General features: G+C 58.6%; 114 protein-coding genes (2 of these 114 cut by a window edge). 70 read left to right on the top strand and 44 right to left on the bottom strand.

Going from position 1 to position 110,818, the window contains the following annotated elements; genetic code table 11:
* A protein-coding gene (gene ftsZ / locus B6S08_RS13000) for a cell division protein FtsZ (protein ID WP_094201234.1) crosses the window boundary here: on the bottom strand, positions 1-552 show its 5' portion. Its footprint begins 531 nt before the window's first position; 552 of the gene's 1,083 nt are visible here — the first part of the coding sequence; the start codon lies at positions 550-552; its stop codon lies off the left edge, out of view.
* A gap of 64 nt (positions 553-616) precedes the next feature.
* Complete coding sequence (locus B6S08_RS12995) at positions 617-1,579, bottom strand: helix-turn-helix transcriptional regulator (RefSeq protein WP_094201233.1); 963 nt, start codon at positions 1,577-1,579, stop codon at positions 617-619.
* A gap of 200 nt (positions 1,580-1,779) precedes the next feature.
* Here B6S08_RS12995 and B6S08_RS12990 point away from each other — a divergent pair, with 200 nt between their 5' ends.
* Positions 1,780-3,330 (top strand): M14 family zinc carboxypeptidase, encoded by a 1,551-nt coding sequence (locus B6S08_RS12990; protein ID WP_245849863.1) that lies wholly within the window; start codon positions 1,780-1,782, stop codon positions 3,328-3,330.
* A 22-nt stretch (positions 3,331-3,352) separates the two neighbouring features.
* Here B6S08_RS12990 and B6S08_RS12985 read toward each other — a convergent pair whose 3' ends face one another.
* Entirely contained in the window at positions 3,353-3,742 is a 390-nt protein-coding gene (locus B6S08_RS12985; protein ID WP_094201231.1) for a SirB2 family protein, read from the bottom strand.
* A gap of 142 nt (positions 3,743-3,884) precedes the next feature.
* Here B6S08_RS12985 and B6S08_RS12980 point away from each other — a divergent pair, with 142 nt between their 5' ends.
* Positions 3,885-4,316, top strand: coding sequence for a DUF411 domain-containing protein (locus B6S08_RS12980; RefSeq protein ID WP_370462286.1), 432 nt, complete (start codon positions 3,885-3,887; stop codon positions 4,314-4,316).
* Here the strand turns inward: B6S08_RS12980 and B6S08_RS12975 are convergent.
* Entirely contained in the window at positions 4,297-4,653 is a 357-nt protein-coding gene (locus B6S08_RS12975) for a DUF2500 domain-containing protein (protein WP_094201230.1), read from the bottom strand. The genes B6S08_RS12980 and B6S08_RS12975 overlap by 20 nt on opposite strands.
* Before the next feature lie 68 nt (positions 4,654-4,721).
* Between B6S08_RS12975 and B6S08_RS12970 the strand changes: the two genes are divergently transcribed.
* The 4 genes from B6S08_RS12970 to B6S08_RS12955 all read left to right on the top strand — a co-directional run bounded on the left by B6S08_RS12970 (position 4,722) and on the right by B6S08_RS12955 (position 9,342).
* Positions 4,722-6,509 (top strand): intermembrane phospholipid transport protein YdbH family protein, encoded by a 1,788-nt coding sequence (locus tag B6S08_RS12970; protein WP_245849862.1) that lies wholly within the window; start codon positions 4,722-4,724, stop codon positions 6,507-6,509.
* Positions 6,506-6,688: a YnbE family lipoprotein gene (locus B6S08_RS12965; protein ID WP_094201229.1), complete on the top strand. Its 183-nt coding sequence runs from the start codon at positions 6,506-6,508 to the stop codon at positions 6,686-6,688. The genes B6S08_RS12970 and B6S08_RS12965 overlap by 4 nt, the downstream gene beginning before the upstream one ends.
* 10 nt (positions 6,689-6,698) lie before the next feature.
* Positions 6,699-7,013 (top strand): YdbL family probable chaperone protein, encoded by a 315-nt coding sequence (locus tag B6S08_RS12960; RefSeq protein ID WP_240919616.1) that lies wholly within the window; start codon positions 6,699-6,701, stop codon positions 7,011-7,013.
* Positions 7,014-7,188: 175 nt separating this feature from the next.
* The gene (locus B6S08_RS12955) at positions 7,189-9,342 is read left to right on the top strand and encodes a S9 family peptidase (protein WP_245849861.1); all 2,154 of its coding nucleotides are present in this window, start codon (positions 7,189-7,191) and stop codon (positions 9,340-9,342) included.
* Positions 9,343-9,827: 485 nt separating this feature from the next.
* On the opposite strand, the gene B6S08_RS12950 is transcribed toward B6S08_RS12955, so the two are convergent.
* Complete coding sequence (locus B6S08_RS12950; protein WP_094201227.1) at positions 9,828-11,174, bottom strand: sodium-dependent transporter; 1,347 nt, start codon at positions 11,172-11,174, stop codon at positions 9,828-9,830.
* Between the two features lie 307 nt (positions 11,175-11,481).
* On the opposite strand from B6S08_RS12950, the gene fabR reads away from it, so the two are divergent.
* Both fabR and B6S08_RS12940 read left to right on the top strand, forming a co-directional pair.
* Positions 11,482-12,093 carry an HTH-type transcriptional repressor FabR gene (fabR, locus tag B6S08_RS12945; RefSeq protein ID WP_094201226.1) on the top strand — a complete coding sequence of 204 codons (612 nt, stop codon included), beginning with the start codon at positions 11,482-11,484 and terminating at the stop codon, positions 12,091-12,093.
* A 23-nt stretch (positions 12,094-12,116) separates the two neighbouring features.
* A complete protein-coding gene (locus B6S08_RS12940) occupies positions 12,117-12,494 on the top strand; it encodes a YijD family membrane protein (protein ID WP_094201225.1) in 378 nt (125 codons plus the stop codon).
* A 48-nt stretch (positions 12,495-12,542) separates the two neighbouring features.
* Here the strand turns inward: B6S08_RS12940 and B6S08_RS12935 are convergent, their stop codons facing one another.
* Positions 12,543-13,400, bottom strand: coding sequence for a sulfurtransferase (locus B6S08_RS12935; protein ID WP_094201224.1), 858 nt, complete (start codon positions 13,398-13,400; stop codon positions 12,543-12,545).
* A 585-nt stretch (positions 13,401-13,985) separates the two neighbouring features.
* Here B6S08_RS12935 and B6S08_RS12930 point away from each other — a divergent pair.
* Positions 13,986-14,306: a putative signal transducing protein gene (locus B6S08_RS12930; protein WP_094201223.1), complete on the top strand. Its 321-nt coding sequence runs from the start codon at positions 13,986-13,988 to the stop codon at positions 14,304-14,306.
* Between the two features lies 1 nt (position 14,307).
* On the opposite strand, the gene B6S08_RS12925 is transcribed toward B6S08_RS12930, so the two are convergent.
* Positions 14,308-14,592 carry a DUF1145 domain-containing protein gene (locus B6S08_RS12925; protein WP_094201222.1) on the bottom strand — a complete coding sequence of 95 codons (285 nt, stop codon included), beginning with the start codon at positions 14,590-14,592 and terminating at the stop codon, positions 14,308-14,310.
* Complete coding sequence (gene rsmD, locus B6S08_RS12920) at positions 14,592-15,188, bottom strand: 16S rRNA (guanine(966)-N(2))-methyltransferase RsmD (protein ID WP_094201221.1); 597 nt, start codon at positions 15,186-15,188, stop codon at positions 14,592-14,594. The genes B6S08_RS12925 and rsmD overlap by 1 nt, the downstream gene beginning before the upstream one ends.
* A 133-nt stretch (positions 15,189-15,321) precedes the next feature.
* Here rsmD and ftsY point away from each other — a divergent pair, with 133 nt between their 5' ends.
* The 6 genes from ftsY (at position 15,322) to glpX (ending at position 21,544) form a co-directional block, all read left to right on the top strand.
* A complete protein-coding gene (ftsY, locus tag B6S08_RS12915; protein ID WP_094201220.1) occupies positions 15,322-17,109 on the top strand; it encodes a signal recognition particle-docking protein FtsY in 1,788 nt (595 codons plus the stop codon).
* Positions 17,110-17,772, top strand: coding sequence for a cell division ATP-binding protein FtsE (gene ftsE / locus B6S08_RS12910; RefSeq protein ID WP_094201219.1), 663 nt, complete (start codon positions 17,110-17,112; stop codon positions 17,770-17,772). It abuts the gene before it with no gap.
* Entirely contained in the window at positions 17,769-18,719 is a 951-nt protein-coding gene (gene ftsX, locus B6S08_RS12905; protein ID WP_094201218.1) for a permease-like cell division protein FtsX, read from the top strand. Before ftsE ends, ftsX begins: the two co-directional genes overlap by 4 nt.
* 176 nt (positions 18,720-18,895) lie before the next feature.
* On the top strand, positions 18,896-19,753 hold the full coding sequence (rpoH, locus tag B6S08_RS12900) for an RNA polymerase sigma factor RpoH (protein WP_094201217.1): 858 nt from the start codon (positions 18,896-18,898) through the stop codon (positions 19,751-19,753).
* A gap of 105 nt (positions 19,754-19,858) precedes the next feature.
* The gene (gene can / locus B6S08_RS12895) at positions 19,859-20,515 is read left to right on the top strand and encodes a carbonate dehydratase (protein WP_094201216.1); all 657 of its coding nucleotides are present in this window, start codon (positions 19,859-19,861) and stop codon (positions 20,513-20,515) included.
* Positions 20,516-20,536: 21 nt separating this feature from the next.
* Positions 20,537-21,544 (top strand): class II fructose-bisphosphatase, encoded by a 1,008-nt coding sequence (glpX, locus tag B6S08_RS12890; RefSeq protein WP_094201215.1) that lies wholly within the window; start codon positions 20,537-20,539, stop codon positions 21,542-21,544.
* Positions 21,545-21,594: 50 nt separating this feature from the next.
* Here glpX and B6S08_RS12885 read toward each other — a convergent pair whose 3' ends face one another.
* From B6S08_RS12885 to B6S08_RS12870, 4 genes are all read right to left on the bottom strand, one after another.
* Positions 21,595-22,998, bottom strand: coding sequence for an FAD-dependent oxidoreductase (locus B6S08_RS12885; RefSeq protein WP_094201214.1), 1,404 nt, complete (start codon positions 22,996-22,998; stop codon positions 21,595-21,597).
* Positions 22,998-24,674: a putative 2-aminoethylphosphonate ABC transporter permease subunit gene (locus tag B6S08_RS12880; RefSeq protein ID WP_094201213.1), complete on the bottom strand. Its 1,677-nt coding sequence runs from the start codon at positions 24,672-24,674 to the stop codon at positions 22,998-23,000. Before B6S08_RS12880 ends, B6S08_RS12885 begins: the two co-directional genes overlap by 1 nt.
* Positions 24,671-25,726, bottom strand: a complete 1,056-nt coding sequence (locus B6S08_RS12875; protein WP_094201212.1) for a putative 2-aminoethylphosphonate ABC transporter ATP-binding protein — start codon at positions 25,724-25,726, stop codon at positions 24,671-24,673. Before B6S08_RS12875 ends, B6S08_RS12880 begins: the two co-directional genes overlap by 4 nt.
* A gap of 96 nt (positions 25,727-25,822) precedes the next feature.
* Positions 25,823-26,524 (bottom strand): UTRA domain-containing protein, encoded by a 702-nt coding sequence (locus B6S08_RS12870; RefSeq protein WP_094201211.1) that lies wholly within the window; start codon positions 26,522-26,524, stop codon positions 25,823-25,825.
* A 216-nt stretch (positions 26,525-26,740) separates the two neighbouring features.
* Between B6S08_RS12870 and phnW the strand changes: the two genes are divergently transcribed.
* From phnW to B6S08_RS12845, 5 genes are all read left to right on the top strand, one after another.
* The gene (gene phnW, locus B6S08_RS12865; protein ID WP_094201210.1) at positions 26,741-27,835 is read left to right on the top strand and encodes a 2-aminoethylphosphonate--pyruvate transaminase; all 1,095 of its coding nucleotides are present in this window, start codon (positions 26,741-26,743) and stop codon (positions 27,833-27,835) included.
* A 15-nt stretch (positions 27,836-27,850) separates the two neighbouring features.
* A complete protein-coding gene (gene phnX / locus B6S08_RS12860) occupies positions 27,851-28,681 on the top strand; it encodes a phosphonoacetaldehyde hydrolase (protein ID WP_094201209.1) in 831 nt (276 codons plus the stop codon).
* Positions 28,681-29,577 (top strand): EamA family transporter, encoded by an 897-nt coding sequence (locus tag B6S08_RS12855; protein ID WP_094201208.1) that lies wholly within the window; start codon positions 28,681-28,683, stop codon positions 29,575-29,577. Before phnX ends, B6S08_RS12855 begins: the two co-directional genes overlap by 1 nt.
* 177 nt (positions 29,578-29,754) lie before the next feature.
* Positions 29,755-30,765, top strand: coding sequence for a putative 2-aminoethylphosphonate ABC transporter substrate-binding protein (locus B6S08_RS12850; RefSeq protein ID WP_094201207.1), 1,011 nt, complete (start codon positions 29,755-29,757; stop codon positions 30,763-30,765).
* A gap of 70 nt (positions 30,766-30,835) precedes the next feature.
* Complete coding sequence (locus tag B6S08_RS12845; RefSeq protein ID WP_094201206.1) at positions 30,836-32,182, top strand: DASH family cryptochrome; 1,347 nt, start codon at positions 30,836-30,838, stop codon at positions 32,180-32,182.
* A 262-nt stretch (positions 32,183-32,444) separates the two neighbouring features.
* Here the strand turns inward: B6S08_RS12845 and B6S08_RS12840 are convergent, their stop codons facing one another.
* Positions 32,445-33,827 (bottom strand): class II fumarate hydratase, encoded by a 1,383-nt coding sequence (locus B6S08_RS12840; RefSeq protein WP_094201205.1) that lies wholly within the window; start codon positions 33,825-33,827, stop codon positions 32,445-32,447.
* Between the two features lie 34 nt (positions 33,828-33,861).
* Positions 33,862-34,233 (bottom strand): acetyl-CoA sensor PanZ family protein, encoded by a 372-nt coding sequence (locus B6S08_RS12835; protein WP_094201204.1) that lies wholly within the window; start codon positions 34,231-34,233, stop codon positions 33,862-33,864.
* 107 nt (positions 34,234-34,340) lie between these two features.
* On the opposite strand from B6S08_RS12835, the gene B6S08_RS12830 reads away from it, so the two are divergent.
* The 6 genes from B6S08_RS12830 to B6S08_RS12810 all read left to right on the top strand — a co-directional run bounded on the left by B6S08_RS12830 (position 34,341) and on the right by B6S08_RS12810 (position 40,795).
* Positions 34,341-34,913 (top strand): gamma-glutamylcyclotransferase, encoded by a 573-nt coding sequence (locus B6S08_RS12830; RefSeq protein WP_094201203.1) that lies wholly within the window; start codon positions 34,341-34,343, stop codon positions 34,911-34,913.
* An 89-nt stretch (positions 34,914-35,002) separates the two neighbouring features.
* A complete protein-coding gene (locus tag B6S08_RS12825; protein WP_094201202.1) occupies positions 35,003-36,223 on the top strand; it encodes a tyrosine-type recombinase/integrase in 1,221 nt (406 codons plus the stop codon).
* Positions 36,220-37,953, top strand: coding sequence for a hypothetical protein (locus B6S08_RS18300; protein ID WP_141202203.1), 1,734 nt, complete (start codon positions 36,220-36,222; stop codon positions 37,951-37,953). Before B6S08_RS12825 ends, B6S08_RS18300 begins: the two co-directional genes overlap by 4 nt.
* Positions 37,937-40,063 carry a hypothetical protein gene (locus B6S08_RS12820; RefSeq protein ID WP_141202202.1) on the top strand — a complete coding sequence of 709 codons (2,127 nt, stop codon included), beginning with the start codon at positions 37,937-37,939 and terminating at the stop codon, positions 40,061-40,063. Before B6S08_RS18300 ends, B6S08_RS12820 begins: the two co-directional genes overlap by 17 nt.
* Complete coding sequence (locus B6S08_RS12815) at positions 40,060-40,479, top strand: hypothetical protein (protein ID WP_094201200.1); 420 nt, start codon at positions 40,060-40,062, stop codon at positions 40,477-40,479. Before B6S08_RS12820 ends, B6S08_RS12815 begins: the two co-directional genes overlap by 4 nt.
* 58 nt (positions 40,480-40,537) lie before the next feature.
* Positions 40,538-40,795, top strand: coding sequence for a YkgJ family cysteine cluster protein (locus B6S08_RS12810; protein ID WP_245849865.1), 258 nt, complete (start codon positions 40,538-40,540; stop codon positions 40,793-40,795).
* Between the two features lie 12 nt (positions 40,796-40,807).
* Here B6S08_RS12810 and B6S08_RS18295 read toward each other — a convergent pair whose 3' ends face one another.
* On the bottom strand, positions 40,808-41,344 hold the full coding sequence (locus B6S08_RS18295) for a hypothetical protein (RefSeq protein WP_141202201.1): 537 nt from the start codon (positions 41,342-41,344) through the stop codon (positions 40,808-40,810).
* Positions 41,345-41,484: 140 nt separating this feature from the next.
* Between B6S08_RS18295 and B6S08_RS12805 the strand changes: the two genes are divergently transcribed.
* From B6S08_RS12805 to B6S08_RS12785, 9 genes are all read left to right on the top strand, one after another.
* The gene (locus B6S08_RS12805; RefSeq protein ID WP_094201302.1) at positions 41,485-41,691 is read left to right on the top strand and encodes a helix-turn-helix domain-containing protein; all 207 of its coding nucleotides are present in this window, start codon (positions 41,485-41,487) and stop codon (positions 41,689-41,691) included.
* A 529-nt stretch (positions 41,692-42,220) separates the two neighbouring features.
* Positions 42,221-42,997: a hypothetical protein gene (locus tag B6S08_RS18290; protein WP_141202200.1), complete on the top strand. Its 777-nt coding sequence runs from the start codon at positions 42,221-42,223 to the stop codon at positions 42,995-42,997.
* Between the two features lie 194 nt (positions 42,998-43,191).
* Positions 43,192-43,668, top strand: coding sequence for a hypothetical protein (locus B6S08_RS18285; protein WP_141202199.1), 477 nt, complete (start codon positions 43,192-43,194; stop codon positions 43,666-43,668).
* Between the two features lie 155 nt (positions 43,669-43,823).
* A complete protein-coding gene (locus B6S08_RS18280) occupies positions 43,824-44,201 on the top strand; it encodes a hypothetical protein (protein ID WP_141202198.1) in 378 nt (125 codons plus the stop codon).
* A 146-nt stretch (positions 44,202-44,347) separates the two neighbouring features.
* The gene (locus tag B6S08_RS18275) at positions 44,348-45,157 is read left to right on the top strand and encodes a DUF3800 domain-containing protein (protein ID WP_141202197.1); all 810 of its coding nucleotides are present in this window, start codon (positions 44,348-44,350) and stop codon (positions 45,155-45,157) included.
* A 125-nt stretch (positions 45,158-45,282) separates the two neighbouring features.
* Positions 45,283-46,425: an HNH endonuclease gene (locus B6S08_RS12795; protein WP_094201198.1), complete on the top strand. Its 1,143-nt coding sequence runs from the start codon at positions 45,283-45,285 to the stop codon at positions 46,423-46,425.
* Positions 46,426-46,509: 84 nt separating this feature from the next.
* A complete protein-coding gene (locus B6S08_RS18270; protein ID WP_141202196.1) occupies positions 46,510-47,028 on the top strand; it encodes a hypothetical protein in 519 nt (172 codons plus the stop codon).
* Between the two features lie 75 nt (positions 47,029-47,103).
* Positions 47,104-47,583 (top strand): hypothetical protein, encoded by a 480-nt coding sequence (locus B6S08_RS12790; RefSeq protein WP_141202195.1) that lies wholly within the window; start codon positions 47,104-47,106, stop codon positions 47,581-47,583.
* An 884-nt stretch (positions 47,584-48,467) separates the two neighbouring features.
* Complete coding sequence (locus B6S08_RS12785; protein WP_094201196.1) at positions 48,468-48,716, top strand: hypothetical protein; 249 nt, start codon at positions 48,468-48,470, stop codon at positions 48,714-48,716.
* A gap of 2 nt (positions 48,717-48,718) precedes the next feature.
* Here B6S08_RS12785 and envC read toward each other — a convergent pair whose 3' ends face one another.
* Entirely contained in the window at positions 48,719-49,936 is a 1,218-nt protein-coding gene (gene envC / locus B6S08_RS12780) for a murein hydrolase activator EnvC (RefSeq protein ID WP_094201195.1), read from the bottom strand.
* A gap of 10 nt (positions 49,937-49,946) precedes the next feature.
* Positions 49,947-51,479 carry a 2,3-bisphosphoglycerate-independent phosphoglycerate mutase gene (gene gpmM / locus B6S08_RS12775; RefSeq protein ID WP_094201194.1) on the bottom strand — a complete coding sequence of 511 codons (1,533 nt, stop codon included), beginning with the start codon at positions 51,477-51,479 and terminating at the stop codon, positions 49,947-49,949.
* A 217-nt stretch (positions 51,480-51,696) separates the two neighbouring features.
* Here gpmM and B6S08_RS12770 point away from each other — a divergent pair, with 217 nt between their 5' ends.
* Genes B6S08_RS12770 through gpsA form a run of 3 tightly spaced genes read left to right on the top strand, consistent with a single transcriptional unit; the run spans position 51,697 to position 53,648 of the window.
* On the top strand, positions 51,697-52,125 hold the full coding sequence (locus tag B6S08_RS12770; RefSeq protein WP_094201193.1) for a rhodanese-like domain-containing protein: 429 nt from the start codon (positions 51,697-51,699) through the stop codon (positions 52,123-52,125).
* Between the two features lie 33 nt (positions 52,126-52,158).
* Positions 52,159-52,644 (top strand): protein-export chaperone SecB, encoded by a 486-nt coding sequence (gene secB, locus B6S08_RS12765; RefSeq protein ID WP_094201192.1) that lies wholly within the window; start codon positions 52,159-52,161, stop codon positions 52,642-52,644.
* Positions 52,644-53,648: an NAD(P)H-dependent glycerol-3-phosphate dehydrogenase gene (gene gpsA, locus B6S08_RS12760; RefSeq protein WP_094201191.1), complete on the top strand. Its 1,005-nt coding sequence runs from the start codon at positions 52,644-52,646 to the stop codon at positions 53,646-53,648. The genes secB and gpsA overlap by 1 nt, the downstream gene beginning before the upstream one ends.
* An 84-nt stretch (positions 53,649-53,732) precedes the next feature.
* Here the strand turns inward: gpsA and nfuA are convergent, their stop codons facing one another.
* A complete protein-coding gene (gene nfuA, locus B6S08_RS12755) occupies positions 53,733-54,311 on the bottom strand; it encodes a Fe-S biogenesis protein NfuA (RefSeq protein WP_094201190.1) in 579 nt (192 codons plus the stop codon).
* Positions 54,312-54,382: 71 nt separating this feature from the next.
* Positions 54,383-55,078, bottom strand: coding sequence for a ComF family protein (locus B6S08_RS12750; RefSeq protein WP_094201189.1), 696 nt, complete (start codon positions 55,076-55,078; stop codon positions 54,383-54,385).
* Between the two features lie 27 nt (positions 55,079-55,105).
* On the opposite strand from B6S08_RS12750, the gene bioH reads away from it, so the two are divergent.
* The 9 genes from bioH to B6S08_RS12705 all read left to right on the top strand — a co-directional run bounded on the left by bioH (position 55,106) and on the right by B6S08_RS12705 (position 63,602).
* Entirely contained in the window at positions 55,106-55,876 is a 771-nt protein-coding gene (gene bioH / locus B6S08_RS12745) for a pimeloyl-ACP methyl ester esterase BioH (RefSeq protein WP_094201188.1), read from the top strand.
* 61 nt (positions 55,877-55,937) lie between these two features.
* Complete coding sequence (locus B6S08_RS12740) at positions 55,938-56,258, top strand: hypothetical protein (protein WP_094201187.1); 321 nt, start codon at positions 55,938-55,940, stop codon at positions 56,256-56,258.
* Between the two features lie 18 nt (positions 56,259-56,276).
* Positions 56,277-56,987 (top strand): ferredoxin--NADP reductase, encoded by a 711-nt coding sequence (locus B6S08_RS12735; RefSeq protein ID WP_094201186.1) that lies wholly within the window; start codon positions 56,277-56,279, stop codon positions 56,985-56,987.
* An 86-nt stretch (positions 56,988-57,073) separates the two neighbouring features.
* Entirely contained in the window at positions 57,074-57,790 is a 717-nt protein-coding gene (locus tag B6S08_RS12730; RefSeq protein ID WP_094201185.1) for a YebC/PmpR family DNA-binding transcriptional regulator, read from the top strand.
* Positions 57,791-58,145: 355 nt separating this feature from the next.
* A complete protein-coding gene (locus B6S08_RS12725) occupies positions 58,146-58,880 on the top strand; it encodes an aspartate/glutamate racemase family protein (protein ID WP_094201184.1) in 735 nt (244 codons plus the stop codon).
* Between the two features lie 87 nt (positions 58,881-58,967).
* Positions 58,968-60,356: an NCS1 family transporter gene (locus B6S08_RS12720; protein WP_094201183.1), complete on the top strand. Its 1,389-nt coding sequence runs from the start codon at positions 58,968-58,970 to the stop codon at positions 60,354-60,356.
* Between the two features lie 69 nt (positions 60,357-60,425).
* A complete protein-coding gene (locus B6S08_RS12715; protein WP_240919618.1) occupies positions 60,426-61,232 on the top strand; it encodes an aspartate/glutamate racemase family protein in 807 nt (268 codons plus the stop codon).
* Between the two features lie 109 nt (positions 61,233-61,341).
* Positions 61,342-62,775 (top strand): NCS1 family nucleobase:cation symporter-1, encoded by a 1,434-nt coding sequence (locus B6S08_RS12710; protein WP_094201182.1) that lies wholly within the window; start codon positions 61,342-61,344, stop codon positions 62,773-62,775.
* 128 nt (positions 62,776-62,903) lie between these two features.
* Positions 62,904-63,602, top strand: coding sequence for a GntR family transcriptional regulator (locus B6S08_RS12705; RefSeq protein WP_094201181.1), 699 nt, complete (start codon positions 62,904-62,906; stop codon positions 63,600-63,602).
* Positions 63,603-63,621: 19 nt separating this feature from the next.
* Here the strand turns inward: B6S08_RS12705 and B6S08_RS12700 are convergent, their stop codons facing one another.
* Positions 63,622-64,491: a LysR substrate-binding domain-containing protein gene (locus B6S08_RS12700; RefSeq protein WP_094201180.1), complete on the bottom strand. Its 870-nt coding sequence runs from the start codon at positions 64,489-64,491 to the stop codon at positions 63,622-63,624.
* Between the two features lie 170 nt (positions 64,492-64,661).
* Between B6S08_RS12700 and B6S08_RS12695 the strand changes: the two genes are divergently transcribed.
* From B6S08_RS12695 to cyoE, 9 genes are all read left to right on the top strand, one after another.
* Positions 64,662-65,513: a bifunctional allantoicase/(S)-ureidoglycine aminohydrolase gene (locus tag B6S08_RS12695; protein ID WP_094201179.1), complete on the top strand. Its 852-nt coding sequence runs from the start codon at positions 64,662-64,664 to the stop codon at positions 65,511-65,513.
* A 106-nt stretch (positions 65,514-65,619) separates the two neighbouring features.
* Positions 65,620-66,549, top strand: a complete 930-nt coding sequence (locus tag B6S08_RS12690; protein ID WP_094201300.1) for a LysR family transcriptional regulator — start codon at positions 65,620-65,622, stop codon at positions 66,547-66,549.
* A 101-nt stretch (positions 66,550-66,650) separates the two neighbouring features.
* A complete protein-coding gene (locus B6S08_RS12685) occupies positions 66,651-67,259 on the top strand; it encodes a LysE family translocator (protein WP_094201178.1) in 609 nt (202 codons plus the stop codon).
* Between the two features lie 136 nt (positions 67,260-67,395).
* The gene (locus tag B6S08_RS12680; protein WP_240919625.1) at positions 67,396-67,800 is read left to right on the top strand and encodes a hypothetical protein; all 405 of its coding nucleotides are present in this window, start codon (positions 67,396-67,398) and stop codon (positions 67,798-67,800) included.
* A 171-nt stretch (positions 67,801-67,971) separates the two neighbouring features.
* Positions 67,972-68,880, top strand: a complete 909-nt coding sequence (cyoA, locus tag B6S08_RS12675; protein ID WP_094201177.1) for a ubiquinol oxidase subunit II — start codon at positions 67,972-67,974, stop codon at positions 68,878-68,880.
* Position 68,881: 1 nt separating this feature from the next.
* The gene (gene cyoB, locus B6S08_RS12670; RefSeq protein ID WP_094201176.1) at positions 68,882-70,864 is read left to right on the top strand and encodes a cytochrome o ubiquinol oxidase subunit I; all 1,983 of its coding nucleotides are present in this window, start codon (positions 68,882-68,884) and stop codon (positions 70,862-70,864) included.
* The gene (gene cyoC, locus B6S08_RS12665) at positions 70,864-71,484 is read left to right on the top strand and encodes a cytochrome o ubiquinol oxidase subunit III (RefSeq protein WP_094201175.1); all 621 of its coding nucleotides are present in this window, start codon (positions 70,864-70,866) and stop codon (positions 71,482-71,484) included. Before cyoB ends, cyoC begins: the two co-directional genes overlap by 1 nt.
* Positions 71,481-71,801, top strand: coding sequence for a cytochrome o ubiquinol oxidase subunit IV (cyoD, locus tag B6S08_RS12660; protein WP_094201174.1), 321 nt, complete (start codon positions 71,481-71,483; stop codon positions 71,799-71,801). Before cyoC ends, cyoD begins: the two co-directional genes overlap by 4 nt.
* 94 nt (positions 71,802-71,895) lie before the next feature.
* Complete coding sequence (cyoE, locus tag B6S08_RS12655; RefSeq protein ID WP_094201173.1) at positions 71,896-72,783, top strand: heme o synthase; 888 nt, start codon at positions 71,896-71,898, stop codon at positions 72,781-72,783.
* A gap of 98 nt (positions 72,784-72,881) precedes the next feature.
* Here cyoE and B6S08_RS12650 read toward each other — a convergent pair whose 3' ends face one another.
* Complete coding sequence (locus B6S08_RS12650) at positions 72,882-73,256, bottom strand: VOC family protein (RefSeq protein ID WP_094201172.1); 375 nt, start codon at positions 73,254-73,256, stop codon at positions 72,882-72,884.
* Positions 73,257-73,353: 97 nt separating this feature from the next.
* On the opposite strand from B6S08_RS12650, the gene B6S08_RS12645 reads away from it, so the two are divergent.
* From B6S08_RS12645 to B6S08_RS12635, 3 genes are all read left to right on the top strand, one after another.
* The gene (locus B6S08_RS12645; RefSeq protein ID WP_094201171.1) at positions 73,354-74,088 is read left to right on the top strand and encodes an endonuclease/exonuclease/phosphatase family protein; all 735 of its coding nucleotides are present in this window, start codon (positions 73,354-73,356) and stop codon (positions 74,086-74,088) included.
* 405 nt (positions 74,089-74,493) lie between these two features.
* Positions 74,494-74,790: a hypothetical protein gene (locus B6S08_RS12640; protein WP_094201170.1), complete on the top strand. Its 297-nt coding sequence runs from the start codon at positions 74,494-74,496 to the stop codon at positions 74,788-74,790.
* Between the two features lie 80 nt (positions 74,791-74,870).
* The gene (locus tag B6S08_RS12635) at positions 74,871-75,851 is read left to right on the top strand and encodes a porin (protein WP_342744147.1); all 981 of its coding nucleotides are present in this window, start codon (positions 74,871-74,873) and stop codon (positions 75,849-75,851) included.
* A gap of 125 nt (positions 75,852-75,976) precedes the next feature.
* Here B6S08_RS12635 and B6S08_RS12630 read toward each other — a convergent pair whose 3' ends face one another.
* The 13 genes from B6S08_RS12630 to greB all read right to left on the bottom strand — a co-directional run bounded on the left by B6S08_RS12630 (position 75,977) and on the right by greB (position 88,683).
* The gene (locus B6S08_RS12630; RefSeq protein WP_094201168.1) at positions 75,977-77,143 is read right to left on the bottom strand and encodes a glutathionylspermidine synthase family protein; all 1,167 of its coding nucleotides are present in this window, start codon (positions 77,141-77,143) and stop codon (positions 75,977-75,979) included.
* On the bottom strand, positions 77,143-77,760 hold the full coding sequence (locus B6S08_RS12625; RefSeq protein ID WP_094201167.1) for a DUF1190 domain-containing protein: 618 nt from the start codon (positions 77,758-77,760) through the stop codon (positions 77,143-77,145). Before B6S08_RS12625 ends, B6S08_RS12630 begins: the two co-directional genes overlap by 1 nt.
* A gap of 9 nt (positions 77,761-77,769) precedes the next feature.
* Positions 77,770-78,186: a DUF350 domain-containing protein gene (locus B6S08_RS12620; protein ID WP_094201166.1), complete on the bottom strand. Its 417-nt coding sequence runs from the start codon at positions 78,184-78,186 to the stop codon at positions 77,770-77,772.
* A gap of 161 nt (positions 78,187-78,347) precedes the next feature.
* Positions 78,348-78,989 (bottom strand): YjfK family protein, encoded by a 642-nt coding sequence (locus B6S08_RS12615; RefSeq protein WP_094201165.1) that lies wholly within the window; start codon positions 78,987-78,989, stop codon positions 78,348-78,350.
* A 75-nt stretch (positions 78,990-79,064) separates the two neighbouring features.
* Positions 79,065-79,751: a PspA/IM30 family protein gene (locus B6S08_RS12610; RefSeq protein ID WP_094201164.1), complete on the bottom strand. Its 687-nt coding sequence runs from the start codon at positions 79,749-79,751 to the stop codon at positions 79,065-79,067.
* Entirely contained in the window at positions 79,748-80,149 is a 402-nt protein-coding gene (locus tag B6S08_RS12605) for a DUF2170 family protein (protein WP_094201163.1), read from the bottom strand. Before B6S08_RS12605 ends, B6S08_RS12610 begins: the two co-directional genes overlap by 4 nt.
* A gap of 179 nt (positions 80,150-80,328) precedes the next feature.
* Positions 80,329-81,891 (bottom strand): BCCT family transporter, encoded by a 1,563-nt coding sequence (locus B6S08_RS12600; protein WP_094201162.1) that lies wholly within the window; start codon positions 81,889-81,891, stop codon positions 80,329-80,331.
* Between the two features lie 182 nt (positions 81,892-82,073).
* A complete protein-coding gene (locus tag B6S08_RS12595; RefSeq protein ID WP_094201161.1) occupies positions 82,074-82,493 on the bottom strand; it encodes a GNAT family N-acetyltransferase in 420 nt (139 codons plus the stop codon).
* A 95-nt stretch (positions 82,494-82,588) separates the two neighbouring features.
* The gene (locus B6S08_RS12590) at positions 82,589-83,302 is read right to left on the bottom strand and encodes a pseudouridine synthase (RefSeq protein ID WP_245849859.1); all 714 of its coding nucleotides are present in this window, start codon (positions 83,300-83,302) and stop codon (positions 82,589-82,591) included.
* A gap of 29 nt (positions 83,303-83,331) precedes the next feature.
* Positions 83,332-84,402, bottom strand: coding sequence for an ADP-ribosylglycohydrolase family protein (locus B6S08_RS12585; protein ID WP_094201160.1), 1,071 nt, complete (start codon positions 84,400-84,402; stop codon positions 83,332-83,334).
* Between the two features lie 113 nt (positions 84,403-84,515).
* Complete coding sequence (locus tag B6S08_RS12580; protein WP_094201159.1) at positions 84,516-85,754, bottom strand: MFS transporter; 1,239 nt, start codon at positions 85,752-85,754, stop codon at positions 84,516-84,518.
* 118 nt (positions 85,755-85,872) lie between these two features.
* Positions 85,873-88,197, bottom strand: a complete 2,325-nt coding sequence (locus tag B6S08_RS12575) for a Tex family protein (protein ID WP_094201158.1) — start codon at positions 88,195-88,197, stop codon at positions 85,873-85,875.
* A gap of 3 nt (positions 88,198-88,200) precedes the next feature.
* Entirely contained in the window at positions 88,201-88,683 is a 483-nt protein-coding gene (greB, locus tag B6S08_RS12570; RefSeq protein ID WP_094201157.1) for a transcription elongation factor GreB, read from the bottom strand.
* Between the two features lie 124 nt (positions 88,684-88,807).
* Here greB and B6S08_RS12565 point away from each other — a divergent pair, with 124 nt between their 5' ends.
* A complete protein-coding gene (locus tag B6S08_RS12565; protein ID WP_094201156.1) occupies positions 88,808-88,987 on the top strand; it encodes a hypothetical protein in 180 nt (59 codons plus the stop codon).
* A 36-nt stretch (positions 88,988-89,023) separates the two neighbouring features.
* Here the strand turns inward: B6S08_RS12565 and zigA are convergent, their stop codons facing one another.
* Positions 89,024-90,223: a zinc metallochaperone GTPase ZigA gene (gene zigA / locus B6S08_RS12560; RefSeq protein ID WP_094201155.1), complete on the bottom strand. Its 1,200-nt coding sequence runs from the start codon at positions 90,221-90,223 to the stop codon at positions 89,024-89,026.
* A gap of 98 nt (positions 90,224-90,321) precedes the next feature.
* Between zigA and B6S08_RS12555 the strand changes: the two genes are divergently transcribed.
* Positions 90,322-90,948 carry a DUF1826 domain-containing protein gene (locus tag B6S08_RS12555; RefSeq protein ID WP_094201154.1) on the top strand — a complete coding sequence of 209 codons (627 nt, stop codon included), beginning with the start codon at positions 90,322-90,324 and terminating at the stop codon, positions 90,946-90,948.
* Positions 90,949-91,048: 100 nt separating this feature from the next.
* Here B6S08_RS12555 and B6S08_RS12550 read toward each other — a convergent pair whose 3' ends face one another.
* The gene (locus tag B6S08_RS12550; protein ID WP_094201153.1) at positions 91,049-91,405 is read right to left on the bottom strand and encodes a hypothetical protein; all 357 of its coding nucleotides are present in this window, start codon (positions 91,403-91,405) and stop codon (positions 91,049-91,051) included.
* A 361-nt stretch (positions 91,406-91,766) separates the two neighbouring features.
* On the opposite strand from B6S08_RS12550, the gene B6S08_RS12545 reads away from it, so the two are divergent.
* Positions 91,767-92,564, top strand: coding sequence for a hypothetical protein (locus B6S08_RS12545; RefSeq protein WP_094201152.1), 798 nt, complete (start codon positions 91,767-91,769; stop codon positions 92,562-92,564).
* Positions 92,565-92,568: 4 nt separating this feature from the next.
* Here the strand turns inward: B6S08_RS12545 and B6S08_RS12540 are convergent, their stop codons facing one another.
* The 4 genes from B6S08_RS12540 to fdhD form a co-directional block, all read right to left on the bottom strand.
* Positions 92,569-92,814 carry a Rho-binding antiterminator gene (locus tag B6S08_RS12540; RefSeq protein WP_094201151.1) on the bottom strand — a complete coding sequence of 82 codons (246 nt, stop codon included), beginning with the start codon at positions 92,812-92,814 and terminating at the stop codon, positions 92,569-92,571.
* 27 nt (positions 92,815-92,841) lie between these two features.
* Complete coding sequence (locus tag B6S08_RS12535; protein WP_206063539.1) at positions 92,842-93,318, bottom strand: Lrp/AsnC family transcriptional regulator; 477 nt, start codon at positions 93,316-93,318, stop codon at positions 92,842-92,844.
* 311 nt (positions 93,319-93,629) lie between these two features.
* The gene (locus tag B6S08_RS12530) at positions 93,630-95,921 is read right to left on the bottom strand and encodes an FdhF/YdeP family oxidoreductase (RefSeq protein WP_094201149.1); all 2,292 of its coding nucleotides are present in this window, start codon (positions 95,919-95,921) and stop codon (positions 93,630-93,632) included.
* Entirely contained in the window at positions 95,918-96,709 is a 792-nt protein-coding gene (fdhD, locus tag B6S08_RS12525; RefSeq protein WP_094201148.1) for a formate dehydrogenase accessory sulfurtransferase FdhD, read from the bottom strand. The genes B6S08_RS12530 and fdhD overlap by 4 nt, the downstream gene beginning before the upstream one ends.
* Positions 96,710-96,850: 141 nt before the next feature.
* Here fdhD and B6S08_RS12520 point away from each other — a divergent pair, with 141 nt between their 5' ends.
* Both B6S08_RS12520 and B6S08_RS12515 read left to right on the top strand, forming a co-directional pair.
* Positions 96,851-97,738 carry a LysR family transcriptional regulator gene (locus tag B6S08_RS12520; RefSeq protein ID WP_094201147.1) on the top strand — a complete coding sequence of 296 codons (888 nt, stop codon included), beginning with the start codon at positions 96,851-96,853 and terminating at the stop codon, positions 97,736-97,738.
* 205 nt (positions 97,739-97,943) lie between these two features.
* Positions 97,944-100,385 carry a putative bifunctional diguanylate cyclase/phosphodiesterase gene (locus tag B6S08_RS12515; RefSeq protein ID WP_245849864.1) on the top strand — a complete coding sequence of 814 codons (2,442 nt, stop codon included), beginning with the start codon at positions 97,944-97,946 and terminating at the stop codon, positions 100,383-100,385.
* A 56-nt stretch (positions 100,386-100,441) separates the two neighbouring features.
* Here B6S08_RS12515 and pckA read toward each other — a convergent pair whose 3' ends face one another.
* The 3 genes from pckA to hslR form a co-directional block, all read right to left on the bottom strand.
* The gene (gene pckA, locus B6S08_RS12510; protein ID WP_094201145.1) at positions 100,442-102,055 is read right to left on the bottom strand and encodes a phosphoenolpyruvate carboxykinase (ATP); all 1,614 of its coding nucleotides are present in this window, start codon (positions 102,053-102,055) and stop codon (positions 100,442-100,444) included.
* Between the two features lie 298 nt (positions 102,056-102,353).
* The gene (gene hslO, locus B6S08_RS12505; protein ID WP_094201144.1) at positions 102,354-103,214 is read right to left on the bottom strand and encodes an Hsp33 family molecular chaperone HslO; all 861 of its coding nucleotides are present in this window, start codon (positions 103,212-103,214) and stop codon (positions 102,354-102,356) included.
* An 18-nt stretch (positions 103,215-103,232) separates the two neighbouring features.
* Complete coding sequence (gene hslR / locus B6S08_RS12500; protein WP_094201143.1) at positions 103,233-103,625, bottom strand: ribosome-associated heat shock protein Hsp15; 393 nt, start codon at positions 103,623-103,625, stop codon at positions 103,233-103,235.
* Positions 103,626-103,784: 159 nt separating this feature from the next.
* Here hslR and nudE point away from each other — a divergent pair, with 159 nt between their 5' ends.
* On the top strand, positions 103,785-104,342 hold the full coding sequence (gene nudE, locus B6S08_RS12495) for an ADP compounds hydrolase NudE (protein ID WP_094201142.1): 558 nt from the start codon (positions 103,785-103,787) through the stop codon (positions 104,340-104,342).
* Positions 104,342-105,160: a 3'(2'),5'-bisphosphate nucleotidase CysQ gene (cysQ, locus tag B6S08_RS12490; protein WP_211284232.1), complete on the top strand. Its 819-nt coding sequence runs from the start codon at positions 104,342-104,344 to the stop codon at positions 105,158-105,160. The genes nudE and cysQ overlap by 1 nt, the downstream gene beginning before the upstream one ends.
* Before the next feature lie 31 nt (positions 105,161-105,191).
* Here the strand turns inward: cysQ and metJ are convergent, their stop codons facing one another.
* Complete coding sequence (gene metJ / locus B6S08_RS12485) at positions 105,192-105,518, bottom strand: met regulon transcriptional regulator MetJ (RefSeq protein WP_094201140.1); 327 nt, start codon at positions 105,516-105,518, stop codon at positions 105,192-105,194.
* Positions 105,519-105,694: 176 nt separating this feature from the next.
* On the opposite strand from metJ, the gene metB reads away from it, so the two are divergent.
* The 4 genes from metB to B6S08_RS12465 form a co-directional block, all read left to right on the top strand.
* The gene (gene metB, locus B6S08_RS12480) at positions 105,695-106,855 is read left to right on the top strand and encodes a cystathionine gamma-synthase (RefSeq protein WP_094201139.1); all 1,161 of its coding nucleotides are present in this window, start codon (positions 105,695-105,697) and stop codon (positions 106,853-106,855) included.
* Positions 106,856-109,288, top strand: a complete 2,433-nt coding sequence (metL, locus tag B6S08_RS12475) for a bifunctional aspartate kinase/homoserine dehydrogenase II (RefSeq protein ID WP_094201138.1) — start codon at positions 106,856-106,858, stop codon at positions 109,286-109,288.
* 206 nt (positions 109,289-109,494) lie between these two features.
* Positions 109,495-110,439 carry a LysR family transcriptional regulator gene (locus tag B6S08_RS12470; RefSeq protein WP_094201137.1) on the top strand — a complete coding sequence of 315 codons (945 nt, stop codon included), beginning with the start codon at positions 109,495-109,497 and terminating at the stop codon, positions 110,437-110,439.
* Positions 110,440-110,579: 140 nt separating this feature from the next.
* On the top strand, positions 110,580-110,818 hold the start of the coding sequence (locus B6S08_RS12465) for an aldehyde dehydrogenase (RefSeq protein ID WP_094201136.1). Its footprint extends 1,246 nt past the window's final position; 239 of the gene's 1,485 nt are visible here — the first part of the coding sequence; it begins with the start codon at positions 110,580-110,582; the stop codon falls past the right edge of the window.

The following is a 110,818-nucleotide window of genomic DNA, read 5'->3' as shown; positions in this document are numbered from 1 at the left end:
GAGCAGCGGAGTGCGTGCGCCCAGCACCTTGAGCAGGTAGTCGTTGGGCAGTACCAGCAGGGCGTCGGTGTGTTCGGCCAGGTTGTCGAGACCCTGTTCGGCCATCAGGGCGCGTTTTTTGCCCTCAAAGCCAAAGGGACGGGTGACGATGGCCACCGTCATGATGTTCATCTCCCGGGCCAGCCGGGCCACCACGGGGGCCGCGCCGGTGCCGGTGCCGCCGCCCATGCCGGCGGTAATAAAGCACAGGTCGGCACCCTGCAGGCGGGCGCGAATGTCGGCCTCGCTCTCTTCGGCGGCACGTCGTCCCACTTCCGCCTCGGCGCCGGCGCCCAGGCCCCGGGTCAGTTCCCGGCCCAGCTGCAGGGTTTCCACCCGGCTTTGCTGCAGGGCCTTGGCGTCGGTGTTCATCGCCATGGTGCTGACATGGGACGGCAGGCTGTGGTCGGCCAGCAGGTTAACGGTGTTGCCACCGCAGCCACCCACACCCACCACGCTGATGCGAATGGTGTCGCAGTCGGGCTCGGCGGGTTCAAAAAGGATCTCGTTCATCCTGTACTCCGTGGAAAAACAAAAGGGCTGAACCAGTCAGCCCTTGCTATCAGTGTGAATACCGTTACTTGGCGGTTTTCAGGGATTCCGGTGCCAGTATCTCTACCTTGCCTGCCATGTCGGTGAGCCAGCGACGAAATTCGGGCGAATCTTTGACGTCGGTTTCCACCATCATGCTTTGCTTGTCGTAACGGGTCAATCGGGGATTGTGGCCCGGAATGGTGTCTTCCAGCAGCGACCGGCCCGGATTGGTAATGCGGCCCACAAAATGAATGGTATCCGCCTCTTCCTGATAGCCTTTTTCACGAATCAGCTTGTGTACGCTGAACTCCCGCGGCTGGGTCACCGGGCGGCTGCTCAGCTCCACGTCCTTGATGTGCTCAAAGGGAATGCCGTAAATCTTGGGATCCATGTCCGACACCGTGCACAGCAGCATGGGGCCATCCTTGCGGGTGACGATGCCGAGCGGGTTGACCTGCTCGTAGCGCAGCCAGACGGTGCGGCCCTTGATCACCCGTTTGATCTCGGCGCCAAACTTGCGGCCCCGCCACAGGGCGTCGCGAATGGTGGTGGCGCGGCGCATTTCCGGGCTGCCCGGGAATGGCTTGGGCAGTTGCACCACGTTTTCCATCCAGCGGCTGGCCAGCTCGCTCTGGCTGTCGTTGATGACCTGGGTGGCCTTGTCGATGATCGGGTTGAGTTCGGTCAACACGCTGGCCGGCAGCAGGTCGGCGGCCTGGTCGTTCCAGGTTTTGAGCGCCATGGCCAGGCCCAGCGGCATAAAGTTGGCGAAGTCGTTCAAACCATTGCGTTCAAAACACCAGCCATGGGGTTTGCTGCGATCATCCGAAGTCAGATCAAACAGGCCCATGCCCGACATTTCTTCCAGATCCCGCTGCACGGTCCGCAGGCTGACCTGAATTCCTTCTTCTTCCAGTTTCTCTTGCAGCTGGCGCGCGGTCAGCTTGTATGGACGATAGGGAACACAGCGCGCCAGGGTCAGTTGTCTCAGCAGTTTCTTACTCATGGTTATGCCCTCTTGCTTGGGATGATTGTATCCTAGGCACAGGGTGTGACAAGTTCTGACGCAACCTTTTCGTGATGGAGTGTCGCCATTTTTCCACACATGGGGTTTTCGGGACTGTTTCTGACGTGATGACGGCCTTGTGGAAACGCTTGGAATGGTTCTATAACTTACTGAAATAACTGAGCCTTTACGGAGTCGTCATGAGGTGTCTGACCGTCCTGATGGCGCTGTGGGCAAGCCTGGTGTGGGGCGTGCCGGTCGCGCCAACCCCCTTTGAAAAAAGCGAATTTATGGTGTTGCCCGACAGTCGCGACATTCGTCAGTACCTTGTGGCGCTGGCCGACGGCCATGAACAGGCTCGACTGGTGCCCCTGGGGGATTCCGCCGGCGGCCGGCCCATTGACGCCCTGCTGGTGTCGTCGTCGCCGGCCTTTTTGCAGGCGCAGCGGCCCGAGCCGGGCAAGGCCACGGTAATGGTGCTGGCGGCCCAGCACGGTAACGAGCCGGCGGGGGCGGAGGCGGTGCAGCAGCTGGCCCGGGAGCTGCTGAGCGGTGAGCACGACGGGCTGCTGGCACGACTGAACCTGGTGCTGGTGGCCATGGCCAACCCGGACGGGCGGGATCTGTCCCGCCGCCACAATGCCAACGATGACAACACCAATATCGATTATGTGGCTCTGGCCGCCGGCGAAACCCGCTTGCTGGTCAATGCCCTGCACCGTTTTGACCCGGATCTGGTTTATGACTCTCATGAGTCCGGCATCTGGAAGCGCCAGCTCACTCGGGAGCAGGGCTGGCTGACCGACGTGGAAACCCAGTTCGAAGTCGGCAACAACCCCAACATCGACGACCCCCTGCGCGACTACACCGAGCACCACTTGCTGCCGGCGCTGATACGGCGGGTGACTCTGGAAGGGCTTGAAGCCGCGCCCTACCGGGGCGAGATCACGCGCCTGGGGCAGGGGGTGGCCCGGGGCGGACTGGGCATTACCAACCTGCGCAATTACGCCGCCCTGCAGGGGCGGGTATCTGTGCTGATCGAAAGCCGGCTGGATCACAAGGCCGGAAGTTATGCCACGCCGCGCAATATTGCCGAGCGGGTGCGCAAGCAGCACCTGGCCCTGCTGACCCTGTTGCGGCTGACCGCCGACGAGGCTTCACGACTGGTGCCCCTGACACGTCGGGCGCGCACCGGCTGGCGCTCGCAGGCCGAGAATGGCCGTACCCTGTGGATGGATATGCGCTTTGAACGCAACCCCGAACAGCCTGAGCTGTGGTTGCCGCTGGTACGGATGACCGACGGCGAGCGCCGTTTTCATGCCTTTATCAATCAAAACCGCATCATGGCCGGCGAGCCGGTGACGCTGCCGCCGGCCTATGCGGTGACCCGGGAGCGGGAGCGCATGGCGCGCTGGCTGCATCATCACCATATTCGTTTCAGCACCCTGAGTGCGCCGCAAGTGGTGCGTGCCGAGCGCCTGCTCATCGAGGCGTTGCTGCCCCCCATCGAACGCCGAACCGGTGTGCGTGAAAAGTGGCGGGTACAGGTGGCTTCTCAAGCCGGATCGGTGAGGCTGGGGCCGGGGGATTTGCTGGTGCCCATGGATCAGCCCCTGGCGCCGCTGGCGGCGCTGATGCTGGATCCGCGCTCCGTCAACGCCCTGTATCAGGAAGCGGGCTGGAGCTGGCTGGCGCCGGGCGACTTTCCGGTGTTTCCGGTATGGCCCACGGCGCCCGACGTTAGAAAATAAGGATAACGTCGGGCGCGGGGTATTACAGTGCCAGCCAGGACAGGGGTGACTTACTCACGGCGACGCCGTAGATATAGGCAAAGATGGCGATGGAAGCCAGCGCCGCCGCCAGCCGTTGCTGCCGGGTCTTGCCGCGTTTAATGGCGATGGTGCCGACCACAATATACAGCACCAGGCCCACCACCTTGGCGGTCAGCCAGGGGCTGTTGCCAAAGGGCGCCTGATTGATCTGCACCGCCAGCCAGATGCCGCACAGCAGCAGCAGGGTGTCGACGATATGGGGCAGAATCTTCAGCAGCTTGTTGCTGACCCGAGCCGGGGACGGCACGGCCAGCCAGGCCCGCAGCATAAACAGCACAATGCTGATAAGGGCGAACATCATGTGCGCGTGCTTGACGGCAAGATAGGACATGGTGACTCCAGAGTTATGTTGTTATCAGGGCGGCTAGCATAACCGTTTGGCGCCGGCCTGAATACCAAGGGCCGGGACGCTGCCGGCGTGATTTGGTAGTCTGGAGTGATTGCACAATATGGTTGCGCGACCAGGAGAAATCATGATGAAAAACAGCCTGCTGAGTCTGACCCTGCTGCTGGCCACCCCGGTCATGGCAGTTACCGGCCCGGTGACCGTGTACAAGTCGCCCACCTGCGGTTGCTGCGAAGGCTGGGTGGAGCACATGCGCGAGGCCGGCTTTGAGGTCAACAGCATTGACACCGAGCACATGGGAGCCGTCAAGGTGCGGGCCGGGGTCAAACAGGAACTGGCTTCCTGCCATACCGCCCATGTGGGTGGCTATGTCATCGAGGGCCATGTGCCGGCGGCGGATGTGAAACGGCTGCTGCAACAACGCCCCGAGGTGCATGGCCTGACCATTCCCGGCATGCCCCAGAGTGCGCCGGGCATGGACATTCCCGGCTCCCCCTACGAGGTGCTGAGCATTGACCGTCAGGGCGAGACCGCGGTATTCAGTCGTTATCCAGGATAACGTCGTCCGGCTCAAAGGCGATAAAGCGCCGGCCCTGGATCACCAGGGTACCGGTGCTGTCGGGCTCAAGCCGCTCATAGAGGTGCTCGCTAACCTGAAACTCCCGCTCCCGGCCGCCACTCTGGGGTCGAAAACTGACATAGTAATTCACCCGGGGCGGCGGCATCTCGGTGTTTTCCTGGCGGGTGCGGCCCATGAATTCCCGCATCTGTTTGCCGGTGATCACTACCTTGAGGCTGTGTTGAGGCTGAATATGGTCGTAGAAACGCCGGTACAGCTGCCGGCCAATCACCACGAAGGCGATGATGATAATGGCCCAGAGCACAAAGGTGTCCATGATGGCTTCCTCCCTGTCACTGGCTTCAGCTTAAAACCTGTGCCAAGCGGCGCAAGTGGATTTTTGCCATGAGGGGCATTGTTTGCGGCTTGATGGCCGCCCTGTTGCTCTGGCCGGTGTCGGGGGGCGCGCAGGTGCTGCCGTCCTGGCTGGAGCTGAGTGCCCGCCTGGAGCGTGCTCATGTGCCCGCCTGTCCGCGGGAGCGGGCCCAGGGCTTTGAACTGCACTGGCGCGACGGCGGCATTTCCGGCCGGCTGGCGCGGCTCAGTCTGGATCTCACCTGTTCCCGCAGTGGTAATCAGGGCACGGAAGGGGAGCGGGATGCCCTGTCGTTGCTGCTGACCCTGCCGCCGGTCGATTTTGCCATTGAACGTCTGGTGCTGTACCTGCCTCAGGGCGAGCTGACCGGGCCAGCCCGGTTGCGCCGCGATGAGGCCGGCATGCACATTGACTGGCAGACCGGCGGCGGTGAGCTGACCCTGTTGCTGACGCCCCGGGATGGCGGCTGGCGCTGGCGGGGCACCCTGCCGGGTTCGCTGCTGTTGCCGGCCCTGACCGGGCTGGTGGCCATGGAAGGCGAGTGGAAGCCCGGGCAGGACCTGCAACTGAACGCGAGCACGGCGCTGCCGGCGCCGTTCGCGGGCCAACTGCGACTGCGGGGGCGGCTGGCGCAGGGTGAGCAGGGCTGGTACTGGCAGCCCGCTTCCCGCCTGAGCCTGTCGAAGCTGTCCTGGCCTCAAGGGCGGCTGCGCGACCTGAGCCTGCGTCCGACTCGGGCCCTTCCCCTGACTGGCGTTGGCCACTGGACCCTGAGCTGGCGAGACGGCCGTTGGCAGCAGCAAGGCCTTCCCGGTGGCCGGCTGGAGCTGAGCCTGACCGATCATCAACAAGGTGAGCTGACCTTGCGGCTGAACCCGCAAGTGAAAGTAAGCGGTTACTGGCGGCGTCAGGGCGGCCTGGCCCTGCAGTTGCCCGAACAGTCACTGCCGCTGGCGGCGGTGACCGGCTGGCTGCAGGGCTGGCTGAACCTGCCGGTGGCCACAGTCAGCGGCGGTGAACTGACGTTGTCGGGCCGGGCCGGCAACCTGCTGGATGCCACTCGGCCGGTGACCCTGGATCTGGCCCTGAGTGACGGTGATCTGGGGCTGGGCGAGGTGCGGGCGCAGGGCGTGACCGGACAACTGGGTCTGGGGTGGCGGCGCCAGGGGTTGGTGTTGAGTCCGGGCAGTGGCCTGACCATCGGTGAGCTCAACACCGGGGTGCCGGTCACGAATATTCACGCCGCCCTGGACTGGCGCAACAATGCGTTCTGGCTGGCGGGACTCACCGGGCGTGTATTGGACGGGCGGCTGGCGTTGTCTCCGATGAAACTGGGAGCACACTCCCGGGGTGAGCTGCATTTGCAGGACATCTCCCTGGCGCAGTTGCTGAGCCTGGCGGCGTTGCCGGGACTGACCGGCGACGGCGACCTGCATGGCCGGCTGCCCTTTGTGTTTGACGGCCGTTTCAGCGTGGAGAATGGCCGGTTGTGGGGCGATGACGGCTGGGTGTCCTACCAGGCCGCCGACACCCTGCTTGGTGCCGCCGAGGACAACCTGTCCCTCGCCCTGACCCTGGGTATGCTAAAGGATTTGCGTTACCACCGGCTGGAGGCCGAACTGGCCATGACCCCGAAGGGGGATGCGGTTATCGTGAGCCGGTTGCGGGGCCAGGCGCCGGTGGGCGAGCGCCTGCACCCGGTCAACTTCAATTACCGGCACGAGGAAAACCTGTTACAGTTGCTGACGAGCCTGCGTTTTGCCGAGCAACTGAGCGAGCGGCTGCCGGCCGGGCTGCAAGGGGGAAGCAACGAATGAGAGTAGCAATCCTGGTGTTCTGGAGCCTGTGGCTGGCGGCCTGCACTCCCAGGGTGGAGGTCGTGGTACCCGACAAGCCGATCACGGTAAACCTGAACGTCAAGGTGGATCACGAGATTCGCGTGCGGGTGGACCGGGAGCTGGAAAAACTGTTTGAGCAAGAGCAGGAGCTGTTCTGAGGAGGTTGATATGCGATGGTTGGCTATGATTTTGGCGGCAACCCTGAGCCTGTCGGCCTGGGCGCTGGATCTGCAGCAGGCCAAACGGCAGGGACTTATCGGTGAACAACTCAACGGCCTGGTGGGCGTGGTGCAGGGCGGCGGCCAGGTTAACGCCGTTGCCAGCGACATTAACCGCAAGCGGCTGGAAAGCTACCGGGACATCGCCCGCAAGACCGGCACCAGCCTGGCGGTGGTGCAGGCCCGCGCCGGCCAGCTCAATATTGAGCGTACCCCCAGCGGCCAGTATGTGCAGCTGGCCGATGGTCGCTGGCAACGTAAGTGATCACTTCCCCTGAAAAAGCCGCATAACGCGGCTTCATTTGAATTTCCTTTCCGTTTTATTTGGCATTTTTCACCGGTTTTTCTGGCTGGCGGCGTATTCTGTAGATATGATTTGGTCGTTTTTTGTGCGGACCGAAAAGGAGTGACGTGTGCGTAATAGGGTAAGGCTTTGCCTGATGTTAGCATGGGTGGCGTGTGCCAAACCCTATGCCAAAGGAACCGACGTGGAAGTGAAACCGCCAGTCGCCAAAAAAATTCCCCACCTGCTCAGCAACCACGACGACGTGCGCGTGGACAACTATCACTGGATGCGCGACGACGAGCGTGATGATCCCGAAGTGATTGCCTATCTGGAGCAGGAAAATCAGTACAGTGAGCAAGTGCTCACGCCGCTGGATGAGCTGCAGGAAAAACTGTTTCAGGAAATGGTGGCGCGTATTCGCCAGGACGACAACAGCGTGCCTTACCTGAAGCAGGGCTGGTGGTACCGCACCCGTTATCAGCAAGGCCAGGAGTACGGCATTGCCGAGCGTTACCCCGAGAGCAACCCGGAGCGAGTGGAAGTGTTGCTCGACGGCAACCAGCGGGCCGAAGGCCAGGCCTATTACGGCCAGGGCCAGATGGCGGTCAGCCCGGATCAGCAAACCCTGGCGTTTTCGGAAGACTTTTTGTCCCGGCGCCAGTATCAGATCCGCTTCAAGTCGCTGGAAACCGGTGAACTTTACCCCGAAGTGCTGGAAAACACCTCCGGCAACCTGGTGTGGGCCAAAGACGGCAAAACCCTGTTTTACGTGAAACAGGACGACAGTACCCTGTTGCCGTTTCAGGTGTACCGCCACCGGCTTGGCACTGCGCAGAGTGAAGACGTGCTGGTGCACGAAGAAGCGGACAGCAGCTTCTACACCAGCCTTTACAAGAGCCGCTCCGGCGAGGTGATTTTCATCGGCGCCTGGAATACCGACGCCAGCGAAGTGCGCATGATCCCTGCCGACCAGCCCGACGCCGAGCCCGAGCTGTTTATGGCCCGCCAGCACGGCCATGAATACGATCTGGAGCATTATCAGGGGCGGCTTTACGTACGTTCCAACAAGGACGGTGCCAACTTTGGCCTCTATGTGACCGACGAGGCCACTGCCCCCGAGCAGTGGCAGCCGGTCATTCCCGCCCGGGATGACGTGCTGCTGGAAGGCTATGCCCTGTTTCGCGACTGGTTGGTGCTGGAAGAGCGCCGCGAAGGCCTGCTGCACCTGCGTCAGATCAACCGCAACGACGGCAGCGAGCGCCAGATCCAGTTTGACGATCCGGCCTATGTGAGCTGGATGGGTACCAACCCCGAGGCCGACACCCCTTGGCTGCGCTACGGCTATTCCTCCATGACCCGACCGGTCACCATCTATGAAGTGAACATGGATACCCAGGAGCGGCGCGAGCTCAAGCAGCAGTATGTGGGTGAGCATTTCAATGCCGACGACTACCGCAGCGAACGGGTCTGGGTGACCGCCCGGGACGGCGCCAAAGTGCCGGTGTCGCTGGTGTACCGGGCCGACAAGTTTCAGCACAACGGCAGCAACCCGCTGCTGGTGTATGCCTACGGCTCCTACGGCGCCAGCATGGATCCGGACTTCAGCAGCGCGCGTCTGAGCCTGCTCGACCGGGGCTTTGTCTATGCCATTGCCCATGTACGTGGCGGCGAGGAGCTGGGCCGGGACTGGTACGATCAGGGCCGGCTGATGAGCAAGCAGAACACCTTTCACGACTTTATTGATGTGACCCAATCCCTGGTGCAACAGGGTTATGGCGACAAGGACAGGGTGTTTGCCTCGGGCGGCAGCGCCGGTGGCCTGCTGGTGGGCGCCGTGGTTAACATGGCTCCCGAGCTGTACAAGGGCGTGGTGGCGGCGGTGCCTTTTGTGGACGTGGTTACCACCATGCTGGATGAGTCGATTCCGCTCACTACCGGCGAATACGGCGAGTGGGGCAACCCCAACGACGCCGACTATTACCACTACATGAAGTCGTACAGCCCTTACGATCAGGTGCAGCCTCAGGCCTATCCCAACATGCTGGTGACCACCGGCCTGCACGACTCCCAGGTGCAGTACTGGGAGCCGGCCAAATGGGTGGCCAAGCTGCGCGAGATGAAGACCGACGACAACCTGCTGTTGCTGCACTGCGACATGGACAGCGGTCACGGCGGCAAGTCCGGCCGCTTTGAGTCTTATCACGAGCTGGCCCGGGAATACGCCTTTCTGCTGGCGCTGGCCGATGAAGAGCAGGGCAGTCACCTGGCCGCCGGCCTACATGCCCCGGACGACGAAGTCACGCGCTGATTTACCTGCAAGAGAAAAACACAAAGGGCCGCATAGCGGCCCTTTTGCTTTTTAGTACACGGTTTGGCCGTGCAATACCGTCGGCCAAAGCGCACTACTTTGCCGACACGCCGTGAATACATCCATGTAGGCTTCACTGCGCCATCCTTGGCGCAGAGAGTGCGGCAAAGCAGATACCCTTTGTCCTCCTTGTTCGGCACCGAGTTGCCAGACGCTGTTTAACATGCGGCGCTTATATTAAGCGGAGCAACAGCAGGGATTGCCGTAACCGACCGTCAAATGCCATGGCCGAATGATTGCTCCTGCATTTTCGGCATTCCCGCCATCCATGGCGGTCAGATACATTTGCCGAGCGTCCCGGGGAGGGGCTTGAAGCGTGTCGGTGGGGGTAACCCTGCTGGTGCTTCGTATTTGCACCGAATTATCAGTCAACAACACAAAAGGGCCGCATTGCGGCCCTTTTGTGTTTGGGGAGTGCAGGGCGTTCAGCCGCCGATGGACTGAATGATCACCACCAGCACCAGCACCGGGCACACAAAGCGCACGTACCAGGGCCAGATTTTCCAGAACAGGCCCTGCTCCACATCGGGGCAGCCGGACTTGAGTTCGGCCAGCACCTTGTTGCGCTGCCACACCCAGCCGGCGTAAATGGTGATGCACAGGCTTACCAGGGGTTGGGCGTACTGGGTGGTCAGGGTGATCACCAGGCCAAACAGGCTGCCGAAGTTGAACACGATGATCACGCTTACCAGGGTGCACAGGGCGGTCATCAGCCAGGTGGCCTTGAGTCGTGACAGGCCGGTGCTCTCAATGGCCAGCGACACCGGCGCTTCCAGCATGGAGATGGAAGAGGTCAGCGCCGCCACTATCATCAGTACGAAAAAGGCAAAGGCGATCAGGTACTGGGCCTGGCCCATGGTTTCGAACAGTGCCGGCAGCACCGAGAACACCAGGGTGTCGGAGCTCAGCAGGCTGCCGTCTTCGGCGAAAATGGCCACGCCGTTGTGCTGGGCCACATACATGGCCGGCAAAATCAGCAGGCCGGCAAGGAAGGCCACGCTGGTGTCGAGCAGGGTCACCTGGGCCGCCAGTGCCGGAATGCTGGACTGACGGCTGAGGTAGGAGCCGTACAGCATCATCACCGCCGCCCCCAGCGACAGGGAGAAGAAGCTCTGGCCCAGGGCGCCGATCAGCACGTCTCGGTTCAGCACGCGAGAGAAGTCGGGCACCAGATAGGCACGTAGGCCCTCGCCGGCCCCGGGCTGGGTCAGCATATAGCCGGTGAGCAGCACCAGCATCAGCAGCAGCAGTGGCATCAGCCGGCTCGACCACTTTTCAATACCCTGCTCCAGCCCTCGGCTCACGACATAAAGGCTGAGCAGGGCGAAGGCCAGGGTAAACACCAGGTTGCGAGCGGTGGAAAAGCCGGTGAGCCAGGTGGCGGCGGCATCCTGTCCCAGCAGGCCGGCGACCGGCTCCAGGGCGTAGGCGATAAACCAGCCCGAGACAATGGCGTAAAAGGTGAAGATCAGGCTGACGGTGAGTACCGCCGCCAGCCCTACCAGGCCGGCAATGGCCCGGCCGGGGCCCTTGGTAAGCTTTTGCAGGGCGTGAAAAGGGCCGGCCTGGCCGTGACGGCCTATGGTGATTTCGGCCACCAGCATGGGGTAGCCCAGCAGCAGTATCATCAGCAGATACATCAGCAGAAAGGCACCGCCGCCGTTGCTGGCCGCCTGAGTGGGAAAGCCCCAGATATTGCCCACGCCGATGGCCGAGCCGGCGGCGGCCATCACGAATCCCAGCTTGCTGCTGAATTGCGCCCTTGCGTTCACGTTCGCTTGCTCCTGATGCTGTAAATATTAATGTACAGTTTGCTTCGATATAAAATGGCGAAGACTATGGAATTTTGCAGAGTTTTTGTCAAAGAAAACCGGAATGTTCAGAAGGCGATAGGGGTAAGGGCCCGTTCAAGGGTAAAAGATAGGGCTCAAACGGCCATGCAACGGGGCAGTTGCCGGTCGGCCGCGGTGGCGAAAACGGACGTCCGAATGCGGCCAATCACAAATTGCCCCATCGGGGCTGACCGCTTCGGCGCAACAGGGTATGATTCCGTCATTAACGTTTTAAGCATGGTGTGCCGTGGGCGTTCGCGCAGAACAGAAAGAGAAGACCCGACGGTCTCTGATTGACGCTGCCTTTCGCCAGTTGAGTGCCGAGCGCAGTTTTTCCAGCCTGAGCCTGCGGGAAGTGGCCCGGGAAGCCGGGCTGGCGCCCACCTCCTTTTATCGTCATTTCAAGGACATGGAGGAGCTGGGTCTGACCCTGGTGGATGAAGGCGGACTGACCCTGCGTCAGCTCATGCGTCAGGCGCGCCAGCGCATTGCCGATGGCGGCAGCGTGATTCAGATTTCGGTAAAGACCTTTATGGAATTTATCGACGGCAGCCCCGATGTGTTCCGGCTGTTGTTGCGGGAACGGTCGGGCACCTCGGCGGCTTTTCGGCAGGCGGTGGCGCGGGAAATTCAGCATTTCACCGCCGAATTGACCGACTACCTGGAAGAAAAGCAGAAAACCAGCCGTGGCTATGCCGAGGCCCAGGCTCAGGCCATGGTCACCATAGTGTTCAGTGCCGGCGCCGATGCGCTGGACATGAACGAACAGGAGCGTGCCGTGCTGGCGGAACGCATGATTCTGCAACTGCGCATGATCGCCAAGGGCGCAGATGCATACAACAAGGCAAAACGGCTATAGGCCTTAAATCAGGAAGGATCACTATGTCTGGAAACAAGAACATTCGCCGTAAACCCATATTGCTGGCGCTGCTTGTGGGCCTGTGTGGCAATGCCACCCTGGCTACCCTGAGCGTGAGTGAGCTGGCGTTTTCCATTTTCCCCATTATCTCGCTGGTGCTGGCTGCGCATATGCTGTATCAGGAATATCTGAGCGTTCCCATGGAAGGCGACACCCCGGTGTGTGCCCTGTTGAGCTTTCTGATCGGCGTGTTTGGTTACTCTGCCTTTCTGCGTACCCAGTTCCCGGAAATGGGCACCAACTACCTGTCGGTGATGATCACCCTGGTACTGGTGATCTGGCTGGCGATCAAGCTGGGTGTGGCCGAGCGTCCGGCCCCCAAGGCCGAAGCCGAAAAGTAAGCTTCGCGCTCAAGCGTAAAAACCCGCCATTTTGGCGGGTTTTTTGTTTCAGGCGTCCTGCTCCACCGGCAGGTGGGCCGAGCCCCCCCATTCGGCCCAGGAGCCGTCATACACGGCGATCTGGTCGTAACCGGCCAGCTCGGCCCCCAGGGCCAGAATGGCAGCGGTCACGCCGGAGCCGCAGCTGCACACCAGCCTTTGCTCGGCTTTTACCAGCGGCGAGAAGGTGTCGGCCAGCCGGTCGGCCGGCAGCAGGCGGCCCTGTTCAAGCAGCTCGTTAAAGGGCAGGCAAGCGGCGCCGGGCATATGGCCGGGGCGTACGCCGGGGCGGGGGTCGGCGGCGGCACCGCTGAAACGCTCGCGGCTGCGGGCGTCCAGCACTCGGCTGCCGTTGTCCTGCAACGCCCGCTCCACGTCGGAGGCATCGGCAATCCATTGAGGCTGGCGCCGGGCGGTGAAGTGGCCGGGTTCAATGGCGGCGGGCGTTTCCTGTTCCAGGGGCAGTCCCTCACTTTGCCAGGCGGGCAGGCCACCGTTGAGTACGGCTACCCTGTCATGGCCCATGGCGCGAAACATCCACCAGGCCCGGGGGGAGGCAAAGATACCCAGGCTGTCGTAGATCACTATGGCCTGATGGTTGCCGATGCCCAGGGCCGAGACCTCGGCCGAGAACAAGGTCTCGTCGGGCAGCATATGAGGCAGGCTGGCATGCTGATCCTTGATACGGCCGTCGAAATCAAAGAAGCGGGCGCCGGGAATGCGCCGCTGTTGCCATTCCTCAACGCCATTACGGCCGCTGGCGGGCATGTGCCAGCTGGCATCCAGCACCACCAGGTCGGGGTGATTCAAATGCCGGGTCAGCCATTGTGGTTCCACCAGTGCCGACGGTAATTCCAGTTTGTTCATAAAACCTCCCTTAATAGACAAGTTAATCCTAAGGAAGCCGCAACGGGGGCGCCACCGTTTTGTTACCTGCCCAACGCGTAACGATAATGCCCTGGCCTCGTGTGCGAGATCTCTCACTTTGATTGTGGGAAAAGGCGTTTTCGTTTGCGGACCAAGGCCAGGGTGTTTTTAATTTTGTTTTTATAAACAGTATGTTGTATTTGTTTTTCATATTGTCGATGGTGACACCGGGCTTTTTTCGGCGGTGTGGCTGCTTGAGGCAAAATGAAAGTTCCCTATAGTTAGAAGGGCAAGGAGCAAGGAAGTTGGTCAGGATGGACCGGCTGCCAGGAAAGGCGAAAGGAACCCCGCAGGATGCGGTAAGGGACACCTCCCAGGACGGAGACAGTCTAGCAGCTCAGGATGAACTGCGGTCAGGATGACCAAAAGGACACGCCGACGGAACGGTAAGAGGATCACCTTAAGGAAAAGGTATTGTCAGGGATTGCAGGGAGCAACTTGGTTTAAGGATTAACCATACGACAACCCAAAAGGGGGTGACATGATGTCACCCCCTTTTTCTATTGCCTGTTCGGAAGGGAATGAATGAACGACTGGATACCGGTATATCAGGCGGCTCATAGCCTGGAGGCACATACCCTCAAGGGGGCATTGGAAAGCCGTGGCATGGCGGTAAAGCTTCAGGGAGAGGCCCTGGCGGGGGCGCTCGGTGAGCTGCCCATGGACGTGGCCCAGGTCACCCTGCTGGTGCAGGAAAAAGACTGGCAGCGGGCGCGAACGTTCTTGCAGGATTATCAGCGAAAGAGCCAGGGGACCTGGCATTGCGGGAGCTGCGGCGAGGAAAACGACGCCAGTTTTGAGATCTGCTGGCGGTGTGGTTCCGGACCCGAAGGCCCGGAGCAATAACTCAGCGCTTTTGCTGTTCGCTCAGTGCTTTCAGGCGGGCACGGTGGCGGTGCATGGCAAAGGAGCCGAACACCAGCACCTCCAGGTAATCGCCGGCGCCGGGATTCAGCAGGCTGGCAACCTGTTTCAACATCAGCATTTGCAATACATGCATGACCAGCACCACGGCGCCGAGGATCAGCGGCATGGAGCCGGCTTCTTCAAAACCGGGGCCGACCAGGGCGTAAATAATACCGGCCCAGAACACCAGCATTACCAGCCGCATCAGCAGGTTGAGTACCTTCATTATTTCACTTGCTCCCTTTGGTAGAGTTGATAACTGACCTGGCCGGCCTGCTTGTCTTTCAGCAGGCTCCAGTTGGTGGGCAGGGTGGGCAATGCCAGACCCTGCTCCCGTTCGATATAGACAAGGGCGTCATCGGCGAGCCAGCCGTGGTTTTCAAGCCGTTCGCAGACTTTGGGCAGAAGTTCCTGATGAAAGGGCGGATCGAGAAACACCACATCAAAGGGCGTTGCCGGCTGTTGCAAAAATTGCACGGCATCGGCCTGTACCACAGCGCCCGGTGCCGCCGGCAGGGTAGCCAGGTTGCGTTTCAGCTGGCCGGCTACGGCGGCGTCTTTTTCCACCATCACCACCTCGGCGGCGTAACGGGACAGGGCCTCAAAGCCCAGGCTGCCGCTGCCGGCAAACAGATCCAGGCAACGCCGATCGCGAATATCAAACATCAGCCAGTTGAACAGGGTTTCCTTGACCCTGTCCGTGGTCGGTCTGAGTCCTTCACTGTGTAATACCGGCAATTTTCGCCCGCGCCACTGGCCGCCGATAAGCCGAATCTGGCCGCTGGCCGCAGCGGTTTTTTTTGCCGGTTTTGCTTTTGCCATCTCGTTTCGCCGTCTTTCAATAAAGTGCTAGTATAAGGCGGTTTTGTGCCCCATTAAGGGACGAACATTCTAATGAAGCGGCCGAATCACGGCCAGTCCTAATCGTCCCGAACAACAGCGAGTATTGGCAATAATGGCGAAAAAAGGTTTTTTCTCCTGGCTGGGCTTTGGCAAAAAGAAAGACGAGCAGCCGGAAGAACCACAGGAACAGCAAACACCTCATGATGCGGTGGAATCCGAAGCGGAAGCCGGTCATGGCGCGGAAGTGGAAGCGCAGCTGAAGCAACAGGAAGCCGAGGCCCGGGCGGAAGAAGCACGGTTGGCGGCCGAGGCCAAGGCCGCGGAAGAAGCGCGGTTGGCGGCCGAGGCCAAAGCCGCGGAAGAAGCGCGGCTGGCGGCCGAAGCCAAGGCTGCGGAAGAAGCACGGCTGGCGGCCGAAGCCAAGGCCGCGGAAGAAGCGCGGCTGGCGGCCGAAGCCAAGGCCGCGGAAGAAGCACGGCTGGCGGCCGAAGCCAAGGCCGCGGAAGAAGCGCGGCTGGCGGCCGAAGCCAAGGCCGCGGAAGAAGCACGGCTGGCGGCCGAAGCCAAGGCCGCGGAAGAAGCGCAGCTGGCGGCCGAAGCCAAGGCCGCGGAAGAGGCGCGGCTGGCGGCCGAAGCCAAGGCCGCGGAAGAAGCACGGCTGGCGGTCGAAGCCAAGGCCGCGGAAGAGGCGCGGCTGGCGGCCGAAGCCAAGGCCGCGGAAGAGGCCGCGGAAGAGGCGCGGCTGGCGGCCGAAGCCAAGGCCGCGGAAGAAGCGCGGCTGGCAGCCGAAGCGAAAGCCGCGGAAGAAGCACGGCTGGCTGCGGAACAGGCCGAGGAAGCTGCCCGGCAGGTGGTGGAAGAAGAAGCCCGGCTGGCCGCTGAAGCGGAAGCGGCCGAGCAGGAGCGCCTGGCGCAGGAGGCGGAAGAACAGGAGCGTCTGGCCGCCGAAGCTGCCGCTCAGGCTGAAAAGACCCCGAAAAAAGGCTTTTTTGCCCGCCTGAAGGCCGGATTGCTTAAAACCCGTCAAAACCTGGGCTCGGGCTTCTTTGGCCTGTTCCGGGGCAAAAAGATTGATGATGATCTGTTTGAAGAGCTGGAGACCCAGCTGCTCACCGCCGATCTGGGGGTGGAAACCACCATGTCGATCATCGACAACCTCACCAGCCAGGCCAGTCGCAAGCAGCTCAAGGACGGTGAAGCCCTGTACGAGCTGCTGAAGGAAGAAATGGGGGAAATCCTCGCCAAGGTCGACCAGCCGCTGGAAATCAACAGCGAACACAAGCCCTACGTGATCCTGATGGTGGGTGTGAACGGCGTGGGCAAGACCACCACCATCGGCAAGCTGGCCCGCCAGTTCCAGGCCGAGGGTAAATCGGTCATGCTGGCCGCCGGCGATACCTTCCGCGCCGCCGCGGTGGAGCAGCTGCAGGTGTGGGGCGAGCGCAACGACATTCCGGTCATTGCCCAGCACACCGGCGCCGACGCCGCCTCGGTGATTTACGATGCCGTGGAAGCCGCCAGGGCGCGCAAGGTGGACGTGCTGATTGCCGACACCGCCGGTCGCCTGCAGAACAAGGCGCACCTGATGGAGGAGCTGAAGAAGATCGTGCGCGTGATGCAGAAGATTGATCCTGCCGCGCCCCACGAGATCATGCTCACCCTGGATGCCGGCACCGGCCAGAACGCCCTCAGCCAGGCCAAGATCTTCAACGACGCCGTGCCCATTACCGGCATCACCCTGAGCAAGCTGGACGGCACCGCCAAGGGCGGCGTTATCTTTGCCGTGGCCGACAAGTTTGGCATTCCCATTCGCTATATCGGGGTGGGCGAGAAAATCGACGATTTGCGTCCCTTTAATGCCTCCGAATTTATCGAGGCGCTTTTCAGCCGGGAAGACTAAATGATCCGCTTCGAGCAGGTTAGCAAGGTATACAGTGGCGGCTTTCAGGCGCTGCAAAAGGTCAGTTTTCATTTAGAGAAGGGTGAAATGGCGTACCTCACCGGCCATTCGGGGGCCGGTAAAAGCACCCTGCTCAAGTTGATCAGCGTGATGGAGCGGCCCAGTGATGGCCAGGTTTATTTCAATGGCCGCAACGTCAGCCGCATTGCCCGCCGCGACATTCCCTTTGTGCGTCGGCGCATCGGCATGATTTTTCAGGATCATCACCTCATTCAGGGGCGCACCGTGTTCGACAACGTGGCGTTGCCGCTGGTGATTGAAGGCTACAGCCATCACGATATTCAGCGGCGTGTGTCGGCCGCCCTCGACAAGGTTGGCCTGCACGGCAAGGATCGTTACTTTCCGCCCATGTTATCGGGGGGCGAGCAGCAACGGGTGGGTATTGCCCGGGCTATCGTCAACAAGCCGCTGCTGCTGCTGGCGGACGAGCCTACCGGCAACCTGGATCCCGAGCTGTCGATGGACATTTTACGCCTGTTTGAAGCCTTTAACCGGGTTGGCGTGAGCGTGCTGATCGCCACCCACGATACCGGCCTGATCAATTCCCAGCGCCACCGCACCCTGCGGCTGAACGCCGGACGCATGCAGGAGGAGGTGGTATGAGCGGTACTCACAAGCTGACCTGGCATCAGCGCCTGGTCATGTACTGGGTGGATCACCTGCGTCAGCTGTTTGCCAGCCTGGGTGAGCTGTGGCGCACGCCGCTCAGCTCGCTGATGACCATTGCCGTGCTCGGCGTCAGCCTGGCCCTGCCGGCGAGTTTCTACGTGTTGCTGAAAAATGCCGAGTCGGTAAGCAGCTTCTGGCAGAGCCAGGCCCAGATCAGTCTCTATCTCAAGCAAAACAGTGCAGAAGATCAGGTCAAGGCGTTTCAGACCCGGCTTGAGGGCATGAGCGAGATTTACAAGGTTACCTATATCAGCCCGGAGCAGGGCCTGTCCGATTTCAGCGGCGCCGCCGGCTTTGCCGAGGCGCTCGATCTGCTAGAGCAAAACCCGCTGCCGGCGGTGCTGATCCTGAACCTGTCGGAAAGCGGTCGCCAGCCCGACATGGCCGAGTTGCTGCTGGCCGACATGAACGCCGAGCCCCTGGTGGCCACGGCCCGGCTCGACATGGCCTGGCTGGCCCGGCTGTCGGGCATTGTGGAGCTGATGCGCCAGGCGGTGGTGGGCATGGCGGTGCTGTTGCTGGCCGGAGTATTGTTGGTGGTGAGCAACACCCTGCGGCTCAACATTCTCAGCTGCCGTTACGAGATCGAGGTGATGAAGCTGGTAGGCGCCACCGACGGCTTTATACACAGGCCCTTCCTCTATGTGGGGCTGTGGTATGGCATTATCGGCGGTCTGCTGGCCTGGTGGCTGACCCTGATCATGGTGTTCTGGCTCAGTCACAAGGTCAGTGCCTTGGCGGCCCTGTACCAGAGTGATTTTACCCTGCTGGGGCTGGGACTGAACGAAAGCCTGCTTTTGGTGCTGACTGGAACCCTTTTAAGCCTGCTGGCGTCCGGTTTTTCCGTGCGCCGTCACATAAGAGCCATAGAGCCGGCTTGAACCTTGCGGCCAGACTGTGGTCTTATTGGGGCAGCACAGCCCGGTGCTTCCCTTGACTTTTGATGGCGAATCCATAAATTTTCATTCGCTGGCATGTGACCGGCGAAGTCGATAGAGTCATTGCAGGGGAATAACCGAAGCCGTTCACACGGAGTCAGGTAATGAACACGAGTTTGATGACGACAGATTTTCAGCGCCATTTTGCCCTGGTTCCCCAGGGCAGCCTGGAGGCCTATATCCAGGCGGTGAACACCATTCCCGTGCTCAGCGCGGAGGAAGAGAAGTCCCTGGCCGAGCGGTTGCAGAACGACGGCGACCTGGCCTCGGCCCGCCAGCTGGTGATGTCGCACCTGCGCTTCGTGGTGCATATCGCCAAGAGCTATGCTGGCTACGGCCTGCCTCAGGCGGATCTTATTCAGGAAGGCAACATCGGCCTGATGAAGGCGGTCAAGCGTTTCGACCCGACCGTGGGCGTGCGTCTGGTGTCCTTTGCGGTTCACTGGATCAAGGCCGAAATTCACGAATATGTACTGCGCAACTGGCGCGTGGTCAAGGTGGCGACCACCAAGGCCCAGCGCAAGCTGTTCTTTAACCTGCGCAAGTCCAAAAAGCGTCTGGGCTGGTTCAACCAGCAGGAAGTCAACCGGGTTGCCGAGGATCTGGGCGTGTCGCCCTCTGAAGTGCTGGAGATGGAATCCCGCATGAGCGCCCAGGATCAGGCCTTTGATCTGGCTTCAGACGACGACGAGCGCGAAGGCAGCTTTGCCCCGGTGCACTACCTGGAAGACAAAAGCTCCGACGTGGCTACCCAGGTGGAAGAAGCCAACTGGGAGCAGGCCGCCAGCAGCCGCCTGCGTGCCGCCCTGAACGCCCTGGACGAACGCAGCCAGCGTATTATTCAGGCCCGTTGGCTCGACGAAGACGACAAGACCACGCTGCAGAGCCTGGCCGATGAATACGGCGTGTCCGCCGAGCGTATTCGCCAGCTGGAAAAAACCGCCCTGAAAAAACTGAAGGCCGCCATGGACGCATAAGCTGTCCGGCCCTTTATGACATTTTCGGTGATTCAAGGCCCCTTTGCGGGCCTTTTTTCCGCCTACTTTATTAATATCCAACGACAACATGGCAGGTAGTATTCCATGAAAGAACTGAAGCATCTGTTTGACAATAACCGGGACTGGTCCGAACGCATCAAGAAAGAGGATCCGACCTTTTTTGAACAACTGTCGCTGCAGCAGGCACCGGAATACCTGTGGATTGGCTGTTCCGACAGCCGAGTGCCGGCCAACCAGCTCACCGGCCTGCTGCCCGGTGACGTGTTCGTGCACCGCAATGTGGCCAACCTGGTGGTACATACGGACTTCAACTGCCTGTCGGTGGTACAATACGCCGTTGAAGTACTCAAGGTGAAGCACATCATCATCTGCGGCCACTATGGTTGCGGCGGTGTGCTGGCGGCCATGCAGAACAAGGAGCTGGGGCTCATTGACAACTGGCTGCGCAATATCAAGGACATCTGCCACAAGCACGAAGACACCCTGAACGCCATCGAAGATCAGCAGGTCAGGGAAGATCGCATGTGCGAGCTCAACGTGGTCGAGCAGGTGGCCAACCTGTGTCACACCACCATTGTTCAGAATGCCTGGAAACAGGGTCAGCCCCTGTCCGTGCACGGCTGGGTTTACGGTATCAAGGACGGCCGCCTGCACGATCTGGACATGTGCGTGTCTGGCATGGATCAAATTCCCGATGTATATCGCGTGTTCCGCCAGCGGGTGCTGGGCGACGAACAATAAATAACTGATTAGGAAATTTTCATGAGACGTGAACTGGCCATCGAATTCTCCCGGGTGACCGAAGCGGCCGCGCTGGCCGGCTACAAGTGGCTGGGCCGGGGCGACAAGAACATTGCCGACGGCGCCGCCGTGGCGGCCATGCGTCATGTGCTGAACGAGATCGAGATCAGCGGCGAAGTGGTGATTGGCGAGGGCGAAATCGACGAAGCGCCCATGCTCTATATCGGCGAAAAGGTCGGCCTGGGCGGCGACGAGGTCGATATTGCCGTGGATCCCATTGAGGGCACCCGCATGACCGCCATGGGCCAGTCCAACGCCCTGGCGGTGATGGCGGTGGGTGAAAAAGGGGCCTTTTTGCGTGCGCCCGACATGTACATGGAAAAACTCATCGTCGGCGCCGGCGCCAAGGGCGCCATCGATCTCAACAAGTCCATCGAGCAGAACATCAAGGCGGTGGCCAAGGCCCTGAACAAGCCGCTGTCGCGCTTTACCGTGATCACCCTGGCCAAGCCGCGCCACGACAAGGCCATCAAGACCATGCAGGCCCTGGGCGTGCGAGTGTTCGCCATTCCCGACGGGGACGTGGCCGCCTCCATTCTGGCCTGTATTCCGGAAAGCGAAGTGGACATGCTCTATGGTGTGGGTGGCGCCCCCGAAGGAGTGATTTCCGCCGCCGTGGTCCGCTCCCTGGACGGCGACATGCAGGCTCGCCTGCTGCCCCGTTACGAGGTCAAGGGCCCGAACGAGGAAAACCTGGCCGCCGGCCAGGCCGAGATTGAACGCTGCAAGCAAATGGGCATTGAAGTGGGTACCGTGCTCAAGCTGGAAGACATGGCCCGCACCGACAACGTCATCTTTTCCGCCACCGGCATCACCAAGGGCGATCTGCTGGAGGGCATCAGCAGCGATGGTAACTACGCCCACACCGAGACCCTGGTGATTCGGGGCAAGTCACGCACCGTACGGCGTATTCGCTCGACTCATATTCTGTCGCGCAAGGATGCCAAGCTGCAGGACATCATTCTGTAACGCCGATTTCACGAATGAAAAAGGGATGCCGAGGCATCCCTTTTTTGTGCTCAGGCTTCCTTGTCGGCCTTGCCGGCAGCATCGGCGAAGCGTGCCAGCCAGCGATCCCAGGGCCAGGGCATGTCACCCCTGTCTTCGGCGTTTTCCTTGCGCCGAATGGCGTTGCGCACCGTCATGGCGCCCAGCCAGCGCACCGGCTCGGGAGGAAAACGCCCCTGGGGTCCCCTGGCCAAGCCGCAGCGAGCCCACTCATCGTTTCGTCCCAGCACCAGGCTGGTGAGTATTTTGGCGCCCAGCAGGCTCTGCACCACGCCGTTGCCGGAATAGCCCAGGCCATAGTAAATATCGCCGTCGCCCTCAAGCCGACCGAAAAACGGCAGGCCGGTGGCGGAACGGTCCGATGGCCCCGTCCAGGTGGCTTCAATGCCGGCTCGAAGCCCGGGAAAAAAGCGCTGCAGCGCCGCCTTCAGCATGGCCCGATAGCGACTGGGCTGGTCAAAGGCCGCATGCAGCCGGTTGCCGTAGGCAAACAGGTTGCCGCCCTTGCCCAGCATCAGCCGACCGTCGGGCGTACTGCGGTAGTAGTGCACAAAGGTGCGGCCATCGACCACGGCGGCGCCATGGTTCAGGCCGAGGCGCTTCAGCTCGGCCGGCGCCGGCGTGGTGATCGCCATGTCGGACGACACCAGTACCAGGTGTTTGTCGAATTCTCGAAACAGGCTCGGGGTCCAGGCGTTCAGTGCCAGGATGACCTTGCCGGCGGTCACGCTGCCTTGAGCCGTTTCCACCCGGGCCGGCCGGCCGCGTCCGAGCCGGGTCATGGGACTGTGTTCAAAGATGGCAATGCCGAGGGACAGCGCCACCCGGCGCTGGCCACGCACCAGCAGCGCCGGCTGCACCGAACCGGCCAGGGGGGAGAAGTGGCCTTCCAGGTGGGCCTCGGAGCCGGTGTGGGCCAGCAACTCTCCCTCGTTCAGGCTGGACCAGCTGTTCAGCCCGGCGTGCTCAAGCACGGCCACCAGGCGGTCCATGGCGCCACTCTGGGCACCGTTGGTGGCGGTGTAGCAGGTGCCGTCGATACGCAGTTCTGCGTCGATGCCGTGTTGCTCGCAAAAATCCCGAATCTCCAGCACCGCCTGTTCCGAGGCGCGCACCAGGCGGGCGGCTTCCTGCTCTCCGTAACGCCGGCGCAGTGACGGATACTTGGTGGACCAGGTCAGCAGGCAACCGCCGTTGCGACCCGAGGCGCCACTGCCGCACAGTTCCCGCTCCAGCACCACGATATTGAGTGTCGGCTCTGCCTGCTTGAGCCGAATGGCGCTCCACAGCCCGGTGTAGCCACCACCGACGATGCACACATCGGCCTCAAGATGCCGATCGAGGGGGGCGGCCGGTGCCGGTTGCTCCCGCTCCAGAGCCTGTTGCAGCCAGAAGGGGCGTTGTGGTGTTGGCATTATCGTTGTCTCCAGCCCTGAGTCAGGCGCAGCAGGACACGGCTGGCGGCCAGGTGCAGCAGCTTGGCCAGCAGTGCGGTGGTGAAAATCAGCATGGCCATGGCGGCGGCCGGGGCGATGTTGCCGCTGTCGTCCAGGTTGAGCACGGCAACGGACGCCAGCATGGTGTCGGGACCGTACAGGAACACCACCGCCGAGACCGTGGTCATGGCGTTGACGAACAGGTAGATGGCCACATCCAGCACCGCCGGCAGACACATGGGCAGGCTGACTCGCCACATGGCCTTGAACCGGCTGATGCGCAGGGAGGCGGCTACGGCCTCGATTTCGGCGGGCAACTGCTTGAGCGCGGTGACCGCGGTCAGGTGTCCGACGGTATAGAAGTGCACTATGGTCGACACCACCAGCAGGGTCATGCCGCCGTAAAGTACGCGCAGCGGGTTTTCCGGCTGATTGAAAAAGAAGATGTAAGCCAGGCCCAGCACCAGGCCGGGCACCGCCAGCGGCACCATGGCCAGGCCGTGCAGCAGCTTGCGCAGGCCGTTCTGACCCTGCCCCTTCTCTACCAGCCAGGCGGCCAGGAAAATGGTCAGGGTGCCGAACAGGGCGGTCAGGCCGGCCATGCGCAGTGAGTTGCCATAGGCCTGCCAGCCGTCGATAAGATCAAACCGGTAGTGGTTCAGGCTCAGGCTCAGGTTATAGGGCCAGAACTGCACCAGGGAGGCGTAGCCGGCCATGGCGATCACGGCCAGCAGGGCCAGGGCCATCAGGCTGCAGAACAACAGGAAAAAGCCGTCACGCCAGGGGTTGGGAGCGGGCTGGTAAGGCAGGGAACGGCTGTCGATCAACTGCTTGTTGCGACGCTGCAACCAGCTGTCGGCGGCAAAGGCGAGCAGGGCCGGCAGCAGCAACAGGGTGCTGATCAGTGCGCCCATGGCGAAGTTCTGCTGGCCTACCACCTGCTTGTAGATGTCGGTTGCCAGCATGGCGTATTGGCCGCCGATCACCTTGGGCACGCCAAAGTCGGTGATCACCATGGTAAACACCACCATCAGGGTGCTGAGCAGCGCATACTTGATGCCGGGCAGGGTAACCTGAAAAAAGGCGCGTACCGGGCCGCCGCGCAATACGCGACAGGCTTCGAACAAGCGGCCGTCGGTGGCGCCCATGGCGGTGCTGAGCAGCATCACCGCATGGGGAAATGCCCAGAACGACAGCCCCAGTACGATGCCGATGGGGCCATAGATGCTTTCGTCGCCCAGCCAGTGACGCAGCCCCCCCTGGTTGCCGAACAGGTAAATCAGGCTGATGGCCGGCAGCAGTGAAGGGGCCAGTATCGGCACCATGGCCACCACCTTGAACAGGGTCCGGGCCGGCAGCCGAGTGCGGGTCAGGCCATAGGCGTAGAGAAAGGCCAGGCCGGTTACCAGCAGGGTAACCAACAGGCCCATGGTCAGCGTATTGATCAGGGAGTGGATCAGCGCCGGCGTAGCCAGGTAGCGACGAATGTTATCCAGGCCGACGAATCGGCCCTGATCATCCACCAGGGCGGTATGCAGGATCTGGCCCAGGGGCAGCACCAGGGCCAGCAGAAACAGCACGCAGGCCAGGGTCAGCAGCCAGCGCTGCAGTTTGTCGTCCCGGCTGGCCGTACGGGGCAGGCTCAGGGTGGTCATGCGCCGGCCCCGCTGAACAGGTGGGCATGCTCCAGCGGCAGCTCCAGCGCCACTTCCTGCCCGGGCTGCAGTCGTTGCAGATCGCAGTCCCGGGGCGACAGATCCGCCAGGATGGGATCCGGGTGACTGTCTACCGTCACCTCGGCCCGAATAAAGGCACCGAGGAAAGACAGCTCCCGAATGCGCCCGCGCAGCTGAGGACCGGTACCGGACCCGGCCAGCCGGGTCAGCTCCGGACGCCAGGCCAGCAGGTGCCGGCTGCCAGGGGTGACCTGACGGGGCAGGGTATGTTCACCCAGGTTCAGGCGGCCGTGATGGTCGGCCACGGCGGCATAGAAGTTCATGGCACCGATAAAGCGGGCCACGAAGGGTGTGGCGGGCTGATAGTAGATTTCTTCAGGGGTGCCGATCTGCTCGATCTCACCCTGGTTCATCACCACGATGCGATCGGCCATGGCCAGGGCCTCTTCCTGATCGTGGGTCACCATGATGGTGGTGATGCCGAGTTCTCGCTGCAGCCGTTTGATTTCGGCGCGCAGCTGAATGCGTACGCGGGCATCCAGCGCAGACAGAGGCTCGTCCAGCAGCAGCAGGCCGGGTGAAAGGGCAATGGCCCGGGCCAGGGCCACCCGCTGCTGTTGTCCGCCGGACAGTTGCCCCGGATACTTGCTACCGCTGTCGGGCAGGCCGATGGTATTCAGCAGCGCCGCCACCCGTGAGCGAATCTCGTCTTTGGGCAGGCGCATGTTTTCCAGGCCAAAGGCGATGTTCTGGTACACGGTGAGGTTGGGAAACAGGGCATAGGACTGAAACACGATGCCGAAGTCGCGTTGCTCGGGAGGCGCCTGGGTGATATCGCGCCCGGCCTGTTCAATGCGACCGTCGGTAGGCAGGTCCAGGCCGGCGATGGCGCGCAGCAGCGTGGTCTTGCCGCAGCCGCTTGGGCCGAGAAAACAAATGAACTCCCCTTCCTTTACGGTCAGGCTGACGCCCTTGAGGGCGCGAAAGTCGCCGAAGTGCTTTACCACATTGTCGATTGCTAAATATGTCATCAGATTACCCTCATCTGGTTTAGACCAGTTTCGGGCAATCTACAAAGTGTTTGTGACGATGGTGTGACACTTTATTGACAGGGTGATGTTTTTTGCTCAGACCGACAGCTGAATATTGAGTGCGTCGTGGCGCCAGTACTCCCAGTCCAGTTCAATGGCCCTGCCGGCGGGATCCCGTGACAGCCGGCTGATAAAGAGGGCGGCGGCCCCGGTCGCCACGCCCAGGGCCTGGGCCCGGTTTTCATCCAGGGCCACCGGATACATGTTGAGTTCCATGGTGGCGATGCTGACGTCGTATTCCTGTTCGAACAACCGGGTCAGGGAGCGGGTCAGGTCATGCTCGGCCAGGCCTGGAAAGCGGGCTGGATCCACATGGTTTTCTTCCAGCAGCACCGCGTGACCATCGATGGAGCGCAGCCGCTGCACACGGTGCAGGGGAGTCAGGGGCGCCAGCCCCAGGGCTCGGTGCACCGCCGGCTCGGCCGGCGCCAGCTGGTGCGTCAGCACTTGAGTGTGGGGCTGTCGGCCCTGGCCGGAAACCACTTCGTTGAAGGGCAGTCCCTGGGTCGGGTTGTAGTTGATGCGGCTCGGCGTGATGTACCAGCCACGGCGGTTGGCGCGGTAGATCAGCCCCTTGCCTTCGAGCCGCGACAGCGCTTCGCGCAGGGTGACCCGCGTGGTGGCGAAGGCGTCGCTGAGCTGGCGTTCCGAGGGCAGCTTGCTGTTGGTGGGCAGGGCGCCACTGCGGATCTGGGCTTCAATGCTGTCGCTGATCTGCTGGTAATGGGGTTTGCTCATTCTCTTTCCATTATGGACTACACCACTATTTTTACCGCCCGAGGGCGCGGTGGTTGTCGTCAAGGTGTTGAAACTGGTGGCCATTATTACCCCTGTGGAGGTCAATGCACAGGCCTGCTACAGATGAATTTTTTGTTGCAGCCGGGGTTGTTGCCTTGCCCGCCGACGGCGGTACGGTTATCGTGTTTGCAAGTTTGGTATATACCAGGAGTGAACGTGAATAATCCCTATCTGCTGCTGACCCCCGGCCCCCTGTCGACCTCTGCCACGGTGCGCGAGGCCATGATGAAGGACTGGTGTACCTGGGACGACGATTACAACCAGGGCGTGGTGCAGCCCATTCGCCGCCAGCTGGTGCGCCTGGCCACTGCCCATTCGGGCTACACCAGTGTGCTGATGCAGGGCAGCGGCACCGCCGGTGTGGAAGCGGTGCTGGGCTCGGCCGTACCCGCCGAGGGCAAGTTGCTGGTATTGATCAACGGCGCCTACGGCCGGCGCATGGCCGATATTGCCCGTTGCCTGGGGCTGCGCCTTGCCACCATGGAAGTGGCGGAGACCGAGCCGTTGTCGGCAGAGCTGCTGAGCCAGGCACTGGCGGCGGATGCGTCCATCAGCCATGTGGCCTTTGTGCACTGTGAAACCACCACCGGCATTCTCAATCCGCTGGCGGAACTCTGTCAGGCCGCCAAGGCACGGCACAAGACCCTGATCGTGGACGCCATGAGTTCCTTTGGCGGTGTCCCCATGGATGCGGGCGAGCTGGCCATCGACTTTTTGATCTCCAGTGCCAATAAATGCATTCAGGGTGTCCCCGGATTCAGTTTCATCATCGCTCGGGAAGCGGCCATGCATCGCTGTGAGGGCCAGGCCCGTTCGGTCAGCCTGGACCTGTTCGATCAGTGGCAGTGCATGGAACGTCAGGGCGGCAAGTGGCGCTTTACCTCGCCGACCCATGTGGTGCGAGCCTTTGCCCAGGCCCTGGCCGAGCTGGAGCAGGAAGGGGGCGTGGGCGCTCGTCATCGGCGCTATCAAGGCAACCAGCGGACCCTGGTGGATGGCATGGAACGGCTCGGTTTTCGGCCGCTGGTGGCGCGGGACTGGCAGTCGCCGGTGATCACCGTGTTCGCCGCACCCGAGGCGCCGGCCTACGACTTCAAGCGGTTTTATGAAGGACTGAAAGCGCGCGGATATGTGATTTATCCGGGCAAGGTGTCGGCGGTGGACTGTTTTCGCATCGGCACCATAGGAGAAGTGTATCAACAGGACGTGGCCGGCCTGCTGGCTGCCATCGAAGACGCTATTTTCTGGTAAATAAAGGAAACCACAATGAGCTATCGTTTTGAACGTCGTTATACCGGGGCCGTGCAGGCGGTGATCATGGACTGGGCCGGCACCACGGTGGATTTTGGCTCCGTCGCGCCAATTAACGCCTTTCGGCGCCTGTTTGCCGGCGAAGGCATTGACGTCACCCAGGCCGAGTGCCGGGCTCCCATGGGCAGCGAAAAGCGTGATCACATTTGCCAGATGCTGGCCATGCCGCGTATTCGTGAAGCCTGGCTGCAGATCAAGGGTGAGGCCCCAAGTGAGGCGGAAATCGATCGCCTGTATCAGGACTTCGTGCAGATTCAGATCGAATGCATTCGCGACAGCGCCGTGCTGATCCCGGGCATGGATCGGGTGGCCGCGGAGCTCACCGGTCGCGGCATTCGCCTGGGCGCCAATACCGGCTACAGCCGCGACATGATCGTTGAGTTGGTGCAGCGCGCCGCCGAGCAGGGCTATGCCCCCGAGGTGGTGATCACCGCCAGTGACGTGCAGCGCGGCCGGCCCTGGCCGGAAATGAGCCTGCGGGCGGCCTGTGCCCTGGAGGCGGGGGCGGTGCAGGCCTGCGTCAAGGTGGATGATACCGGTGTGGGTATTGAAGAAGGCCTGAACGCCGGCATGTGGACGGTGGCACTGGCGGTGTCCGGCAACGAGGTAGGGCTGTCGCTGGAAGACTGGCAGGCCCTGGCGCCGAGTGAGCAGCAGCGTCTGCGCGGCAAGGCCCATGCTCGCCTGGCCGGTACCGGCGCCCATTATGTGATCGACACCATCGCCGAATTGCCGGCGGTGATTGACGACATCAACGCCCGCCTGGCCCGGGGCGAGCGTCCCTGATGACGCCGCTGGCCCTGTTGCTGGTGCTGTGCTCCGCCGCGTTGCATGCGTTGTGGAACCTGCTTGGCAAGAGGGTCAGCCCCGGTTATGCCTTTTTCTGGCTGGCCAACCTGACCCAGTGCCTGGTGTTGCTGCCGTTTGGCCTGTGGATGCTGGGGCGAGAGCAGGGGCTGGCCTTCTGGGGCTGGCTGCTGGCCAGCGGACTGTGTCAGAACCTGTATATGGCGGCGCTGGCCGCGGCCTATCGTCAGGGTGACCTGAGTCTGGCCTATCCGCTGGCCCGGGCCCTGCCCATGTTGCTGGTGGGGTTGGGGGGGCTGGCCCTGGGCCAGGTCATCACGCCGGCGGCAGGGGTCGGCATGGCCCTGATGCTGGCCGGTTGCCTGCTGTTGCCGGTACTCAGTCTGCGCCAGTGGCGGGTGCGGCAGTACCTGACACCGGGTTGCGCCCTGGCCCTGCTGGCCGCCGTTGGCACCAGCGGCTACAGCCTGATCGACGCTCATGCCATCTCGCTGTTGCGGGTCTGGCTGGACGGGCTGCACGGCCGGCAGAGCCTGGTCCTGTATTATCTCTGGTTGCAGGTGATGGCGGTACTGGTGACGTCGTTGCCATTGTTGTGGTGGCCGCGCTTTCGCACCGGGCTGATGCAAACCGGGCGCCGGTCGGCCGGTCCCGCCATGCTGGCCGGTATCATGATGGGGCTGACCTACAGCCTGGTGTTGTGGTCTTTGGCCCTGGCCAGTCAGGTTTCCTATGTGGTGGCCTTGCGTCAGCTCAGCATTCCCCTGGGAGTGTTGCTGGGCATCTGGCTGTTGGGCGAGTCGTACCGGGGAGGGAAACTGCCCGGGGCCGCGCTGATACTGGGGGGGCTGACCCTGGTGGCCCTGGCCGGTTGAGGCCGAATGGAACATATTACAGCCGTGATGCGGCCGGGCTTGCCCGGCCGTTTCTTTTTTGCGTGGTGGCCATGATGGTGTCGGTTATCCACTTTTTCACGAAACTGTCACCGGACTGTCATTCGCTGGTTTTAAGCTGAGCATGTTTTCTGGTATATACCAAATGGAGGAGGAAGCATGCTGAAGAAGACCCCCCTGGCTTTGCTGCTGGCCCTGGCCGCCGCCGGTGCCCAGGCCAAGACCGAACTGACCGTTTATACCGCCCTGGAGCTGGATCAGCTAAAGGCCTATCAGGCCGCCTTTGAACAGGAAAACCCGGATGTCGCCATTCGCTGGGTGCGGGATTCGACCGGGATTATTACCGCGCGCCTGCTGGCGGAAAAGGAAAACCCCCAGGCCGACGTGATCTGGGGTCTGGCCGCTACCAGCCTGATGCTGATGGATGAACACGACATGCTGGCCCCCTATGCCCCGGCCGGCCTGGAACAGCTGTCGGAAGAGTTCCGCGATGCCCGCGACACGCCTCACTGGGTGGGCATGAACGCCTGGCTGGGGGTGATCTGCTACAACACCATCGAAGCCGAAAAGCATGGCCTGACCAAACCGAGTAGCTGGCAGGATCTGACCAAGCCCGAATACCAGGGTCATATTGTGATGCCCAACCCGGCTTCCAGCGGTACCGGTTTTCTCGATGTCTCGGCCTGGCTGCAACAGTTTGGTGAAGATAAGGGCTGGGCCTACATGGATGGTCTGCACCAGAATATTGCCAACTACACGCACTCCGGCTCCAAACCCTGCGTGCAGGCGGCCTCGGGTGAAGCGACCATCGGTATTTCCATGGCCTACCGGGGGGCCAGCCTCAAGCAGCAGGGCGCCCCGCTGGATCTGGTCTTCCCCAGTGAGGGAGTGGGCTGGGAAATGGAAGCGGCGGCCATCGTCAAGGGCACCGACAATGAAACGGCGGCGCAAAAGCTGCTGGACTTCGCCGTCACCCGCCAGGCCAACGAGCTCTATAATCAGAGCTTCGCGGTGGTTGCAATGCCGGGTGTGGCCAGGCCGGTGCAGTACTTTCCGGAGCAGCCGGCCAGCGTGATGATCGACAACGACTTCGCCTGGGCGGCCGGCCAGCGCGAGGCCATTCTGGCCGAGTGGCAGCGCCGTTACGACGGCAAGAGCGAAGCCAAATAGCGCTTGAATGAATGCCTGTCAGTGAGAGCCCGGTCAGCGTACCGGGTTCTTTTTTTACCAGGAGACGGCCATGCGACTGCTGTGGTTACGCAACGATCTGCGGCTGGACGATCACGCCGGCTGGCAACGGCTGGCGGAGTACCAGGGAACAACGGCGGCGGTTTTTATTCTGCCCGCCCACTGGCGCCAGGCCGACGACGCCGGGCTGCACCGGCTGGGTACCGCCAGGGTGGCCTATTTGCAGCAGGCGCTGGCGGATTTACGCGAGCGGCTGGCGCCGTTTTCGCTGACGCTGCTGGAAGGGGAGCCGGTGAAGCTGCTGCTGGACTGGCACCGACAGCAGCCCTTTGAACTGGTCACTCATGCCGCCCAGGCGCCGGAAGAGACCGACTGGCTGACTCGGTTGCAAGACGCCGGCGTAACCGTGCGCACGGTTGAAACCCAGCCGCTGTTTGAACCACATCAGGTTGAACCGTTATTCGAGACATTTCCCGCCAGCTTCACCGGCTTTCGAAAACTGGTGGAAAAAGCCCCGGCCTGGCCGGTGTCGGCACCGCAATCGGCTATTGAGGTGAGTGGGTTGCGGGCGGCGGCCTGCCCCTTGACCACCGGCATTCACTGGCCCGCGACGCCGGGTGCGCCGGCCCATCCGGCCTGGCAGGGGGGAGAGACGGCGGCCCGGGGCTGGCTGCAGCACTACCTGTTTGAACAACGGGCCCTGGCCCATTACAAGGCCAGCCGCAACGATTTGATCGGCCGTTATTTCTCCAGTCACCTCAGTGCCGCCCTGGCCTGGGGTTGCTTGTCACCCCGCACTGTCTGGCATCAGGTTCTGGATTACGAGCAGCGCTGGGGCAGCGACGAGCACAGTTACTGGCTGCGCTTTGAGTTGCTGTGGCGGGAGTATTTTCACTGGTCGCTGCGGGTGCACGGCACGCGGCTGTTTGCGGCCGGCGGTCTCACCGGCAAGGCGGTGCCGGGCGTTTTCAATGCCGCATACTGGCAGGCCTGGTGTAATGCCCGTACCGGCTGGCCGATGATCGATGCCGGCCTGAAAGAGCTCATCACCACCGGCTTTTGCTCCAACCGGCTTCGGCAGAACCTGGCCAGCTGCCTGATGCACGAGCTGGGGCTGGACTGGCGGCTGGGCGCGCGTTTTTTTGAACAACACCTGGTGGACTTTGACGTGGCCAGCAACTGGGGCAACTGGGCCTACATTGCCGGCGCCGGCCACGATCCGCGCCAGGGGCGCCATTTCAACCCGCACCGGCAGTGGCGCCAGTACGATCCCAAGCTCACTCACCTGCACCAGTGGCTGCCCGAACTGGGCCCGGTCACCCTTGAACAGGTAGAACGCCACCAGCGCGGCGAGCAATTACTGGATTACCCGGCACCCCTGGTGCCGCTTGAGTGTTGAGGCTTTCGCCTGAAGGCTCCGTTATGCATTCCCATGTTGAGCGTGGGAATGAGGCGGACGAATCGCAAATGGGCGATGAGCGTAGTGCATCATCAGAATTCCGCAGCCGGCTTTGTGTTGGAATACGCTGCGCTCATTCGCAACCTACTAATGACGAAAACTGGCAGTCAGCTTTGCAGCTCCATGAAACAGAAGCGTAGGTTGGTGATGAGCGTAGCGAATCCCAGCAATGTGGTCCGACGGACCGCACCGCGCCGTAGGTTTAACCTTTTTCCTGCTGGCTGCCTTTGGTCAGGGCGGCCGGGTCCAGCAGTTCGCGCAGCTCTTTTTCCGACAGTTCGGTTTCTTCCAGCGCCACCTCCAGAATGGGGCGGCACTCGGCATAGGCCTTTTTGGCGATGCTCGCCGCCTTGGCATAGCCGATCACCGGGTTCAGCGCCGTCACCAGTATGGGGTTGCGGGCCAGGTGTTCGCCGAGGTGCTCCTCGTTCAGGGTAAAGCCGTCGATGGCCTCGGCCAGCAGCGGCGCACAATTGGCCAGCAGTTTCATCATGGTCAGCAGGTTGCTGGCCACCAGCGGCAGCATCACATTGAGCTGAAAATTGCCCGACTGTCCTGCCACTGTGTTGGCGGCGTCCAGGCCCATCACCTGGGCCGCCACCATGGCCACCGCCTCGGGCACCACAGGGTTGACCTTGCCGGGCATAATGGACGAGCCCGGCTGCAGCGCCGGCAGCTGAATCTCGGCCAGACCGGTAAGCGGTCCCGAATTCATCCAGCGCAGATCGTTGGCGATTTTCATCAGTGCCACCGCCAGGGTTTTGAGCTGGCCCGACAGCTCCACCGCCGTGTCCTGGCAGCTCAGGCTGTAGAAGTAGTCTTCCGCCGGACAAAAGTCCTGGCCGGTATGCTCATTGAGATAGTCGCAGGCCAGCCTGGCCTGGCGCGGATCGGCGTTAATGCCGGTACCGATGGCGGTGCCCCCCAGGGCCAGTTGCTGCAGCCGGCTCTGTAGCCCCTGCAAACGATCACGGCCATACTGCACCTGCGTGGCCCAGCCCCCCAGCTCCTGATCAAAACGCAGGGGCATGGCGTCCATCAGGTGGGTGCGGCCGGTTTTCACCTTGTCCTGCAGGCGTTCGCCCTTGCCGAGTATGGTCTGCTCCAGCTGGTGCAGGGCCGGCAGCAGTTCACGGCTGAAGGCGAGCGCGGCGCTGACGTGAATGGCGGACGGAATCACGTCATTGGAGCTCTGGCCCATGTTGACGTCGTCGTTGGGATGCACCGGCTTGCCCAGGTGGGCACTGGCCAGGTGGGCCAGCACCTCGTTGACGTTCATGTTGGTGCTGGTGCCCGAGCCGGTCTGAAACACGTCTATCGGAAAGGCGTTGTCGTGTTTGCCGGCAATCACCTCGTGGGCGGCATGCACGATGGCGTCGGCCTTGTCCTGCTCCAGCCGGCCCAGTTCGCCGTTGGCGTGGGCGCAGCCGGCCTTGAGCAGGGCCAGGGCGTGAATAAAGGCGGGGGGCAAGGGCTGGCCCGAGATGGGGAAGTTGTTGATGGCGCGCTGGGTCTGGGCGCCGTAGAGTGCCTCGACCGGTACCTCTATGTTGCCCATGGAATCCCGTTCGGTTCGCATTTTCATCACTGCTTCCTCCATTGATGTCAGACGGTCATGACTACAGCAAAGAGCTTAGCACTCCGTCTTTTTGCCGAAAGCCGCAGACGCTGAAAAAGGCCGTCAGCGCCGTGGCGTCTTCGGCGGGCAGGCCGGCGAGGCTCAGTTCCAGCCGAGTGAGGCCGTGAGCCTGGGCGTCCGCCTTCAGCTGGCGCAGCAGCTCGCTGCCTACGCCTCGACGCCGAGTAATGTCCCGCACCGCGAAAAAGCCGATGCGCTCGTCCTGGTGCCAGGCCAGGGCCACGGCGCGGTCGTTAAAGGTGGCCAGCAAAAAGGGCTGATTCTCGGGCAGGGGCTTGCCTTGCAGAATAAGTTCCGCGTGAGCCCTGTGTTGCTCGGGCAGTTGAGTCAGGTGATGTACGGTGAGGCGCATGATGCCGCTCCTTAGCCATAAAAACCGGCATTCTAGCATGAGGCGAGTTCGACAAACGGGCCGTTCGGCGGCATTATGGTGCGGCATTTTTCACCACGACAGATTCCATGAGTTTCGACACCCGGGCGCACAATCGCGCCATGACCCATTTCGATGAGCATGACAGCTTCTGGCTGTTTGGCTACGGCTCCCTTATCTGGAAGGCGGACTTTCCCTTTGTGGAACGCCGTCCGGCCTGGATTGACGGCTGGGCGCGCCGGTTCTGGCAGGGCTCCCACGATCATCGCGGCACGCCGGCGCAGCCGGGCCGGGTAGCCACCCTGGTTCGTGCGCCTAAGGTCCGCTGCCACGGCATGGCCTACCGTATTGAGCCGGCGGTACTGGCACAGCTCGATTTGCGGGAAAAGAATGGCTACCTGCGGGAGCGGGTGGCGGTGCAATTTGACAGCGGCCAGGCCGAAGATGGCCTGATTTACCTCGCCACCGAGCACAACGCCGCCTTTCTGGGGGACGCGCCGCCGGCGGAAATGGCGGCGCAGATCGCCCATGCCCATGGCCCCAGCGGCAGCAACCGGGACTATCTGCTCAACCTGGCCGAAGCGCTGGCCCGCCAGGGCGTGCATGACGACCATGTGGCCGGGCTGGTGGCGCTGTTGCCACCGGTTGAAGGAGAAGGCTGATGGAGTGCCGGCCCAACTGCGGCGCCACCCTGTTCAAAATCAGTTAGAACTACTACCTTTAAAGTCTGCTTTAGAAACTTTGGTGTTTCATGACTGTAGACATACTAGTAAATGTGCCTATTAGGCTGGGGGTAGCAGAAACCCTAGGCCCATATGATGAACGCCTTGTCATGAAGGGAAATTATAGGAGCTTTCATGTTCCAATCTTGATCGGTGACTTTAGTCCTAAGTTGAGAAGGTTAATCAACTTATATGTTATAAGAAAAGCTTCAGATGGTAGGAAAGATCTTACGCCGACAGTTAAAGCATTTAAAGTATGGGTGAGATGGTTAATAGATTACAATATTAATCCATTCTCCTCTTATGAATTTAAATATGACAGTCCCACCTATGGTTTTCGACAATATCTAATCGAAAGAGTTAGCAGTGAAACATTGAGCAGCAGTACAGCCAATGCTTATATATTGGTGATAAAAGACTTCTACGATATGTTAGATTATGAAGGTATTGTTAACTCTGAAAACTATTACAAATCTAAGTTGAGTATTGTTGATGGATATCGGAAAGTTCAAAGTTCTGACTTGGCAATAAGAGTTGTAAAAGCGGGAGGGAAGTCACTTAAGCCATTGAATGAGAAAACTCAGGCGAAATTGTTAAGTTTAATGGAAAACCAAAGTGAAGAATTCAAATTAATATTGAAACTAATGTTGACCTGCGGTTTGAGACTTTCAGAGGTAATTACACTTCCAGAAAGTATTTTTAGAGAGGAACTCTTTCAAGGAGAAAGTGTGATAAGAGGGCTAAAAATAGGTCCTAGTGTAAATGTGGAGACGAAGTTTTCAAAAGAAAGAGAGATTTTTTTTACATCTAACCTTCTTGAACAGGTTCTAGATTACAAGAATTCTAAAAGATATTCCCTAAGGAAACTTAAAAGAGAGAGTCGTAACCCACTTGGCGCTAAAAGTAGCCGTCTCTTTATTTCTAAAACTGGAAGAGATTTTTCAAAGCAGGCGTTCTACAGCGCGTGGTTTAGGCTTAAGAAAGAATACGAAAGAAAATATTGCGATATTTTCCCACACAAGCCTCATGATCTAAGAGCTACTTTCGCAAATAATCTAATAAAGTTTGCGATGAATATTGAACCAGGAAATCAAGAGGTATGTATTAGTGTTACCAAATATTTTATGGGGCATGTAGATGAAAAGACAACATTGAAGTACGTTAGTTTTTTTCATCAGGAAGGGTTCGCAAATTGTATTGCTCAAGTGATGGATGAGTTTTTCTCAACAGCGCTAAAGGATGAACTATGAGCAACGACAAATACGACTCTGACTTAGTCATAAATGTTAGTAAAGTAGGAGATGGTCGCTATGTAATTGACTTGAACCTTTTATCATTAGAAGGCTTTCTTGGCTCTTCTCCTTTGATCGCGAGATCAGCTAGAGGGGTTGCTAAAGCTTTTTTTGATGAGCATATAGATAGCTATTCCTCTGATATGAATGCTATTGCCAAGCCCGTAGCTCAATTCATTTTAGGTTATAGTGCGGCAGGAAGGGGTACTGTTTATAATGCTGTGAAGGCTTTCTTTGACTTCCAAGTGGATAGAGGAAGGAATGTTCATGATCCTTCTACATTGCAGGAGTATGTATTAAGTTTACAAAAGAAAATTTATTCTAGAGAAATTGGAAGAACGCATGCCCTTGGTCTGCTTTCTATTGTTAATAAGCTTTTGCTGTACTTGGGTGTGATAAACTCACCATATAGATATAACTTTCAGCACAAAGGCAGAGTGACAAGCTCTAATGTTTACACAAGTAAAGAGCTAGAGGTTGTCGTAAAAGTTGCATTTGAGATCTTTTCAGTTAACAAAGAAATTATAGATGACCACATTAGACGAACAGTTGAAGGTTTTCGCGACTTTAGTCTAGTACAGTTGGCAGAAGTAAAAGAGGTAAAGTGGAAATCGTCAAGTATAGTCGTAGATTTGTTGTGCCGAAACCCAGTGTATTGGTTTATGCATAGTTCTTTTGTATTGTTTTGTTTTTTTACGTGGAGTAATGAGAGTCAACTTTGCCAGATAGAAGTGGATAGTATTAATTCTGATGATAAGGGTATGGAGACTGACTGGATTTTTAAAGGTAGGGCTAAAAAATTTGTTAGGTTAAATATAGGTGACTCCTCAGTTCAGGGGGATAAGAAAGGGCTGGTATTTTTTAAGGAGTTTATGAGGGTAAGGAATGAGCTCGTAAAGTATTTGTTGAGTAACAATTACACGCTAAATCACAATTCACTTTTCTTCATGATAAGCCGTGCTGATGATGAGATCAGAAGGTTTAAGCCAGCGTTAGTTGCATTCAATAGGCACCCATTAGTAGTTGCGTTAAAAAATAATGATATCTTAATGCCCCGAATATCCAGTCAGAGTATTAGAAAGACGGTAGAGCAGTTAGCTGACAATGAAATAGGTAACCCTTTTGTTACATTGAATAAAGCTCAGCACACTTGGGCTACATACCGTAATAATTATGCACTCGGTAATCCAGAAGAAGCTAGGCAGGCCATGAGCAAGGCCTTGGGTGAGCTAACCAGGTTGGCTATAAATAAAAAAAGCATAGATGAGAGAAGGGTATATGCTGATAGCTATGGTGTAAATCTGGCTAGTAGTGGCGAAGTCCCATATCAAATTAATGGGCTCGGATGTTTAGATGAAGTTGGCGGCTCCCAACATGCAAGAAGGTTTATTTCAAAACAAAGAAATTACAAAAGAAATCCCAAAATATGTGCTGACCTTTCTAATTGCATCAACTGTCCAAATTGTGCAGTTGTTGAGGATGAAGAAGCTATATACCATCTTTTAAGTTTTAAACATATGATAGAGTACAATAAAGCTGTATATATTTCATCGAAAAAGGCTGTGGAAAATTACAAGGACATTGTCGATAAAATCAATTTTGCTCTTAGTTTTGTTGATGTGAAAATTATAGCAAGAGCTAAAAGAAGGCTGCAGATTGAAGGAGTTTCAGATGCATGGAAAGAATAATGTGAATTTTAGTTCTTGTGAAGCAAACTATGTTGATTCTGCGCTTTCACTTGAAATTGAAAATGTGGAGCTTCCTTCGCCAGAGTTAGTAATGAATGCCATTCATCAAAGTAACTTTGATATGCTGCGTAATGTTCTTGTTGTTCCTGGGAACAATCGAGGTCTAGCAATAAAGTTTGAAGATGATACTTGGACTACCAAGCATTTAGCTAGAGAAGATGAATCATATAGAAAAGTTTGTTTTTCTAAATTGCCATATAAAATTAAAAATGAAATTAAGGTTATAGGCTTATATCTTATTTGGTTTAATCCTAAAGGCGCGAAGCTATCCTCTATAATAAGAATTATAGAGAAGCTCGCAACTGTATCCTCGATTCTAGCTGAAATGAAAGTTAATTCTTTCTTTTGGCTTGACAGAGAGCCAATCAGACAAAGGTTCATCAGTGAGTTGTCAATAGGTAAAAGAGCAGGGACAATAGATGGTTACTTGAAATCTATTTCGAGAGTTTGTGATATGAAGCATACCTTTTTCAAAGAGGTTGGTTATTTTCTTGATTTTAACTTTAGCACCATATCACCAGGTCGAAGAGATAATCAAACCTATTGCATGCCAATAAGAATACTAGGGTTGTATTGGAAGTCCTATATTGATTTCTTTGATGATTTAAATGTCAAGCTAGATAATTGGAAGTATGTTTCTAGTTTGCCTAAAAGGTATAAAGAGTACATCAAGGAAAACAATATAAAAGACCATAATAATAATTGGTTGTATTATGTGGATGAGTTTTGTCAGGATTCTCTTAGGGATATTTACTTTGATAAGGATTGTAAAGTTAGCGAAATTATAATTAGGCGTTCCGATGATGACGTTAGAGACTATGAAAATAATAATTACACATATCAGAAGATTGTTGACGGAAGGTTAGTTGATGTTCCTTTGGCAAGGACAAGTTACAATAGACGGTTCCCGCAGTATTATGTAGATATAGAGCAGATTTACATTTTTTATCATCGGGCTGCCTTGATCGCTTGTGAAACCATACAATCTATGACAGGGATGAGATTAAGTGAGTCAAATATAATAAAGTTTGGTGCTTTAATTGATGAGAATGGTTGGGTTGGTGTAAAGTCAAAGCTTTTTAAATATGCCGGTGAAGGTGGAGTCGAAGAGTGGTGGGCTGCTTCACCTTATATTAAAATAGTTTTCTCAAAAGTGAGGGGGTTAGCTAAAGCACTTTTTAACGTCGAAGAAGATGAGTTGGATTATTTGTATATAAAGACAGATGCTAGGCATTTTATCACTCATCGTAAGTTTAGATTGATGAAAACTCAAAGGAACTCAGAAAAGGTTATGAATTGGACTGAGAGGAATAATATATATATAACAGAGGAAGACACTGAAGAGTTTTGGAAACTTAATCCCAACATCGCTGAGCCTGAGTATGTAGAGTCAGTTATCTATCCTGGAGCAAAGTGGCCTGTAACCCCACATCAATTTAGAAGAAGCATTGCTGTACATGTAAGGCGGCTAGAGCTAGTGACAATGAGACAACTGGCTTCTCATCTAAAACATCTTGGTAAGACGCTTGCTGATTGGTATTCTGATGGATCAACAGAATCTAGCATGCTAACAGGTAAAATATCGTCCGCCTTTGCTAAAGAGTTGGAAAGAGCAGATCTTGAAAGAGCTGCAACAATGGCAATGAAATTTCAGAATGGTAATAACTTGTTTGGGAGGGGAGGAGAGATACTAGAGAAACAGAAACATGTTGATTCTAAGTTAAAAACGTATCAGTCATATCAACAAGCAAAATCACTGGCTAAAAGGAGAAAATCAAAGTTGGTATCCCTAGGTAACGGGATGTATTGTATGAATGGAACAGAGTGTGATTTTAAAGCTGTGTCGCAGTCAGCGAACTGTAGACCTGATTGTGAAAACCTAGTTGCTGATAAAGATTCCATACCCATCTGGAAAAGAAGATATGAAAAGTTCAGGTTGTTATATTTGCAGTCTATAGAGGATGGTAAACCCGAAGCGAGTAGGGAGTTTTTCAGGTTGGAAATGGAAAGCTATAAACAAGCATTAGAGTTCTACGGAATTATTTTATGAAAAGTACAGAGCGAAGTGCGATTGCAGCTGAGAAGGCCTTGTTGGAGCTAATTTCTGAAGGTGCTAAAGTTAGTCAGCATGCGGTAGAAAAGCGAGCTGGTTTAGCTAATGGTGCACTGAATTATAATCATTCAAGATATAAGGAAATTAAAGGCAGAATAGCTAAGAGCAAGGAAATCAACTCTCCAGCTTTAGAAGTTGAAAGTAAAGAAAGCAAAGAGCAGATACGCAAAGAACGTGATTTAAAAAATAAATATAGAAAACAAAGAGACGAACTGAGAGATTTACTGAGGATCTCCGAAGGTGAAAGGTTAGAGTTAGTCTATCAGCTTTATCATATTCAAAAGTATCTTGAGCATTTAGAACGACATGGCGTAGTAGACAAAAATGTGTTAGAGTTCAACCTGAAAAAATGAGTGTGGATATATGATGGTGGAAGTTTATAACATAGCCATTTCAGATTGGTCACCTTGTATTTCTGAAAGGTTAGGCAGAGGTTGTGGTGCTTGTTGTATTGCGCCTTCGATATCATCTCCTATCCCAGGAATGCCAAATGGTAAGCCTGCTGGTATAAGGTGTGTGCAACTCGATGAAAACAACCTATGTAAGCTATTCGGGTTGTCAAACAGACCTGCGGTTTGTGGTAATTTTAAGAGTGACACGATGATATGCAGCTCTGGACCTGAGGCTGCTTTAAAAGTGCTGACAGACTTAGAGGCTCATACTTCGTAGTTAAGTCTTTCATTAATAATTATTTTTATATGCTTTATTCTTTAGCATATTTTCTATAGCTCTAATTCTTCCAGCTAGTTTCCACCTTTTATCAATAGTTTCCTCAAATATTGGTAAGTATTGATCTTTGTTGTCTGGGTAAGATCGATATAAGCGTTCATATTCCTCGGATTCACCTTGCAGAGCATGCATCTCGTACTCATATTCTTTTAGTCTTGAGCGTAGCTCCTGTGCAACTTTGTCATTAGAAGGTATAGTTGAATTTAACTTTGATGATTCAGATAATAATGAGCCTCTGAACTTTTCTGTAACTATATATAGCTGTTTAGGGCCATGCGTTCCACTTTTAACCTCAATCCAACCTATGTTTATAAGCTTCTTAATACGATAATAAGTTGCCATTCTTGCTTGCTCAAGAGAAAGGCCATCAAGAAGACTGCATTCAGATTGAAGTTTTTTACGTAAACTGCCACAAGAGAATGGGCCATCAAAGCTCGCTATAGTTGTAAGTGTATTCTGACAAAATATCGAACTTCTTCTCTTTGGCACTTTCTGAGTCTCATTTTTGGTTGAGAGGAAGCTCCTAGGGTTGGTTTACCTAAAGAGCTGGTGAAATCATAAATGCGGATTATAGTCCGTTGTCTGCGGCGGTACAACTCCACATAGTTCTTCTCATTTTGGTGATAAGAATGAGTGAGTTAGCTGAAGCAGTAGGGCTGAAAATTCGTCATCAACGCAAGATTTTTGGAGTATCTCAAGAGACACTGGCTCACTTGGCCAAGGTTGACAGGAGTTACGTTGGCAGGGTCGAGCGTGGCGAAGTGAACTTGACAATAGATATGCTTTATAAGCTCGCACAGGTTCTTGAATGTGATCCTAAAGGGCTGCTGCCATAGTTTTGCCTGTGGAATTTCAGTCCATCGCTAATGAGCGATACCTCCTCGCAGTAGCGTCAGACTTGGGATTATAAGACAACTCTTGTGTATGGAGAAAACTAGGATCACAATTTGAAAAAATTACAATTGCATTATCTGTATTACTAGGCTCAATAACACTCTTTATCACAGTAAAAATGGCCTCGCTACAGTGAGGCTGGGCGGTAGCGTGGCCTAGGAAAAAAGCTGCTGTTTTATTACAGTATATTTCCGGGATTGCGTGTTCCGTGTGTAGTCTCTCCCTGAGCAAGCACGTGAACTGCAAACTGGACGTAAAAATGCTCATGATCTGCTCAGGTTGTGTCAGTGCTTTGTGGATAGTGCGCAAGCTTACATTGATACTACTGATGCGTGTTTTTGCTCATCATCGAATATAGGTTATTAGTGATGATTCGTTTATTATCAATGGCCTACCTGTGAAAGTTAGCAGTTGCGATGGAAGAAATATGCGCATGTGCAGTATTATAATGTTAAATTACAAAGGTGTAATATGAATTGGCTAGTTTCTTTAAGTGGTAATGGACAAGTTTTGTTTGGGATGGCAAATTTTATGTCATCACCTCACTTTAGCGTTTACGAAGACTCTGACGATCATCAAGCAGAGGCGTATTTTCTTAATTTCCCTCATATTAAAGGGAATAAAAACCTCACTGAAGTAGTATCTGCGATAAAAGGGTTAATGCAACTTCTAAATGGGGCTTTGGCTATAGACTATGGGTTCAATAATTTTAGGCGCTACGGTCCAATATCCGTTGACCAAATTTTTAGCTCAGACAAAGATTGTCCATCATGGTCTGACTGGAGCCAGGAAGACTTCTCAAGTCAAGTGCCTGCCTCGAACCCCTTCATCGGAAATGAAGAACGTAGTAAATTCGATGCCCCTTTTAACCATAAAACTACAGCATATATTCAACTTTGTATCGAGCATGAAGATATCTTTAACTTACTTCGACAAGTTTCGGTTGGTTTTGATTGGCGTAACTTGTATTGTATTTGGGATACTATTTGTCACCACTGTGGCGGTCAAAAAAATGCAATTTATACATTGGGGCTTGATGAAGATAAAATTAAGGCATTCACAGGTACTGCAAATAGCTTTGGTGTTTTAGGTATTGAGGCTAGGCATGGTGTGAAAGGTTGGGAAATTCCAAAAGAGACTGTAGACCTAAATGGGGCGATAGATATCGTTGATGGTATCGTTTCCAAGTACCTTTCTAAGAACTACTGTCTAGGGTGCAAAAAAAAGGAATGGGAAAAAATAACTTAACAAAGTATTTGAGAGTGATTCACAACGCTTGGTATTTTTCATTCCATCGTAGGGTTGTATGTTTACGGTTGCATGTTTAAGTTTTGTGGTAGCGTTGCTCACACCTTAATGCAGCGTTAGGCCTACAACAAGCCAGTGCTGCCAAAAATATTGAGCTAGACTTATCTGGTGTTATTCCACACTGGAGCTTACACATGGATATTAAAGTGTTACTTATGTCCTTGGTTGTATGTGCACCACTTAAATCCAACGCCTTGGATTTAACCAATATGGTATGCTCTAGCCCTGAGTTGACTAAACCTAAATTAACACAAAAATGCAAAGATGCGGGTATTGCTATTCGTGATACAATCTGTCAGGGAAATGAAGGAGAGGTATGGTGTAAGCACGCATACCTTGACCTTGGAAACCCTGCAAGGGTTGAAATTTCTTTGGGCTTCAGAAATAGGCATGTCTGGCGTGTAAGCAAGGGGCCGATTAATTTAAGTGCTGTTGCGTATGACAGTTCAAGTACAGGCACAATTACTGCCGACCTAAACAATGATTGCACATTAACTAATTATCGAGTTGACCATACCAATGCTGCAGCTACCTTTTTGATGCAGCTAGCAAAGGTATTCAATATAGCTTTAACTAATGACTTGCCCAAAATTATTCCTGATTGTAAGTAGTTTATAAGCATGACAAAAGCATCCATCGGGAAACAAAAAGCCTCGCTAGGCTCGAAACGCTTTTTGTCTCCGTTGGTGTAATGCATTAGGCATCAACCTCTGAGCTTTCATGGTCTATACTTGTTCGGTGCTACTTTCAAGTCGGTAGGTGAGATATGAATACATTGCGTCTGAGGAGGTCTTGTTTTTTAGGCACTTTTCTGGTTTTGGTGTCACCTGTACATGCAAATTCCGTGAAAGTTGATGCTAATACTAAAGCTACTGTCTATACGGCCTATGGCTTAAGTGGAACAGTGTGTGTCGAAATCAGAAAAGAAGATGGTAGCCCTGGGACTGCAGATTTTTGGCATGCTGGTTTTGTAAACGTGCAGTTTGGTTACCAAACAGGATCTGCATGTTTTGATTTTTTGCTACACCTTAAACTTCGAACTGGTTTTTCCAAATCAGGACCAGTGACAGTCAAAGTTGTAAGTGAAAATACAAACCCAGAAGCTGGGCATGAAGACCGATTTGATAAAATGAAAGTTTATTGACGATAATCGCATTAAATGAATGCCTAACAAAACATTTAAGAGTGATTTATAACTTTTAGTTCAACGTTGGGCTTTGTGTTTACGGTTTCATGGTTTTAGTCGGTGGTAGCATTGCTCACACCTGTATGCGGCATTAGAGGGATATCATGTATATTGCTATTGACGACACATATGGCCCAATAATTTCAACTGGTTCCAAATATGTTACTGGAAATAGAAGGACAAACGTTGGTGTAGCTTTCCCCGATAAGGATGTTTTTTATATTCGTGAGCAAATTACGAATTGTATTGGATTCATTAAAAGTGAGTTTTCTATTGAACCTAACGAATTTCATTTCGTGGATATTTATAATAGGAAAGGCCCATGGGGAAGATTGCCTGACAAAGCAAACTTAGCCATATTTTCGGCTTTTGCCGAAATATATGGCCAACATAAATGGAAAGTTTTTATTCAAACCATAGATGATAGAACGCTCAGAGATCACGATATAAAAAAGATTAAGGGGAGAATTAGTCAGTTCATTTTGGAAAAGCCATCTGACCTTTCACTTCTTTGGTTATTAATTAAAATAAAAATATTCTACTCAAATACTCCTGAAAATTTAAATGTCTTCATTGATGAAGGTTTAGGTAAGCCAAATTCTATTGTAGGAAATGAAATTTTTCATAACTTCCCAAATAATTACGAAGGTAAATTTCAGTCATCTCATGAAGAGCCTTTGTTGCAAGTAGCCGACTTTTTGGCTTTTGTGATCAATAGATCTACACATCTTTATATGAAACAGAATAGAACGGAAATAGATAATTGGTTTTTGTGGTTGTTTAACAATATGGATATAAATAGCGTTGATTTGTCAAAAACTAATATGACTGGAAAGTTATCCGAAATTACTGTTTCAGATTTCGATGGGCTTCATGAGAATGACCGCTCTAGAAAAGGGTTACAATCCTCCTAACAAGCCAAATAAATAGAGAAAAAACTGCTGGCTTTGTTCCTTTGTCACTAATTTTAGCCAACAATTATGTTCCTCTGTTTGGGTGTTATAAGCTATTCAAGTATCGCCGTCTATAAGGAAGTAAAATGACCACTCCCAAATGTGCTCTTTGTAACGAAGAAATTACAGAAAAAAATGATACAAAAGAGCACCTTATCCCCAATGCAATTGGTGGAAAAAAGAAAGTTAAAGGGTTTATTTGTGGAAGTTGTAACAATGCGTCAGGAGATAATTGGGAATCGGAGTTGGCAAAGCAACTAAACCCCTTGAGTCTCTTTTTTGGGATTAGTCGTGAGCGTGGAGAAGTACCATCTCAACTGTTTGAAACTACAGGTGGAGATAAGCTAAAGCTCAATGTTGATGGAAGTATGGATTTAGAGAAGCCTCTATATTCTGAGAGCCCATTAGAGTCTGGGGCTGGCGTACGAATCCAAGTTAGAGCCCGTTCCATACCTGAAGCAGAGCGAATGCTTCAAGGTGTAAAAAGAAAATACCCTCAAGTTGACCTCAATGAACTGCTGAGTAATGCAAAATCAGAGTCATCTTATTGCCCAGATATGTTGAGTTTTAACTTTTCCTTTGGTGGCCATGAAGCAGGCCGTTCAATTGTAAAGTCAGCACTAGCTTTAGCCGTGTCTTCTGGTATTCCAGCAGAGAAATGTACTGAAGCAACACATTACTTAAGGAATGACAAAGCTGAAGCCTGTTTTGGCTATTTCTATGAAACTGATTTAATAAAAAACCGCCCCGAAGGTATTCCTCTTCATTGTGTCTCAATCAAAGGATGTAGCAAGACCAAGCAGGTAATTGGCTACGTAGAATATTTTGGTGTTCAACGAGTAGTTCTTTGCTTAGCTGGATCTTATGAAGGTGAAGAGATATCAAATACGTACGCTATAAATCCAGTTGCGGGTGAAGAGCTTGATCTGGTGGTAGATTTAAACCTCTCAAACTCTGAGATACGTGCGGCGTATGATTATAAAAAGATTCCGAATGGTTCTATCGAGGCTGCATTTCATGAAGTTATTCCAGCCGGCATGAAAGCTTCGTTTGAAAAAGAAAAAGACCGTGTTCTAAATCAAGCTGTAATGTATGCGTTTGAAAATTGTGGCGTGAAAGAAGGTGAAATTTTGATGCCAGAGCATGTAAACAAGCTGATAGGTCTTATGATGGAAAAAATAGAGCCGTTCATCCTTCATCAGTTTACACAGTCACGAAGGCGGAAATAGCTTATAATAAGTTGCTGTGCGTGGATAAATTAATTGCTACGCTCTTCATTTACTAGTGAGCAAGACGTTATATGGGAGAGAAAAATGAAGTCTAGGTTCCTTATCTTATCGATATTTCCTTTTTTTTCTATGTGCGTACAGGCTAGTACTATTTTTTACGAAGCACGAGATGTTCAGACTTTTGAAGTCATGTGTAAAAATGAGCGACACAATATCACCACCCACTATAAATTATTAAATGGGGTCTACTCATCCTCTACCATGATTGGAGGGGCGGATGCGAATATATTGCTTTCAGTGGTGCCTAATAGAGTAGCATTGGCTGAGAGGAAATATGAAAGAAATACGGGGGAAACCGTAGAATGGAGCGAGATTATCATTAGTATTAGAGAAGATTCGGAGTTTTTTGAGGCTTCTATAGGTGAGCCGGATTTCATGACGATTACAATAAGTACAGACAATTACTCAGCGAGTAACAAGTGGTCGAAAATAAGTGTGAAAACGGTTGAGGCATTTCTGGATGAAGAAGGAAATTTACAGTCAATTCATAACTCAGATAGTAAAAAAGAGTGGTGTGCTCTTATTAATGTAGAATATAAATGAATAGTAGTTTCGCTATCACTAAAAACCAATCTTTAAGTAAATGCAACGCAGTAATTAAGATGTTTGGAGTAAAACATGCCGGGATTAGAACCAGACTGGGTTTCCGCGGCGGCTACAGCAATTGCTGGAGTTGCCACAGTTATGGCTGCATTCACTGCTTTTCTCGCATATAGACTACAGCGAGCTTTAGTCGAAAGCAGGCAGCAGCTTTTGAAGGGAGATCACCTCTTTAAGAATATTCAGTCGCTGATTATCATTTTTGCGAATATTCACGCTACGGCAAAACAAGACTGGTCTCCAGATAGAACAGCAAAACTTCGCTCGCTCTCAGAAGAAGTTCGATATATCGAGACTGTTATAAAATCGCTGAATCCCGACATAGGTACCAAGGTTGAAGAGTGGCTATCTTCTACAGATCGTCACGGGGATAGTATCCCTAAGGTTGTGGATTGTATTCTTGGTGGGGCTGGTGCAATTATTGGTGATAAGTACGACAACTTCCTATATTCAAAGGCGTCAGAACTCAGAGAAATCCTGGACGAGATATTTAAGTAAATAGGGGCCTAACCATGCAATGCTCGCGACAGGTGCAAGGACAGGTGCAAGGACAGGTGCAAGATTGCGGTGTTATAACTCCAAGGAGTGTCATGGCAACCACCGAGCTTGAAGTAATAAGTACAGTTATAGAAAATTGGCTTAGGTATTTTAATTGCACTGGTAGGTACTTTTATGGTTGCTTGGCTGAATTATCGTTATGATCGGAAGAAAGAAAGTGGTAAAAGGTTTTATGACTCATTAGAGTGCAGTAAGTACAGATATCGATGAAATAACATATGTATCGTTACATTATTGGGTACTAATAATTTAATGGGTTGTAAATAATTTTCAAGATACGGACTTAATTTATAAACGTAGAGAAGAATTATATAAAATTAAGTCTTATCTTTCGAACAATCTGAAAATCTTATTGTTGCTGAGTCAAAGCTAATGCTGTTAGGTTTAACTACCATATCTACTAAAATTAGAGGTTATGATGAGTTTCTAAAAGAATTTCGAAAAAAATACTATGACGGTAAAGAGTCGTTAAAATAAAGTGACATGGATGAAGTAAGGTTTGATTTTTTAGGTGAAAGTAAAGCAATTTTTAGTGAGCTGGCAAAGTCGTATGAAAGGGGCTTATAACAAAGCGTTTAAGACAGACTTGGTCTACTGCCCGATATTATTGTTTATTGTATTAATTTTAATTTCTTAATAAGTAATAACTGAACTAAACGTCATTTTCACTGTGACGCTACTTTTTATGATGGGATGTTAGGAAGGACAATTTTAGAAATTTAGAGAACACTATTCACCGTTAAATGATTAAATTATGTAAAGATAAGAAAAATTTAGAAATGTCATATTACATTTAAAATCAGATAGTTATCGATCTTTTCTAAATTTATAAAATAGGGTGTGCTTTCTGCTGCATCGCCCCCAGCATCAGCGCGCCGTTGCCGGGCATGCCCGATGGCAAGCCGGCGGGGGTGCCTTGTGCCCATCTGTTGGCAGACATGCGTTGTGAGCTGTTTGGCAGGCCCGAGCGGCCGGCGCTGTGCGCCCGCTTTCACCCCGCCGCCGACGTGTGCGGCACCGGCCGCGACAACGCCATCTGGCTGATCAGCGAGCTGGAGGCGGCAACGGCCTGAAATCAGCCCCGGCGTAGCCAGGGCAGGGGATCGATGGCCTGGCCCCGGTAGCGGATCTCGAAGTAGAGCCCCGGCTTGTCCTGGCCACCACTTTCACCGCTCAGTGCTATGGCCTGACCGGCCTTGACCCTGTCTCCCGGGCCCAGCAGCAGTGACTGGTTATGGCCGTACAGGCTGAGGTAGCCCTTGCCGTGGTCGATGACCATCACCATGCCAAAGCCGTTGAGCCAGTCGGCGTACACCACCTGACCATTGGCCACGGCGCTGACTTCCCGGCCGGCGGGGGCGCCAATCAGCAGACCCTTCCAGCTGAGCTGGCTGGTGCGGGCGGCGCCAAAGCGATGCAGCAGTGATCCTTGCAACGGCCAGGGCAGGCTGCCCTTGGCAAGTCCGCCAAAGCTCCCCTGAGTCTTGGCCACCACCGGGGTGTGGCCCGACGGCCCGGCCTGATTGCGGGCCGCGGCCAGGCGTTCCTGCTCGCGACGTTCGCGTTCACGCCGCTCCCGTTCGGCTCGCTCGGCGGCGGCCTTGATCTGCTGCTCCAGGTGGCTGGCGGCCTGCTGCAGGTTGGCCAGCCGGCGGTTGCCCTGCTCCAGTTGCGCATTGATCTTGTTGGCGGTCTGGTTGCGTTCGTGCTGGCGCTGCTGCAATGACTGCTGCTGTTGTTGTTGGCCGGCCAGCAGCTCCTTGAGCCGAGTGCGGCCCTGTTCGGCCCGGCGGCGGTTGTCGGACAGCTGGCGGCGAATCTCGGCCAGTTGTTGCAGGGCATCGGCCCGAGCCTGGTTGAGGTGGGCGTAGTAATGCAGCAGGCGGTCAATGTCGCTGCTGTCCTGGCCGTTGAGCAGCAGTTTGAGGTAGTCGTGACGGCCGTTCTGGTAGGCGGCACGCAGCTGGGAGGCCAGCTGGTGGCGCTGTTCGTCGGCCTGTTGGTTGAGGGACTGGTGCTCCTGCTCGAGCCGGGCCAGCTCCCGCTCATTGTCTTTCAGCTTGTTTTGAGTCTGGTTCAGCTTTCGGGCCAGGGCTGAAATGGCCTTTTCGTCCTCGGCCAGCTGTTGCTGCAGCGCCTTCAGCTCCCGTTGCTGGGCCTGAATGTCTTGCTGCTGACTGGCAATCTGACCCTTTACGTTCTTCAGATCCTTGCTGTCATTCGCCCATGCGCAAGCACCGGCCATCAGGCCGGTGCTCAGCAATATTGAAACAATCAGTCTTTGTGCGCCCATAGGGCTCAGATTATTTCAGAACCATCAGGGGCTTGCCAGTCATTTGCGGCGGAATATCCAGGCCCATCAGGGTCAGCATGGTGGGCGCCAGATCCGACAGCCGACCGCCTTCCACCGGGCTGGCATCGCGGCCGATGTAGATCAGCGGCACCGGCAGGTTGGTGTGGGCGGTATGGATCTCGCCGGTTTCCGGGTTGACCATCTGCTCGGCGTTGCCGTGATCGGCGGTGATCAATGCCTCGCCACCCACTTTTTCCAGCGCCGCCACTACTCGGCCAATGGAGCTGTCTACCGCCTCGCAGGCCTTGACCGCGGCCTCGAACACGCCGGTGTGGCCGACCATGTCGCCGTTGGGATAGTTGCAGATGATGACGTCGAACTGGCCGCTCTCAATGGCCTCGACCAGCTTGTCGGTCAGCTGCTGTGAATTCATCTCCGGCTGCAGATCATAGGTGGCCACCTGAGGGCTGGGAATAAGCTCTCGCTGTTCGCCGGCAAAGCATTCCTCGATGCCGCCGTTGAAGAAGAAGGTCACGTGGGCGTATTTCTCGGTTTCCGAGATGCGCAGCTGGGTCTTGTTGTGCTCGGCCAGCCACTCGCCAAGGGTGTTGACCAGGTGCTCGGGGGGGTAGGCGCAGCTGGTATGAATGTCGGCGGCATACTCGGTGAGCATCACAAAGTCGGACAGCGCCGGGCGTACGCCGCGCTCAAAACCGGTGAAGTCGTCCTCGACAAAGGCGCGGGTCAGCTCCCGGGCCCGGTCGGCGCGGAAGTTCATAAAGATGACGGCGTCGCCGTCCTGCATGGCGACCGGCTCACCCACTACGGTGGCATTGACGAACTCGTCGTTCTCGTCGCGGTCGTAGGCGGCCTGCAGGGCCTCCACGCCGGTGACGGCGCTGTAGACGGCCTTGCCCTGGGTCAGCAGGTCATAGGCGCTCTGCACCCGATCCCAGCGGTTGTCACGGTCCATGGCGTAGTAGCGACCCACCACGGAGGCGATGCGGCCTTTGCCCAGTTTTGTAAACAAACCGTCAAAACGTTCGAGTGAGCTCCGGGCCGAACGGGGGGCCACGTCGCGGCCGTCGAGAAAGCCGTGCAGATAGATTTGTTCGGCGCCCCGTGCGGCGGCCAGTTCCACCATGGCGGCAATGTGATCCTCATGGCTGTGAACGCCGCCCGGCGACAGCAGGCCCATGATGTGCACCGCCCGGCCCTTGTTGACGGCGCCGTCCACGGCCTGGGTCAGCGCCGGATTGGTAAAGAAATCGCCGTCCTTGATGGCCTTGCCGATGCGGGTCAGCTCCTGATAGACGATGCGGCCGGCGCCGATATTGACGTGGCCCACCTCGGAGTTGCCCATCTGGCCGTCGGGCAGACCCACGTCATCTCCCGAGGTGGAAATCAGGGTGGAGGGGCGCGCCTGCATCAGCTGGTCGAGTACCGGGGTGCGGGCGGCGTGAATGGCGTTGTGTTCGGTTTTTTCGCTGTATCCCCAGCCGTCGAGAATGAGCAGTACTAGGGGCTTTTTGGTCGAGTTCATGGTGTAACCCTATGTCTTTATTTGAAGTGTAATGCGATGAAAACTGAAACTGTCCGTCATATTACTACAACTGATGAATTGGTCACCAGACGAGGGGGCGGGGGATTTGCCATTGGGTGATCCGGGCCGCGTTTGCACGGGAGTGGGCGGCTGTTATTTGCCGAGTGCCCATGTATACTCGGGCTTTTCCGTCTTTTGAATCGCAAGAAGTAACGTCATGCAAGAGTATCTCGACTTTGCCGCCCGGCATCCGCTGCTGACCATGGTCTGGCTGGGCCTGGCCTCGGCGGTGGTGTACACCTTTATTATTGCCCGGCTGTCCAAGGTGAAGGTGGTGCCGGCCCAGGAAGCGGTCATGCTGATCAACAAGCAAAATGCCGCCGTGGTCGACATTCGTTCGGCGGAAGAATTCCGCAAGGGCCACATTGCCGGCGCCGTCAACGTGCCCAACGCTCAGCTCAAGGCCAACAACCTGAACCTGATCGAAAAGTACAAGGACAAGCCCCTGGTGCTGGTATGCGAAAGCGGCATGACCACCGGCAGCGCCGGTCGCCTGCTGAGCAAGGCCGGCTTTGCCCAGGTGCATACCCTGCGTGGCGGCATGACCGACTGGCGCAGCCAGAACCTGCCGGTGACCAAACGTTAATTTTTACAACCCATTGAGCAAAAGGATATTTTCATGGCCGAAGCAGCAAACGGCGCCGATGCCCAGGCGCAACAACAGGTAGAGTTTCAGATTCAGCGCATCTACCTGAAAGACATGTCCTTTGAGGCCCCGGGCACTCCCCTGGTGTTTCAAAAGGAGTGGAAGCCGGATGTAAAACTGGATCTCGACACCAAGAGTGCCCGCCTGGGTGACAACGTGTTTGAGGTGGTGCTGACCCTGACCGTGACCTGCAAGATGGGCGAGAACGAAACCGTGTACCTGTGCGAAATTCAGCAGGCCGGCGTATTCACCATCGGTAACATGGCCGAGCCCCAGCTGGCGCACTGCCTGGGCTCCTTCTGCCCCAACATTCTGTTCCCCTATGCCCGCGAAACCGTGGCCAGCCTGGTGAACAAGGGTTCCTTCCCGCAGCTGAACCTGGCGCCGGTGAACTTTGACGCCCTGTTTGCCGCCCACGTCCAGCGCGCCCAGCAGCAACAGCCGCAGGCCGACGCCTGATGAAACCGGACGCCGCCATTACCGTGCTGGGGGCCGGCTCTTACGGCACGGCCCTGGCCATCGCGCTGGCCCGCAACGGCCATCGCACCCTGCTGTGGAGCCACCGGCCCGAGCAGGTGGCGGCGTTGGCGGCGGACCGCTGCAACCAGGTATTCCTGCCTGACGCGGCCTTTCCCGACAGCCTGGCGCCCGAGGCGGATTTGCAGCGGGCGGTGCAGGCCAGTCGCGATCTGCTGATCGTGGTGCCCAGCCATGTCTTTGCCGATCTGCTGCGCCGGGTGAAGCCTTTTCTGCGCCCCGACAGCCGCATTGCCTGGGCTACCAAGGGTCTGGATCCGGCCAGTGGCAACCTGTTGCAACAGGTGGCAAAAGACATTCTCGGTGAGGAGCGGGCGCTGGCGGTGCTGTCGGGCCCGACCTTTGCCAGGGAGCTGGCCATGGGCCTGCCCACCGCCATCTCCGTGGCCGCGACCGATCCGGCCTTTGGCAAGGAGCTGGCGGATCTGCTGCACTGCGGCCGTTCGTTTCGCGTGTATCTGAACGACGACATGGTGGGGCTGCAGCTGGGTGGTGCGGTCAAGAACGTGATCGCCATCGGCGCCGGCCTGGCCGATGGCCTGGGCTTTGGCGCCAATGCCCGCACCGCGCTCATTACCCGTGGCCTGGCCGAATTGCAGCGCCTGGGGGTAGCCCTGGGTGCCCAGCAGGACACCTTTATGGGCATGGCCGGACTGGGTGATCTGGTGCTCACCTGCACCGACAACCAGTCCCGCAACCGCCGTTTTGGCCTGGCCCTGGGCCAGGGCAAAAGCGTAGACACCGCCATGACCGAGATCGGTCAGGTGGTGGAAGGCTACCGCAATGCCGACGAGGTGCACCGGCTGGCCGGGCGCCATGGCGTGGAAATGCCCATCTGCGAGCAGGTGTATCAGGTGCTGTATGAAGGCAAGAACGCCAAAGAAGCCGCCATTGCCCTGCTGAGCCGGGACCGCAAGGCGGAATAGCAGGCTGGAAGCGATAAGCTCGAAGTGAACACCGAATCAAAAAAGGAGCCTCTCGGCTCCTTTTTTGCGTTTGAGCAAATGCACTCAGTAGTAGGAGTGCTCGCCGCGCTCGTGCTCGGTGGCGTCGCGCACGCCGGTGAGTTCACCCGGGAACAGCTCGAGCAGTTGTTTCTCGATGCCTTCCTTCAGAGTCACGTCCACCATGGAGCAGCCGTTGCAGCCGCCACCAAACTGCAGAATGGCGAGGCCCTCTGCGGTGATCTCGGTGAGCACCACCTTGCCGCCATGGCTGGCGAGGCCCGGGTTGACCTGGGACTGGATCACATACTCTACCCGGTCGGCCAGGGGCGCGTCGTCGGGCACCTTGCTCATCTTGGCGTTGGGCGCCTTCAGGGTCAGCTGGGAGCCCATCTGGTCGGTGACGAAGTCGATTTCGGCCTCTTCCAGGAAGGGCGCGCTTTGGGCATCGACGAGGGCTTCAAAGCCGTCAAACGGCAGATGGGTATCGTCGGTATCCACCGCATCGGGTGGACAGTAGGAAACACCACACTCGGCATTGGGGGTGCCCGGGTTAACCACAAAGACTCGAATATTGGTGCCTTCCGGCTGCTGGGACAGCAGCTTGCGGAAATGTCCCTGGGCGGTTTCGGAAATCGTAATCATCGCTATCCTCGTAAACCTGACTAAACAGCTCAACTTTTATCATACTCTTGTTGCCGGGCCTTGAATAGCCGTCAGTGTTCAAGAGTGCGGCACACCGCCCAGACTTCCACCCACTCCACTCCCCGAGCCCGCAACAGCCGAGTGAGTTCGGTCATGGTGGCTCCCGTGGTGATCACATCGTCCAGCAGCGCCACGTGGCGGTAGCGGCTGGCGCCGACGACAAAGGCGCCGGTCAGGTTGCGGCGACGCTCGGCCCGGCTCAGGCGGGTTTGCGAGGGGGTGGCCCGTATGCGCCGCAGCAGCCGGCGATCCACCTTCAGTGGCAGGGTTTGTTGCAGGCCCCGTGCAATCTCTTCCGCCTGGTTGTGCCCCCGGCGCAGGCGCCGCCACCAGTGCAGGGGCACCGGCAGCACCGCCTCGGGCCAGGGAGGCGCCAGCCGCTCGGCCAGCAACTGCCCCAGCAGACGGCCGTTGAGCAGACGGCCGTGATATTTAAGATCGTGCACCAGCCGGCTGAAGGGCGGGGCAAAGGGCGCGACAACCTGCATGCGCTGCCAGGGAGGGGGCCTTCTCTGGCAATGGCCGCAGCGGACGCCGGCCAGCGGCAGCGCACGGGCGCAACCGGGGCAGTAATGGTCCAGCACCGGCAGATCGGCGCGGCAATGCCGGCACAACAGCGGCGCCTCATGGCAGTCCTGCCGGCACAGCAGGCACTGGCCCCACCACAGCGGACCGGATTGTAAGCGGGTAAGCAAGGGCCGTATCATGGCGTGGTCGCGACGAGGAATCATGTAATGAGTGTATATACAGAACAACACGGCCGAGGCCCGCATCTGGTGCTGCTGCATGGCTGGGGCATGAATGGCGCGGTCTGGCGCGAGCTGGCCACCCGGCTTGAAGGCGACTTTTGCCTGCACATTGTGGATCTGCCGGGCTTTGGCCACAGCCCGGCGCTGGCGGCCGGCGCTACCCTGGCCGACTGGGCCGACAGCGTACTGGCGGCAGTGCCGGAGCGGGCCGCCTGGCTGGGCTGGTCCCTGGGCGGCCTGGTGGCCACTCAGGCCGCGCTGCAGGCACCAACGCGGGTCAGTGCGCTGATCACCCTGGCCAGCTCTCCGCGTTTTGTCAGCGAAGCCGGCTGGCCCGGCATCAAGCCAGAGGTGCTGAGCGGCTTTGAACAACAGCTGGCGGAGGATCATCATCAGGTGGTGAATCGCTTTCTGGCACTGCAGGCCATGGGCAGCGAACATGCCCGGGACGACATTCGCCGGCTGCGCGACAGCCTGGCGAGCAAGCCGGCGCCGGATCCTGGAGCCCTGGCCGCCGGCCTGGGCCTGCTGGGTGAGGTGGATCTGCGGACCCGGCTGGCCGACCTGGGGATGCCGTTGCTGCGCCTCTACGGCCGGCTCGACGGCCTGGTGCCACGCAAGGCCGCGGCGCTCACCGATGATCTGGCCCCGGCCAGCCACAGTCATATGGAGCCCAAGGCGTCCCACGCGCCCTTTATTTCCCACCCCGATGCCACCGCCGAGCAGATCCGTCGCTTCCTGCATGGGCCGCGCTGAGCCAAGCAGAAAAGGGTGACAGGGACCATACTGGAAGGCGAACAGGTACAAGGGGGCTTTCATGGCCATTCCGGTAATTTTGCCCAACCTGCCGCCCAATCCGGCCCAGCCGGCCACCGAGGCGGCTCGCACCGACAATGTGCGCCGGCCGGCGATACCGGTGATACGGGCGGTGCAGCCCTATGTCGCCCTTCGTCAGCGAGATCGGCAACGTCAGCGCAACCGGCATGAGGAGTCCATGGAAGCCTGGCTCAGCCTGCATCAGGGAGCCGTGTGCCTGATTGGTACCAGTGCGGCCATGAGCCGCCGCCTGGACGTGATCCACCGGCGCTACCACGCAGGCGAAGCCCATACCGGCGCCGCGTTGGACATTGAGATCTGATCTCACGGGGAGGCATTCATGGCCAGTTATGATCTTACGCTCAAGCGCTCCGAGCCGGTGGCCGACGGCACCCTGGCGCTGTTCTTTGAGCGGCCCGCCGGCTTTGACTACAAGGCCGGGCAGTGTGCCCGGCTGGCGCTGGTGGATCCGCCGGAAACCGACGACGAAGGCAATGGCCGCATTTTGTCACTGGCGTCGGCTCCCGCCGAGGGAGAGCTGATGGTGGCCACCCGCCTGCGCGATACCGCCTTCAAGCGGGTACTGGGCGGGCTCAGGCCCGGCGCCGCGCTCACCCTCAAGGGCCCCTACGGTGACTTCGTGCTGCCCGCCGATGGCCAGGTGCCCGTGGTGTTTATTACCGGCGGCATTGGCATTACTCCGGTGCGCAGCATGGTGCTGCAGTCTCTGAGCGAGGGGCATAACGGCGCCATCACCCTGCTTTATGCCAACCGCAGACCCAAAGACGCCGCCTTTCTCGACGAGCTGCGGCAGGCCTGTGCCGGGCGCAGCAATTATCGGGTGGTGCCGATCATGACCCAGGATGCCGGCTGGCAGGGAGAAACAGGCCACCTGGATGTGGCCATGCTGCGTCGCCATGTTATGAATCTGACTGCGCCGCTGTATTACCTGGACGGTCCGCCCGGGCTGGTGAGTGCCATGAGATCCGTGCTGAGCGAGGCCGGTGTGGCCGAGGATCGCGTGCGTACCGAGGAATTCGCCGGATATTAGCGACGGTGTGACATCCGCGAAAATAGACCTGATTCGGCTCTGTGTGTAAAATTCGTGCTCTTTTTGTTGAACAACGAGATCACGCCATGGGCAGAGCCTATCAAAACCGCAAAGAATCCATCGCCAAGACCGCCAACGCCAAGAGCAAGGTCTACAGCAAGTACGGCCGCGAAATTTACGTGGTCGCCAAAGCGGGCGGCGCCGACCCCGATGGCAACCTGAGTTTGCGTGGCCTGATCGATCGCGCCAAAAAAGATCAGGTGCCTTCCCATGTGATTGAAAAGGCATTGCAAAAAGCCACCAGCGGTGCCGGCGAAGACTTCTCCCCGGCCCGCTACGAAGGCTTTGGCCCGGGCAACTGCATGGTCATCGTCGACTGCCTCACCGATAACCCCAACCGCACCATCGGTGACATCCGTCAGTGCTTCAACAAGGTCAAGGCCAAACTGGGCAGCTCCGGCACCGTCAGCCACATGTTTGACCACTGCGCCATTCTGGTGTTTGAGGGCGACGATGAGGAAGCGGTACTGGAAGCACTGATGATGGCCGACGTGGACGTGACCGACATCGAGCTGGAAGACGGCAAGGTGACCGTGTTCGCCCCCAATACCGAATACTTCAAGGCCAAGCAGGCCCTGAGTGAGGCCTTTGAAGGTATCGACTTCGAGGTGGACGCCATTCAGTTCGTGCCCCAGACCACGGTGGAAATCGGCGGTGACGATGTGGCCCAGATGGAGCGCTTCCTCGACATGCTCAACGATGTGGACGACGTGCAGAACGTCTATCACAACGCCGAATACTGAGTTCGCACAGTTGTTGCAGAAAAACCCTCCGCTCGGAGGGTTTTTTTATGGCCGATTGCGTGCCACTGATCACAAAATTGATAACAATATTTTTTATTTTTGTGAAATTACGAGAATGAAAGGGGTGCTTAATGTGTCCCTTTCTGAGTCAGTTATACAGCATACGGTTTTTATTTTTTCTTTTTTATCAGTGGTTTTTTTGTTTTTCGTGAGGGTGGTGCCGGAGCGGTATCATGGATCCTCAGGCCGGACGGCAGCAAAACAGGATGCACATTCGTGTTTACAGATCGTTAACGATTGTCCCATAATAAAATCGTTAACGATTAACCAGGTTTGCTGTGAACAAGGAGTCAGTATGCGGATCAAGATCATCAACCCCAACACCACCCAGTCGTTTACCGATGCGCTGCAGCGGCTGGCCGACGGCGTGGCCCGGCCCGACACCGAAGTGCTGGCGGTCAGCCCGGCCAGCGGGCCGGCTTCAATTGAAAGTTTTTACGATGAGGCGCTGGCGGTGCCCGGTGTACTGGAGGAAATCGCTCGGGGTGACCGGGAAGAAAACATCGACGCCTATGTGCTGGCCTGCTTTGGCGACCCCGGCCTGTATGCGGCCCGGGAGCTGACCGACAAGCCGGTACTGGGCATTGCCGAAGCGGCCTTTCACATGGCGAGCATGGCCGGCGCCTGCTTCAGCGTGGTGACCACGGCCCCCAGAGTGCGCTTTATGACCGAGCACCTGGTCAGCCGTTACGGCTTTGGCGAGCACTGCAAGCGTATTCGCACCACCCCCATGCGCGTGCTGGATCTGGCCACATCGCCCGAGGCTGCCATCGCCAAGGTCATTGCCGAGTGCCGGCTGGCCATGGAAGAAGACAAGGCGGAGGCCATTGTACTGGGCTGCGCCGGCATGTCGGCCCACCGGGAGTTTATCGAGCGCGAGATAGGCATTCCGGTGATCGACGGCACCGTGGCCGCGGTCAAGCTGTGCGAGGCCATGGTGGATATGAAACTGGGGACCAGCAAGGTGCTGACCTTTAACTGGCCACGCCCCGAGCTGGCCGCACCGGGCAAGGGGCTGAAAATCGCCTGAGCCCACCCGTAAACGCACGGCCAACGACGGCCGGCGCAGGATGAGGGCGGCAACGCCTTCATGTGATGGAATACCGAGGACTAGACTATGGCTATTCAGAATATCAACAGCGAAGCCGCCATTCCCATGACCACCGGCAAGGCCGAACCGGCACCCGCCGCCGGTCACGACAAAAAGGCCGGAGAGGAATCCCTGGCACCGCAAAAGCACCGCATTATGGGCCGGGTCTCCTACCTGCTGGCCTGGTTTGGCGGTTGCGTGTCGATCGGCACCTTTACCATGGGCTCCAGCATTGTCGGCACCCTCAACCTGACCCAGGCGGTGGTGGCCATCGCCATCGGCTGCTTTGTGATCGGCATTGCCCTGGCACTGAACGGCGCCGCCGGCTACAAGTACGGCATTCCCTTCATGGTGCAGGCCCGGGCCGCCTTTGGTTTTTCCGGCACTCGCTTTCCCGGCCTGGTGCGGGCGGTGCCGGCCATTGTCTGGTACGGCTTTCAGAGCTGGATAGGGGCGGGGGCGCTGAACGCAGTGTCGGCCACCCTGTTCGGCTTTGACAACCTGGTGCTGTTCTTCGTGCTGTTCCAGTTCCTGCAGATCGGCCTGTCCATCTTTGGCTTCCAGGGCATCAAGTGGCTGGAAAACGTGGGCAGCGGCTTTATTCTGCTGGCGCTGGTGTACATGTTCTGGAGCGTGATCAACCGTTATGGCGACGAGATCACCGCCAACCTGGTGAACATGGAAGGTACCTGGGGTGTGCCCTTCTGGGGCGCGACCATGCTGTTCCTCGGCATTTACAGCACCATGATGCTGAACGTGAGCGACTACTCCCGTGAGCTGAAGGAAGGCACCAAGCCGGGCCTGCTCACCCTGATCTACGCCATGTCCATTCTGCCCTGCACCCTGTTTATGGGTCTGATCGGTCTGATGGTGTCCGGCGCCACCGGTGTGTCCGACCCCATTCAGGTGTTCTCCAGCGCCGTCGACAACACGCCGCTGCTGGTGACCACCCTGCTGTTTATCGCCTTTGCCCAGGTCACCACCAACGTGCTCAACAACGTGGTGCCGCCCACCTACATCCTGATGGACGTGTTCAAGCTGAAGTTCCGCACCTCCACCATTCTGGTGGGCCTGCTGGCCTTCTGCACCTTCCCCTGGGAACTGGTGAAGGAAGAGTCGTCCGCTGGCCTGCAGCTGTTCGTGCAGACCTACTCCGCCTTTCTCGGTCCCATCTTTGCAGTGATGGTGGTGGACTACTTCATTCTGCGTCGCCGCAAGCTGGATATCGACAAGCTGTATGACGAGAATGGCCCTTACAAGGGCGTGAACTACGCCGCCGTGATCGCTGCCCTTACCGGCGCCGTGGTGGCCCTGACCTTCTCCTCGGTGTCCTGGTACGCCAGCCTGATCCCTGCCGGCCTCACCTACTTCCTGCTGATGCAGTACTGGCAGCCCTGTCAGCGTTTCCGTCAGTAACGCACCCGCCCCGTCCATCGGACGGGGCTTCACCATCACGACCCTGTCATTTCATGGAGATAGCACCTTATGCCAAAGCTAAAGTCATGGTTATCTACATTCAAACTCTCTACTTGCGGCCTGCTCAGTATTCTTGCCCTGCCCTCGGTCGTGCAGGCAGAGCAACAGGTCCAGAATGTGCATATGACCGGAGCGAAAGGAGCGGATACCATCAAAACCATTGTGCTTATCAACCCCAATTCAAACACCAAGGCCACTGAATCCATGGCTGAGCTTGCCAGGCTGGAAACCAAAGGCGTCGCCAGGCTGGTGGCAAGAAGCAACATGGATGCCCCGCCCTTGCTCACGACGCCTCAGGATATGATTGACGCGGCGCCAGGCGTGGTGGCGGTAGGGGTAGAAGCCGCCCAAGACAAGCGGGTGGCGGCGCTCATCGTATCGGCCTTCAGTGATCCGGGGCTGGAAGAACTGCGCGCGGCGGTAGACATTCCGGTGTTTGGTATCGGTGAGGAAGTGTTTCATGAGGCTGCTCGCGGCAATCGAGCATTCAGCATTGTGACCGTTACCCCGGATGAGGCGTTGATTGAGTCGTTCCGGCAAAAGGCCGAGGCCCTGGGCTATGCGCACCTGTATCGAGGCGTCAGGGTGACGTCCGGTGATCCATTGGAGCTGGTCAAATCACCAGAAAAGCTTGATGCGGCGCTGGCGGGCGCGGTGCAGGAGTCACTTGAAAAAGATGAGACAAAGGCTGTAATTATGGGGGGAGGCCCGCTTTCGGCATCCGCACTGAGGTTGCAGCCGCACTTTGATGTGCCATTGGTCGTCGCGGTCAATGCCGCTGCCCGTGCGGCCGTCGCAGCGATTCAGGGGGAATAGGCCGGCACCGTTTTGCCGGCGTCCCGCGATGCTCAGCGCGTCAGTAAGCCCCCACTCGGTCCATGTGTCGAGGGGGGCCTAGTGTATTTTAACCATCAGGATGAACGTCATGGATGACAAGCAACTCGAAATAACCCATCACGATCCACTGCTCTATAACGAGGATCTGGCCCCGATCAAGCACAGTGATCGCAGCTGGGGCTGGTTTGAGATCTTCAACGTCTGGTCCAACGACATTCAGAGCCTGTTCGGCTATACCCTGGCCGCCTCGCTGTTTCTGAGTTACGGCCTGAATGGCTGGGCGGTGATGGCGGCCATTGTTCTGGCCGGGGTTATCGTTATGGTGCTGGTCAATCTGACCGGCAAACCCAGCGTTAAATACGGCATTCCCTTTCCGGTGATGATTCGCTCCAGCATGGGGGTGCGCGGCGCCAACTTTCCGGCCCTGCTGCGGGCCATTATCGGCATCTTCTGGTATGGGGTGCAGACCTACTTTGCCTCCACCGCCGTGACCCTGCTGCTTACCGCCCTGTGGGGCGCCGGCGACAGCCAGTATCTGGGGCTGTCGGGCACCGCCTGGCTGTCGTTCGTGATTGTCTGGCTGTTCCAGATCATGCTGTTCTGGCAGGGTATCGACAAGATCAAGATCTTCCTCAACTGGGCCGGCCCCCTGGTCTACGTGGTGATGCTGGCGCTGATGGCCATCGTCTGGTATCAGGCCGGTGATCAGCTGTTGCCGGCGGTGGCCACCATCTTTGATGGCGGCGGCGACTACCAGGGCAGCGACCTGGCGGCCTTTACCGCCATTGTCGGCACCATGGTGGCCTATTTTGCCGCCGTGGTGATCAACTTCGGCGACTTCACCCGCTTTGTACGCAGCGAGCGGGAGATGAAAATCGGCAACCTGGTGGGATTGCCCCTCAACGTGGCCTTTTTCTCCTTTATCGCCCTGATCATCACCGCCGGCACCCTGGTGCTGTTTGGCGAGGCGCTCACCAACCCCGCCGACATCGTGGAGCGGGTGGACTCGCTGCCCCTGACCATTATTGCGGCGCTGACCTTCTTTGCCGCCACCGTGGGCATCAACCTGGTGGCCAACTTTATTCCGCCGGCCTATGACCTGGCCAACCTGTTTCCCAGGGCGATCAGTTTTCGCATCGGCGGCCTGATCACCGCCGTGGTTGCCTTCTTTGTGGGCGCGCTCTGGGTGTCGGTGATAAGCCAGATTGGTATTCCCGGCTTCGTCAATGCGCTGGGAGCCATAGTGGCGCCCTTCTACGGCATCATCGTGGTGGATTACTACCTGGTGAAGCGACAGCAACTGAACATGCAGCAGCTGTTTTCCCGGGATCCTGAAGGGGCCTATTTTTACCAGAACGGCTGGAACAAAAAGGCGCTGACAGCCTTTGGTCTGGCGGCGCTGTTTTCCATCGCCACCGTCTGGGTGCCGGCCCTGGCCGATCTCAATGGCTACGGCTGGCTGATCGGCGCGGCGCTGGGCGGCCTGTTCTATTACTGGCTTGCTTCCCGCAGCCGGGGCTGACACGTTGTGGCGAAAAGCGGCCTCGGTGAGGTCGCTTTTTTATTGTTTTTAACAAATGTGGGCATGATTGTTGACAATGCAAAGCCATGTTAATCTTTGGTTAAGCAACGAGCACACAGGAAACGCCCATGAACAATAAAAACAATGATCTGGACAAGGTTTACCAGCGTATCTGGGAGGCCATTGTCGCCCACAAGCTGCTGCCGGGCACGCGGCTGAAGGAAGAGGAGTTATGTGAAACCTTTGGGCTCAGCCGGGGCTTTGTGCGCAAGCTGCTGCTGCAGTTATCACACGACAAGCTGGTTAATCTGGTGCCCAACAGCGGTGCCTTCGTGACCGAGCCCTCGCCGGAAGAGGCCCGGGATATTTTTCAGGCCCGCCGGCTGATCGAGGCCGAGCTGGTGCGGGAACTGGCCAGCAAGTGCACTCTGCGGGAGAAAAAGCTGCTGCAGGAACACCTGGAGAAGGAACATCAGGCGGCCGAGCAGGGGGAGCAGAGCCTGCGCATTCGGCTGTCTGGGGAGTTTCACCTGCTGATCGGCAAGCTGGCCAACAAGCCGGTACTGACGTCTTTCCTGCACGAGATCATTCCCCGTTCCTCGCTGATTGTGGCGCTGTACCAGAGCGGCGCGCGCAAGGGACATCATCATGGCATCAGGCCGTCTTGCGGTGATCACAACGAGCTGCTGGAAGCCATTGCCGGCCACCATACCGAGCGGGCGGTGCAGCTGATGATTGACCACCTCAACGACATTGAGGCTCAGTTGCAACTGGAGCCGCAGACCGAGGAAGACGTCAACCTCAAGCATATCTTCGCCGACCTCTGAGGCGGACTGCGGCTCGGTGTTATTGCCGGCAGGTGTCGTTGCAGGCGCTGATCAGCCGTTCCGCCAGCAGCTTGCTGTGGGCCGAGAGCTGGTCCTGGGCGTGCAGGGTGAGCTCCAGATCCGGTACGTCCGGCAGGCCGTCGTCCTCGGAGAGGATGCGGTGGTTGGCGGTCACCAGTCGTCGCGGCAGCAGCGAGATGCCAAAGCCGGCTTCCACCGCGCAACATACTCCTGACAGGCTGGTGCTGACATAAGCCAGCCGCCAGCTGCGGCCCAGGCGATCAAAGGTGTGGGCCATTTCCCCCCGATACAGGCCACCGATGGGAAAGGTCACCAGCGGCACCGGCTGGCTGGCGAGGTTGTCACTGTCCAGGCCGTCTATCCAGCACAGCGGCTCGGGCCAGCTGGCCAGGCCCGGCACGCTGCCCGGCCGCTGCTTGACCAGAGCCAAATCCAGCTCGCCGCGCTGAAACTGCCGCCAGATATCGCTGCACAGGCCGCTTTTTACCTCCAGCCGAATGCCGGGATACTGATCGGCAAAGGCGGAGAGGGCGGGCATGATGGCGTGGGTGGCAAAGTCTTCCGGCACCCCCAGGCGAATTTTCTGCTGCTCTATGCTCAGGCTGGTCTGGGCCACGGCTTCGTGCATCAGCTGCAGAATGCGCCGGGCATAGTTGAGCACCCGTTCGCCTTCCAGGGTGGCGGTAATATAGCGGCCCTTGCGGTTAAGCAGCTCGCAGCCGAGCTGGGATTCCAGCTTGCGCACCTGCTGGCTGACGGTGGACTGGGTGAGGTGGGTGCTGTCGGCGGCGCGGGTAAAGCTGCCGGTGTCGACCACGGCGACAAAGCTGCGCAGCAACACCGGATCCAGGGTGGTCAGTTGGGTCATTCCGTCTTCCAGTGGGAAAGTCACTGGGTGCCAGTGTATTATTTAATTTATAAATTATCCAGGTATGCTCTACAATCCATGTGTTCAGCATTTAAGCGGTATGGCCCATGAGTTGCCGTGCTGCCTTCGTTGGCAATGACCAACCATTTCAAGCATAAAAGGACGAAGTAATGGCCCGTAATACCTATTATGCCCCCAAGGGCGGTCTGCCCCCGCAGACTCAACTGATCCACGATCGTGCCGTATTCACCGAAGCCTACGCCGTTATTCCGAAAGGCGTAATGAGCGACATCGTGACCAGCTTCCTGCCGTTCTGGGATGAAACCCGCCTGTGGGTTATCGCCCGTCCGATGAGCGGCTTCTCCGAGACCTTCTCTCACTACATCATGGAAGTATCTCCCCAGGGTGGCAGCGAGAAGCCTGAGCTGGATGCCGGTGCCGAAGGCGTTATCTTCATCGTTGAAGGTGAAATGACCCTGACCCTGGAAGGCAAAGAGCATCACATGGATCTGGGTGGCTACGCCTACCTGCCGCCGGGTGCCAAGTGGACCGTGAAGAACAACAGCGACGCCCCCGTGCGTTTCCACTGGCTGCGCAAGGCCTACGAATATGTAGACGGCATCGACGTGCCGGAGGCTTTCGTGACCAACGAGAACGACATTGCGCCGACCTCCATGCCGGACACCAATGACGTGTGGGCCACCACCCGTTTCACCGATCCGACCGATCTGCGCCACGACATGCACGTGAACATCGTGACCTTCCAGTCTGGCGGCGTGATTCCGTTCGACGAAACCCACGTTATGGAGCACGGCCTGTACGTGCTGGAAGGCAAGGCGGTTTACCACCTGAACCGGGACTGGGTTGAAGTGGAAGCCGGTGACTACATGTGGCTGCGCGCCTTCTGCCCGCAGTCCTGCTACGCGGCCGGCCCGACCCGTTTCCGCTACCTGCTGTACAAGGACGTGAACCGCCACATGGTGCTGAACTCGTCCCCTGCTTACCGCGGCAACCGCAAGTAAGCAGTCTCTGCCAGACAAGGGGCGGCCATGGGCCGCCCTTTTTTGTTTCTGTTCATTCGCGGGCTGACCTAAGATAACCGGCAAAACCATGCTGGAACGTTCCAAGGTGCACAAGGCCAACCTTAACCTGTTACCCACCCTCAAGGCATTGCTGGATACCCGCAATCTCAGTCGAGCGGCCGAGCTGCTGCACCTGAGCCAGCCTTCCATCAGCAAGCAACTGACGCAATTACGCCGAGAGTTCAACGACGAGTTGCTGGTCCGCGAGGGGCAGCGCTGGCTGCTGACGCCCAGGGCCGAAGCATTGGCGCAGGAGCTGGCCGACTCGCTGGGGGCCCTGGAGCGGCTCTATGCCACCCCCGACTTCGAGCCCGCCCGCTGCCAACGGGTATTTCGGCTGGCATCGTCCGACTATGTGGCCCAATACATACTGCCGCATATCTGTGCCGAGCTGATGCGTCAGGCGCCGCTGGCTGCCTTGGAGTATGTGTCGTGGGACAAGAGCCAGTTGCCGAACCTGTGGCATTCAGGGCTGGATATGGTGTCGACCATTACCGACGAAGTGCCCGAGCTTGTTCGTGGCCTGTATCAGGGGGAAGACAGCCTGGTGGTGCTGATGGGGCAAAGGCACCCCCTGGCGGGCCGGGCCATCAGCCTGTCGGAATACCTGGACTGGCCGCACCTGCAGGTGAGCGGTGGCGGTGACAAGGACAGCCCGGTGGAGCAGGTACTGGCTCCTCAAGGGCTAAGCCGGCGCTGGTTTGCCCGGGTTCCCTTTTTTCAGGCGGCCGTCGAGGTGCTGTGTCGCACCGACTGCCTGATGACCACGCCGGCGCACATCGCCTGGCACTTGTCGCAGCAGCATGAACTGACTTATGGCTCCCTGCCGTTTGCCACCCGGCCTCAGCAATACCATCTGATGTGGCATCAACGGCATCATCAGGATCCGGCCCATCGTTGGTTTCGAGAGCTGGCCTACCCCTTTTTACGGGATCACCTGCGGCGCACCGTTCGCGAGAGTCGTGTCAGTCTATAGCCATAGGCTATGGCTTGTATTCATAACTTTCATTTTTTGAATGGTGTTGGCGGCATTAAGCTGAGTGTCATTCAAAGGCAGGTATATACAGGAACGATACGATGGAATTTTCCAGCTGGCTGGCCCTGGCGGCCATCTGCATCATGGGGGCCATCAGCCCCGGCCCCAGCCTGGCGGTGGTGATCCGCAACACGGTGCGCGGTGGTCAGGGGCACGGCGTGCTCACCGCCCTGGGGCACGGCCTGGGCGTGGGGCTCTATGCGCTGATCACCGCGTTGGGGCTGGCGCTGTTGATCACCCGCAATCCGCTGTTGTTTGACGTGATTCGCTACGGCGGTGCCGCCTTTCTCGCCTGGCTAGGCATCAAGGCCTTGCTGGCGAAGCCGCAACCGGGGACGGTAAATGAAGGCGGCCATTCGGTGCGCGGCCGTCAGGGCGCCTTTGAGGGCTTTATGGTGGCCTTTCTCAACCCCCAGCTGGCGATTTTCTTCGTGGCCCTGTTCAGCCAGTTCGTCCGCGCCGACACCGGCTGGCAGCAGGGTGGCATCATGATGCTCACCGCCGGCGGCATTGATGCGCTCTGGTATGTGCTGGTGGCCTTGTTGCTGTCCCGCGGGCCGGTGCTGGCCTGGCTGAAGGCCAAAGCGGCGCTGATCGACAAGATCAGTGGGTTGGTGCTGCTGGCGCTGGCCTGCAAGGTGGTGTTGTAAGCCGAGCTCGAAACGTGCGTCATGGTTGTGCGCTGGATCAAAGTTTGGTAGCCTTTCGCGGTCAAAAAATCGGCCTGTTAACCCGGTCACGGTTTTAATCACACTTGCAACCAATGGAAGCCAGCAGTTGAGTCCCATGTTGTATCTGCCCACCGCCGAACAATGGCACGACCTGATGTCGCTGTCACGGATCGGTATGGACGGAGTTGGGGTGCTCGGTGCCATCATGGTGCTGGAAGTGCTGGGCAACTGGTTGCTGAGCTGGACCGGACTGTCGGCCGATATTTTTGAATACCAGGCGCAACTGGCGGATCTGTTCCCCATTGATGCCCTGAAATCCCTGCTCTGCACCAGCCTGCTGGTGTTTGCACCGCTGCTGCTGCAGTGGCTGCTGATGTTGCTGCATCTGCTGCTGCAACACCTTAACTGGCCGAGAACACACCATTCCAGGCCGGCTCTCTCCACATCTCCAAAGCCTCGCCGTGCCCTGCTGAGGGCGCACAGCTGCCGGGCTCCACCGATGTTTTCATTCGGGTTCTGATCCTTTTTCAAACGCTGTTGTAGGGCGCCGTTACCGCGTTTGCCGGTAGCCGTCTGCCAGCCGTGCTTGTCAAGGCGGTCGATCCCGCCACTGCGTATCGCTCGATACCCATAACTGTCTTGCCGTGCTGTGCGGCAAGCTGGCACCTTTAGGGATAGGGGAAGGTTTCCTTTGTTTATTCGAAAGTTAGTTAACCTGCTATTGGCAGGGGCGGCGTCCTTTGCGCTGTCCGGCTGCGAAGGCGGCGTGCTGGATCCCAAGGGTCAGGTCGGCGCCGATGAGAAGTATCTGATCATCGTCGCCACCTGCCTGATGCTGCTGGTGGTGATTCCGGTGATCGTGATGACGCTGTTCTTCGCCTGGAAATACCGTGAAGGCCGCGACGAGATCTATGCCCCCAAGTGGGCCCACTCCACCAAAATCGAAACCGTGGTGTGGGTGGTTCCCATCATCATCATCGTGGTGCTGGGCATCATCACCTGGCGCTCCACGCACGCGCTGGACCCGTACAAGAAGCTTCAGCACGACAAGGACCACCTGGTGGTGCAGGTGGTGTCACTGAACTGGAAGTGGCTGTTCATCTATCCGGAGCAGGGCATTGCCACCGTCAACGAGTTGGCGTTTCCCACCGATGTGCCGGTGGAGTTTCGCATTACTTCCGACACCACCATGAACTCCTTCTTCATTCCCCAGCTGGGTAGCCAGATCTACTCCATGGCGGGCATGGAGACCCAGCTGCACCTGATTGCCAACGAGCCCGGCCGTTACGACGGCATCTCCGCCAACTACAGCGGTGAAGGCTTTACCGGCATGAAGTTTGACGCCATCGCCACCCCCGACGAGGCCGGCTTTGAGGCCTGGGTCGACAAGGTGAAGGCCGCCGGCAACACCCTCGACCTGAGCGTGTACCAGCAGCTGGCCGAGCCCAGTGAAAACCATCCGGTGGAATACTTTGGCGATGTCAGCCAAGGCCTGTTCCATGACGTTGTGATGAAGTTCATGCAGGATCATCACCCCATCGCGGGCGATGAACATTCGCATCATCTGTCCGCCAGCATGATGATGGAGGCTGAGAAATAATATGTCGTTATTAGGTAAACTCACACTCGACGCCGTGCCCTACCATGAGCCCATTATCATGGTAACCCTGAGCGTTGTGGCCATCGCCGCCGTGGTGATCGCCTTTCTGGTTACCCGCTACAACAAGTGGGGCGTGCTCTGGCGCGACTGGATCACCTCGGTGGACCACAAGCGGCTGGGCATCATGTATATCATCCTGGCCTTTGTCATGCTGATCCGCGGCTTTGCCGACGCCATCATGATGCGGGCGCAACTGGCGCTGTCCACCAACGGGGCCGACGGCTATCTGCCGCCCGAGCACTACGACCAGATTTTCACCGCCCACGGTGTCATCATGATCATCTTTATGGCCATGCCATTCATGATCGGCCTGATGAACATTGTGCTGCCGCTGCAGATCGGTGCCCGCGACGTGGCCTTTCCTTTTCTCAACAACCTCAGCTTCTGGCTGGCGGTGTCCGGCGCCGTGCTGGTGAACATCTCCCTCGGTCTGGGTGAATTCGCCAAGACCGGCTGGGTGGCCTATCCGCCGCTGTCGGAGCTGGATTTCAGTCCGGGCGTGGGGGTCGACTACTACATCTGGGCGCTGCAGATTTCCGGTATCGGTACCCTGCTGACCGGGGTGAACTTTCTGGTGACCGTGTTCAGAATGCGGACGCCGGGCATGAAGCTGATGCAGATGCCGATCTTCACCTGGACCTGTACCTGGGCCAACATTCTGATCGTGGCGTCCTTCCCGATCCTGACCGCGGTGCTGGGCATGCTGACCCTGGACCGTTACCTGGACTTCCACTTCTTTACCAACGACGCCGGCGGCAACGCCATGATGTACATCAACCTGTTCTGGGCCTGGGGTCATCCCGAGGTGTACATTCTGATCCTGCCGGCCTTTGGCATTTTCTCCGAAGTGATCTCCACCTTTACCGGCAAGCGCCTGTTTGGCTACAACTCCATGGTCTGGGCCAGTGGCGCCATCTCGGTACTGGGCTTTATCGTGTGGCTGCACCATTTCTTCACCATGGGCTCCAGTGCCAACGTCAACGCCTTCTTTGGCGTGATGACCATGATCATTGCGGTGCCCACCGGGGTGAAGCTGTTCAACTGGCTGTTCACCATGTATCGCGGCCGCCTGCGCATGACGGTACCGGTGCTGTGGACCCTGGGCTTTATGACCACCTTTACCATAGGCGGCATGACCGGTGTATTGCTGGCGGTGCCCGGCGCCGACTTTGTGCTGCACAACAGCCTGTTCCTGATCGCCCATTTCCACAACACCATCATTGGTGGCGCCGTGTTCGGTTACCTGGCGGGCTTTGCCTTCTGGTTCCCGAAGGCCATGGGCTTTCACCTCGACGAGAAGCTGGGCCGAGTGTCGTTCTGGTGCTGGCAGATCGGCTTCTACGTGGCCTTTATGCCGCTGTATGTGCTGGGTTTCCTGGGCATGACCCGTCGCCTCAACAGCACCGACAACCCGGCCTGGAACTTCTGGCTGTATCTGGCCGCGGTGGGTGCCGTGTTTATTCTGGCTGGCATCGTGGTGCAGTTCTACCAGCTCTATAAAGCCTTCCGTGACCGCGAAGCGAACAAGGATCTGACCGGTGACCCCTGGAACGGCCATACCCTGGAATGGTCCACCGCGTCACCGCCCCAGTTCTACAACTTCGCCAAACTGCCGCGCGTGCGTGATATCGACGCCTTTACCGACATGAAGGAACAGGGTGACGCCTACCAGGCGGGCAACTACCAGCCCATTCACATGCCAAAGAACACCGCCTGCGGCGTGCTGATTGGCGCGGCCGCGACCGCCGCCGGCTTTGGTGCCATCTGGCATATCTGGTGGATGGTGATCGCCGGTCTGGTGGCCAGCTTTGTGATCTTCCTGTGCCGGGCCTATGACACCGACACCGACTATTACGTGCAGCCCGACGAGGTCGAGCGCATCGAGCAGGAACACCTGCGCAACGTGATGATGAAGGAGGCCTGATGGAAGCCGTATCCGTTGATCTCAAACAGGTGCAGGCGCACCACCACGAAGAGCACCACGACACCGGGGGCAATACCCTGTTCGGGTTCTGGCTCTACCTGATGACCGACTGCCTGCTGTTCGCTTCGGTATTCGCCACCTATGCGGTGCTCTATATGAACACCGCCGGCGGCCCGGGCGGCCGGGAGCTGTTCGATTTGAAATTTGTGGCGGTGGAAACCGCGGTGCTGCTGGTCTCCAGCATCACCTATGGCTTTGCCATGCTGGCCGGCCACAACCACAAGCGGGGCTCGACCCTGCTGTGGCTGCTGGTGACCTTTGCGTTGGGGGCCACCTTTATCGGTATGGAACTCTATGAGTTTCATCACCTGATCGAGTCTGGTAACGGCCCCAGCCGCAGTGCCTTTCTCACTTCTTTCTTCACCCTGGTGGGCATGCACGGTCTGCACGTGACCGCCGGCCTGGTGTGGATGTTGGTGCTGATGATTGAGCTGGTGAAGCGGGGCACCGGCCCGCGCACCCTGACCCGTCTGGGCTGCCTGAGCATGTTCTGGCACTTCCTCGACGTGGTCTGGATCTGTGTATTTACCGTGGTGTATCTGATGGGGGCAATGGCATGAGTCACAACCATGACGCCGTGGATCACGGCAGTGTGAAGTCCTATCTCACCGGCTTTGTGCTGTCGGTGATCCTGACCGCCATTCCGTTCTGGGCGGTGATGACCGGCGAGCTCAGCCCGGGGGCCACCCTGGCCACCGTGGTGGGCTTGGCCATTGTGCAGATTGTGGTGCACCTGAAGTATTTCCTGCACCTGAGCTTCAAGCCCGGCAGCCGGGAAAACACGGTGGCGTTTCTGTTCTCCGCCCTCATTATCGTGATGGTGGTGGGCCTGTCGGTGTGGATCATCCTCAGCGCCAACGAAATGATGATGTACTGAGGCGGCTTCCGGCCCGGAGTGACCCGGGCCGGTGCACTCCTCTGATGTTATGCACAAACACAGGTAAACCGGGTTTCATCCCAAGGGGCATTCTATGATTCGGCCTTATCTCAAGGTCACCAAGCCGGGCATTATCATGGGCAACCTGATCTCGGTGGCCGGCGGCTTTTTCATGGCCGCCCGCGGCGACATCGACTGGTCGTTGATGTGGGCCACCGTTTTCGGGTTGTCACTGGTGGTGGCGTCCGGCTGTGCCGTGAACAACTGCATCGACCGCGATATCGACGCGCGCATGCGCCGCACTCGAAACCGGGTCACCGTGACCGGCGAGCTGCCGGCACGCACCGCGCTGATCTATGGTCTGGTGCTGGGCGTGGCGGGCTTTGGCCTGCTGGGCTGGTTTACCAACGCCGTGGCCACCGGCTTTGCCGCCTTTGGTTATGTGGTGTATGTGGGCTTTTACAGCCTGTGGCTGAAGCGGACCTCGGTGTACGGCACCCTGGTGGGCAGCCTGTCCGGCGCGGTGCCACCTGTGGTGGGTTACTGTGCGGTGAGCGGGCAGTTTGACGCCGGTGCCGCCATTTTGCTGCTGATGTTCAGCCTGTGGCAGATGCCCCATTCCTACGCCATTGCCATTTTCCGTTATGAGGATTATGCGGCGGCCAATATTCCGGTGCTGCCGGTGGCGGAAGGGGTGGCCAAGGCCAAGCGGCAGATCGTGCTCTATATTGCGCTGTTCTGCCTGGTGACCGTGTTGTTGCCGCTCAGCGGTTACACCGGCCTTACCTTTATGACCGTGGCCTGCGCCACCAGTCTGTGGTGGCTGGTAATGGCCTTTAACGGCTATCGCCGGGGCGCCGAGGAGCTGGGCTGGGCCCGTCGTGTGTTTGTGCTGTCCATTGTTACCATCACCGCCATCAGCATCACCATGGCGTTTGACTTTCGCACCGCGCCCGAGGCGTGGCTGGCGATGTCGTTGTAAATCGTTTTCCGTTTCTCTCCCATTTGGCCGAAACGGCAGCCGCCGTTTCGGTCCTTTTTTTCCTGTTTTCTTCTTGCTGCATTTCGTTCTGCCGGCGCTCAGGTCATGGAATGGAGCCCAATCATGTTGCCTTCACTGTCGCTGATCAGCGCAATAAAACCGTAAGGGCCAATGGCGAACTTGTCCCGAATCAGGCTGCCACCAAGACTGGCGGCGCGGCCGGCGGGTTCGGCGCAATCGTCGCAGTGCAGATACACCAGGGTGCCGCCGGGACCCGGACCGACACCGTCCATTTTCACCAGGGCACCGCAGGCGCCCTGGCCCTGCTCTTCACCGGGGAACAGCCACATTTCCGGCCAGTCGCCTTCCGTCTGCTCCATCGGTTCCAGCGTGATTTTGAGCAGTTTTTCATAAAAGGTACGGGCGCGGGCCAGGTCGGCCACATAGATTTCAAACCAGACAACGGGGTTCATGACGTTCTCCTTGAAGCGTGCGGAGAGATCAGTATAGGAGCTCGCCGGTGCTGGCCTACACTTTGGCGATGATGTTCCGTTGCAAAGGCGAGATCCCATGCTGAGGCCCCGTGTTACCCCCAGCCGGTTGCTGCATCAACACCAGCCGCTGGCCGGCAAGGAGATAGGGGTGCTGTGCTGGAACACCCAGAAGCTGACCCAGGATGTGCGCTTTCATCACAGCCTGGCAGAGCTGACCGGGTTGTATCCTACCAGCCTGCTGTTGCTGCAGGAGGCCCGGCTGGCACCGAGGGGCGAAGCCTGGCTGGACGGCTGGTCCTGGGCGGTGGCCCCCAATATGCAGACCCGCACTCAGCTGTTTGGCGTGCTGACCGCCGGACGTTGCGCCTTTGATGACATAGTGCCGCTGCTGAGCCGCAGCCGGGAGCTGCGTTTTGCCACCCATAAAAGTCTGATGCTGACCCGCCATCCGCTGCCTGAGGACGGCACCCTGCTGGTGGCCAATATGCACGCCATCAACTTTGTGCACGCCGGCCTGTTTATCAGCGAAATGGAGTTGCTGCGAACCGAACTGCTGCGCCACCAGGGTCCGCTGATCGTGGCCGGCGACTTCAACGCCTGGAGCCGGCAGCGGCGGCTGTATCTGCGTCAATTCTGCCGGGCCGTGGGCCTGCGCCAGGCGGTGATGGAAAACCCCCACCATGTGAAGAGCTATCTGCGCCAGCCCCTGGACTTTATCTTCTATCGGGATCTGCAGCTGCGCTCGGCCACCGCCATCAATATGCCCGGCGTGTCGGACCATAATCCCATTCATGCGAATTTTCTGCTGTGAGCGAAAATTCGCCGGTTTAGCCGCTAAATCCTTTAAGGGCGGGTTTTGGTTGGTTTTTTCACGGTAAATACAAGGTTAAAAAGGTTATCGTTCGAAGCCGGTTCGGCCCAGTGACAAACCTTGACCCAGCGTAATATGCTTTTTTTGACCCGTTAGTCAGTATTGTTTTCGACATCAGGTGAAGGTTACAAAAGGATTTATTTCACCGCTCACCAATGTCGCAAAGAACGCCTTGTTTCACTTTATGTATACATAATTGATGCTGTTTTGTATCCATTGTTTTGTGTGTACATTGACCCTGTCCGCGGCCCACCAGCCTGAATGCCACTCTGGTTGCGGGCGTTTTTCGCAGCGGTCACGCCAGTCGTGAACCAAGACGTCAAGCACATAATAAGGAAGATAAAAATGCAAAAAGCCAAATGGGTTATTTCCGCAGCTGCACTGGTACTCGCCGCGTCCGCCAACGCCGGTTTCGGTGGCAACCACTCGTACAACAACAGCTACGACAACGGCTACGCCAATGTTGAAGTGAACAAGACCGTATCCGAAGACGGTACCGTGTCTTTCACCAAGACCGTCACCAAGGCCAACGGCGAAACCTATACCTACACCGTTGACAAGCAGGTGACCGAAAACGGTGTAACCATCAACAAGAACGTGAACGGTCAAGAGTACTCCTACAAGAAAAACTTCGGCCGTTAATCAGCCGGCTTGTCAGTGAGTAACGTAAAAGGGTGCTGATTGCAGCACCCTTTTTTCATGGTTAACCGGTAATTCTTACGATGCGCGCGATTCTTTCCCTTCTTCTTTTCACCGCGCCGGCCATGGCGCTGACCTGGAGCACCGACGATCGACAACAGATGTTGGCGTTTCACGGCAAAATTCAGCAGGATTTCGGTGCCCTGGGCTATCAGCAGGGCTACCAGGCCGAATCCTTTGGCGGCGATACTCATGCTTCGCTGGGGCTGTCCGGTGCCGGCCGGCTGAACGAGCAGGTGATCCTGATTGGTGAACTGAGCTGGGATCTGCTCAGCGACTCCCGTTACGGCGACCAAATTTACTCGGATGAAGCCTGGCTGGGTGTGCGTATCAGGAACGAGCTGGAGCTGACCGTCGGGCGCAGCGACAGTCCCTTTAACCAGTTGCGGGATCTGACCGACGTGTTCAATCTGTTTGGCGGTCACGGCTATATGGCGACGTCCACCCTGGACGATCAGATCAAGCTGACCTGGGCCAGTGACGGCTGGGATGTGCGCGCCGGCTATGCCGCTAACGACGCCGACAGGCAGGATGGTAACAGCGGGGTCAAATCCCAGTATGGTGCCTCGGCCGGCTATCAGGCGAACAACGGCCTGGGCATTGTGCTGGCGGCGGAAAACCAGCACCAGGGGGCGCCCAACGGCGATATTCGCGACCTGGCACTGGGCCTGAGTTACCGGACGCCGGGCGGCTTTTATGCGGCACTGACCCGGGGCCGGGCCGATTATCAGGACGTGTGCTGGGTTGGGCCGGGCTGCATCGACCGTTTTCGCTTTGAGTACTGGGAAGGGGTGCTGTCCTACAGCTATAAGCAGCTGGCCCTGGGCCTGGGCTATAACCGGCTGAGCCTGAAGCAGCCCGCTCGCGCGCGTTGGGAAGACAAGGTGATCCTCGCCACCGAATATTATCTGATGCCCAGGGCCAAGGTGTATGCCGAATATCTGGTGAACCGCGCCGACAGTGAAGACGATCTCTACGGCGTGGGGCTGCAGTATTACTTCTAAAAGACATAATCGGCTCAGACGTAGGCTGGCAATGAGCGAAGCGAATTCCAACATTGCCGTGGCTGACATGTTGGGATTCGTTCCTCATTCCAAGCTACCGCTTTCTCGAGTATCAGGGAGACTCATTAACCCAAAATAATATGGGGCAGGTAGCGGGACAGATCCTGAGTGATGGGACTGGTGTCTTCGCGCATGGCGATGCCGGCGGGGGCGTCGTCCACCAGCCAGCTGCCTACCAGCGCATGGCGGCCGCCAAACACCGGCAGCGGGTGCCAGGCCTGAATGATCATGCCTTCCTCGCCGTAGGGGCCGTCTACCTCGGCCACCACCTCGCCATGGCGCACGATGCGAATATTGGCCCCTTCCCGGGAAAACAGCGGCTTCTGCACGTATTCGTGCAGTTGTGAACGGGCGGGATCGTCGCCGAAATAGGCGGGTAACAGGTTGGGGTGGCCGGGAAACTGCTGCCACAGCAGCGGCAGCAAGGCCTTGTTGGACAGCACCGACTTCCACATGGGCTCCAGCCAGTTGACCCGGCTGGGGGTGAGGTGTTCGGCGTATTGCTCTTCAAACATGAACTCCCAGGGGTAGAGTTTGAACAGCCAGTCGATGGTGTTGTTCTGGCTGTCGGTCAGCCAGCCGCCTTGCCCCAGGCCGATGTCTTCCACAAACACAAAGGCGGTGTCGAGCCCGGCTTCCCGGGCGCAGTCTTCCAGATACTGCACCGTGCCCCTGTCCTCATCCGTGTCCTTGCAGCAGGAGAAATGCAGCCGCTGGCCGGGATGGTCTTTAGCCAGTCGGGCAAAGCGACGCACCAGCCGCTCCTGCAGCAGGTTGAACTGATCCGCGTCCCGCCTGAGCCAGCCCGCATCGACGTTGTCTTCCAGCCACAGCCACTGCCAGAAGGCGGTCTCAAACAGGCTGGTGGGAGTGTCGGCGTTGTTTTCATACAGCTTGGCCGGGCCGCGGCCGTCGTAGGCCAGATCCAGCCGGGAATAGAGGCTGGGATCGCGCCTGTGCCAGGAATCGGCGATGTCCTGCCAGCGGGCCGCCGGCAGGCCGCAGCGGCGCAGCAATCGTTCGTCGCGCACCACCCGGTCCACCACCTCCAGGCACATCTGATGCAGCTCTGCGGTGGGGTCTTCCAGGTCCCGCTCTATCTGGGCCAGGGTGAACTGGTAATAGGCGGTCTCGTCCCAGTAGGGCTCGCCATACATGGTGTGAAAGCCAAAGCCCAGTTGTTCCGCCTGGGTGCGCCAGTGGGGGCGTTCCCGGTGACCGACCCGCAGCATCAGCCGCCCCAGCCCCGGGAACGGCTGCCGGAGCGCTTGCTGCTGCTCCAGCTGCTCTTGGCCTGGGCGGTGGAGCCAAAGCCGCCCCGGGAAATGGTGCGGGTGACCTTGGGCTTGGGTTTGAGCGCGTCCCGGCTGACCGGCATGCGTTTGCCGTAACTGGCCTTGCCCAGCCGGTAGCCGCCGGCCGTGGTCCAGTGGCCGTAGTAGGGAGAGTAGGGGTTGTAGGAGGTATAAACCGGCTGGTGAATATAGCGATCCCGGTCGAGCAGGCGGCCAAACATAAATCCGGCCATGGCGGGCATAAACCAGTTGTTGCCCTGATATTGGTAGGGCACGCAGTTGCCGCCGCCGAAGTCGGCTTCACAGTCGTATTGACGGTCGTATTTGGGGGCGGTGTCGGCAGATTCGGCCAGGGCCTGCTGATAGGCGGCCCGGCATTGTTCGGCCAGTTCCGGATTGTCGTTGTGGCAGTCGTCCGGCGACTGATATACCTGCACCTCGGGCTCGTTCTGGCCGCAGGCACTGAGCAGCACCGAGCCGGCCAGGGCGGCGCCCACCGGCTTGCCGATGCGTTGTGTCATGCTGGTCAACAGCTGGCGTCGGGAGCGTTTCATGGGCCCTCCTCAGTAGGTGATGCAGGCGGCGTTGATCAGGCCCACGGCCACCGACAGGCCACCGACCACGGCGCCGGCGGAGACCTGGCCGGCGCAGATGCGTTCGGACACGCGAGGCAGAAAGATCAGCCTGACCAGGGCAAAGGCCAGCAGCTGGGCCACCAGCGCCACCACGCCCCAGACAACAAAATCGAGCAGCGACACCGAGTTGGCGGCGGCGCTGGCGATGGCCAGGGAAAATCCGATAACGGCGCCCACCAGGGCAATTGCCGCCGCCAGGTTCTGATTTTCTCGAATCAGCCGCCATTCGTCCCAGGGGGTGATCAGCACATAGAGCCACTTGAACACCAGCAGCATGAGTATGGAAAGGCCGAAATACAGCACAAAGGGGCCTAGGCCCGAAAGAGAAGTCAGCAAGGCGTCCATGGATATCCTTTTATTCCGTTTTGAATATGAAAATCTGTCATTTTTTGCAGGAGTCGTAGGTTGGAATGAGCCTCGGCGAATTCCAACAGGTCACCGCCGCTTTCATGCCGGAATTCGCTTCGCTCATTCCAGCCTACTTTGCTGATCAAGGCCGACAAGCATCAGCTTACAAACCGAAAATCCGTCGGGCTCAGATCGATGCCGGTGGCCAGCACCAGGCTGCGTTCGGGGCGAGGGCCGTTGAGCTTTTCCTCGCCGGCCACCATCAGCATTTCGGCGTCGTCGTTGTTCAGGGGGCGCTCATACAGCATCACGAACTGATCGGTGTCGCTGCGGCCACCATTGTGCAGCCAGGTGGTTTCGGTCATGGCTACCGGCCGCGTATTGTCCCAGGCCTTGCTGAAGGCCTGGCCATCCAGATCCCACTCGGGCTGCACCAGCTCTTTCTCCAGCAGGCGGTTCCAGGCGGCGTCGCCGTCCACCGGCCGGGTCTGGTAAAAGTACCAGAGCTTGACCTCGGACACACAGTCGTCGGTGGTGCCGCCGCTCAGCAGCACCTGTACAAAGCCGTCATCGTCGGTGTAAAAGCGCAGCAGCTGGTGGCTTTCATCCAGCATCACCCGGCCCACCGCCTGAATGATTTGGGTGCTGGCGGCACCCTCAAAGGTCACCTGATCTTCCAGCAGCGACAGCCGCAGGGCGTCCAGCTCGATGCCGCCGCCCAGGCGCAGCCCCAGCACTTCCGGGGCCGGCTCGCGCTCGGGCACGGCGGGCTGCATTTTCTTTTTCAGCCAGTCGAACATGTTAGTTGCCCCGTCTGTTTGTTGCCGGTTCGGCTCGTGGCATCGCCGGCGGAGTGTGTTGCTCGGCAGCGCCGGTTATTTGCCAAGAATGCGGGCCAGCTCGTCTTCGGCCCCGGCCGACTGGCTGCCGGTGATGCCGGCGCTCTTCAACTTTTGTTCCAGGGCGTCGCCACTTTCGCTGGCGGCGCGCTCGGCGGCCACGTCCAGCTCGGCCTGACGTTGGGTCTGCTTCTGCTTGATGCGATCCAGGGACTCCACCGCGGTTTTCATGCGCGAGTTGGCGCCGGTGTGGCGGGACGACACCGCCGCCTGGGCCTTTTGCACGCTGTCGGTGGCCCTGACCACATCCAGCTGTTGTTCCAGCTGGCGCAGGCGATTCTTGGCGGTGCCGATATTGTCTTTCAGGGTTTGCTCGGAGGCGGTGAACTGTTCCAGATAGGCGGTTTCGGCGTCCTGCTCGTTTTTCAGCTCGCTTACCCGCTGGGCACATTCCAGCGCCAGGTCGCGGTTTTCCTTGGCCATGGCGGCCCGGGCGTGGCCCTCATATTCGGCAATGCTGGCGCCGATGGCGTCCACCTTTTGCTGGGCCAGCTTGCGCTTGGCCATGATGCCGGTCAGGGCCTCGTCGGAGCGGCGCAGCTCCTGTTTGGCTTCACGAATTTCCTGCTCCAGAATGCGCAGGGCCTGGCTGTCGGCCACGGCTTCGGCGGCTTCGTTGGCACTGCCCTTGATGGCGGTGACCAGTTTTTTCCATACGCTCATGCGCTGACTCCTTGCAGATGATCCTGATAGAGCTCGAGAAAGGCTTCGGTGTTGCGGAACAAAGTTTCCACCTCGATGAGCACGCTCTCTTCCTTTGATCCCGACGACAGGGCACCAAAGGCAATGTAGTAGTCGTCGCCGTTGATATGACTGATGCCCACCGTGGTCAGGGGAAACAACTGATGGGTGCGTAATATGGTGTCGTTGAGGGCGGCGGCATGGCTGACGGCGCTGGCGGGAAACAGCAGGGTTTCGGCGATGATTTGCTCGCCGGATACCGCCAGAAAGGCGTCCAGCCCTTCTTCATTGGTTACCAGCAGGGAGTCGTGCTCAAGTGAACAGCGCCAGCCTTGGTGTTTGGCCAGCAAGTCGTGCAGTTGTTCCAGGTTCCAGGACATGGGGTGCTCCGTGTTGTATGGGCCATAACCCAGACAAGATAGAACAAAGATGGTTCCAAAAGCTACACGAATCAGGATGTTGTTTAAGCGCGTTGCGAGGGCAGGGCGCTGCGGCTGTCGGGTTGGCAGACCGTAGCAATGAGACCGGCGAGGTCCGAAGGGACCTCGCCGAAGTGGGATCAGGTGGCGCTCTCGCTCACCGTCTTGCCTCGGGGCGCCTCGGTGACGATGCCCTGCTCATAGGCCATGGCGTGGGCCATGCGCGGACCGGTCCAGAGCACCGGCAGCAGCAGCAGCGACACCGGGGCCGCGGTGATCACGATAAAGGACTGCAGCGCATTGATGCCGCCTTCGCCCATGCGCAGCAGCACCGCCGCTACCAGCCCCATGGTCAGGGCCCAGAAAATGCGCTGGCTGGTGCGCGGGGTGTGGTCGCCGCTGATCGCCATGGCGATGGAATAGGCCATGGAGTCACCCGTGGTGGCCACGAAGATCACCGTGAGCACCAGAAACGCGGGCACCATCAGCTCGGCCAGGGGCAGTTGCTGGGTTACCGCCAGCAGGGCCGCGGGCAGGCCGCTTTCCTGCAGCGGGCCCGACACCACGCCGGCGGCGGCCTGCTCGTAGAAGATGCCGGCGCCGCCGATGCTGGCAAACCAGAAGTTGGTGACCAGGGGCGCCATGATGGCCACCGCCATCACCAGCTCGCGCAGGGAGCGGCCTCGGGAGATACGGGCGATAAACAGCGCCATCATGGGGCCGTAACCGATAAACCAGCCCCAGAAGAACAGGGTCCACCAGCCCAGCCAAGCGTCGTCCTGCCGGTTCAGGGCCATGGGCATAAAGTCCTGCAGATACACGCCCATGCCGTTGAGGAAGGCGTCAATGATGAAGTTGCCCGGGCCCGCCAGCAGAATAATGGCCAGCAACACCACCGCCAGCACCACGTTGGCACTCGACAGCCACTGAATGCCCTTGTCTATGCCGGTAGAGGCCGACAGGGTGTAGATAAGCACCAGGCCGCCCAGAATCGCCAGTTGCAGGCCGTAGCTGTTGTCCCAGCCCAGCAGCGCCTCAAAGCTGAAACCCAGCTGGGTGGCGAGAAAACCGATGGGGCCAATGGTGCCGGCGGCCACGGCGATAATGGAGACCACGTCGGCCAGGGTGCCCAGCCAGTGGCTTTCCACCTTGTCCCCCAGCAGTGGATAGAGCAGGGTGCGTGGGCGCATGGCCAGCCCCTTGTGATAGTGGGCGTACACCACCACGATGGCCGACAGGGTGCCGAGGGCAGCCCAGGCCAGAAAACCCCAGTGCATAAAGCTCTGGGCCAGGGCGGCCGACACCGCCGACACGCCGCTGTCGGCGTCGGCAAACAGCGGCGGCGTGGTCACAAAGTGATACATGGGCTCGGCGGCGGACCAGAATACGCCGCCACCGGCCAGCAGGGTGCACATGATCACCGCCAGCCAGCGAAAGGTGGAGCTGTCGGGGGCCACGGCGCCGCCCAGGCGAATGTCACCGTAGCGGGTCAGGCCCAGCACCAGGGCAATGACCAGGTTGGCCAGCATCCACACCTGCCACAGAGGACCAAATACATCAAGGGTCCAGGCAAAGCCCTGGTTAATCCATTGGGTCATTCGTTGCAGGTCAAAAAAGGCGAGGATCACGAAAAGAAGCAGGAAGCCGCCGCTTAGGCCGGCCACCAGCCTCTGCTCGGTAAAGCTGAGGTTGGAAACTTTCATCAATTCACTTTGTTCAATGCATGAACGCGCCAATTGTACGGAAAAGGCGCTAAAAAGTGAAATTTGATTAGAATGCAAAACAAACGGCCGGCACGCCATTACCGGAAGATAACGGCGGAAAAGTGCCGGCTTGATAAGATAATATTCTGTTTATAGAGGGTTTTTGTTGGTTTTGTGCAAGCTTACTGCAGTGCTTTTTCCATGTGCACATGCACGATGCCGGCATCAAGAAATTCGTCTCCGTAAGGAGTGAAGCCCAGCTTTCGGTAGAAGCCGGTGGCGTATTTCTGCGCCCCCAGATATACCCGCTCCTGGCCCCGGCGAGCGGCTTCGTCCACCAGTGCCTGTACCACCCTGGCGCCCAGTCCCTTGGCGCGGAATTCCTTGCGCACGGCGATGCGACCGATATGGCCGTCGTCCAGCATGCGGCCGGTGGCCGCCCATTCGCCATCAACCTTGATCAGCACATGAAGGGCGTCTTCATCCAGGCCGTCGAACTCCAGCTCCGGACTGATGTGTTGCTCCTGAATAAACACGGCGTTGCGCACGGCGCGAATGGCTGGCTGGTGCTCGTGATCAAAAGAGACGAGTTCAATGTGCATGGCTGACTCCAGGTATTAATTGATAAGGGAAAGACACCATCATGTTATCCGGGTTTGTGCAAGTATGCAGGCTTTGTGCGTAGCCTTTGGCCATATCAGGCCCCGGCTACCTCATTCGAAGTCAGGACGCGCCACTGGCCCACCGGCACATTCAGCCGAATGTTGCCGATTTGCTCCCGGTGCAGGCCGGTGACCCGGTTGCCGACCGCCGCAAACATGCGCTTGACCTGATGAAAACGGCCTTCGGTAATGGTCAATAACACCTCCCTGGGAGCGATGGACTCCAGCCTGGCCGGCAGGGTGGGGGCGTTTTCTCCCTGTAATTGCAGTCCCTGGGCAAAGCGGTGCGCCACCTGCTCATTCAGCGGATCCCGCAGGCTGACCCGGTATACCTTGTCACATTGCCGCTGAGGGTGAGTGATATTGAACGACCAGCGGCCGTCATCGGTCAGCAGCACCAGGCCGGTGGTGTCGGCATCGAGGCGGCCGACAATATGCAGCTCGTCGGGCTTGTCTATGTTCAGCCCGCGAAACAGCGACGGATAGGCTCCGTCCACGTTGGAGCACAGGGTACCGGCGGGCTTGTGCATCATAAAGTAACGGGAAGGCCGGGGCTTGAGCCGCTGGCCGTCCAGGGTAATGTGGTTGTTTTCATGCACCTGGGCCGCCTCATGGGTGACCGCTGCGCCGTTGACCACGGCAAGGCCTGCATGAATGGCCCGTCTGGCCTCGGCCCGGCTCAGCTCGGTGCTTTTGCAAATGAATTTATCGAGTCGCATGGCGTTCAGGGTGCTGGCAAAGAGCGCCATTATCGCACGACAGCCACCAAACCTTCAGCTCACGCCGGCGTTATGTGCAGGGCCAGCGTCCGGCACAGGGGAAGCAGGTTGTCATCGGTCAGGCCGGTGATAAAGCGCTCGGGAATGCCCGACAAGCCGCACTGCGCCCCTGCCAGGGCGCCGGTGAGCATGGCCCGGGCCTGATTCTGACCGCCGCCGTTGATGGCGTGCAGCACCGCCGATTCAAAGTCATCATGAAAACGCGCCGCCAGGTAATAGACCGCGGGCAGCACATGATAGCTGGCGCAGGGCATGCCATAGACCAGCGACACCTTCCAGGCCGGTTCAATGCGCACCCCGGGATCCAGGGCGGCCTGGGCCACACAAGAGGGCGTGAGCAGGGCATCGGGGGAAGCGAAGTTGCCGGCCCGGGATGGCTCGGCGCCGGGGGCGGGCGGGTTCAGCCTCTGGGTGGTAACCGCATGATAGGGCAGCTCGCCGCTGGCAACCAATGCCATCAGCTTGCCCGAGAGTTCCCCGTTCAGGGGCTGGCCCTGCACCAGCTGGCCGAGCACGGCGCCATAGGCCACCGTCATCGCCAGTATGCTGTCGTCACTTTGGGTGATCACCCCATTAGCCGCCACGGTGTGCGCCAGCCGGGCGGGCTGGGTGGCGTAGCGCACCGCCAGCGCCAGGGTGCGTTCAATGGCTTCCGTGGTGTCGGCATGGCCGCCGCAGTCGCTCCAGGGCAGTCGTTGCTCCACCCGCTGGTGCCAGGCATCCCGTATCGACTGGCTGGTGTAGCCGCCGGGGCCATTGCTGGGGGTGCCATCCAGCAGCAGCAGCAGTTGCTGGTCAAGCCGGTGGCAGAAGTCGGTGTGATCGTAGCCGTTGCAGTCCACCAGGGAGCCCAGCAGCAGCTTGAGAATAAAGGCGGGCTGAGCGCCGTCGCCGGCCCGCAGCCCCTGGTGATAACGGCCGGGCAGGGGCGTGGTGTAGTCGCTGATCCAGTGGCCGTGATCCCGGCGCAGGGCGCCGAGATCGTAATACCAGTGCGGGCCCACGCCCAGCGCCTCACCGATAAAGGCGCCCATCAGGGCACCGGCGGCCCTGTCCTGCAGTGGCGTCATGCTCTCTTCCTCATGATGATGGATCTGTCCTCACTATATGCCATGGCGAGGAATGCCGGGCCGTCCTGAAAGCCACGTCAGCAGAATTGAGTTCAGACCGTGGCGGCCCGTGTTCAGTGGCCGGGCTCGCGCACTCGGGCCAGCAGCACGGCCCCGAGCACGAACAGCACCAGCAGGCTGAGGATGGACAGCCGATTGCTGCCGCTCACCAGAGCCACCACCCCCACCAGCAGCGGGCCCAGCACCGCCGCGAACTTGCCTATCATGTTGAACAGGCCAAAGTAGGCGCCGGCCTGATCGACGGGGATCAGCCGGGCGTAGAAGGAACGGGACAGCGCCTGAACCCCGCCCTGCACCAGACCGATGGCGCCGGCCAGCAGGAAGAATTGTCCCTCGGTCTGCATGGCGTAGCCGCCGGCGGTGACCAGCGCATAGACTAGCAGCCCCAGGTAGATGGCCCGTTTGGTACCGATGTACTCGCTCAGGTAGCCAAAGGCCACGGCGGCGGGAAAGGCGACAAACTGCACCAGCAGCAGGGCGACGATCAGGCTGTTGCTGGCAAAGCCCAGGGCCATGCCGAAGTCCACCGCCATACGGATGATGGTGTGCACCCCGTCGATATAGAGCCAGTAGGCGATAAGGAAGGTCAGTACCCCCGGGGTCTTGACCGCCCGTCTCAGTATGGCCAGCAGGGCAGCGAAGCCGGTGTCGGTGCCGGCGCTGACGGGTCTCTCCTTCACCCAGAGGAATAGCGGCAGGGCGAACAGCGTCCACCAGGCAGCCACCATCACGAAGGAGACCTTCACCGCCTGGGTGGCCGAGGTCAGGCCGAACCATTCGGGCTTAGTGGCCATCAGTACGTTGAGTGCAAACAGCAGGCCGCCGCCCAGGTAGCCCAGGGCGTAACCCCAGGCCGAGACCCGGTCGCTCTCTTGCGGAGCGGCCACGTCCACCAGCAGGGCGTCGTAGAAGGTGAGGCCGCCAAAGAAGCCGACGCTGGCGGCGGCGAACAGCAGCGCCGCCAGCAACCACTGGCCCTCGCCGGCCCAGAATAGCCCCAGGGTGGGCAGCACGCCGATCAGGGTGAACAGCAGCAGCAGGCGCTTCTTGGCTCCGCGCCGGTCGGCCACCGCCCCCAGCCAGGGGGACATCAGCATCACCAGCAGGCTGGCTGCCGAGCTGAACAGCCCCAGCCAGAAGGTGCTTTGGGCTGCCGCCATCTCTCCTGCCCAGTATTGCTTGAACAGCACCGGAAAAAAGCCGGCCAGCACCGTGGTGGCAAAGGTGGAGTTGGCCCAGTCGTACAGTGCCCAGGACCAGGCGGCACGGTTTTTAAGGGTAAGGGTGGTCATGGCAATGTCCTTGTGCCGAACGCGATGCTCTCACTATAGACAGCACCGCCGGGGTTGTTTTGCTGCAAAAATGAAAACGCGGGCCGAGGCCCGCGTTGGTGTGATGACGGCAATCGCCTTACTTTTTCTTTTGCAGTGCCGCCGCCAGGGCCGCGCCCATGGCGCCTTGCGGAGCCGGTTGCTCCCGGCGGGCCGGGCGCTGTTGGCGCTGGCTCGCGGGTTTGCCGCCCCGGCTGCGATCGTCCCGGCGCGGCGCGCTCTTGCCCTCGGCATGCTCGGCGGCACTCTGATCCAGGCGCATGGTCAGGGCAATGCGGTTACGCTGCAGATCCACCTCCAGCACCTTCACCCGGACGATATCGCCGGCCTTCACCACCTCGCGCGGGTCATGCACAAAGCGGTCGGTGAGCGCCGAGATATGCACCAGGCCGTCTTGATGCACGCCGACATCCACAAAGGCGCCAAAGTTGGTGACATTGGTCACCACCCCTTCCAGCACCATGTCGGGAATGAGATCCGCGGGCTTTTCCACCCCGTCCATAAAGCGGGCGGTCTTGAACTCGGGGCGGGGGTCCCGGCCCGGCTTGTCCAGCTCCTTGAGAATGTCCTGCACCGTGGGCAGGCCGAAGTGCTCGTCGGTGTAGTCCTTCGGGTTCAGGGTCTTGAGCAGACCGGCGTTGCCCAGCACGTCTTTTACCGGCTGCTTGAGCCGCTCCAGCATACGCTGGACCACGGGGTAGGCTTCCGGGTGCACCGCCGAGGCATCCAGCGGGTTTTTGCCGCCCTGAATGCGCAAAAAGCCGGCGCACTGTTCAAAGGCCTTGGGGCCGAGGCGGGGCACCTTGAGCAGCTGCTTGCGATCCGCAAACACGCCCTGCTCGTCCCGGTAGCTGACGATGTTCTGGGCCAGGGTAGGAGTCAGACCGGATACTCGGGCCAGCAGTGGTGCCGAGGCCATGTTCACGTCCACGCCTACGGCGTTGACGCAGTCTTCCACCACGGCATCCAGGTTGCGGGCCAGCTGGGTCTGGGACACATCGTGCTGATACTGGCCCACACCAATGCTCTTGGGATCAATTTTCACCAGCTCGGCCAGCGGGTCCTGCAACCGGCGGGCGATGGAGACGGCCCCGCGCAGCGACACATCGAGATCGGGAAACTCGTTGGCGGCGAGCTCCGAGGCGGAATAGACGGAGGCGCCGGCCTCGCTCACCACCACCTTCTGCAGCTTCAGCTCAGGGCTTTGCTTCATCAGTTGCTCCACCAGCCGTTCGGTCTCCCGGGAGGCGGTGCCATTGCCGATGCTCACCAGGCTGACGCTGTGCTTGCGGCACAGCTCGCCCAGCGTGCGCAGACTCTGTTCCACCTTGTTGTGGGGCTGAAACGGATAGACGGTGGCGTGCTCGAGCAGCTTGCCGGTGTTATCCACCACCACCACCTTGACCCCGGTGCGAATTCCCGGGTCCAGCCCCATGGTCACACGGGCACCGGCGGGGGCGGCCATCAGCAGATCCTTGAGGTTCAGGGCGAATACCCTGATGGCCTCTGCCTCGGCCCGCTCCCGGGCCTGGCCCAGCAGCTCAGTTTCCATTTGCAGCGACAGCTTGACCCGCCAGGTCCAGCTGAACACCCCGGCCAGCCACTTGTCGGCGGGCCGGCCCTGGTCCTGCCAGCCGGCGTGGCGGGCAATAATGGCCTCGCAGGGGTGACGCTCGGCTTCAGTGTCGACCGCCAGCCCCAAAGACAGCACACCCTCGTTGCGGCCGCGCAGCATGGCCAGCACCCGGTGCGACGGCGCCTTGCTGATGGGCTCATTGTGTTCGAAGTAGTCCTTGAACTTGGCGCCGGCCTGCTCCTGGCCTTCCACCACTTGAGCCTGCAGCTGACCGTGCTGTTGCAGGTAACCGCGCACCGCTTCCAGCAAATCCGCCTGCTCGGCCAGGCGCTCCATCAGTATGTATTTGGCGCCGTCCAGAGCCGCCTTGGCATCGGCCACGCCGGCGTCGGCATTGACGAACTGCTCGGCCAGCACCTGGGGATCCCGGCTCGGGTCGTTGAACAGGGTATCGGCCAAGGGCGCCAGGCCGGCCTCAATGGCAATCTGGCCCTTGGTGCGGCGTTTGGGCTTAAAGGGCAGGTAGAGATCTTCCAGCCGGGTCTTGGTGTCGGCGGCCAGCAGCTCGGCCTTCAGTGCCGGGTTCAGCTTGCCCTGCTCGTCTACGGACTTGAGGATCACCGCCCGTCTGTCTTCCAGCTCGCGCAGGTAGCCCAGCCGGCTGTCGAGGTTGCGCAGCTGAGTGTCGTCCAGGCCGCCGGTGACTTCCTTGCGGTAGCGGGCAATAAAGGGAACCGTGGCGCCCTCGTCGAGCAGGCCCACGGCGGCGTTAACCTGCGCCTGGGCCACGCCCAGTTCCTGCGCCAGAATGTGATTGATATTGGTCATAAATTAATCTTCAAAAGGGGTGTAGCGAATGTGGTTGACGTACCATTCCTTCATGCCGGAAGGCGTGCGGACCTGCACTTCGTCGTCCACCTGCTTGCCGATCAACGCCCGGGCCATGGGCGAGTCGATGGTGATGTGATTGTTTTTGGTGTCGATTTCGTCGGGGCCGACGATGCGGTAACGGGCAATCTCGCCCGCTTCGTTTTCCAGCTCGACCCAGGCGCCAAAAAACACTTTGCCGTCCTGGCGCGGGTCATAATCGATGATTTTCACCGCCTCCAGCCGCTTCATCAGGTAGCGAACTCGGCGGTCGATTTCCCTTAACCGCTTCTTGCCGTAGATGTATTCGGCGTTTTCGCTGCGATCGCCAAGGGCGGCGGCTTCCGACACCGACTGGGTCACGGCGGGGCGTTCCACCTTCCACAGGTGTTTGAGCTCGTCGTCCAGCTTGTGCCAGCCGGCGCGGGTGATCAGATTGGTTTTCATTGAACTGACTCGTGGCTCGACAATGGCGGTTATTGTGCGTCAGAGCAGAGCAAGAGAAAAGGTCGGGGAAGGCTAGGCATGAGGATTCGGGGCGCTGGCAAAGCGTTCTCGCACCAGCTGCATCATGGCCTGGGTCGCAGGGGACAAGGTTGTCTTTCTCCGCCAAATCACCGAAGGCCGCCTGCGCAGTGTGGCTGAATCAAGGGGGATCAGCCTGACGCCCGGTGTGGTGGCCAGCCTTGCCATGATGTTTACCGGCATCGCCATGGCGTTGCTTGCGCCCGTGCTGGCCCGGGTGCTGTAACCGACTCTTACCTTGGTTAACTGACAGTCTGCCCGTCTATTCCCAGGTCGGAAAGGGATCGGGTAGCCGTTGCCAGGCGTCGATGCCCTGGTGCATCTCTTCGTCGGTTAGCAGGCAGGCATCCAGTTCGCGACACAATCCGGCCTGATCCAGCCCCTGACCGATAAACACCAGTTCCTGTCGACGGTCGCCGTGGGGCTCGATCCAGCTGGCCATAATATGCTCTCGGCTTTCTTCATCCTCGGGCCATTCTTCCTCGGGCACCGCCTGCCAGAACAGGCCGGCACCGCCGTGATAGGCGATGCCCCCGGCCTGGTTCCACTGTCCGGCCAAATCCGGCCGGCTGGCCAGCCAGAAGAAGCCCTTGGATCGCAGCAACCGGCCCTGTTCCTTGGGGCTGTGCAGAAAATCAAAGAAGCGCTGGGGATGAAAGGGGCGGCGGGCGCGATAGACGAAGCTGCCAATGCCGTACTCTTCGGTTTCCGGTTGGTGCTCGCCGCGCAGCTCCTGCAGCCAGCCGGGGGCGCTGGCGGCCCGCTCAAAGTCAAAACGCTGGGTACCCAGCACCTTGTTCAGTGGCACCTCGCCCTGGCGAATGGGCAGTATTTCCGCTTTCGGATTAAGCCGGCCAAGAATGGCGGTTAGCTCCGCCAGTTGCGCTTCGGTCACCAGATCGGTCTTGCTCACCAGCAGCAGATCGCAGAATTCCACCTGCTCAATCAGCAGGTCGGTTACGCTGCGCTCATCCTCTTCCCCCAGGCTTTCACCCCGCTCGGACAGGGCCTCGGCGGCCTGAAAGTCGGCCAGAAAGTTGACCGCATCCACCACGGTGACCAGGGTGTCGAGCCGAGCAACGTCATTCAGACGAAGGCCATCTTCTCCCTCAAAGGTAAAGGTCTCCGCCACCGGCATTGGCTCGGAGATGCCGGTGGATTCGATCACCAGGCAGTCGAAGCGGCCTTCGTCGGCCAGCCGACGCACTTCCAGCAGCAGATCCTCACGCAGGGTGCAGCAGATGCAGCCGTTGCTCATTTCCACCAGTCGCTCCTCGGCCCGCTGCAGGCTGACCTGCTGCTGCACGGTGGCGGCATCGATGTTCACCTCACTCATGTCGTTGACGATCACCGCTACTCGCAGGCCCTGGCGATTGTTGAGAATGTGGTTCAGCACCGTGGTCTTGCCGGCGCCGAGAAAACCGGACAGCACGGTGACGGGAAGGGGGAAACGGCTGGACATGGTGTTTGCTCCGCTTGCTTGCCATGGTTTATGATGATTTTGGTTGTTATAACATAACACAATCTTTTTGACCCGTGTATCAGTAAGGAACTCCGGCCATGAGCATCACCGAACCGACGTTGTCCCATGTCGCCCCTGTCGACGTGCAGGGCGGCGGGCCTGCGATTTTCACTCGTATCTACCAGCCCGACTGCAATCTGGCGGTGTGGCAGCGGTCCCTGCCGGCCGATGTGGAGGGTTATGTTCAGCAGCTGCTGCAGGCGGGCAGCCGCATCAGTGTGCGGGAGCTGCTGCCGCCGGACACGGTTGCCGGTGCGCTGATCAAACAGTTACCGGACTTTTCGGGCCGCCAGGCCCTGGCCGACGACGTGCAGCAACTGGCGGAGATGTTTGCCTGTTTGTTTGAACTGAAGCGGGTTGGAGTGCGCCTGGCCAGCCTGCAAACCGCCATGTGCCCGCGCTTTCATGTGGACCGGCTGCCTTGTCGGCTGGTGAGCACCTATTCCGGGCCGGGCACTCACTGGCTTAATGCTCAGCAGCGCGAGCAGCTGCTGGAGCAAAAAGGCCAGGAGCCGGAGCACTGGCAGCAACTGACGATTGGCGATGTGGGGCTGATGAAAGGCGACGGCTGGGAAGGAGAAGAAGGCCGAGGCTTGTGGCATCGTTCACCGCCGGTGCCGACGGGTTACCGTCGCCTGTTTCTGTCGATGGATTTTGCGGATTAAGCAAAAAGGCAAGCCATAATGGCGGGAACGGACTTTGTTTTTCCGCCATATATTTATGGTGATGGGCTACACAGCCGGATCTAAATAGCCAGTACCTGCATTAACCCCTATTGCAACCAGGCTGAGTGGTGTCAATGATTTGATCCCCTTCAACTCTGAAACCGATTGAGCCAACAATGAATGCGTGGTTAAGCTGTGTGACAACCACATCGGTAAGACCCACAGCACATTTATCGGTCTCGATAGCTTTGTCCATTGCGGTCTTAACGTTAGGGATGCCAAGTGGAAAGAGAATCACTGGGTAGGTATCTTCACCTTTGACTCGCTCTCCTTTGACAAATTTGGCTGCATTAATGTTGTAGTTCTTGGTGCTTCCAACGGTCATATCTGCAACACGCATAGAGCATGCTGAAAGTGAAAGAGCTGATAGGGTTGCTACTATTATTGCTTTCTTCATTTTTACCACCTGCGATTTGAGTTCTTATCATTTATGAAAGTTCGTTTTTAACGACCAAGACAGTTCTTGTCGTTAGCGGCAAAGATTAACAGCTTTATTAAAATCATAAAGTTGGAATTTGATATGTCGCTGTACTTTTCCTGTAAACAAAGTGTTTTGCATGCCGCGCAAAGAGGTTATTACCTTGAGGTTGCCTTTACATCACTGTATTGGGCCTTACAATGCCTCGCTTTGTGTCGAAAATGGAGACAAAGCCTATGCAGTTTTCTCATTGTGCATGGCCGGGCGGCATCAGCCTGGCGGCGCGGCCGCTGTTATGTGTGGCCACCGGTGAATACAGCGAGAAGGGGTGGTTTACCTGATGTCTGCTCCTTGCCAGCGCCGGCGGGTGGCCGCCGATACCTACCCCCTGTTCAAACACCTCAAATACGCCTTTGTCCGCGAGGCCAGTCACCTCAAGCGTGGCCACTGGACCCTCAATCACCTGCTGGACTACACCCGTCTGCGTGACGAATTTTCCGATTACCCCTGGTTGCTGCCCGAATGGCTCGACCGGCTCTCCCTTGATCTGATGGACTGGCACCACCCCGCGCATCAGCCCCTGTTTGAGCACTTTCGCCATCGTGCCCTGCATGAGCACGAAGACGTGTATGCCCCCAGGCCGCTGTTTTGGGGAGAAAGCCAGCCCGAGCAGCAAGGGGTCAACGCGGCCCCGCGCATTTACGACTACGGCATGCACTATCGCTGCAATGTGGCGCTGCTGGACCACGAAGCCGACACCCCCCGTATGGTGGGAAACTGGGTGCTGAGCTTTGCCGTGGAGATTCCTGAAGCGCGCCCTGCGCCGGCGCTGGAAATGACCCTCAACAGCCTATATGTACTGCCGGAATGGCAGGGTTACGGCGTGGGCTCGGCGGTCAACCGAGTGGTGACCGAGCTGGTGTGCCGCGTGTTGTCGGCTCCGCTGGCCAAGGCACTGCCCGATGAACTGCCGGCACCGCCGGCAATGCAGTTCGACGCCGACTACACCAGCCGCAACGGTCAGCGCATGGGGCGGCAAATTGCCCGCCGGCTGGCCCCCCTGGCGCGCCATCATGGCCTGCTCTATTACGACAGCAGCCGATTCTGCCATCAGGGCACCGCTCGCAACCCGGTGTAATCGCTCAGTCGAAGTCTACCTGCGTGAAATGCGGATTGGGCTGCGCCGCCGTCATGTGCGTCAGGCTGACCAGGGGCAGCAGTCGCTCGCCGTCACCCACGGCGAGTTTAATGCATTCCGCCCGCGCCTCATTGCGGGCGGTATCGAGGGCGGTGCCGCTGATGACTTCCCCCGACACCAGGGTCAGCGTAATCGCATAATGGTACAGGCAGGCGATTTCGATATAGTCGTATTGATCACAGCTCAGCATGTGCTTCCCCTCATTCCTAGCGGTGTTTTACGCCAGATGGTCCAGTGGCAAGGCGGTGTCGTGCTTGATGCGCCTGAGCACAAAGCTGGAGCGCACGCCGGTTACGCCGTCGAGCCGGGTCAGCTTGCCCAGCAGAAACTGCTGATAGTGCTCCATATCGCGCACGATCACCTTGAGCTGGTAATCCGCCTCGGTGCCGGTGATCAGATCACATTCCAGCACTTCGGGAAAGCCGAGCACGGCGGCGTCAAAGGCTTCAAACCGCTCCGGCGTGTGCCGGTCGAGGGAAATATGAATATAGGCCTGCAGGGTCAGCCCCAGTCGAGTGGCGTCGAGCAGGGTGACGTGATCGGCGATCAGCCCGGCGTCTTCCAGCGCCTTGACCCGGCGCGAACAGGGCGACGGCGACAGTCCCACCCGCTCGGCCAGCTCCAGATTGCTGATGCGGCCATGACGCTGCATCAGATCGAGAATACGCCTGTCGGTGCGATCCAGTTGTATCAGTTTGCTCATACTCATGCCCCAAAACAATAACTAACTAGTTGTTAGTTTATATGGGGTGAATGATTGCGAAAAGAATGATTTTAAAAGGTGACTTTGCAACCACTCACCCACGGCTTGGGGTTACTATGATTTCACCTTAACGGGAACAGCAGGTCGGCATCACCGTACCCTGCCGCAAACCGGAATATCCTTTCGGGGCGCCCCACAATCGCCACACTTTAAGAGAGTGACCGGGCGGGGAGAGCAAGCCAAAAGCTTGCCAAGGGCACAAAAAGCCAGCCACTCGGGGCTGGCTTTGGTGTTTTCAGGGGTCAGAGAATACGTTCGGCCTGCTGGCGGCGGATCAGCACCGCTACCGACTTGGAGGTGGGGGTGTGGCTGTCGTCGCCGGTGCTGTGCAGCGGCACCAGCGGGTTGGTCTCCGGGTAATAGGCGGCCACGTTGCCATCGGGAATGTCGTAGGGCACTACCTTGAAGCCGCCCACTCTGCGCTCCACGCCGTCATGCCAGATCGAGATCATCTCCACCACGTCGCCTTTGTTCAGTCCGCGCCGGTGAATTTCATCCGGGTGCATAAACACCACCATGCGCTGGCCATACACGCCTCGATAACGGTCATCCATGCCATAGATGGTGGTGTTGTACTGATCGTGAGAGCGCAGTGTCTGCAGGGTCGACACCGCCTCGCCGTTGGCTTCGGCGGGCAGCAGTGCTTCAGGAAGGGGCTCGGCGGCAAAGTTGGCCTTGCCGGTAGCGGTGTGCCAGTGGTATTCGGCGGCACTGTTGCCGAGATAAAATCCGCCCGGTTGCTGCAGCCGTTCATTAAAGCGCTCAAAACCGGGAATGGTGGCGGCAATGTGATCGCGAATGTGGTCGTAATCGTCGGCCAATGCCGGCCAGTGCACCGGCTTGCTACCCAGGGTGGCCTGGGCCATGCCGGCAATAATGGCGGTTTCCGAACGCTGGTGCGGGCTGTTGGGGGTGCCTACGCCCTGAGAAGCGTGCACCATGCTGAAGGAGTCTTCCACGGTAATAAACTGCGGTCCGCTGGCTTGCACATCGGCCTCGGTGCGTCCCAGGCAGGGCAGGATCAGCGCTTCCTTGCCGGCCATCAGGTGGCTGCGGTTGAGCTTGGTGCTGATCTGCACGGTCAGGTCGCAATTGGCCAGGGCTTCGGCGGTGGCATGAGTGTCGGGAGCGGCGGCGGCAATATTGCCGCCAAGGGCGATAAACACGCGGGCGTGGCCGTCGAGCATGGCCTGAATGGCGGCCACGGCGTTATGGCCAGGACGGCGTGGCATGGGCAGGTCGAAATGGTGCTCCAGCCGCTCGAGAAAGGCCTCATCGGGCTGCTCGTTAATGCCCAGGGTGCGGTTGCCCTGCACATTGCTGTGGCCGCGCACCGGGCACAGTCCGGCCCCCGGGCGGCCAATCTGGCCGCGCAGCAGTTGCAGATTAACCAGCTCGCGAATGGTGGCCACCGAGTGCTTGTGTTGGGTAATGCCCATGGCCCAGGTACATATCACCCGCTCGGCACCGGCATAGACCTCGGCGGCCTGCTGAATCTGCGCTCGGCTCAGGCCCGACTGTTGCTCAATGTGCTGCCAGGGGGTGGCTGCCACCTGTGCCATGTAGTCGTCCAGGCCCTGCGTGTGTTCGGCGATAAACTGCCGATCCAGCAGTCCCGGCTCCCCCTTGGCCAGGGCCTCGGCGTCCCATTTCAGCAGCAATTTGACCATGCCCCTGACCGCCGCCATGTCGCCGCCCAGACGCGGACAGAAATAATGGCTGGAAATGCGTGAGTCCTTGGGGGTGAGCATCTCCACCGGACTTTGCGGATCGGCAAAGCGCTCCAGCCCACGCTCCTTGAGGTTGTTGAAGGTCACGATGGCGGTGCCCCGGCGAGCGGCGTTGCGCAGGCTGTGCAGCATGCGCGGATGGTTGGTGCCCGGGTTCTGGCCAAACACAAAAATGGCGTCGGCCTGATCAAAGTCCTGCAGGGTCACGGTGCCCTTGCCCACGCCAATAGCCCGGGTCAGGGCCACGCCGCTGGCCTCGTGGCAGAGGTTGGAGCAGTCGGGAAAGTTGTTGGTGCCAAAGGCCCGGCCAAACAGCTGATAAAGATAGGCGGCTTCGTTGCTGGCCCGTCCCGAAGTATAGAGCTCCAGTTGATCAGCATGATCCAGCCGGTTCAGGTGTCGGCCAATCAGCGCGAAAGCGTCGTCCCAGGAAATGGGCTCGTAGTGGTCGGTGTCCCGGTTCAGGTACATGGGCTGCTCAATCCGGCCCTGATATTCCAGAAAGTAATCACTCTGCCGGCGCAGCCGGCTGACCGCGTGTTGCTTGAAGAAGGCTGGGGTGACGCGGCGGGCGGTGGCTTCCCAGCTGATCGCCTTGGCGCCGTTCTCACAGAAGGAAAAATGTTTGCCCTGTTCATCGCCCCAGGCACAACCGGGGCAGTCAAAGCCTTTTACCTTGTTGGCGCGCAGCAGGTTGCGAATGTTGGCGGCGGGTTTTTGGCTGCCCAGCACGAAGCGGGTGGTGGACGCGAGGGCGCCCCAGCCGCCGGCGGCGGCCTTGTAATTGCTGATTTTCTTGGTCATGACACTGTGTGATGGCTGGATACGGAATAAACACGGGGGCCCTGCCGGCGAGTCAGGTGCAGCAGGTTAAGGCCGGCGCCTTTGGCCTGGTGCACGGCCAGTTCGGTGGGAGCGCCCAGGGTGATCAGGGTGGGCTGGCCGGCGCGTACCATTTTCTGCACCAGCTCTATGCTGCAGCGGCTGGTGATCAACACCATACCCGGTTGACCCGGGCCGTGGCGATGGTGCCAGCCCAGCAGTTTGTCGAGGGCATTGTGCCGGCCCACGTCTTCACAGGAATGAACAATGCTGCCCTCGGCGTTGGCGTAAAAGGCCGCATGCAGGGCGCCACACTCCTGCCCCAGGGGTTGCCAGTCGTTCAGCTGCCGGAACAACGCCTCTACCGAGGTCAGAGCCGGTAACGGGGTTGGGGGCAGGGCGGGGAGCTCGGGCACCGCCTGCTCCAGAGATTCCAGCCCGCACAGGCCGCAACCGGTGCGACCTGCCAGGCTGCGCCTGTGCGCCTGCCAGCGGTAATGGCAGCCGTTGGACAGGGTTACGTGGGCTTCCAGCGCCCGGCCGGCACGGGAAAACTCCAGGTCATGGATTTCCCGGTGATGGCGAATAATGCCCTCGCTCAGCAAAAAGCCGGTAACGAAGGCGTCCAGCTGGTTGGGGCTGACCATCATCACCGCATGGCTGACGCCGTTCAGCACCACCGCCAGGGGCACTTCGCTGACCAGGGCATGGCGGTCGCCGTCGGTGGTGGCGACAAACTGGTAATCGGGCAGGGCATCGGTATCGAGCATGGCGCTATCCGGGCTGAGGCAATGCCCCCAGTGTAAGGAGCCGCGGGCGGGGTTTCTAATTGAAAGATTCGATATTCTGAAAGATATGATTTATTAAAGAGCGAAGTATCGATTTTAAATTGTGATGAAAGGCGGCCCTTTATGGACATCAGGCAACTGAACTACCTGTGCGCCCTGGCCGAGCACCGCCACTTTGGCCGTGCCGCTCAGGCCTGCTGTGTGACCCAGCCTACGCTGTCGATGCGGTTACGCCAGCTGGAGCAGGAACTGGGGGTGGTGCTGGTGCACCGGGGCAAGCAGTTTGAAGGCTTTACCCCGGAAGGCGAGCGAGTGCTGGCCCGGGCCCGGGCCCTGCTGGGCCAGTATGACAACCTGCGGCTGGAAGTGGACGCCATGAAAGGCCGGCTCACCGGTACGGTGCGATTGGGGCTGGTGCCGCTCAGCTGCATGGATCTGAGCCCGGTGCTGGCCCGGCTGCGTCAGCGTCATCCCGGCATTGGTTTTGAAATCAATGACATGACCGCCGATGCCATTCTCGACGGACTGAATCACAACACCCTGGACATTGGCGGCGGCTTTTTCGAGCCCGAGGTGTTGTCCCGCTTTGACAGCCTGGCGCTGCCCGAGCAGGGGGTGGTGCTGGCCTTTGGCCCCGACTGGAGCGAACGCCTGCCTGCTTGTCCGAGTCTGGCTGATCTCGCAGCCCTGCCCCTGTGCCTGCCCAGGCCGGGCATGTATTTTCGCCGTTACCTCGAAACCTGTTTCGAGCGCGAGGGGGTCACCCTGCAGCCGGTGCTGAGTTCCGACTCGGTGTACCGGCTGATGCACTGGGTGCGCGCCGGCCTCGGCTGTGCCCTGATCCCGGCGGGCAGTGCGCTGTTTGATGAGCTGCCCGGAGTGCGCTGCCGGCCGCTGGCCATGCCGGCCATGGCTCGGGTCGGAGCTCTGGTGATGCGCAACGATGGCCAGGCCAGCCTGCTGGCCCAGGGCTTTTTTGAGGCCGCGCAGGAGGTGTGGCGGCAACGCTAGGCCGGCGCGCGGGCCGGAATGATGTTCTATGCTTGAACTTCAGCCATTCGGAGTAATGGCGAGGCAGGCGGCTGTTTATCATGGTGCTGACGCTGATGATGGCCGGGCCGTGCGGTTTACGTGCTCTTCAGAACAGTTCATCACCAGGATACGCAGGGAAATGCGAGCTCAAAAAAGACAGGATGATCAAGCGTCCGTCGTGTCCATGCTGTTGCAGGACCAGGGCGGGGAGTGGCGCAGGTTGTGTGAGCAGGCCACCGGAGTGGCCGGGGCTGACGACGCCTGCTTCGTTTTCTTTTCTTCCACAACCCCGGGGTTGCCCCATGTGCCCGGAGGCGGTTTTCACGGCTGGGCGCCACCCCATTACGCGGCGGCGGGACGACAGCCGGGGGACGAGTGGTTGCGCCCCTGTCGCGAGCTGCACCTCGACAGCGACGCCTTTTATGCCGTCGTGCCGGCGGAGCGGGGCGACACCCGCGGCTTGCTGCTGTTGCTGTATGGCGAGGCCAAGGTGCCATGCGAACAGGGGGAGCTGCTGGCGCTGCTGGCCGGGCACGGTGCCCTGCTGTGGCGGGAGCAGGAGCAGGCTCAAGTACGGGCGAGGCCCGAGTTGTCGACCGAACGACTGTTAAGCCGGTTGAAACCCCTGTTTATGAATGCCCCCATTCTGGTCAACGGCTTTGATCGCCATGGCCGCTGTATTCTGTGGAACAACGAATGCGAGCGGGTCTTTGGCTGGAGTTTTGAGGAGCTGCAGGCCGAAGCCTCTCCCATCAGCGTGTTTTACCCCGATCCGGAAGACCGGCGTCAGGTCATTGCCACCTTTGAGGCGCCCACCGGCTGTGAGTTTCGTGAATGGCATCCGGTGGATCGGGCCGGTCGCAGGCTGACCACGCTGTGGGCCAATATAGTGCTGCCCAACGGCGACATGATCTGCGTGGGGCACGACATTACCGAGCAGCGCAAGCTGGAAAACCAGCAGCGGCTGGCGGCCAGTGTGTTTGACTCCTGCTATGACGGCATCGTACTGACCGACGCCGACAACCGAGTGCTGCACGTCAATCCGGCCTTTACCCGCATCACCGGATATTCAGCAGACGAAGCGCTGGACAAGCCCGCGGCCCTGTTCGGGCTGGATTCCCATGAGATTCCGCTGCCGGCGCAGGAAGGATCGCCCCGGCACTGGCAGGGCGAGTGCTTTATTCAGCGCAAAAACGGCAGTGAATGCGCCCTGTTGCTGGCCATCTCGGTGATTCGGGACAAGGCCGACAAGGTGCAATACCATGCCCTGGTGCTGACCGATATCACCCTGCTCAAGGAGCACGAAGCCGAATTGCGCCAGCGTGCCCTCTACGATCCCTTGACCCGCATTCCCAATCGCCAGCTGTTCAGCGAACTGCTCGACAAGGCCATGGCCGCGGCGGATCGCAGCCAAACCATGCTGGCGGTGTGTTACCTGGATCTCGATGGTTTCAAGCAGGTGAACGACACCCTGGGGCACGCCGCCGGCGATCAGCTGTTGATGGAAATGGGCCGGCGCATGGAGCTGGTGCTGAGAAACTGCGACACCGTGGCTCGTCTGGGTGGCGACGAGTTCGCCCTGATGATAACTGGCCTGCATCACGAACTGGAGTGCACCGAGATCCTTGACCGGGTGCTGGCCGCCATCGACGTGCCGGTGCGGCTTGACGGCCATCAGGCGCGGGTGAGCGCCAGCATTGGTGTGTCGGTCTATGACAAGGATGCCAGCGATGGCCAGACCCTGCTGCGCTATGCCGACAAGGCCATGTACGAGGCCAAGAAACAGGGCAAGCGCCGTCACCTGTTTTTTGAGCCGGTGCTGCACCTGCAGGAGCAGGAGCGTTATCGCCTTTACCAGGAGTTGCGCCAGGCCCTGATCAACGACGAATTTCTGCTGCACTACCAGCCCAAGATCGATCTGTTCAGCCGGCACATGATCGGGCTGGAGGCGCTGTTGCGCTGGCAGCACCCGCAAAAGGGCCTGCTGACCCCGGTGGAGTTTATGCCGGCGGTGCTCGACAGCGACATGGAGTTTGAACTGGGTCAGTGGGTGATTCGCCGGTTGTTACAGCAGATGACCGCCTGGAGTCAGGCCGGCCATGACTACTGCGCCAGCTTCAACGTCAGTGCCGGTCAGCTGATGCATGAGGAGTTCTTCAGCAACCTCACCTACTTACTGAGCCTCTATGCCTCGGTGGCGCCGGAGCGACTGGAGCTGGAGTTTCAGGAAAGCGCGGTGCTGGAAGACGTGCATAAGGCGGCGGCGGTGCTGGAGCAGTGCCGGGACCTCGGGCTGGTCATTTCCCTCGACAACTTTGGCTCTGGCCACGGCTCCCTGGTGCACCTCAACCGGCTGCCGGTGGACATCATCAAGATCGATCGCCGCTTTATCAACGAGCTGCTGGCCGGCTCCGATGAAGCCAGTATGGTGGAAGGGGTAGTGCAGCTGGCTTCGGCGTTGCGCATGCTGGTGCTGGCAGAAGGCATGGAGCAGCCGGAGCTGAGTGATCGCCTGCAGCAACTGGGTTGCCACTATGTGCAGGGCTACGGCATTTCCCACCCGCTGCCTGCCGAAGAGGTGCACCAGTGGCTGGCGGAGTGGAACCAGCGGCTGCGGTTGCAATAGCCTTTAATAACAAAAACCCCGGCCGAGGCCGGGGTTTTTAGTGAAGGCGCCGTGGCTTACAGCTGCGGGCCGGCGGCCACCAGGGCCTTGCCCTCGGCGGTGTCGGTGAACTTCTCGAAGTTGTTCACGAAACGCTGGGCCAGATCCTTCGCCTTGGTTTCCCAGTCGGCGGCGTCGGCATAGGTGTTGCGCGGATCCAGAATGGACGCGTCTTCCACGCCTGCCAGCGCGGTGGGAATGGCCAGGTTGAAGTAAGGCAGTTCAACAAACTCGCTGTTCTCGATGGAGCCGTCGAGAATGGCGTTGATGATGGCGCGGGTGGCTTTGATGGAGATGCGCTTGCCGGTGCCGTTCCAGCCGGTGTTGACCAGGTAGGCTTCGGCGCCCACGGCGTCCATGCGTTTGGCCAGTACGTCGGCGTACTGGGTCGGGTGCAGGCTCAGGAAGGCCGCGCCAAAGCAGCTGGAAAAGGTCGGGGTCGGCTCGGTGATGCCGCGCTCGGTGCCGGCCAGTTTGGCGGTGAAGCCAGACAGGAAGTGGTACTGGGCCTGATCCCGGGTCAGTCGGGCCACCGGCGGCAGCACGCCAAAGGCGTCGGCGGTCAGGAAGATCACCTTCTTGGCGTGACCGGCCTTGGACACCGGCTTGACGATGTTATCGATATGGTAAATGGGGTAGGAGACCCGAGTGTTCTCGGTCTTGGAACCATCGTCAAAATCGATGCTGCCGTCTTCCCGTACGGTCACGTTTTCCAGCAGGGCGTCGCGGCGAATGGCGGCGTAGATTTCCGGCTCGTTTTCCTTGCTCAGCTTGATGGTCTTGGCATAGCAGCCGCCCTCAAAGTTGAACACGCCGTCGTCGTCCCAGCCGTGCTCATCGTCACCGATTAACTCACGGTTGGGATCGGTGGACAGGGTGGTCTTGCCGGTGCCGGACAGGCCAAAGAAGATGGCCACGTCACCGTCCTTGCCTACGTTGGCGGAGCAATGCATGGAGGCAATGCCCTTCAGCGGCAGCAGGTAGTTCATCATGGAGAACATGCCTTTCTTCATTTCGCCGCCGTACCAGGTGCCGCCGATCAGCTGCACCCGCTCGGTCAGGTTGAAGGCCACGAAGTTTTCGCTGTTCAGGCCCTGTTCCTGCCAGTTGGGGTTGGTGCACTTGGCGCCGTTCATCACCACGAAGTCCGGCTCGAAATTTTGCAGATCTTCTTCGCTGGGGCGAATAAACATGTTTTTAACAAAGTGGGCCTGCCAGGCCACCTCGGTAATGAAACGCACCGCCAGGCGAGTATCGGCGTTGGCGCCACAGAAGGTATCGACCACGAACAGACGCTTGCCGGACAGCTGCTGAGTGACCAGGCCCTTGAGCTGCTCCCAGGTTTCCTGGGTCATGGGCTTGTTGTCGTTTTTGCCCTGGTCGGCCCACCACACGGTGTCACGGGTGGTGTCGTCACGCACGATGTACTTGTCTTTGGGTGAGCGGCCGGTGAACACGCCGGTATCCACGGCGACGGCGCCCAGGCTGGTTACCACGCCTTTCTCAAAGCCTTCCAGATCGGCGCGGGTTTCTTCTTCAAACAGCTGCTCGTAGGAAGGGTTGTAAAGCACGTCGGTGACGTCGGTAATACCGTAGCGGGACAAGCCGAGTTGTTGCGCCTTGGGCGTCATTGTTCACTCCTGGATAGGTACAGAGGGGTTGTTGGTTATTCGTTTTTTTGAAATCCAAGCTTAGCAACAACAGAATGTTAATTAGGGGATCTGCTTCAAATTTTATAATTTTGCGAAACGAATTAAGGAGAGGTGGGTAAAATTGGCGTGATTTATGCTGTGTTATTGTTAATTGGCTGTGTCTTTATTTTGCCTTATGCGCGCGGGGCAGGGCAAGGCGGGGAAGGAAAAGGCCGTTGCCGTTGAAAATAGGGCGAGGCCGGCAACCGGCCTCGCCCGTGATCATCAATGCACCGGCTTAGTGCAGGGTCTGGCCAAACAGATTCTGCACGTCGCTGCCGTCAAAGCGGTAATGACGGCCGCAATAGTCGCAGTGCATTTCAATATTGCCCTGCTCCTGAATAATTTCCATGGCTTCTTCCTGGCCCACCTGCAGCAGCGCCTGTTCGCACTTTTCCTTTGAACAGGTGCACTGAAAGCGTACCGGCTGCGGATCGAACACCCGTACCGCTTCCTGGTGATAGAGCCGGTACAGGACTTCCTGGGCGTCCAGCTGCAGCAGCTCTTCCGCCTTGACGGTGGCGGTGAGTGCCTCCAGGTGGGCGAAGTCGTCGCGTTGGCCGGCGTCGTCGCTGGGCAGGGCCTGCAGCAGCATGCCGGCCGCCGCCGGCTGGCCGGTCAAGCCGGTAAACAGCCAGATGCGGGTGGGCAGCTGCTCCGACTGGGCGAAATAGTTTTCCAGGCTTTCGGCCAGTGAGTTCTCATTCAGTTCCACTATACCCTGATAGCGCTCGCCGTCATTCGGCGTGATGGTGATGGCGATATAGCCCTTGCCCACCAGGTCAGCCAGCCGAGAGCTGTCGGGCACCTCGCCCTGCCAGCGCGCGACTCCCCGCAGATGCTGGTTGTGATCGCCGTTGATCACCGCCAGGCTGACCGGGCCGTCGCCCTGCAGCTGCACCGTGATATGGCATTCGAACTTGAGGGTGGCGGTGAGCAGGCTGGTGGCGGTGAGCAGCTCGCCCAGCAGGCGCTGCACCGGCACCGGATAGGCCTGGGCCTCGAGGATCTGCTGAAAGCTGTGCTGCAGTTGCACCAGCTCGCCACGCACCTGGTAGTGGTCGAACAGATAACGGTGAAGTTGATCGGGTTTGCTCATAATGGATCCTGTTTCGGCTCAGTTGCCCTGCTTGATTTTGAGCAGGGTACGTCTCTCTTTCTTGTCGGGCCGGCGCTCGGGGCTGGGGGCAAACTGGCTGCTGAGCCTGCGCGCCTCGCTGTTGCGCTGCCGCTGTTCAATGCTTTCTGGTGTTTCCCGGTAGAGCTGTTGTGCCAGCTCGGCCTTGCCGCGCTTGTCGGACAGGGCCTGCACCACTACTTCCCGTTCGTCGTGCCCCTGACGCAAGCGAATGACGGCACCGATTTCCACCGGTTTGCCGGGCTTGGTGCGCTGACCGTTGTAGTGCACCTTGCCGCCGTCGATCATTTCCCGGGCCAGGCCGCGGGTCTTGTAAAAGCGGGCGGCCCACAGCCATTTGTCCAGCCGCACGGAATCCGTTTTTCCGTTCATGGTACTCGCTCTCGTCAAAACCGTGCTCACGATTATATCAGATGGCCTGCTTTGGCATGCAAGCGCAAGCAAATCTCCCATTGTGTTCATTCTGCGGCAGACGTTGGCCGCCAGTTGCGATAACCTCATGTCAGGGCGAGTCAAAAAACGGGACGGGCCATGGCCGACAACAAGCAAAAACCCCAGATACTGCATACCGAACTGGTGGCGGAAAGCCGCCTGTTTCGCGTGGAATCGGTACACCTGCGCTTCAGCAACGGCGTTGAGCGAGTCTATGAGCGCATGCGTGGCGGCGGTCGCGGTGCCGTCATGCTGGTGCCCATGCTGGACGACGACACCATTTTGTTGATTCGGGAATACTCCGCCGGCACCCACAGCTACGAGCTCGGGTTTCCCAAGGGGCTTATCGATCCCGGTGAGACCGCCCTGGAGGCGGGCAACCGGGAGCTGATGGAAGAGGTGGGTTACGGCGCCCGTACGCTTGTCCCGCTCAAGCAGGTCAGCCTGGCCCCCGGTTACTTTGGCAGCCGCATGGACATTCTACTGGCACGGAATTTGTATCCGGAACAGCGGGAAGGGGACGAGCCCGAACCGCTGGAAGTGGTGCCCTGGCCCCTGAGCCGGCTGGACGAGCTGATGGCCCGACCCGACTTTTCCGAGGCGCGCAGCATCTGCGGCCTGTTTTTATTGCAGGACTGGCTGAATAAAGAGGAATAATCATGGATACCAGTGCCCTGTTGCCGGGGGTAAAGGCGGCAGCCCGTGAGGCCGGCAGGCTGATCCTGTCAATGTATAACAGCGGCGAGTATCAGGCCGAAAGCAAGGACGACGACAGCCCGGTAACCAGCGCCGATCTGGCCGCCCATGCTTACCTCGACCAGGCCCTACGCGCCCTGGCGGACGTGCCGGTATTGTCGGAAGAAGGCGGCAACATTCCGCTGTCCGAGCGCTGCACCTGGCCCCGCTACTGGCTGGTGGATCCGCTGGATGGCACCCAGGAGTTCATTGCCGGCAGCGGTGACTTCTCCACCATGATCGCACTGATTGAACACGGCAAGCCGGTACTGGGGGTGGTCTATGGCCCGGTACACGATCTTATGTATTACGCGGTGCATGGCCAGGGGGCCTTCAAGGAGGCCAATGGCGAGGTCATCCAAATCCACGCCCGGCATTATGCCGCCGACAAGCCGGTGGGCAGCCTGTGCATTGCCATCAGCCGACGGCAGAACGTGGACTGGGTGCGCTCCCGGCTTACCGACGATCTGGACTATCGCCTGCTGCCCCTGGGCTCAAGCTCGCTCAAGTCGTGCCTGGTGGCGGAAGGTGAGGCGGATCTGTACATACGTATCGGCCCCACCGGCGAGTGGGACACCGGCGCCACCCAGTGCATTGTGGAAGAGGCGGGGGGACGCATTCTGGATCTGGGACTGGCGCGGCTCAGCTATAACGAGCGCGACAGCCTGATCAACCCCAACTTCATCACCCTGGGGGACGAAGGCCTGCCCTGGAACCGGATTCTGCGGGGGAAAGCCTGAATACAACAAGGGCGGCCATGGCCGCCCTTGTTTAATCGTCCTGGCCGAAATCCTCGATTTCAATGCCCAGTGCGGTCATGATTTCCCGGGCGTGGGCCGGAATCTGGTCGGGTACGTCCTTGCGCAGGTCGTCGTCCTGGGGCAGGGGCTGGCCGGTGTAGGCGTGCAGAAACGCCTCGCACAGCAGCTCGCTGTTGGTGGCATGGCGCAGGTTGTTGACCTGACGACGGGTGCGCTCGTCGGTCAGTACCTTGAGTACCTTGAGCGGGATGGAAACGGTGATCTTTTTGACCTGCTCGCTTTTCTTGCCGTGCTCGGCGTAAGGACTGATATAGTCGCCGTTCCATTCAGTTTTCATCGTCCACCTGCGTTCGGAAATTAATTCCGGCGAATTGTAACCCCTGCTTTTTGTATTGGCAATCCAACGGCAAAGCCTTTCAGCCGTCCAGATGGCTTGACGGCTTTTGTTCCCTGGGTTACTGTGCGCTTCTTGAAAATCTTCGTTTCAGGCTGCCGTGCGCAAAGGAGAAGGACATGCCGACTTACAAGACTCAGACCCACGCCGTTCGTACCGGCCTTGAGAGCGACACGCAGCATGGGGCCGTGGTACCGCCCATCTACCTGAGCAGCACCTATTCCTTTGCCGACTTCAACCAGAAGCGGCAGTTCGATTACGCCCGCTCCGGCAACCCCACCCGCCAGACCCTGCTTGACGCCCTGACCCACCTGGAAGGCGGTGCCGGTGCGGCGGTCACCGCCAGTGGCCTGGGCGCCATCAATCTGATCGTGACCTCACAGCTGCAGCCCGGTGACCTGCTGGTGGTGCCCCACGATTGTTACGGCGGCAGCCAGCGGCTGTTCAACTCCCTGGCCGCCAAGGGCCTGTTTGAACTGGCCTATGTGGATCAGACCGATGCCGACGCCCTGGCCGCGGTCATGGCGCGCCAGCCGCGCATGCTGTGGATTGAAACGCCGTCCAACCCGCTGCTGCGGGTGGTGGACATTCAGGCGCTGTGCGCCGCCGCCCGGGCCGTGGGCGCGCTCAGCGTGGTGGACAACACCTTTCTGTCGCCGGCGCTGCAGCAGCCGCTGAAACTGGGCGCCGACCTGGTGCTGCATTCCACCACCAAATACATCAATGGCCATTCCGACGCCCTGGGTGGCGCCGTGGTGGCGGCGGATCCGGATCTGGCCGAGCAACTGCGCTGGTGGGCCAACTGTCTGGGCCTGACTGGTTCCGCCTTTGACAACTACCTGACCCTGCGCGGCCTGCGCACCCTTGGGGTGCGCATGCGCCAGCACTGTGAAAACGCCGAGGCGCTGGTGGCCTTTCTGCAAACCCAGCCCAGGGTCAAGGCGGTGTATCATCCCAGCCTGCCGGGCAATCCGGGCCACGACATTGCCGCTCGCCAGCAGGCCGGCTTTGGCGCCATGCTCAGCTTTGAGCTGGATGCCGACGAGGCCGGGCTCAAGGCCTTCCTGCAGCAGCTGCAGCTGTTCTCCCTGGCCGAATCCCTGGGCGGGGTGGAAAGCCTGATCGCCCACCCGGCCACCATGACCCACGCCGCCATGAGCCCGGAGGCTCTGGCCGAGGCCGGCATCAGCCAGCAGCTGCTGCGGGTGTCCGTCGGCATTGAGGACGGTGGTGATCTGATCCACGATTTGGAAAACGCATTCAAGGTACTCAGCAAGTAAATGACCATTCTCGAGCCCGAGGCCGGCGTTCAGCGACCGGTGCACAAGTTTGGCGGCAGCAGCCTGGCCGATGCCGCCTGTTTTCACCGGGTAGCCGGCATTATTCACAAACTGCAACAACCCGACGCCCTGATCGTGGTGTCGGCCCCGGGCAAGACCACCAACCGGCTGATCGAGCTGCTCAGCCTGTTCGCCAGCGGCGACACCGCCGCCCCCGAGGCGCTGGCCGGGCTGCATGCCTTTCAGCGCAACCTGATTGAAACCTCACTGCCCGAGGCCGAGGCGGCGCCGCTGCTGGCGGCCCTGGATGACGATATCGTCACCATTGCGCGGGTACTGGAGCAAAGCCGGCTGGACGACGGCCAGCGCAGCTTTATTCAGTCGTTCGGCGAGCTGTGGTCGTCCCGGTTGCTGGCGCGGGTGCTGTGCAACCAGGGGCAGCCCGCCGCCAGCCTGGACGCGCGCCGCTTTCTGCGGGTGTCCGGCACGCCGGTGCGGGTGCAGGAAGACGAATCCCGCCGGCTGCTGGCCGGCATACTGGCGGAGCACCCGCAGCGCATGCTGGTGGTCACCGGCTTTATCGCCGCGGACAACGAGGGCAATACTCGGTTGCTGGGGCGCAACGGCTCCGATTTTAGCGCCACCCTGCTGGCGGCCCTGGCCGACAGCAGCCACACCACCATCTGGAGTGATGTGCCCGGCGTGTTCAGCGCCGACCCCCGGCGCATACCCGAGGCGCATCTGCTGACCCGGCTGTCGTTGCCCGAGGCCGCCGAGCTGGCCCGGCTGGGCTCGCCGGTACTGCACAGCCGTACCCTGGGGCCGGTAGCGGCCAGCCGCCAGCAGCTGATGCTGCGCTGCAGCTATCATCCGGACGACGGCCATACTCGCATTGAGCGCCGGCCGCGGCGGGAGCAGGGCGCGCGCATCGTCACCGCGGTGGACGACACCGTACTGGTGGAAATGACCATTTCCGATCGCTATCAGGAACGGGTGGACGCCCTGACCGAATGGCTTGGTAAACGAGGACTGGCGCCCCTGGCGTGCAAACGCCGCCCCGATCGCAAACTGTGGCAGCTTGCCTACACTCGCGAGCAGGCCGAGCAGGCCTTTCTGCAGCTCAGGGACCACCAGCCCGCCGGCGGCTTTGAAGACCTGCAGCAGCGGGAAGGTTTTTCCCTGGTGGCCCTGATCGGCAAGAACGTTACTGCCCAGGCCGAGCAGTGCCTGCAGTTCTACCACGCCCTCAACGAGCAGCCGCTGGAGTTTATTCAGCCCGCGAAGAATGGCCTCAGCCTGGTGGGTGTGGTGCGCAAGACCGCCCTGGATCCCTTGCTGCTGCGGCTGCACCAGAGCCTGTTCAGCCGGCCCCGCCGAGTGGGCGTGCTGCTGTTTGGCCGGGGCAACATCGGCCAGGCCTGGCTGCGGCTGTACAAGGAGCAGAAGGCGCGGCTGGAGCAGGAGCTCAACCTGCGCCTGACCCTGTATGGCGTGTTTGATTCGCAAGGGGCCATGCTCGCCAGCCAGGGACTGGAAGTGGATCGAGTGCTCAACGACTTCAGCCCCCAGGGTGTGGTCTGGCCCGACTGGCTGGAGAACCTGGAAGAGCACGGCTTTGACACCATGGTGGCGCTGGACTGTACCGCGTCCGACAGCCTGGTGCAGTACTACCCGGCCCTGGTGCAGCAGCATATTCATCTGATTGCCGCCAACAAGCAGGCCGGGGCCGCCGAGCAGGCGTTTTACCTCGGGCTGAAGCAGCTCCTGGCAGAGCACAGGGTGAAGTTTCTCAGCAATGCCACCGTGGGCGCCGGCCTGCCGGTGCAGAGCAGCCTGCACCAACTGCGCCAGTCGGGCGAACAGATCCGTGCCATCAGCGGTGTGTTTTCCGGCAGCCTGAGCTGGCTGTTCCAGAATTACGACGGCAGCCGGCCGTTTTCGGACCTGGTGCTGCAGGCCTGGCAGCAGGGTCTAACCGAGCCCGATCCGCGGGAAGATCTCAACGGTCAGGATGTGAAGCGCAAGCTGGTGATCCTGGCCCGGGAAGCCGGCTTTGACCTCGACCCCGAGCAGGTGAAAGTCGCCAGCCTGGTGCCCGACGAACTGGCCGGTCTGGGCAAAGGTGAGGCCCTGGACCGCCTGCACCGGCTCGATGTGGTTCTGGCCGAGCGGCTGGCCGAGGCGCAACACCAGGGCGGCGTGCTGCGCCACGTGGCCCGATTCAATGCCGAAACCAGGGAAGCCAGCGTGGGGCTGGAAGTGGTACCCGCCAACCATCCCTTTGTGCCTCTGCGTCCGGGAGATAATGTCTTTGCCATTGAAACCCGCCACTACCGCCAGAACCCCATGGTGATTCAAGGGCCCGGCGCCGGCCGGGAAGTGACCGCCGCCGCCGTGCAGGCGGATCTGTGGCAGCTGTTGGCAGCGCTGTAACCTCATCAAGGCTCCTGCGGGAGCCTTTTTTCAAGCCCTCGAATCTGCAACACACATTACCTACTACCCCCTCTGTCACAATTTTTTACGATTCAGCTCCCATTCTGTATACAGCTGCATTTGTTTTTTTTATCACAGTGCTACTTTGAGGAAATAATATTTTAATTATCGGACGGCGGTGCGTCGTCCCACAGGAAGCGAATACCATGCGTTTTACCCTCAAGCAATTGCGCTACTTTGTGGTGGCCGGCGAGCTGAGCAGCGTGACCCGGGCGGCGCAGGAGCTGCACGTGTCCCAACCGTCCATCTCCTCCGCCATTCTGCACCTGGAGGAGGTCACCGGCCTGCAGCTGTTTGTGCGTCACCATGCCCAGGGGTTGTCACTGACGCCATCCGGACGGCAGTTTATCGTCAAGGCCAAACAGTTGCTGGGCCAGGCCGACGGTCTGGCCCATTACGCCTCCACCCTGGGGCAGGACGTAGCCGGTCAGCTGCGCATTGTGGGCTTTCCTACCTTTACTCCCATTCTGGTGCCAGGCCTGATCCGCCGTTTCAATCAGATGTATCCGGCGGTCAACGTGCAGTGTGACGAGAAATCCCAGCAGGACGTGATCCAGGGGCTGCATGACGGCCGTTACGAGCTGGCGCTCACCTACGATCTGCAGATCCCGGCCCATATCGAGTTTGAGCCGCTGATGGAGTTTCCGCCCTATGCAGTGATGTCACAGGATCATCCCTTGGCCAGCCGGGACGAGGTGTCGCTGCAGGAGCTGGCCGAGCACCCCATGGTGGTGCTGGACTGGCCCATGAGCCGGGAATACTTCTTTTCGCTGTTTCTCAGTCAGGGGGTTGAGCCGAATTTCGCCTTTCAGGCCAAGTCCATGGACATGGTGCGCGGTCTGGTGGCCAACGGCTTTGGCTATTCACTGTTTAACGTGCCGCTGATCAACATGCTGGCACTGGACGGTCGCCGGCTGGCCCATGTGCCCGTTACCGGCGAGCTGCGGCCGCTGCGCATGGGGGTGGCCCGGCTCGCCCAGTTCCGGCTGACGCCGGCGGCAGAAGCCTTTATCGCCGAGCTCACCAAGGAAGCCAAACAGCTGTCCGAAACCGTGTTTACCGACAGTCGCTTTTATCGCAGCCTGAAATAGGGTCGGGCCATTGAATAGGTAAAATTTATGAAAATGAAATGATAAATATATTTTACATATTTAGAGCATATTTTTAGGCTGAGTGTTCCGGGCGCAGGGCGCCCACCGAGAATTTGAAAACAGGGAGAGGTGGAATCACCATGGCAGCACAGCAAAAGTCATACTGGCAGGACAAACTCGCAAACACCGAGCTGAGAACCCGGGCCTTTATCAACGGCGCATTCGTTGCCGCCGCCGACGGACAGACCTACGACATCGTCAATCCCGCCACCGGTGAGACCCTGGCGGCCATCACCGCCTGCGGCCAGGCCGAAGTGGACGCCGCCGTGGCCGCCGCACGCCAGAGCTTTGAGTCCGGCATCTGGTCCGAGGCGTCGCC

Origin of the sequence: Oceanimonas doudoroffii, from assembly GCF_002242685.1 — a bacterium.
Lineage (GTDB): Bacteria > Pseudomonadota > Gammaproteobacteria > Enterobacterales > Aeromonadaceae > Oceanimonas > Oceanimonas doudoroffii.
The sequence above is the reverse complement of the archived record's forward strand: the minus strand, read 5'-3'. Positions and strand labels throughout refer to the sequence as shown.

What these genes read in the sequence shown, in the direction of transcription:
- B6S08_RS12995 (WP_094201233.1), bottom strand. Translation starts at nt 1,579, where the DNA reads ATGAGTAAGAAACTGCTGAGACAACTGACCCTGGCGCGCTGTGTTCCC.
- B6S08_RS12990 (WP_245849863.1), top strand. Translation starts at nt 1,780, where the DNA reads ATGAGGTGTCTGACCGTCCTGATGGCGCTGTGGGCAAGCCTGGTGTGG.
- B6S08_RS12985 (WP_094201231.1), bottom strand. Translation starts at nt 3,742, where the DNA reads ATGTCCTATCTTGCCGTCAAGCACGCGCACATGATGTTCGCCCTTATC.
- B6S08_RS12980 (WP_370462286.1), top strand. Translation starts at nt 3,885, where the DNA reads ATGATGAAAAACAGCCTGCTGAGTCTGACCCTGCTGCTGGCCACCCCG.
- B6S08_RS12975 (WP_094201230.1), bottom strand. Translation starts at nt 4,653, where the DNA reads ATGGACACCTTTGTGCTCTGGGCCATTATCATCATCGCCTTCGTGGTG.
- B6S08_RS12970 (WP_245849862.1), top strand. Translation starts at nt 4,722, where the DNA reads ATGAGGGGCATTGTTTGCGGCTTGATGGCCGCCCTGTTGCTCTGGCCG.
- B6S08_RS12965 (WP_094201229.1), top strand. Translation starts at nt 6,506, where the DNA reads ATGAGAGTAGCAATCCTGGTGTTCTGGAGCCTGTGGCTGGCGGCCTGC.
- B6S08_RS12960 (WP_240919616.1), top strand. Translation starts at nt 6,699, where the DNA reads ATGCGATGGTTGGCTATGATTTTGGCGGCAACCCTGAGCCTGTCGGCC.
- B6S08_RS12955 (WP_245849861.1), top strand. Translation starts at nt 7,189, where the DNA reads ATGTTAGCATGGGTGGCGTGTGCCAAACCCTATGCCAAAGGAACCGAC.
- B6S08_RS12940 (WP_094201225.1), top strand. Translation starts at nt 12,117, where the DNA reads ATGTCTGGAAACAAGAACATTCGCCGTAAACCCATATTGCTGGCGCTG.
- B6S08_RS12935 (WP_094201224.1), bottom strand. Translation starts at nt 13,400, where the DNA reads ATGAACAAACTGGAATTACCGTCGGCACTGGTGGAACCACAATGGCTG.
- B6S08_RS12930 (WP_094201223.1), top strand. Translation starts at nt 13,986, where the DNA reads ATGAACGACTGGATACCGGTATATCAGGCGGCTCATAGCCTGGAGGCA.
- B6S08_RS12925 (WP_094201222.1), bottom strand. Translation starts at nt 14,592, where the DNA reads ATGAAGGTACTCAACCTGCTGATGCGGCTGGTAATGCTGGTGTTCTGG.
- rsmD (WP_094201221.1), bottom strand. Translation starts at nt 15,188, where the DNA reads ATGGCAAAAGCAAAACCGGCAAAAAAAACCGCTGCGGCCAGCGGCCAG.
- ftsY (WP_094201220.1), top strand. Translation starts at nt 15,322, where the DNA reads ATGGCGAAAAAAGGTTTTTTCTCCTGGCTGGGCTTTGGCAAAAAGAAA.
- ftsE (WP_094201219.1), top strand. Translation starts at nt 17,110, where the DNA reads ATGATCCGCTTCGAGCAGGTTAGCAAGGTATACAGTGGCGGCTTTCAG.
- ftsX (WP_094201218.1), top strand. Translation starts at nt 17,769, where the DNA reads ATGAGCGGTACTCACAAGCTGACCTGGCATCAGCGCCTGGTCATGTAC.
- rpoH (WP_094201217.1), top strand. Translation starts at nt 18,896, where the DNA reads ATGACGACAGATTTTCAGCGCCATTTTGCCCTGGTTCCCCAGGGCAGC.
- can (WP_094201216.1), top strand. Translation starts at nt 19,859, where the DNA reads ATGAAAGAACTGAAGCATCTGTTTGACAATAACCGGGACTGGTCCGAA.
- glpX (WP_094201215.1), top strand. Translation starts at nt 20,537, where the DNA reads ATGAGACGTGAACTGGCCATCGAATTCTCCCGGGTGACCGAAGCGGCC.
- B6S08_RS12885 (WP_094201214.1), bottom strand. Translation starts at nt 22,998, where the DNA reads ATGCCAACACCACAACGCCCCTTCTGGCTGCAACAGGCTCTGGAGCGG.
- B6S08_RS12880 (WP_094201213.1), bottom strand. Translation starts at nt 24,674, where the DNA reads ATGACCACCCTGAGCCTGCCCCGTACGGCCAGCCGGGACGACAAACTG.
- B6S08_RS12875 (WP_094201212.1), bottom strand. Translation starts at nt 25,726, where the DNA reads ATGACATATTTAGCAATCGACAATGTGGTAAAGCACTTCGGCGACTTT.
- B6S08_RS12870 (WP_094201211.1), bottom strand. Translation starts at nt 26,524, where the DNA reads ATGAGCAAACCCCATTACCAGCAGATCAGCGACAGCATTGAAGCCCAG.
- phnX (WP_094201209.1), top strand. Translation starts at nt 27,851, where the DNA reads ATGAGCTATCGTTTTGAACGTCGTTATACCGGGGCCGTGCAGGCGGTG.
- B6S08_RS12855 (WP_094201208.1), top strand. Translation starts at nt 28,681, where the DNA reads ATGACGCCGCTGGCCCTGTTGCTGGTGCTGTGCTCCGCCGCGTTGCAT.
- B6S08_RS12850 (WP_094201207.1), top strand. Translation starts at nt 29,755, where the DNA reads ATGCTGAAGAAGACCCCCCTGGCTTTGCTGCTGGCCCTGGCCGCCGCC.
- B6S08_RS12845 (WP_094201206.1), top strand. Translation starts at nt 30,836, where the DNA reads ATGCGACTGCTGTGGTTACGCAACGATCTGCGGCTGGACGATCACGCC.
- B6S08_RS12840 (WP_094201205.1), bottom strand. Translation starts at nt 33,827, where the DNA reads ATGAAAATGCGAACCGAACGGGATTCCATGGGCAACATAGAGGTACCG.
- B6S08_RS12835 (WP_094201204.1), bottom strand. Translation starts at nt 34,233, where the DNA reads ATGCGCCTCACCGTACATCACCTGACTCAACTGCCCGAGCAACACAGG.
- B6S08_RS12830 (WP_094201203.1), top strand. Translation starts at nt 34,341, where the DNA reads ATGAGTTTCGACACCCGGGCGCACAATCGCGCCATGACCCATTTCGAT.
- B6S08_RS12825 (WP_094201202.1), top strand. Translation starts at nt 35,003, where the DNA reads ATGACTGTAGACATACTAGTAAATGTGCCTATTAGGCTGGGGGTAGCA.
- B6S08_RS18300 (WP_141202203.1), top strand. Translation starts at nt 36,220, where the DNA reads ATGAGCAACGACAAATACGACTCTGACTTAGTCATAAATGTTAGTAAA.
- B6S08_RS12820 (WP_141202202.1), top strand. Translation starts at nt 37,937, where the DNA reads ATGCATGGAAAGAATAATGTGAATTTTAGTTCTTGTGAAGCAAACTAT.
- B6S08_RS12815 (WP_094201200.1), top strand. Translation starts at nt 40,060, where the DNA reads ATGAAAAGTACAGAGCGAAGTGCGATTGCAGCTGAGAAGGCCTTGTTG.
- B6S08_RS12805 (WP_094201302.1), top strand. Translation starts at nt 41,485, where the DNA reads ATGAGTGAGTTAGCTGAAGCAGTAGGGCTGAAAATTCGTCATCAACGC.
- B6S08_RS18290 (WP_141202200.1), top strand. Translation starts at nt 42,221, where the DNA reads ATGAATTGGCTAGTTTCTTTAAGTGGTAATGGACAAGTTTTGTTTGGG.
- B6S08_RS18285 (WP_141202199.1), top strand. Translation starts at nt 43,192, where the DNA reads ATGGATATTAAAGTGTTACTTATGTCCTTGGTTGTATGTGCACCACTT.
- B6S08_RS18280 (WP_141202198.1), top strand. Translation starts at nt 43,824, where the DNA reads ATGAATACATTGCGTCTGAGGAGGTCTTGTTTTTTAGGCACTTTTCTG.
- B6S08_RS18275 (WP_141202197.1), top strand. Translation starts at nt 44,348, where the DNA reads ATGTATATTGCTATTGACGACACATATGGCCCAATAATTTCAACTGGT.
- B6S08_RS12795 (WP_094201198.1), top strand. Translation starts at nt 45,283, where the DNA reads ATGACCACTCCCAAATGTGCTCTTTGTAACGAAGAAATTACAGAAAAA.
- B6S08_RS18270 (WP_141202196.1), top strand. Translation starts at nt 46,510, where the DNA reads ATGAAGTCTAGGTTCCTTATCTTATCGATATTTCCTTTTTTTTCTATG.
- B6S08_RS12790 (WP_141202195.1), top strand. Translation starts at nt 47,104, where the DNA reads ATGCCGGGATTAGAACCAGACTGGGTTTCCGCGGCGGCTACAGCAATT.
- envC (WP_094201195.1), bottom strand. Translation starts at nt 49,936, where the DNA reads ATGGGCGCACAAAGACTGATTGTTTCAATATTGCTGAGCACCGGCCTG.
- gpmM (WP_094201194.1), bottom strand. Translation starts at nt 51,479, where the DNA reads ATGAACTCGACCAAAAAGCCCCTAGTACTGCTCATTCTCGACGGCTGG.
- B6S08_RS12770 (WP_094201193.1), top strand. Translation starts at nt 51,697, where the DNA reads ATGCAAGAGTATCTCGACTTTGCCGCCCGGCATCCGCTGCTGACCATG.
- secB (WP_094201192.1), top strand. Translation starts at nt 52,159, where the DNA reads ATGGCCGAAGCAGCAAACGGCGCCGATGCCCAGGCGCAACAACAGGTA.
- gpsA (WP_094201191.1), top strand. Translation starts at nt 52,644, where the DNA reads ATGAAACCGGACGCCGCCATTACCGTGCTGGGGGCCGGCTCTTACGGC.
- nfuA (WP_094201190.1), bottom strand. Translation starts at nt 54,311, where the DNA reads ATGATTACGATTTCCGAAACCGCCCAGGGACATTTCCGCAAGCTGCTG.
- B6S08_RS12750 (WP_094201189.1), bottom strand. Translation starts at nt 55,078, where the DNA reads ATGATACGGCCCTTGCTTACCCGCTTACAATCCGGTCCGCTGTGGTGG.
- bioH (WP_094201188.1), top strand. Translation starts at nt 55,106, where the DNA reads ATGAGTGTATATACAGAACAACACGGCCGAGGCCCGCATCTGGTGCTG.
- B6S08_RS12740 (WP_094201187.1), top strand. Translation starts at nt 55,938, where the DNA reads ATGGCCATTCCGGTAATTTTGCCCAACCTGCCGCCCAATCCGGCCCAG.
- B6S08_RS12735 (WP_094201186.1), top strand. Translation starts at nt 56,277, where the DNA reads ATGGCCAGTTATGATCTTACGCTCAAGCGCTCCGAGCCGGTGGCCGAC.
- B6S08_RS12730 (WP_094201185.1), top strand. Translation starts at nt 57,074, where the DNA reads ATGGGCAGAGCCTATCAAAACCGCAAAGAATCCATCGCCAAGACCGCC.
- B6S08_RS12725 (WP_094201184.1), top strand. Translation starts at nt 58,146, where the DNA reads ATGCGGATCAAGATCATCAACCCCAACACCACCCAGTCGTTTACCGAT.
- B6S08_RS12720 (WP_094201183.1), top strand. Translation starts at nt 58,968, where the DNA reads ATGGCTATTCAGAATATCAACAGCGAAGCCGCCATTCCCATGACCACC.
- B6S08_RS12715 (WP_240919618.1), top strand. Translation starts at nt 60,426, where the DNA reads ATGCCAAAGCTAAAGTCATGGTTATCTACATTCAAACTCTCTACTTGC.
- B6S08_RS12710 (WP_094201182.1), top strand. Translation starts at nt 61,342, where the DNA reads ATGGATGACAAGCAACTCGAAATAACCCATCACGATCCACTGCTCTAT.
- B6S08_RS12705 (WP_094201181.1), top strand. Translation starts at nt 62,904, where the DNA reads ATGAACAATAAAAACAATGATCTGGACAAGGTTTACCAGCGTATCTGG.
- B6S08_RS12700 (WP_094201180.1), bottom strand. Translation starts at nt 64,491, where the DNA reads ATGACCCAACTGACCACCCTGGATCCGGTGTTGCTGCGCAGCTTTGTC.
- B6S08_RS12695 (WP_094201179.1), top strand. Translation starts at nt 64,662, where the DNA reads ATGGCCCGTAATACCTATTATGCCCCCAAGGGCGGTCTGCCCCCGCAG.
- B6S08_RS12685 (WP_094201178.1), top strand. Translation starts at nt 66,651, where the DNA reads ATGGAATTTTCCAGCTGGCTGGCCCTGGCGGCCATCTGCATCATGGGG.
- B6S08_RS12680 (WP_240919625.1), top strand. Translation starts at nt 67,396, where the DNA reads ATGTTGTATCTGCCCACCGCCGAACAATGGCACGACCTGATGTCGCTG.
- cyoB (WP_094201176.1), top strand. Translation starts at nt 68,882, where the DNA reads ATGTCGTTATTAGGTAAACTCACACTCGACGCCGTGCCCTACCATGAG.
- cyoC (WP_094201175.1), top strand. Translation starts at nt 70,864, where the DNA reads ATGGAAGCCGTATCCGTTGATCTCAAACAGGTGCAGGCGCACCACCAC.
- cyoD (WP_094201174.1), top strand. Translation starts at nt 71,481, where the DNA reads ATGAGTCACAACCATGACGCCGTGGATCACGGCAGTGTGAAGTCCTAT.
- cyoE (WP_094201173.1), top strand. Translation starts at nt 71,896, where the DNA reads ATGATTCGGCCTTATCTCAAGGTCACCAAGCCGGGCATTATCATGGGC.
- B6S08_RS12650 (WP_094201172.1), bottom strand. Translation starts at nt 73,256, where the DNA reads ATGAACCCCGTTGTCTGGTTTGAAATCTATGTGGCCGACCTGGCCCGC.
- B6S08_RS12645 (WP_094201171.1), top strand. Translation starts at nt 73,354, where the DNA reads ATGCTGAGGCCCCGTGTTACCCCCAGCCGGTTGCTGCATCAACACCAG.
- B6S08_RS12640 (WP_094201170.1), top strand. Translation starts at nt 74,494, where the DNA reads ATGCAAAAAGCCAAATGGGTTATTTCCGCAGCTGCACTGGTACTCGCC.
- B6S08_RS12635 (WP_342744147.1), top strand. Translation starts at nt 74,871, where the DNA reads ATGCGCGCGATTCTTTCCCTTCTTCTTTTCACCGCGCCGGCCATGGCG.
- B6S08_RS12630 (WP_094201168.1), bottom strand. Translation starts at nt 77,143, where the DNA reads ATGCTGCGGGTCGGTCACCGGGAACGCCCCCACTGGCGCACCCAGGCG.
- B6S08_RS12625 (WP_094201167.1), bottom strand. Translation starts at nt 77,760, where the DNA reads ATGAAACGCTCCCGACGCCAGCTGTTGACCAGCATGACACAACGCATC.
- B6S08_RS12620 (WP_094201166.1), bottom strand. Translation starts at nt 78,186, where the DNA reads ATGGACGCCTTGCTGACTTCTCTTTCGGGCCTAGGCCCCTTTGTGCTG.
- B6S08_RS12615 (WP_094201165.1), bottom strand. Translation starts at nt 78,989, where the DNA reads ATGTTCGACTGGCTGAAAAAGAAAATGCAGCCCGCCGTGCCCGAGCGC.
- B6S08_RS12610 (WP_094201164.1), bottom strand. Translation starts at nt 79,751, where the DNA reads ATGAGCGTATGGAAAAAACTGGTCACCGCCATCAAGGGCAGTGCCAAC.
- B6S08_RS12605 (WP_094201163.1), bottom strand. Translation starts at nt 80,149, where the DNA reads ATGTCCTGGAACCTGGAACAACTGCACGACTTGCTGGCCAAACACCAA.
- B6S08_RS12600 (WP_094201162.1), bottom strand. Translation starts at nt 81,891, where the DNA reads ATGAAAGTTTCCAACCTCAGCTTTACCGAGCAGAGGCTGGTGGCCGGC.
- B6S08_RS12595 (WP_094201161.1), bottom strand. Translation starts at nt 82,493, where the DNA reads ATGCACATTGAACTCGTCTCTTTTGATCACGAGCACCAGCCAGCCATT.
- B6S08_RS12590 (WP_245849859.1), bottom strand. Translation starts at nt 83,302, where the DNA reads ATGGCGCTCTTTGCCAGCACCCTGAACGCCATGCGACTCGATAAATTC.
- B6S08_RS12585 (WP_094201160.1), bottom strand. Translation starts at nt 84,402, where the DNA reads ATGACGCCACTGCAGGACAGGGCCGCCGGTGCCCTGATGGGCGCCTTT.
- B6S08_RS12580 (WP_094201159.1), bottom strand. Translation starts at nt 85,754, where the DNA reads ATGACCACCCTTACCCTTAAAAACCGTGCCGCCTGGTCCTGGGCACTG.
- B6S08_RS12575 (WP_094201158.1), bottom strand. Translation starts at nt 88,197, where the DNA reads ATGACCAATATCAATCACATTCTGGCGCAGGAACTGGGCGTGGCCCAG.
- greB (WP_094201157.1), bottom strand. Translation starts at nt 88,683, where the DNA reads ATGAAAACCAATCTGATCACCCGCGCCGGCTGGCACAAGCTGGACGAC.
- B6S08_RS12565 (WP_094201156.1), top strand. Translation starts at nt 88,808, where the DNA reads ATGGCCTGGGTCGCAGGGGACAAGGTTGTCTTTCTCCGCCAAATCACC.
- zigA (WP_094201155.1), bottom strand. Translation starts at nt 90,223, where the DNA reads ATGTCCAGCCGTTTCCCCCTTCCCGTCACCGTGCTGTCCGGTTTTCTC.
- B6S08_RS12555 (WP_094201154.1), top strand. Translation starts at nt 90,322, where the DNA reads ATGAGCATCACCGAACCGACGTTGTCCCATGTCGCCCCTGTCGACGTG.
- B6S08_RS12550 (WP_094201153.1), bottom strand. Translation starts at nt 91,405, where the DNA reads ATGAAGAAAGCAATAATAGTAGCAACCCTATCAGCTCTTTCACTTTCA.
- B6S08_RS12545 (WP_094201152.1), top strand. Translation starts at nt 91,767, where the DNA reads ATGTCTGCTCCTTGCCAGCGCCGGCGGGTGGCCGCCGATACCTACCCC.
- B6S08_RS12540 (WP_094201151.1), bottom strand. Translation starts at nt 92,814, where the DNA reads ATGCTGAGCTGTGATCAATACGACTATATCGAAATCGCCTGCCTGTAC.
- B6S08_RS12530 (WP_094201149.1), bottom strand. Translation starts at nt 95,921, where the DNA reads ATGACCAAGAAAATCAGCAATTACAAGGCCGCCGCCGGCGGCTGGGGC.
- fdhD (WP_094201148.1), bottom strand. Translation starts at nt 96,709, where the DNA reads ATGCTCGATACCGATGCCCTGCCCGATTACCAGTTTGTCGCCACCACC.
- B6S08_RS12520 (WP_094201147.1), top strand. Translation starts at nt 96,851, where the DNA reads ATGGACATCAGGCAACTGAACTACCTGTGCGCCCTGGCCGAGCACCGC.
- B6S08_RS12515 (WP_245849864.1), top strand. Translation starts at nt 97,944, where the DNA reads ATGCTGTTGCAGGACCAGGGCGGGGAGTGGCGCAGGTTGTGTGAGCAG.
- pckA (WP_094201145.1), bottom strand. Translation starts at nt 102,055, where the DNA reads ATGACGCCCAAGGCGCAACAACTCGGCTTGTCCCGCTACGGTATTACC.
- hslO (WP_094201144.1), bottom strand. Translation starts at nt 103,214, where the DNA reads ATGAGCAAACCCGATCAACTTCACCGTTATCTGTTCGACCACTACCAG.
- hslR (WP_094201143.1), bottom strand. Translation starts at nt 103,625, where the DNA reads ATGAACGGAAAAACGGATTCCGTGCGGCTGGACAAATGGCTGTGGGCC.
- nudE (WP_094201142.1), top strand. Translation starts at nt 103,785, where the DNA reads ATGGCCGACAACAAGCAAAAACCCCAGATACTGCATACCGAACTGGTG.
- metJ (WP_094201140.1), bottom strand. Translation starts at nt 105,518, where the DNA reads ATGAAAACTGAATGGAACGGCGACTATATCAGTCCTTACGCCGAGCAC.
- metB (WP_094201139.1), top strand. Translation starts at nt 105,695, where the DNA reads ATGCCGACTTACAAGACTCAGACCCACGCCGTTCGTACCGGCCTTGAG.
- metL (WP_094201138.1), top strand. Translation starts at nt 106,856, where the DNA reads ATGACCATTCTCGAGCCCGAGGCCGGCGTTCAGCGACCGGTGCACAAG.
- B6S08_RS12470 (WP_094201137.1), top strand. Translation starts at nt 109,495, where the DNA reads ATGCGTTTTACCCTCAAGCAATTGCGCTACTTTGTGGTGGCCGGCGAG.